This is a genomic window from Haliscomenobacter sp., assembly GCF_033763495.1.
GTDB lineage: Bacteria > Bacteroidota > Bacteroidia > Chitinophagales > Saprospiraceae > Haliscomenobacter.
Window position 1 is genome coordinate 1 of sequence record NZ_JANRKL010000035.1, and the last position, 115,343, is coordinate 115,343.

Annotated in this window: 86 protein-coding genes and 1 pseudogene (1 of these 87 running past the window's edge); 36 read left to right on the plus strand and 51 right to left on the minus strand. The window is 46.3% G+C overall.

The genetic code is table 11. The features are described from left to right. Positions 1 to 721: pseudogene (locus SFV55_RS03430) on the plus strand (hypothetical protein); the annotation flags it as partial. Between the two features lie 73 nt (positions 722 to 794). Here SFV55_RS03430 and SFV55_RS03435 read toward each other — a convergent pair. Further along, complete coding sequence (locus SFV55_RS03435; RefSeq protein ID WP_320028060.1) at positions 795 to 1,814, minus strand: hypothetical protein; 1,020 nt, start codon at positions 1,812 to 1,814, stop codon at positions 795 to 797. Between the two features lie 45 nt (positions 1,815 to 1,859). Beyond that, positions 1,860 to 2,411, minus strand: coding sequence for a hypothetical protein (locus SFV55_RS03440; protein ID WP_320028061.1), 552 nt, complete (start codon positions 2,409 to 2,411; stop codon positions 1,860 to 1,862). Between the two features lie 300 nt (positions 2,412 to 2,711). Here SFV55_RS03440 and SFV55_RS03445 point away from each other — a divergent pair, with 300 nt between their 5' ends. Genes SFV55_RS03445 through SFV55_RS03460 form a run of 4 tightly spaced genes read left to right on the plus strand, consistent with a single transcriptional unit; the run spans position 2,712 to position 7,351 of the window. Further along, positions 2,712 to 3,116 (plus strand): BlaI/MecI/CopY family transcriptional regulator, encoded by a 405-nt coding sequence (locus SFV55_RS03445; RefSeq protein WP_320028062.1) that lies wholly within the window; start codon positions 2,712 to 2,714, stop codon positions 3,114 to 3,116. A 21-nt stretch (positions 3,117 to 3,137) separates the two neighbouring features. Further along, entirely contained in the window at positions 3,138 to 4,832 is a 1,695-nt protein-coding gene (locus SFV55_RS03450) for a M56 family metallopeptidase (RefSeq protein WP_320028063.1), read from the plus strand. A 23-nt stretch (positions 4,833 to 4,855) separates the two neighbouring features. Further along, the gene (locus SFV55_RS03455; protein WP_320028064.1) at positions 4,856 to 5,365 is read left to right on the plus strand and encodes a hypothetical protein; all 510 of its coding nucleotides are present in this window, start codon (positions 4,856 to 4,858) and stop codon (positions 5,363 to 5,365) included. Between the two features lie 24 nt (positions 5,366 to 5,389). After that, on the plus strand, positions 5,390 to 7,351 hold the full coding sequence (locus SFV55_RS03460; protein ID WP_320028065.1) for a M56 family metallopeptidase: 1,962 nt from the start codon (positions 5,390 to 5,392) through the stop codon (positions 7,349 to 7,351). A 149-nt stretch (positions 7,352 to 7,500) separates the two neighbouring features. On the opposite strand, the gene SFV55_RS03465 is transcribed toward SFV55_RS03460, so the two are convergent. From SFV55_RS03465 to SFV55_RS03530, 14 genes are all read right to left on the minus strand, one after another. Next, on the minus strand, positions 7,501 to 8,865 hold the full coding sequence (locus SFV55_RS03465) for a Gfo/Idh/MocA family oxidoreductase (RefSeq protein ID WP_320028066.1): 1,365 nt from the start codon (positions 8,863 to 8,865) through the stop codon (positions 7,501 to 7,503). Between the two features lie 98 nt (positions 8,866 to 8,963). Next, on the minus strand, positions 8,964 to 9,596 hold the full coding sequence (locus SFV55_RS03470; protein ID WP_320028067.1) for a hypothetical protein: 633 nt from the start codon (positions 9,594 to 9,596) through the stop codon (positions 8,964 to 8,966). 290 nt (positions 9,597 to 9,886) lie between these two features. After that, positions 9,887 to 10,621 (minus strand): (Fe-S)-binding protein, encoded by a 735-nt coding sequence (locus SFV55_RS03475; protein ID WP_320028068.1) that lies wholly within the window; start codon positions 10,619 to 10,621, stop codon positions 9,887 to 9,889. Positions 10,622 to 10,657: 36 nt separating this feature from the next. Beyond that, on the minus strand, positions 10,658 to 12,028 hold the full coding sequence (locus SFV55_RS03480; protein ID WP_320028069.1) for a DUF1080 domain-containing protein: 1,371 nt from the start codon (positions 12,026 to 12,028) through the stop codon (positions 10,658 to 10,660). Between the two features lie 124 nt (positions 12,029 to 12,152). Next, a complete protein-coding gene (locus SFV55_RS03485) occupies positions 12,153 to 14,735 on the minus strand; it encodes a VPS10 domain-containing protein (protein ID WP_320028070.1) in 2,583 nt (860 codons plus the stop codon). Positions 14,736 to 14,873: 138 nt separating this feature from the next. Further along, entirely contained in the window at positions 14,874 to 15,410 is a 537-nt protein-coding gene (locus SFV55_RS03490) for an acyl-CoA thioesterase (protein ID WP_320028071.1), read from the minus strand. 80 nt (positions 15,411 to 15,490) lie between these two features. Further along, positions 15,491 to 15,886, minus strand: coding sequence for a hypothetical protein (locus tag SFV55_RS03495; protein WP_320028072.1), 396 nt, complete (start codon positions 15,884 to 15,886; stop codon positions 15,491 to 15,493). A 131-nt stretch (positions 15,887 to 16,017) separates the two neighbouring features. Beyond that, positions 16,018 to 16,740, minus strand: a complete 723-nt coding sequence (lipB, locus tag SFV55_RS03500; RefSeq protein ID WP_320028073.1) for a lipoyl(octanoyl) transferase LipB — start codon at positions 16,738 to 16,740, stop codon at positions 16,018 to 16,020. A gap of 77 nt (positions 16,741 to 16,817) precedes the next feature. Next, positions 16,818 to 18,890 carry an HDIG domain-containing metalloprotein gene (locus SFV55_RS03505; protein ID WP_320028074.1) on the minus strand — a complete coding sequence of 691 codons (2,073 nt, stop codon included), beginning with the start codon at positions 18,888 to 18,890 and terminating at the stop codon, positions 16,818 to 16,820. A gap of 87 nt (positions 18,891 to 18,977) precedes the next feature. Further along, positions 18,978 to 19,526: an NUDIX hydrolase gene (locus SFV55_RS03510; RefSeq protein ID WP_320028075.1), complete on the minus strand. Its 549-nt coding sequence runs from the start codon at positions 19,524 to 19,526 to the stop codon at positions 18,978 to 18,980. Positions 19,527 to 19,605: 79 nt separating this feature from the next. Then, positions 19,606 to 19,866, minus strand: a complete 261-nt coding sequence (gene secG / locus SFV55_RS03515) for a preprotein translocase subunit SecG (RefSeq protein ID WP_320028076.1) — start codon at positions 19,864 to 19,866, stop codon at positions 19,606 to 19,608. Next, entirely contained in the window at positions 19,863 to 20,879 is a 1,017-nt protein-coding gene (locus tag SFV55_RS03520; RefSeq protein WP_320028077.1) for a hypothetical protein, read from the minus strand. The genes secG and SFV55_RS03520 overlap by 4 nt, the downstream gene beginning before the upstream one ends. 129 nt (positions 20,880 to 21,008) lie before the next feature. Beyond that, positions 21,009 to 21,758 (minus strand): hypothetical protein, encoded by a 750-nt coding sequence (locus SFV55_RS03525; protein ID WP_320028078.1) that lies wholly within the window; start codon positions 21,756 to 21,758, stop codon positions 21,009 to 21,011. Positions 21,759 to 21,899: 141 nt separating this feature from the next. After that, positions 21,900 to 22,496 carry an ACP phosphodiesterase gene (locus SFV55_RS03530; protein WP_320028079.1) on the minus strand — a complete coding sequence of 199 codons (597 nt, stop codon included), beginning with the start codon at positions 22,494 to 22,496 and terminating at the stop codon, positions 21,900 to 21,902. A 168-nt stretch (positions 22,497 to 22,664) separates the two neighbouring features. Here SFV55_RS03530 and ychF point away from each other — a divergent pair, with 168 nt between their 5' ends. Then, positions 22,665 to 23,762 (plus strand): redox-regulated ATPase YchF, encoded by a 1,098-nt coding sequence (ychF, locus tag SFV55_RS03535; protein ID WP_320028080.1) that lies wholly within the window; start codon positions 22,665 to 22,667, stop codon positions 23,760 to 23,762. Between the two features lie 108 nt (positions 23,763 to 23,870). Here ychF and SFV55_RS03540 read toward each other — a convergent pair whose 3' ends face one another. The 3 genes from SFV55_RS03540 to mdh form a co-directional block, all read right to left on the minus strand. Next, a complete protein-coding gene (locus tag SFV55_RS03540) occupies positions 23,871 to 24,971 on the minus strand; it encodes a vWA domain-containing protein (RefSeq protein WP_320028081.1) in 1,101 nt (366 codons plus the stop codon). A gap of 120 nt (positions 24,972 to 25,091) precedes the next feature. Continuing rightward, a complete protein-coding gene (locus SFV55_RS03545) occupies positions 25,092 to 25,625 on the minus strand; it encodes a peroxiredoxin-like family protein (protein WP_320028082.1) in 534 nt (177 codons plus the stop codon). 105 nt (positions 25,626 to 25,730) lie between these two features. Beyond that, positions 25,731 to 26,663, minus strand: a complete 933-nt coding sequence (gene mdh / locus SFV55_RS03550) for a malate dehydrogenase (RefSeq protein WP_320028083.1) — start codon at positions 26,661 to 26,663, stop codon at positions 25,731 to 25,733. Between the two features lie 263 nt (positions 26,664 to 26,926). On the opposite strand from mdh, the gene SFV55_RS03555 reads away from it, so the two are divergent. The 7 genes from SFV55_RS03555 (at position 26,927) to SFV55_RS03585 (ending at position 35,747) form a co-directional block, all read left to right on the plus strand. Beyond that, the gene (locus tag SFV55_RS03555; RefSeq protein ID WP_320028084.1) at positions 26,927 to 28,426 is read left to right on the plus strand and encodes a T9SS type A sorting domain-containing protein; all 1,500 of its coding nucleotides are present in this window, start codon (positions 26,927 to 26,929) and stop codon (positions 28,424 to 28,426) included. A 285-nt stretch (positions 28,427 to 28,711) separates the two neighbouring features. Continuing rightward, positions 28,712 to 30,010, plus strand: coding sequence for a hypothetical protein (locus SFV55_RS03560; protein ID WP_320028085.1), 1,299 nt, complete (start codon positions 28,712 to 28,714; stop codon positions 30,008 to 30,010). Positions 30,011 to 30,143: 133 nt separating this feature from the next. Next, the gene (locus tag SFV55_RS03565; RefSeq protein WP_320028086.1) at positions 30,144 to 30,947 is read left to right on the plus strand and encodes a hypothetical protein; all 804 of its coding nucleotides are present in this window, start codon (positions 30,144 to 30,146) and stop codon (positions 30,945 to 30,947) included. Positions 30,948 to 30,985: 38 nt separating this feature from the next. Further along, positions 30,986 to 31,558: a sigma-70 family RNA polymerase sigma factor gene (locus SFV55_RS03570; RefSeq protein WP_320028087.1), complete on the plus strand. Its 573-nt coding sequence runs from the start codon at positions 30,986 to 30,988 to the stop codon at positions 31,556 to 31,558. Then, positions 31,548 to 32,897 (plus strand): hypothetical protein, encoded by a 1,350-nt coding sequence (locus SFV55_RS03575; RefSeq protein WP_320028088.1) that lies wholly within the window; start codon positions 31,548 to 31,550, stop codon positions 32,895 to 32,897. Before SFV55_RS03570 ends, SFV55_RS03575 begins: the two co-directional genes overlap by 11 nt. A 166-nt stretch (positions 32,898 to 33,063) precedes the next feature. Beyond that, the gene (locus SFV55_RS03580; protein WP_320028089.1) at positions 33,064 to 33,858 is read left to right on the plus strand and encodes a patatin-like phospholipase family protein; all 795 of its coding nucleotides are present in this window, start codon (positions 33,064 to 33,066) and stop codon (positions 33,856 to 33,858) included. A gap of 59 nt (positions 33,859 to 33,917) precedes the next feature. Continuing rightward, entirely contained in the window at positions 33,918 to 35,747 is a 1,830-nt protein-coding gene (locus SFV55_RS03585; RefSeq protein WP_320028090.1) for a CocE/NonD family hydrolase, read from the plus strand. Positions 35,748 to 35,751: 4 nt separating this feature from the next. On the opposite strand, the gene SFV55_RS03590 is transcribed toward SFV55_RS03585, so the two are convergent. Together SFV55_RS03590 and SFV55_RS03595 are read right to left on the minus strand one after the other, a co-directional pair. After that, positions 35,752 to 37,014 (minus strand): RNA polymerase sigma factor, encoded by a 1,263-nt coding sequence (locus SFV55_RS03590; protein WP_320028091.1) that lies wholly within the window; start codon positions 37,012 to 37,014, stop codon positions 35,752 to 35,754. Between the two features lie 7 nt (positions 37,015 to 37,021). Next, positions 37,022 to 37,375, minus strand: coding sequence for a YciI family protein (locus SFV55_RS03595; protein ID WP_320028092.1), 354 nt, complete (start codon positions 37,373 to 37,375; stop codon positions 37,022 to 37,024). 125 nt (positions 37,376 to 37,500) lie between these two features. Between SFV55_RS03595 and SFV55_RS03600 the strand changes: the two genes are divergently transcribed. The 4 genes from SFV55_RS03600 (at position 37,501) to SFV55_RS03615 (ending at position 44,154) form a co-directional block, all read left to right on the plus strand. Next, a complete protein-coding gene (locus tag SFV55_RS03600) occupies positions 37,501 to 39,561 on the plus strand; it encodes a S8 family peptidase (protein WP_320028093.1) in 2,061 nt (686 codons plus the stop codon). A gap of 630 nt (positions 39,562 to 40,191) precedes the next feature. Further along, positions 40,192 to 41,019 (plus strand): glycerophosphodiester phosphodiesterase, encoded by an 828-nt coding sequence (locus tag SFV55_RS03605; protein WP_320028094.1) that lies wholly within the window; start codon positions 40,192 to 40,194, stop codon positions 41,017 to 41,019. A gap of 91 nt (positions 41,020 to 41,110) precedes the next feature. Beyond that, on the plus strand, positions 41,111 to 41,653 hold the full coding sequence (locus tag SFV55_RS03610) for a hypothetical protein (protein WP_320028095.1): 543 nt from the start codon (positions 41,111 to 41,113) through the stop codon (positions 41,651 to 41,653). Positions 41,654 to 41,742: 89 nt separating this feature from the next. Next, positions 41,743 to 44,154, plus strand: coding sequence for a TonB-dependent receptor domain-containing protein (locus tag SFV55_RS03615; RefSeq protein ID WP_320028096.1), 2,412 nt, complete (start codon positions 41,743 to 41,745; stop codon positions 44,152 to 44,154). Positions 44,155 to 44,210: 56 nt separating this feature from the next. On the opposite strand, the gene SFV55_RS03620 is transcribed toward SFV55_RS03615, so the two are convergent. The 4 genes from SFV55_RS03620 to SFV55_RS03635 form a co-directional block, all read right to left on the minus strand. Further along, complete coding sequence (locus SFV55_RS03620) at positions 44,211 to 46,016, minus strand: acyl-CoA dehydrogenase (protein WP_320028097.1); 1,806 nt, start codon at positions 46,014 to 46,016, stop codon at positions 44,211 to 44,213. 126 nt (positions 46,017 to 46,142) lie between these two features. Next, positions 46,143 to 48,113, minus strand: a complete 1,971-nt coding sequence (locus SFV55_RS03625; protein ID WP_320028098.1) for a hypothetical protein — start codon at positions 48,111 to 48,113, stop codon at positions 46,143 to 46,145. A 17-nt stretch (positions 48,114 to 48,130) separates the two neighbouring features. Beyond that, positions 48,131 to 48,889 carry a hypothetical protein gene (locus tag SFV55_RS03630; protein ID WP_320028099.1) on the minus strand — a complete coding sequence of 253 codons (759 nt, stop codon included), beginning with the start codon at positions 48,887 to 48,889 and terminating at the stop codon, positions 48,131 to 48,133. 255 nt (positions 48,890 to 49,144) lie between these two features. Then, complete coding sequence (locus SFV55_RS03635) at positions 49,145 to 51,592, minus strand: heavy metal translocating P-type ATPase (protein WP_320028100.1); 2,448 nt, start codon at positions 51,590 to 51,592, stop codon at positions 49,145 to 49,147. A gap of 188 nt (positions 51,593 to 51,780) precedes the next feature. On the opposite strand from SFV55_RS03635, the gene SFV55_RS03640 reads away from it, so the two are divergent. After that, positions 51,781 to 53,049, plus strand: a complete 1,269-nt coding sequence (locus SFV55_RS03640) for a sugar MFS transporter (RefSeq protein WP_320028101.1) — start codon at positions 51,781 to 51,783, stop codon at positions 53,047 to 53,049. A 336-nt stretch (positions 53,050 to 53,385) separates the two neighbouring features. On the opposite strand, the gene tnpA is transcribed toward SFV55_RS03640, so the two are convergent. From tnpA to SFV55_RS03655, 3 genes are all read right to left on the minus strand, one after another. Continuing rightward, a complete protein-coding gene (gene tnpA, locus SFV55_RS03645; protein ID WP_320028102.1) occupies positions 53,386 to 53,823 on the minus strand; it encodes an IS200/IS605 family transposase in 438 nt (145 codons plus the stop codon). Positions 53,824 to 54,456: 633 nt separating this feature from the next. Continuing rightward, positions 54,457 to 57,072, minus strand: a complete 2,616-nt coding sequence (locus SFV55_RS03650; protein ID WP_320028103.1) for a COR domain-containing protein — start codon at positions 57,070 to 57,072, stop codon at positions 54,457 to 54,459. Positions 57,073 to 57,099: 27 nt separating this feature from the next. Next, positions 57,100 to 57,315 (minus strand): leucine-rich repeat domain-containing protein, encoded by a 216-nt coding sequence (locus SFV55_RS03655; RefSeq protein ID WP_320028104.1) that lies wholly within the window; start codon positions 57,313 to 57,315, stop codon positions 57,100 to 57,102. A gap of 171 nt (positions 57,316 to 57,486) precedes the next feature. Between SFV55_RS03655 and SFV55_RS03660 the strand changes: the two genes are divergently transcribed. Continuing rightward, positions 57,487 to 57,813 carry a hypothetical protein gene (locus SFV55_RS03660; RefSeq protein ID WP_320028105.1) on the plus strand — a complete coding sequence of 109 codons (327 nt, stop codon included), beginning with the start codon at positions 57,487 to 57,489 and terminating at the stop codon, positions 57,811 to 57,813. A gap of 37 nt (positions 57,814 to 57,850) precedes the next feature. Here SFV55_RS03660 and SFV55_RS03665 read toward each other — a convergent pair whose 3' ends face one another. Next, a complete protein-coding gene (locus SFV55_RS03665; RefSeq protein ID WP_320028106.1) occupies positions 57,851 to 60,211 on the minus strand; it encodes a TonB-dependent receptor in 2,361 nt (786 codons plus the stop codon). Between the two features lie 277 nt (positions 60,212 to 60,488). On the opposite strand from SFV55_RS03665, the gene SFV55_RS03670 reads away from it, so the two are divergent. Then, positions 60,489 to 61,862 carry a DUF4403 family protein gene (locus tag SFV55_RS03670; protein ID WP_320028107.1) on the plus strand — a complete coding sequence of 458 codons (1,374 nt, stop codon included), beginning with the start codon at positions 60,489 to 60,491 and terminating at the stop codon, positions 61,860 to 61,862. Positions 61,863 to 61,916: 54 nt separating this feature from the next. Here SFV55_RS03670 and SFV55_RS03675 read toward each other — a convergent pair whose 3' ends face one another. Then, entirely contained in the window at positions 61,917 to 62,420 is a 504-nt protein-coding gene (locus tag SFV55_RS03675; RefSeq protein WP_320028108.1) for a metallophosphoesterase family protein, read from the minus strand. A 145-nt stretch (positions 62,421 to 62,565) separates the two neighbouring features. On the opposite strand from SFV55_RS03675, the gene SFV55_RS03680 reads away from it, so the two are divergent. Next, positions 62,566 to 63,696: a hypothetical protein gene (locus tag SFV55_RS03680; RefSeq protein ID WP_320028109.1), complete on the plus strand. Its 1,131-nt coding sequence runs from the start codon at positions 62,566 to 62,568 to the stop codon at positions 63,694 to 63,696. Between the two features lie 89 nt (positions 63,697 to 63,785). Here the strand turns inward: SFV55_RS03680 and SFV55_RS03685 are convergent, their stop codons facing one another. Then, positions 63,786 to 64,748 (minus strand): zinc-binding dehydrogenase, encoded by a 963-nt coding sequence (locus SFV55_RS03685; RefSeq protein WP_320028110.1) that lies wholly within the window; start codon positions 64,746 to 64,748, stop codon positions 63,786 to 63,788. Positions 64,749 to 64,863: 115 nt separating this feature from the next. Here SFV55_RS03685 and SFV55_RS03690 point away from each other — a divergent pair, with 115 nt between their 5' ends. The 4 genes from SFV55_RS03690 (at position 64,864) to SFV55_RS03705 (ending at position 71,955) form a co-directional block, all read left to right on the plus strand. Continuing rightward, on the plus strand, positions 64,864 to 65,418 hold the full coding sequence (locus tag SFV55_RS03690) for a Uma2 family endonuclease (protein ID WP_320028111.1): 555 nt from the start codon (positions 64,864 to 64,866) through the stop codon (positions 65,416 to 65,418). A 46-nt stretch (positions 65,419 to 65,464) separates the two neighbouring features. Beyond that, positions 65,465 to 66,532: a phosphotransferase family protein gene (locus SFV55_RS03695; RefSeq protein WP_320028112.1), complete on the plus strand. Its 1,068-nt coding sequence runs from the start codon at positions 65,465 to 65,467 to the stop codon at positions 66,530 to 66,532. A 151-nt stretch (positions 66,533 to 66,683) separates the two neighbouring features. Beyond that, positions 66,684 to 67,880 (plus strand): acyl-CoA dehydrogenase family protein, encoded by a 1,197-nt coding sequence (locus SFV55_RS03700; protein ID WP_320028113.1) that lies wholly within the window; start codon positions 66,684 to 66,686, stop codon positions 67,878 to 67,880. 244 nt (positions 67,881 to 68,124) lie between these two features. After that, the gene (locus SFV55_RS03705) at positions 68,125 to 71,955 is read left to right on the plus strand and encodes a PVC-type heme-binding CxxCH protein (protein ID WP_320028114.1); all 3,831 of its coding nucleotides are present in this window, start codon (positions 68,125 to 68,127) and stop codon (positions 71,953 to 71,955) included. Between the two features lie 406 nt (positions 71,956 to 72,361). On the opposite strand, the gene SFV55_RS03710 is transcribed toward SFV55_RS03705, so the two are convergent. The 3 genes from SFV55_RS03710 to SFV55_RS03720 all read right to left on the minus strand — a co-directional run bounded on the left by SFV55_RS03710 (position 72,362) and on the right by SFV55_RS03720 (position 76,234). Next, positions 72,362 to 74,533, minus strand: coding sequence for a tetratricopeptide repeat protein (locus SFV55_RS03710; RefSeq protein ID WP_320028115.1), 2,172 nt, complete (start codon positions 74,531 to 74,533; stop codon positions 72,362 to 72,364). 460 nt (positions 74,534 to 74,993) lie between these two features. Then, positions 74,994 to 75,776, minus strand: coding sequence for a TIGR02757 family protein (locus tag SFV55_RS03715; protein WP_320028116.1), 783 nt, complete (start codon positions 75,774 to 75,776; stop codon positions 74,994 to 74,996). Then, positions 75,773 to 76,234: a regulatory protein RecX gene (locus SFV55_RS03720; RefSeq protein WP_320028117.1), complete on the minus strand. Its 462-nt coding sequence runs from the start codon at positions 76,232 to 76,234 to the stop codon at positions 75,773 to 75,775. The genes SFV55_RS03715 and SFV55_RS03720 overlap by 4 nt, the downstream gene beginning before the upstream one ends. Before the next feature lie 96 nt (positions 76,235 to 76,330). Here SFV55_RS03720 and SFV55_RS03725 point away from each other — a divergent pair, with 96 nt between their 5' ends. After that, positions 76,331 to 77,155: a mechanosensitive ion channel family protein gene (locus SFV55_RS03725; protein ID WP_320028118.1), complete on the plus strand. Its 825-nt coding sequence runs from the start codon at positions 76,331 to 76,333 to the stop codon at positions 77,153 to 77,155. 121 nt (positions 77,156 to 77,276) lie between these two features. On the opposite strand, the gene SFV55_RS03730 is transcribed toward SFV55_RS03725, so the two are convergent. The 5 genes from SFV55_RS03730 to SFV55_RS03750 form a co-directional block, all read right to left on the minus strand. Beyond that, positions 77,277 to 78,110: a TPR end-of-group domain-containing protein gene (locus SFV55_RS03730; RefSeq protein ID WP_320028119.1), complete on the minus strand. Its 834-nt coding sequence runs from the start codon at positions 78,108 to 78,110 to the stop codon at positions 77,277 to 77,279. 148 nt (positions 78,111 to 78,258) lie between these two features. Then, positions 78,259 to 79,137, minus strand: coding sequence for an alpha/beta hydrolase (locus tag SFV55_RS03735; RefSeq protein WP_320028120.1), 879 nt, complete (start codon positions 79,135 to 79,137; stop codon positions 78,259 to 78,261). Positions 79,138 to 79,277: 140 nt separating this feature from the next. Then, positions 79,278 to 82,853: a family 78 glycoside hydrolase catalytic domain gene (locus tag SFV55_RS03740; RefSeq protein WP_320028121.1), complete on the minus strand. Its 3,576-nt coding sequence runs from the start codon at positions 82,851 to 82,853 to the stop codon at positions 79,278 to 79,280. 87 nt (positions 82,854 to 82,940) lie between these two features. Further along, positions 82,941 to 83,987, minus strand: coding sequence for a histidine kinase (locus tag SFV55_RS03745; protein WP_320028122.1), 1,047 nt, complete (start codon positions 83,985 to 83,987; stop codon positions 82,941 to 82,943). Next, entirely contained in the window at positions 83,984 to 84,625 is a 642-nt protein-coding gene (locus SFV55_RS03750; protein ID WP_320028123.1) for a hypothetical protein, read from the minus strand. Before SFV55_RS03750 ends, SFV55_RS03745 begins: the two co-directional genes overlap by 4 nt. A 235-nt stretch (positions 84,626 to 84,860) precedes the next feature. Between SFV55_RS03750 and SFV55_RS03755 the strand changes: the two genes are divergently transcribed. Both SFV55_RS03755 and SFV55_RS03760 read left to right on the plus strand, forming a co-directional pair. Next, positions 84,861 to 85,724, plus strand: coding sequence for a hypothetical protein (locus SFV55_RS03755; RefSeq protein WP_320028124.1), 864 nt, complete (start codon positions 84,861 to 84,863; stop codon positions 85,722 to 85,724). A 223-nt stretch (positions 85,725 to 85,947) separates the two neighbouring features. Then, complete coding sequence (locus SFV55_RS03760) at positions 85,948 to 90,654, plus strand: BACON domain-containing protein (RefSeq protein WP_320028125.1); 4,707 nt, start codon at positions 85,948 to 85,950, stop codon at positions 90,652 to 90,654. A gap of 56 nt (positions 90,655 to 90,710) precedes the next feature. Here the strand turns inward: SFV55_RS03760 and pfkA are convergent, their stop codons facing one another. Then, complete coding sequence (gene pfkA / locus SFV55_RS03765; RefSeq protein ID WP_413776688.1) at positions 90,711 to 91,685, minus strand: 6-phosphofructokinase; 975 nt, start codon at positions 91,683 to 91,685, stop codon at positions 90,711 to 90,713. A 46-nt stretch (positions 91,686 to 91,731) separates the two neighbouring features. Then, positions 91,732 to 92,592: a hypothetical protein gene (locus SFV55_RS03770; protein WP_320028127.1), complete on the minus strand. Its 861-nt coding sequence runs from the start codon at positions 92,590 to 92,592 to the stop codon at positions 91,732 to 91,734. 174 nt (positions 92,593 to 92,766) lie between these two features. On the opposite strand from SFV55_RS03770, the gene SFV55_RS03775 reads away from it, so the two are divergent. After that, a complete protein-coding gene (locus SFV55_RS03775; RefSeq protein WP_320028128.1) occupies positions 92,767 to 93,597 on the plus strand; it encodes a glycoside hydrolase family 73 protein in 831 nt (276 codons plus the stop codon). Positions 93,598 to 93,654: 57 nt separating this feature from the next. On the opposite strand, the gene SFV55_RS03780 is transcribed toward SFV55_RS03775, so the two are convergent. Next, on the minus strand, positions 93,655 to 94,287 hold the full coding sequence (locus SFV55_RS03780; protein WP_320028129.1) for a thioredoxin family protein: 633 nt from the start codon (positions 94,285 to 94,287) through the stop codon (positions 93,655 to 93,657). Between the two features lie 132 nt (positions 94,288 to 94,419). Next, positions 94,420 to 95,475, minus strand: a complete 1,056-nt coding sequence (gene ribD, locus SFV55_RS03785) for a bifunctional diaminohydroxyphosphoribosylaminopyrimidine deaminase/5-amino-6-(5-phosphoribosylamino)uracil reductase RibD (RefSeq protein ID WP_320028130.1) — start codon at positions 95,473 to 95,475, stop codon at positions 94,420 to 94,422. A 295-nt stretch (positions 95,476 to 95,770) separates the two neighbouring features. On the opposite strand from ribD, the gene SFV55_RS03790 reads away from it, so the two are divergent. Next, positions 95,771 to 96,412, plus strand: coding sequence for a hypothetical protein (locus SFV55_RS03790; RefSeq protein ID WP_320028131.1), 642 nt, complete (start codon positions 95,771 to 95,773; stop codon positions 96,410 to 96,412). Positions 96,413 to 96,443: 31 nt separating this feature from the next. On the opposite strand, the gene mnmD is transcribed toward SFV55_RS03790, so the two are convergent. Together mnmD and SFV55_RS03800 are read right to left on the minus strand one after the other, a co-directional pair. After that, on the minus strand, positions 96,444 to 97,142 hold the full coding sequence (gene mnmD, locus SFV55_RS03795) for a tRNA (5-methylaminomethyl-2-thiouridine)(34)-methyltransferase MnmD (protein WP_320028132.1): 699 nt from the start codon (positions 97,140 to 97,142) through the stop codon (positions 96,444 to 96,446). A 24-nt stretch (positions 97,143 to 97,166) separates the two neighbouring features. Beyond that, on the minus strand, positions 97,167 to 97,325 hold the full coding sequence (locus SFV55_RS03800; RefSeq protein WP_320028133.1) for a hypothetical protein: 159 nt from the start codon (positions 97,323 to 97,325) through the stop codon (positions 97,167 to 97,169). A gap of 220 nt (positions 97,326 to 97,545) precedes the next feature. On the opposite strand from SFV55_RS03800, the gene SFV55_RS03805 reads away from it, so the two are divergent. Continuing rightward, a complete protein-coding gene (locus tag SFV55_RS03805; protein ID WP_320028134.1) occupies positions 97,546 to 98,532 on the plus strand; it encodes a pyruvate dehydrogenase complex E1 component subunit beta in 987 nt (328 codons plus the stop codon). A gap of 46 nt (positions 98,533 to 98,578) precedes the next feature. Here SFV55_RS03805 and SFV55_RS03810 read toward each other — a convergent pair whose 3' ends face one another. Both SFV55_RS03810 and SFV55_RS03815 read right to left on the minus strand, forming a co-directional pair. Beyond that, positions 98,579 to 99,673 (minus strand): site-2 protease family protein, encoded by a 1,095-nt coding sequence (locus SFV55_RS03810; protein ID WP_320028135.1) that lies wholly within the window; start codon positions 99,671 to 99,673, stop codon positions 98,579 to 98,581. A 69-nt stretch (positions 99,674 to 99,742) separates the two neighbouring features. Then, the gene (locus SFV55_RS03815; RefSeq protein WP_320028136.1) at positions 99,743 to 101,020 is read right to left on the minus strand and encodes a tetratricopeptide repeat protein; all 1,278 of its coding nucleotides are present in this window, start codon (positions 101,018 to 101,020) and stop codon (positions 99,743 to 99,745) included. Positions 101,021 to 101,202: 182 nt separating this feature from the next. Here SFV55_RS03815 and SFV55_RS03820 point away from each other — a divergent pair, with 182 nt between their 5' ends. Continuing rightward, entirely contained in the window at positions 101,203 to 103,635 is a 2,433-nt protein-coding gene (locus SFV55_RS03820; RefSeq protein WP_320028137.1) for a bifunctional YncE family protein/alkaline phosphatase family protein, read from the plus strand. Between the two features lie 222 nt (positions 103,636 to 103,857). Next, positions 103,858 to 105,327 carry a M48 family metalloprotease gene (locus SFV55_RS03825; RefSeq protein WP_320028138.1) on the plus strand — a complete coding sequence of 490 codons (1,470 nt, stop codon included), beginning with the start codon at positions 103,858 to 103,860 and terminating at the stop codon, positions 105,325 to 105,327. Between the two features lie 63 nt (positions 105,328 to 105,390). Here SFV55_RS03825 and SFV55_RS03830 read toward each other — a convergent pair whose 3' ends face one another. Then, on the minus strand, positions 105,391 to 106,632 hold the full coding sequence (locus SFV55_RS03830) for an MFS transporter (protein WP_320028139.1): 1,242 nt from the start codon (positions 106,630 to 106,632) through the stop codon (positions 105,391 to 105,393). Positions 106,633 to 106,999: 367 nt separating this feature from the next. Between SFV55_RS03830 and SFV55_RS03835 the strand changes: the two genes are divergently transcribed. Then, positions 107,000 to 110,077 carry a choice-of-anchor I domain-containing protein gene (locus SFV55_RS03835; protein ID WP_320028140.1) on the plus strand — a complete coding sequence of 1,026 codons (3,078 nt, stop codon included), beginning with the start codon at positions 107,000 to 107,002 and terminating at the stop codon, positions 110,075 to 110,077. 74 nt (positions 110,078 to 110,151) lie between these two features. On the opposite strand, the gene SFV55_RS03840 is transcribed toward SFV55_RS03835, so the two are convergent. Next, positions 110,152 to 110,505, minus strand: a complete 354-nt coding sequence (locus SFV55_RS03840) for a hypothetical protein (protein WP_320028141.1) — start codon at positions 110,503 to 110,505, stop codon at positions 110,152 to 110,154. Between the two features lie 81 nt (positions 110,506 to 110,586). On the opposite strand from SFV55_RS03840, the gene SFV55_RS03845 reads away from it, so the two are divergent. Beyond that, positions 110,587 to 112,095 carry an NAD(P)H-hydrate dehydratase gene (locus SFV55_RS03845; protein ID WP_320028142.1) on the plus strand — a complete coding sequence of 503 codons (1,509 nt, stop codon included), beginning with the start codon at positions 110,587 to 110,589 and terminating at the stop codon, positions 112,093 to 112,095. 24 nt (positions 112,096 to 112,119) lie between these two features. Continuing rightward, complete coding sequence (locus SFV55_RS03850) at positions 112,120 to 112,620, plus strand: DUF4259 domain-containing protein (RefSeq protein WP_320028143.1); 501 nt, start codon at positions 112,120 to 112,122, stop codon at positions 112,618 to 112,620. Position 112,621: 1 nt separating this feature from the next. Here the strand turns inward: SFV55_RS03850 and SFV55_RS03855 are convergent, their stop codons facing one another. Next, entirely contained in the window at positions 112,622 to 113,851 is a 1,230-nt protein-coding gene (locus SFV55_RS03855) for an S-adenosylmethionine:tRNA ribosyltransferase-isomerase (RefSeq protein WP_320028144.1), read from the minus strand. A 148-nt stretch (positions 113,852 to 113,999) separates the two neighbouring features. After that, positions 114,000 to 115,343: the 3' portion of a T9SS type A sorting domain-containing protein gene (locus SFV55_RS03860; RefSeq protein ID WP_320028145.1), read on the minus strand. It continues 1,272 nt past the right edge of the window; only the last 1,344 of its 2,616 coding nucleotides appear in the window; its start codon lies off the right edge, out of view — the gene reads right to left on this strand; the stop codon is at positions 114,000 to 114,002.

Sequence of the window (115,343 nt, forward strand, 5' to 3'; positions counted from 1 at the left end):
CCAACTTTTTATCGGTGATGGCAAACCCGAAAATACCATCCTGCTGGAGATTTACCCCGAAATCCAAAAAACCCGCATTGATTTTGCCGTTACCAAGGATATTTTGGGGATAGAGCCGGTTTGTTTAACCAAAGTCCGCAAGGATGGCCGTAAACTCTACTACGAAAAAGAGGGGCGCCGCATCGACATTCATCGCATCTACAACCGTGTAATTGTAGATGATCTGGAAAAATACCCGGATTTGGTTACTGAGTTTAAACTCACCGATGATGTAGACGTGCAGTGGATCGCGCACCCCAACTGGTTTTTCCGCGCCAGCAAGTTCACCTTGCCGCTCTTGAATAGCCCTTACGTGCCGAAAAGTTATTTTTTGCACGAGTTAAGTGAATATCCGGCGGATTTGGAAAACTATGTGTTGAAGCCGCTTTTTTCCTTTGCCGGATCGGGTGTAAAACTGCACATTACCAAAGCGGATTTGGACGAAATTCAGGACAAAGAAAACTTCCTGCTCCAACGCAAAGTCAATTACGAACCCGTGGTGGAATCACCTACCGGCGGCGTAAAAGTAGAAATTCGTTTGATGTACGTGTGGCATCCTGGCGAGGCTCGACCTAAACTGATCACCAACCTTTCGCGGATGAGTAAAGGTGAAATGATTGGGGTGAGGTTCAATAAGGATTTTGACTGGGTAGGGGGGAATATTTGTTTTTTTGAGGAGTAAAAAGAAAAAGGGGAAGAGCGTTGAATACGTTTTCCCCTTTTTCTTGCAGTCAAAACAACTAACGGTGAATTAACTAGTTGTTAAACAAGTTGCTATAATCATTTCCATCGTTCCGCGTTTCCTTTTCTGGACGACTTTTGAAGCTATCCAAATCTAGTGACTCCGCAGAAGAAGTTTTGCCCGTGCCTTCCATCAGCATTAGGGTACTTTTCTTTTCCCATTCTTCCAGCATTTGCATGCCTTGCTCTTCAAACATGCCATTTTGCAGGTCGATGGAGTCCATCAACTTGGAGGACATGTCCATGAAGTTTTCCATTTCACCTACCTTGTTGGCTACATCTTCGGTGATGGCATCCATGGCCGCATCAAACATCGCGCGCTTGTCGGGATCACCGCTGATGACACTCATCGCAGACCGCATGGCAGAGTGAGAGGTACGAATCGCTTTGCGTTCAATTTCCTTCACTTTTACCTGATCCTTGGTGTCTTCCAGCAAAACTTCAGAGTTGCTGTGCATCTTAGACAGGATGCGGTACAGGATCTCCATTTTTTGGTGCAGCGCAGCGTATTTTTCGTTGCTTTCCTTCAAACGGGCAGCCTTACGGGAAGCCAGCAACATTTGTTGATCTTTGTCCTGATCGCGGGCAACTGCGGCAAGGCGCATATTGGCCTCAATCTCTTTGTTGTTGTCTTCGATCAAGGTGGTCATTTGACGCATCTGGCCACGCAGAACCCCAATTTGTTTGCGCATCTTGGCCAGGTTGTCCTCTAGGTCTTCAATGTAATTCTTGAGGATACCGATGGGGTCGATGGTCACAAACATACCCGTTACCCAGCGCATCACACTTTTGTACATGTACCAAATGAGGGTGCGCATTTTGGGATCAAGCACCATATAAAGAATGGCAACCAGCGCCACTATCATCAAAGCCAGGTAAAGGGTTTGGCTAGCCAATATCAGGATCTTGTCCAGATTCGCAACGATCAAATAACCTAATCCTGCTAAAATGGCCACTCCAAAAATGGCACCAGTTGTGCCTTCCGGACGAGACCAGAATGATTTTGGTTTAAATTCGGGATTTTCTAATGCCATAATGGTGAGTTTTTGGTGGCACTCAATTCTTGAGTCCGCCCAAAATTACAAATATTGTTGAATGTTCAGAATATCGCGATCGATTTCGTTCATCAAGGCGCGTAGGGTGGTATCGAAACCATTTTTGGTGTTTTCGATTTTCGCCAATTCTGCTTCGATCAAGTCATCAGCCTGTTCAACGGTTGACTGGGCTGATGCAATTTTAGCCTCCAATTCCTTGATCTTGGCTTGATGCTCTTCAATCATTTTGCGGAGCTTTTCTACCTCTACCTGCTTGGATCGAACCTTTTGTTCCACCTGCTTTTGCACTGCAGCATCAAACTGGGTTTTTTCTGTAGTCAGGATGTTTTTGTAGTGCTCGGCGGTTTTTAACAATTTTTCCTTGGTCAACCCAACTGTCGCAGCAGTAGCATATGCTGATTTGAACATGGTGGGTTCATCCATCCCTAAATTCCCCAGGTTACCAATGGATTGTTTGAACTCAATGTAGTCGAAACCGGGTAGGTTGTTCTTCTCTAAGGCCTGGGTTAAAAAATTGACGCTCTTTTCGTCCAAACCGTGGTGAACACCAAATAGCGCTTTTAAACTTTTCTGCATGTGTCTTTACATTTCTATGGGGCGATAAAAAACAAGTGATCATTTTGCCAGAGGATTAGATAAAAAAACGTTTCATTTCAAGTGCCTTATCTAATCCTCTGGCGCAGGAAAAATGAGCACTTGTTTTTGCCCCATTATATTGGTGCAAATTAATAGTTTTTATGCACAAAAAAGCTGGAATTTTCGATTTTTCTGGATAGAACTTGGATGAAAGCGCCCGAGAAGCCTATATTTTTAAACTTTTTTGAAAAAAATAAAGCTACTACTTGCAACGTACGATTTTTATCGTACCTTTGGGTTATGAAAACAAACAAACCAGAATCAGCACAAACAGGGGGGCCTACCCGGGCAGAAATGGACATTCTGCAAATCCTGTGGGATCATGGCCCAAGTACGGTTCGTTTTGTCAATGACACCTTGAATGCACAAAAGAAAGCCGTACAGTATACTTCTACCTTGAAACAAATGCAGGTGATGACGGATAGGGGCCTTTTGCTGCGCGATGAAAGTAGCATGAAACATGTGTACACGGCAGCAGTGGACGAAACCAGTACCAAAGGAAGTTTGCTGGAAAATTTTGTCGATACCCATTATAAAGGGTCGGTAAGTAAATTGTTGCAATACTTTTTGGGTAACAAAAAGGCAAGCAAAGCCGAACTGGATGAGATACGGAAGCTACTAAAAGAAGAAGAGAACAAGTTGTAAACCCTTAAAAGAAAAAGTCTTATGGATTGGTTATTCGCAACGTTTATCGTTTCGGAGAGGGTGCTGCATGCCCTGAGTTGGACTCTGCTCCATTCACTTTGGCAGGGTGCGATTGTAGCCTCGTGTGCAGGGATTTTATTTTTTGGAACTGCCTATTTGAGTGCACGCATCCGCTACAATCTTTTGTTCGGGCTAATGGTCTTATTCGTTGGAATGGTAAGTTTGACTTTTGGGGCACAATGGGGCGAGCACGAAAAAAAGAGCAATGAAAAACCTGAGCTGCTTGCTGAATTCCAGTATAAAGGCACCACTGTAACAAGCATATTTGCGGAGCCTGCGACCATTCATTTAGACAAAAAACAGCCTTGGATTCAGTTGTTTGAACGTTACAAGGGGCTGTTGCTTTTTGCCTGGGGTTTGGTTTTGCTATTCAAAAGTATCAAAATGTCTTTGGACCTGGCCTACATCTACAGAATAAGGCTAGTTAAAACCAGGCCAATTGCAGCAGTTTGGAACTCGCGTTTGCAAGCCTTGTCCAAGCAGTTGGGGATCAATCAAAAGGTACGTTTGCTTGAGTCAGGGATCATTCAGGGGCCAGCCAGCTTGGGAATTTATAAACCTTTGATTTTGCTGCCGATTGGCTTGGTCAATCATTTAACTGTTGCGCAGGTTGAAGCCATTTTGCTCCACGAGTTGGCCCACATTCGCCGAAGAGATTATTTGGTCAATGTGCTGCAATGCGTGCTCGAAAATGTCTTTTTCTTCAATCCAGCCCTGCTTTGGCTCTCACATCGAATCAGAGAGGAACGTGAAAATTGCTGTGATGATTTGGCGCTGCAAGTGCTGCAGGACAAGCAGCTTTATGCACAAACCCTTCTGCGTTTTCAAGAGTACCAATGGCGTGAACCTCAATATGCCCAGGCTTTTGGTGGGGACAAAACGCCATTGTTGACCCGCATCAAACGCATCCTGAACCGCCGGGACTATCGTGCTTTACAGGTTTATGAAAAAGTAGCTTTGATCTTTGGCCTGCTGTGCATCGGCGTTTTTTTGATGTGGGCTAAGCCTACGCCACCAATTGAAACTTTCGTTAATGACCTGCTAGAAGCTCAAAGTTCAAGTCCATCGCTTACGGAAGAGCTTACGGATAGGCCAGTGATTTTAGCTCCCACAAAGCAGGAAAGCCTTTATTCTGGGCAAGCCAATTCAAACTCAATTGCACAACAATTAAAGGCAGGAACGGTGGCTTATTCCAACGCGATACAAGCAGAACTACCATTGGAAGACAGCATCCCAACTACAGCAGCCAGAGAATTTGCCCAACTGCAAGCAGAGCTAACTTTTGCCACAAAACAATACGAACGCGAAAAAAACAGGTACGATAGCATCAAGGCCTTGGTTGAAAAAACGATAGACAAGGTGGCCGCTCAGGTTACACCAAGTTCAAAGAACAGTATGTTTCAAGACCATGTAATCAGCTCACTTGTCGTTGACCTGATGGCTGATGGTATTATCAAAGATGCAAAAGCCCTGCGCTCTTTTCGACTGGATGCAGGCATTTTTAAGGTGAATGGCCGAAAACAACCCCGGGCGATCATAGAAAAGTACCAAAAAAACTACATTCGAAATCCATTGAAAGGCAATTACCTCCGCATCACAAAGTCGAACCAACAAACGTATGTGCAACGGATAGACAATTCTCAACCCAATCAATAATCCATTCTTCAAACCCTTTGTATATGAAAAAGTACATTGCTCAAGCTGTTCTGGGGGGCTTTATCAGCTTAACTGCTACTCTAGTTTTCCCACTTTGTGGCCAAACAACGGATACCTTGAAGAATCAAGCACAAGTAACCCAGTTGCGTGCAGAACTACTGCAAATTCAGGAGCGTTGTGCCTCAATTAAAGCGAAAGCGGATAGCCTGGAAGCCCTGGTAAAAGCAAAAACTGGTACAATTGAAGGAGAGAGCCAGGAGTATTGGTCAGCCATGCTTCAACCCAACCAGAATTGCTGTGGTGAAAAATCTGCGGAGCTCAGAGCTGATTTGATTCAGGATAAATTGATCAAAAACGAATCTGCTTTGCGGTCTTATCATCTTGACCTGGAAGTTTTTAGGGTGAATGGGCAAAAACAATCCCCCGAGATAACCAAAAGATATCAGGAAAAATACTTGTCCCGACAGCCAAATGGAAACCATACTACTTCGATGACTCACACCGTTGGTGGTTTTTTGGGAATTAAGCGTTGATGCACTTTATCAATCCAATTTGACATGAATACCCTATTCGCGGCTAGTTTTATTTCGGAAAGGTTGTTAAAAACCATCAGCTGGACCCTGGTCCATTCTTTGTGGCAAGGACTTGCGATGGCTCTACTCGCAGCACTTATTTTGCTTGCAACTCCAGGTCGGAAGGCATTGATACGCTACAATCTATTGTCTGCTTTGACGCTCACATTTGTAGCCGTAGCCATTACTACGGCAATCATTGAGTGGGAGTTTTTTGAATACGTGGAACTGATTCCTAAAATTAAATATTTGGGGGCCTTGGAAATTCCATTGGGTATTCTTGATTCAACCCAAATTGCCCAAGCCCAAAGCTGGTTCAAAACCAATGTAGACAGGTTGAGTAGTTTGTTTGAGCAAAATCAATTAATCCTCGTCAGTTTCTGGATTCTGATTTTGGGCCTAAAAAGCATCAAAATGGGACTGGATATTTGGTGTGCTTACCGCATTCGTTGGTACAAGACCTATCAGGCCTCACTTTTATGGCGGAACCGCCTGGAAACTTTGGCTGCCCAAAGCAAGGTAAATCGCCAAGTAAAGTTACTGGAATCGGCGTTGGTAACAGGTCCGGCCACCCTGGGTTTTTTAAAACCATTGATTCTGGTGCCCATAGGTTTGATGAACAATTTGCCCGCCGAGCAAGTAGAAGCCATCTTGCTGCACGAGTTGGCTCATATACGCAGGAGTGATTACCTGGTCAATTTTATTCAATGTTTGCTGGAAAACGTCTTCTTTTTCAACCCCGGCCTGCTTTGGGTGTCTAAACTCATCCGCCAGGAACGAGAAAATTGCTGTGACGACCTGGCCGTTGCTGCCATGAAAGACAAAACCCTGTACATCAACGCCCTGGTTGCTTTTCAAGAATATAAACTTCATGGAGCTAAATATGCCTTGGCCTTTGCAGGGCAAAAAGCGCCTTTACTTGATCGGGTAAAGCGCATCATCAATCACCACAACTACAAAACATTAAGTATTATGGAGAAGATCTCTTTACTGGCAACAGTCTTATTGATCAGTGCAGTTACATTTTTGTCTTTGCACTACACCCAGGCTCAAACAACCCGTGAAAACCGTATTGGTTCTTTCAGCAACATCAATGTAAGTGGTAGCGGCACTGCCAGCAATCCACAAATCATGTTCCTGCAGGATGTGAACGGCAAAACCTACAGCATCAAAAGAGTGGATAAAAAAATCCAGGAAATGTACGTGAATGGCGAAAAACTGAGTGAAGACAAATACGCCGAGTACGAACCCGTGCTCAAAGAAATAGATGAGCAGATTGAACGCGACCGAGCCCAGGCTGAATTGGATCGACAGCAAGCGGAACGGGATCGGGAACAAGCATTGCGTGACCGCGAACAGGCAGAAAGAGACCGCGAGCAAGCCATGCGCGATCAGGAACAGGCCAAACGCGACCGGGCCAAGGCTGAGCTAGATCGCCAACAAGCGGATCGGGACCGGGAACAGTCCATACGTGATCGTGCTCAGGCTGAAAAAGACCGGCTTCAAGCCAATTTGGATCGCGAGCAAGCCATTCGGGATGAGGCGCGAGCCCAACGCGATCGCGAACAGGCTGTAAAAGATCGCGCTCAAGCGGATCGGGACCGTTTGCAGGCTGAAAAAGACCGCCAACAGGCAGAACTGGATCGCCAACAAGCGGTAAAAGATCGCATCCAGGCCGAAAAAGACCGCAAACAAGCGGAAGAAGATCGGAAAATGGTGCTCAGTATGGTGCAAGATATGATCACCGACAAATTGGTCAAGGACAAAGATGCCATCAATATGTTCAGGCTGACCAACGACGAATTTTGGCTGAATGGGGTCAAACAATCGGCGGAATTACACGCCAAATACAAGGCCAAATACATCAAGGAAGCCAATTATCAAATCAACTACGGTAAAGGTGGTGGCAATGGTTTGTGGTTTTCCAAAGGGAGCATCAAGGAATAATCTAAGGTGACCCCCTGAGGTGAACCTAGGTGTCTTAGGTGGTGAAAAGAAAAAAAAGCCCTGCGGAGCAGGGCAAATATTCACCACCTAAGACACCTGAGTTTACCTTAGGGATTCACCTTAGAAAGTATGCGCCTCCGGCGCTGGTATTATTTTTTCTTCACCTTCATCGCCACCGGATCCCAATTGATCACTTTTTGTGAAAAATAGCTTTCATTACAAGCCAGTGCAGGCCCGGCAGCTCGGAAGCCAACAATGGGATCTTCAATCGTGCCCTGACTTCCTTTACGGATGTTGTCAAAGAAATTGCCAAAGTGCATGGCGTGGCCGTCTTCACCCTTTGGTGCTTCAAACTTGATTTCTTTGACAGGTTCGGCTTTGCGGCTATCTTCCGGGTATTTGGCATCGTACTGCTTCACAAACTCCTTTTGAGTGCCCTCGGGGAAAGTGAAGAAGCTATCGTAATTGCCATAACCAGGAGCTACAGGCAATTTCTTCTTGGTTAAAGTCAATCGACCACTACCAAAGAGGATTTCCCCCTCATCCCCAATGATGCGGGTGCTGTTGTTGATGGAACCTGCATTGGCAAAATTGACGCGGTACACGGCCTGGAAGGCGCCATGTTGTGCGGTTTGGGGGTAATCCATTACCGAAACCAACACATCGGGCACATCACGACCATCTTTCCAGTGATACAAGCCACCAGAAGAATAAATCCGCGTCGGGCCAAATGAATTGGTGATGTAGTGGGTGCTGGTCAGCAGGTGTACAAACAAATCTCCAGCTACCCCAGTGCCATAATCGCGGTAGTTCCGCCAGCGGAAAAAGCGGGTCGCATCAAATGGGCGTTTGGGCGCATTGCCCAGGAAGGTATCCCAATCTACAGTTTCCGCAGAAGCATCGGGGGGAATGGAGTAATTCCAGGCGCCGATGGCATTGAATCGGTCGCTGTTGGACTCCATGTAATTGATGGCCCCAATTTCGCCAGCAGCAATCATCCGGCGGGCTTCAGCAGCGTCTGATCCACTAATGCGCTGGCTGCCTACCTGCATGGTTTTCCCCGATTTTTTCCAGGCATCAATTACGCCTAGTCCTTCAGAAATCTGTTTGACCATGGGCTTTTCGCAGTACACGTGTTTGCCCGCAGCCAGGGCATCAATGGCAATTTTGGCGTGCCAATGGTCAGAAGTTACAACCAACACGGCATCGACATCCGGGCGTTGTAAAATTTCGCGGTAATCACGGGTAGTAAAGAGTTGTTGTCCAAAATCCGCCTTGGCTCGCTCCAAACGGCCTTTGTACAAATCCGCCACGGCAACCAGTTCCACATCCGGGTTTTTTAAGGCTGCACGGGTATCGTAATGCCCCTGGATGCCCATACCAATGGTGGCAATCCGAATTTTGTCAGCAGGACTGACTTTCATGTCATTAATCAGGTGAAAAGGTTGGATCGCAGCTACAGGCGCCACAGCGGCCATTTGCTGGATAAACCTTCTACGTGCTATTTTTTTCATCGCTTGTCTTTTGATAGGTAGGAATGTTAACAAGCTCTAAGATGAAAAAAACTGCGGATTATTTTCAGAAATGGATTTAGACAAATGTATAAAATCGCTCAATGACTTGATTCTTCAGCTGAATGTTTAAGTGGTAGCGCAATTCCGATGCCCAACAAAGGACCCTGGTTGTAGGCGGTTTTTTCCTCGGGCAATAAATCGGTTAACCCTAGATAGTAGCGAAAATCGATCTGGATTTTGACCCCATTGCGCCCAATGCTTTCGATGCCTAAACCTTGATAGGTGCCGAATTCCCAACGGCGGATTCCCAATTGTTTCCAGGGAACCACCATCTGAAGAGCATCGCCATTTTCATAAGACACCAATGCTTCTGCTTCCACACCGCGGGATAAGGATGGGCCAAATAGGGCAAAAATGCGCAATTGTTCAAACTTAAAACCGAATTTCACCAGGGCACTACCTTCTATCGCACCCATTAGGGGTTGGAAATAGTGGCTTCCATCGGGAAGTGCCTTGCTAATGGTGATGTTTTCGCGGCGCACATAACCAAATTCAAGTTGTTTGGCTACAAATTTTCGCTCCCACGAGCATTGAAGTACCCCGCGGACCTGCAAATTACTAGGCCATCCAGAACCGTTGAATCCTAAATAGGTTTGACTTTGAGCAAGCAGGGTGGGAGTGGAGCCTGCAAAAAAAAGAAGGGTCGTCATTGCGGCGCATAAACGGTTCATGGGATATGAATTGTGGGTGTATAGGATTACAACGCAAGTTGAATGAGCTTATTTTGCCGGGATATTGTGGATCTTCTTTTCGGGTTTGAATATAAGGGTTGTCTTTACAACAAAAGACGAAAAATTTTAGAACTCCGTTTGTGTATTGCTTAATTTTTCTGCATCCTCCGATAAATCAAAACTCAAGAGTATGAAAATTTTTATTTTAGACTTATCCACAGCTGTTTAGTGGCTTTTTTCTTTGCGCTAATTTTCTTCTAGTCACTTAATAAAAGGAGATTTATGTCCCCTCAAATCCCATTCAAAATCTCCGCCACATGCACCACCTGCACCTTACTCCCGCTTCGCCGCAAAATGCCCTCCATATGCATCAAACAAGACATGTCCGCGCCCGTGATGAATTCTGCACCATTGTGTAAATGATCCGCCACCCGGTCTTTACCCATTTTGACAGACACAGCTTCCTCCATTACACTGAAGGTACCGCCGAAGCCACAACATTCATCGTTACGGGTCAGTGGGATCAATTCCAGGCCTTGCACCTGGGCGAGAAGCTGCGCAGGTTTGGAAAAAGGTTCGGCCATCAATTCCGACATTTGGGAAAGCCCTAGCCCCCTTTGGCCGTGGCAACTCTGGTGAAAACCGACCCGATGCGGGAAACTGGCTTGCAGGTTTTTTACCTGAAGGATATCCGTCAGAAATTCACAAAGCTCGAATACTTTACCACGCAGGGCAGTAGCTTCGGCTTCCCGTTTTTCATCGTGCAAATGTTCCTTGAGGTGCAGCACACAACTCCCCGAGGGCCCCACCACGTAATCGTATTCCGCAAAATTCTCGATGAACAGGCGGTTACAATCCAGGCTCAAATGCTCAAACCCGCTGTTGGCCATCGGTTGCCCACAGCAGGTTTGATTCAATGGAAAGCCGACGGTGCAGCCTAATTTTTCCAACAATTGCAAGGTTGCAATGCCTACCTTCGGGTAGAATTGGTCAACGTAGCAAGGAATAAATAAACCAACTTTCATCGCTTTTTATCTTCTGATCGGTACTTGTGTACAAGCCTACAAAGTACGGATTTTTATACTCCGGTAGTACACGGTATTGCCGTGATCCTGTAGGAGAATATGCCCCTTGTCATTCAGGCCAAAACCTTCAAAAGTATTGTATTTGCTGCGGGCGACCAAGGCGGCAAAGATATTGCTTTTACGCTCGTATTCCAGCACCTTAAAACCGTTCAACCAGTGCTGGACGATGTTGTTGGGCATGACCACGATGCGGGCCTGGCACCATTCGCCAATTTTGCGTTTGAAGCGGTTGTCCAACTTATAGGATGGAATCAGGTCGTACAAACTGGCCAACGTTCGGTTGCCCGCTGCGCCCATTTTGGCATCCGGGTGTTTTTCATCGTCCAGCAGCTGGTATTCCAAACCAATGGCGGAGCCACCTTTGCTGTCAAATTTTTCACTCACAAAATACTTCACGCCTGAATTGGCTCCGGGAGTGAGTTTGAAATCAAAAGTTAATTCAAAGGCACTGAATTCTTCCTTGCTCACAATATCACCAAAACTGCGCGATTCCGAGCCATCGCTACCCTGGATGCTCAACACGCCATCTTTTACAGCCCAGCCTGCTTCGGGAGCCGTAGTTTTAAACGCAGAGCGCCAGCCCTCCATGTTTTGGCCATTGAACAACAAACGCCAGCCTTGTTTTTTCTCCGCTTCGGTCAGGGAGTTGGGCTTGAGGTTGATGATCGGGCAATTGTTGATGGGTTTGGCCACGATGTCGGCACCGGTTTGGATGCGGATGTTGCGCCAGCGGATGGTTTTACCCGCCAGTTTTTGATCGTTGCCAATGGAGTGGACTTGTAGGGCGATGAAACCCTTTTCCACCAAAGTATCCACCAGATTGGCGGTTGGAACGTCGTTGATCCAGGTACGGATTTGGCCATCGATGGCTTCGATGCGGTATTTGTTCCAAGCACCATTGCCTTTGAATGCTTTTTGGCCTTCGGGGTTAAAGTTGAGGTTGTACAACCATTGGCGGCGTTGTTCGTCGTACACACCACCGGACCAGGCGCGAGCAGAGGGGTCCACTTCGCATTGTGGGCCATATACTACCTCTTTGCCGTCATTGTTTTTGCGCACATTGCTGCGGAATTGGATGCCTGAATTCATCTCGCCACCAAGCGACAATTCCAGTTCCAGCACAAAGTTGTCGTACAATTTATCCGAACACAAGAAGGTGTTAGGGGTATTTTCCATAGTGGTACCCACAATTTCCCCATTGGTAACCGTGTAAGTTGCGTTGCCTCCTTTTTTGCTCCAGCCAGTGAGCGTTTTGCCATCAAACAGAGAGGTCCATTTTTCTTTTTGGGCTGAAGCACTCAGGCTGAGGCCCAACATGAGTACCAAAGATAGCGTAACTTGCTTCATGATTGTGATGCAGTCTATTCGTTTACACAAATGTTTTAGACTTTATGAACAGAAAGTCTATTTTCAAAGGTAAAGACTCCAAACCCTGCTTCCACCCTGAACTCACCTGCTGAAAAAGGAAAAATTAGCTTTTGACCACTTTGCGGGAAATTTGCGCCCGTCCATTGCTGATTTGAATAAAATACAACCCCTTTTGCCAGTACTCTGTTTTTAATCGCAAATTGTTGAAAGCCTTATTGCCCAGGTTTTGGGCCAACACAATTTTCCCATTTGCATCAAACACCTTGAGGTTCCAGCTCGATTGTTGCTCTGGCGCTTCCCAATCCAGGTTCAGGCTATTGCCAAAGGGTAGGGGATAAGCTTTGAGCGTATGTTGGGGCAAATTGACCTGTGGCGCACTGGTCACTAAATTACTAAGCAAGAGTTGTAAGGGATAAGCCAAAATGGATTTACCATGGGTTCCCACCACCAATTCGTTCCGTGCTACATTCCAGGCCAAGCTGTAAGCTGCGATGATGGGCAAATTGGTACCCAAACGATACCAGTTTTTGCCTGCATTGACGCTGGCATACACCCCGCCATCGGTAGCTACAAACAAGACATTGTCCTGATAACCTGGAAGTACAATAAAATCATTGATGGCAAGGGGAGGAAGATCACCTGCCGCAGAGGACCAGGTCTTTCCCAAATTTCGACTGACATGCAAATGTGATCGATTGTCATTGCTCTTGTACCCGGAGTGGCTCACATACAGTGTGTTTTTATCGCTCGGAGAAGCTTTAACAGCAGTGACGTAGCGTTCGGGTAGCCCCGGATCGATTCGATTCCAGGATGCCCCAGTGTTCGAGGTATACCAAACATTGCCATCGCTGGTCCCCGCCATAATCAAGTCAGGATTGAGTGGAGATTCCGCCAAACAAGAAATGGTGTGAAAATTGCGCCCAAAAATCTCTCCATCCGTCAAATCAGGACTGATGGCTTGCCAAAAAACCGCTAAACCAGTGCTGTTTTGGTATACTTTCTGGGTCCCCGTATACAATATTTCGGGATCGTGGCTACTCAGGATAAGCGGCGCATCCCAGTTGACCCGATCGCTTCGATTGATGCCCTGTAAGGCCAATTGGAAGTAACTTCCGCCATTGTTGCTGACCCGAAGGGTGCCATTTTGGGTTTGGGCCCAAACGATCTGCGGATCAAAAGGGTGAAAACGCATCTGGAAACCATCCCCACCTTCGATGCGTTGCCAATCTTGATTCAATGCACTACCTTGTACCGTACCGTGGTCCTGAGCCCCACCATAGTAACGATTGGGATAATGTGGATTGTAATCGATGCGGTAAAATTGGGTAGTGGGAATGGATTCGATGTCGAACCAGGTTTTTCCGCCATCGTTGCTTTGATTCAGGCCACCATCACTACCTACAATAATATTTCCAGAAGGTGTAAATACCAAATCGTGTTTGTCTGAATGAATTTCACTTTCTCCAATGGATTCCCACATTTTTCCGCCATCGCTACTTTTCCAAAGGGAAACGCTCAACAAATAAAGCTCAGCAGGGTTCTTGGGGTTTACCTCAATTTTGCCAAAATACCATCCCATGCCCCCCATTATGGAGTTTGGTAAATTAGATTGCCCACTTACAATCAAAGATTCCCAGGTTTTGCCTGAATCCGCACTGCGGTAGATGTTTTTCAAATTGGAATTAACATCTATGTAAACGGCAAAAACGAGATCGCTATCGCCCGAAAAAAAGCACAAACCAATTCGGCCCATTACACCTGAAGGCAAACCTCCGCCGGAGAGTTTGTTCCAGGTTTTACCACTGTCGGTGCTTTTAAAAATACCCGAATCCGGGCCTGCTATCATCGACTCCTGGTTGTTGCGGATGCGGTTCCAGGAAGCTGCATACAACACATTGGGTTTTTGGGGATCGATCACAAGGTCAATGATGCCCGCTTGTTCACTGACAAATAAGCTTTGTTGCCAGGTTTTACCGGCATCGTTACTGGTGTACAAGCCCCGTTGACGGTTGCGTTCAAAAGGCAATCCCATCGTGCCCACATGGATGCGTTGAGGATTGCTAGGGTCGATAACGATCTTGGATATGATGCGGGTTTCTTCCAGGCCGATTCTGGTCCAACTTTGTCCGCCATTGGTGGACCGGTACAATCCATCACCCAAAAAAGGATACCCCGTAATATTGGGGTCACCGGTACCTACATAGATGGTTTCTGGATTACTGGGATCGATGGCTATGGCACCAATGGCCAGGTAGGCGCGATCGTCAAAAATGGGAAACCAGGAGCGACCGCCGTTGGTAGTTTTGTACAAGCCACCGCCTGAAAACCCTACATAAATAATCTTTTCGTTGCCGGGGTGAACGGCTATGGCGTTGACTCTTGCGCCAATATTTCCAGGTCCTTTGGCATTCCAGGCTTCACTAAAACCTGCTGGTGGCACTCTGCGTAAGTTCAATTGGGTTCTTGCTTCCTCCAGGGCGGCAGCATAAGCCCTATCGGAAAAATAGGCTTCAGGAAAGGCCCTTTGCAAATAGAAATAATCGGCCGGAGCGTGTTTCACACCCAGCACGGCAGATTCTTTCGGTTGGGTATTTTGTTCATTTCGGGGTGATTTGTTACAAGCGCAAAGGAGGTAAAAAACAGCAAATGCCAAAACTTTAGTGAAAAAGTGGTAGCGGTACGTCATGGGTGTGGGATTTTGGGGTTGAGAAATTGAGAAGGTTGAGGGAGTTTGAGGCTACCGCAAGAATCTTAGACAAGGACTTTGTCAAAATTGCTAGCGGTAGCCTCAAACTCCCTCAACCTTTCCAATTTCTCAACCATACTATTTCGATGAAAACTGCTTGAAATAATCTTTCAAATCAGTTGCATCTTCTGGTTTCATCCTGCCACTGAGGATCAGGCGAACTTCGCGACGGCGTGGAGCACTATCATAGCGTTGTTGTTCAATTTCGGTAAGGGGGATCACGGCTGGAATACTGATGGGGCTACCGTTGGCATCATCAAGTGCCACAAAGGTATAATAGGCGTGGTTGCAGCGGCGGGCATTTTGACCTTTGATGTCAGCAGCAAACACTTCTACATACACTTCAAGTGAACTATTGAAAGCCCGGGTAACCGTTGCTTCAAGCGTAACCACATCGCCAACCTTAATTGGGCGCTGGAAAGAAACATGGTCAACAGAGGCCGTAACCACGTGTCTTTCACAGTGTTTTCCTGCACAGATGGCACTGACAATGTCCATCCAACGCAATAGGTTGCCTCCCATAAGGTTACCCATGGGGTTGGCATCGTTGGGCATAACCATTTCGGTCATTACCGAACGGGATTCAGTAACTCGTTTGGGTTCTATGGTTTGCATTATTTTTGGCATTTGGGATGGGTGGTCGAATCGTTCTATCGGCCACTGAGCGAAGTCGAAGTGCCGATAGAACGATTCGATCACCGAATCATCACCCCTTTTTTATCCAGAAAAGGTACGGTAGTAAAATGGTCTTTGGAAATACTCCCATGAACAAAAACGTACTTTTTGTCGTACATCAGTTCATCAAGGACAAAACTAACCCAATATTCATTGGCTAGGGAAAACAACTTGTCCTGAATGGGTTCGATTAGCGTATAGGATTGAGGGGGGATTTCTTCAAAAAAATGGCGCAGTGTAGTGGTTTTGACCTTTTCGCCTTCAATCTCACCATAACCAGTTGAATTGATCAAAACAGTGGATAAGGGAGATGGTTTGAAATTCAATAAGTATACGTCCCAAAGGTCATCCTCTTCGCCCGGGATGATGGCAATGGCCAGGTCCTCTACTTTAGGAATTACAATGTCTTTTTTCATTCAGTCGTGTTTAGCAGTGGGGCAAAAATAAATGTTCATTTTCTTGAGCCAAAGAATTAGATAAGACACTTGAAATGAAACGTTTACTTATCAAATTCTTTGGCAAAATGAACAATTTATTTTTTGTCGCCCTATCCGGGAATAGCAAATGTAAAACCAAACAATTGGGCAAAATGATTTTTGAGGCGTTCTTTAACTTCCTCAATGTCCATTTCCCGGCCCAATTCTTTTGCCAGGGAGGTCACCGTTTTGTCCTCATCGGTAATGCCGCAGGCAATGATGTTGTTGAAATGGCCCAGGTTGGTGTTGATGTTGAAAGCAAAACCATGCATGGTGACCCAACGACTCAAGTGCACTCCAATGGCGCATATTTTGCGCAGGGGGGTATCCTCAGTTGCTTCCAACCAAACCCCGGTATATTTTTCTACCCGGGTTCCCTGGATGCCATAATCAGCCAAGGTCAGGATGACCGCCTCCTCCAAAAAACGCACATAGCGGTGTACATCCGTAAAAAAACGATCGAGATCAAAAATGGGATAACCGACAATCTGACCGGGGCCGTGATAGGTAATGTCACCACCTCGGTTGATTTTGAAAAACTCAAAACCCGCTTGAGCCAGGGCCTCATTGTCTAGTAATAAATTGTCGATGGAACCACTTTTGCCCAGGGTATACACGGGAGGGTGTTCACAAAAGAGGAGGTAATGCAAGCCAGAACTGGTTGCTGGAAGCGTTTGATTGGCTTTGCGTAGCGCCAATTTTTGCTCCACAATTTCCTGGTGCAACTGGGTTTGAAAGTCCCAAGCTTTCTGATAACTCATGCACCCCAAGTCCTTAAAAATCACTTGCTCCATACCCTTTCAGAAATGTCGCGCAAAGGTAATATTCTACAGGGAATAAATCCAGCTTTTTTTAAACGGTGACACCTGCCTTATTTTTCGCTTGGGTATTCAATTCGGGCATGGTAAACTGAGCGTAAAATTTGCAAAAAAACAGTCTTGCATTTTTCCAGATCGTTAAAAGTCAGAGCGGAATCTTCCAGTTGTTTTTTGCTCAGTTTGTTCGCAACGATGCGCTCCACCAAAGCCTGAATATCTCCTGGCGCAGGGTTTTTTAAACTGGCTTTAGCAGCCGCTTCGATTGAGTCGGCCAGCATAAGGATACTTTCTTCTTTAGTCCTTGGCTTAGGGCCAGGGTAACAAAAATCCGATTCATTGATCACTTCACCAGGAAAGGCATCTTGTTCTTTGCGGTAAAAATACTCCACCATGGTGGTTCCATGATGGGTCAGGATAAATTCGTTCAGGAGTTTGGGCAGGCGGTATTGTTTGGCCAGTTCAACACCCTGGGTAACATGGGCAATGATTACCCGGGCGCTTTCACGGTAGGGCAATTGATCATGTGGATTGTGGCCGCCCTGATTTTCGATAAAATACTCTGGCTGAATTATTTTGCCAATGTCGTGGTACAAAGCCGCTACCCGCACCAATAGGTGGTTGGCGCCGATACGGCGGGCGGCAGCTTCGGCCAAATTGGCTACTTGTAAGGAGTGTTGTAAAGTTCCAGGTGCCTTGATGGCCAATTCCTGCAACAATGGTCGATTGAGGTCAGATAATTCTGCCAAGCCCATCGATGAGGTATAGCCAAACATCCGTTCGAGCAGTGGAATCAGGGGATTGGCCAAAAGGGTTAAAAATGTGCTTAAAAAAATCCAGTTGAACATGGCCAGATCGATGCCCTTGAAACTCCCTTGTTGTACCAGACTCAGCCCTAAATACCCTAAGCAAAAGGCCAAAAAGATGTAAAAGATGGTGAAAAAATACTGGTTCCAATCGCGGGTATCCACGTTGGTCAATAAAATAACTACTCCAATCAGGGTTTGCAAAAAAGCAAATTCAAAACCCGAAGAAGACAAAAATGTAGCCAACAAGATGATCATTGAATGGGTAAACAAGGCCAACCATTTGTCGTAAAAGGTTTTGACCAAAATGGGTACAATGCCAAATGGAATGATGTAAACGCTCAAAGCATCGATGCGGGTAATGATGAATACCAAATAGGCAAATACCGGAAACCAGGCCAGTAAAAAGGTAAGTTCGTACCAGTTGTCGAACAAGGGGCGGCAGTACAAATACAGGAAAGCGGCAAAGAGGCCAATAACCAGTGCGGTCAATAAAAAATACCCCAAATAAATTCCCCAACTGCGCTGGGCGATTTCTATTTCAAAATGTTCCTTTAAACTCTCCAGTTTCAGCTGAACTGGCTCACTGATCACCCCAAAGCGGGGAACGATTAATTCTCCTTTCCGCACCATGCCGCTGTGTTTGGCCACCCCACTCAACATCTCTTTGCGGGCCAATTCTGAATTCAGTTTGTCGTAGGTGACATTGGGTTCCAAACATTCGACCAATAGGGCATATAAAAAATCGGCGTTGGGGAGGCCACAGTTCTGTAAGCTATCCGAAATGGCTTGGTTGGTTTTGTCCAGAGTGAACAAGTTACCCAAGGTTCGCTCCTCAAAAGTTCCACCTCGGAGCAAATGGATTACAAAGTTTTTATTTTCCCGCTGGTGGCTGGGATCCAAATTGACTACTCCTTCCCGGTGTTTGTTTTGCAGGAATTTTTCACCCAAATTGCGGTAAAGCTCCGGATTGCGCCGCACATCAAGGAATTGGCTTTTTTCAAGATTTTTGAGTTGATCGTCAAAACGGGCCTCAAATTTTCGCAAACAACGGACACCTACACTATCGTCCAGGCGGTAAAAGGGTGAAAAATCGGCGAGAATGGAATCCATTTCAGCCTTGAGCAGACGATCTGGTTTTTTGATGGCAAAATCAAAAGGGGCCGACAAATCTTCGTAATTCCAAATCTGGCCTTGCTCATAGCTGTACTTAAATCGTGTGTGGGTAGGAAACAATATACTGATGAAGACAATAATGCCCCCAATGAACAGGTGCTGCAAGGTGCCCCGCAAGTAACCACGTATTTTTTGCCATGCAATCATGGGCTTAAAAGTAAAAACAAACTTGAAGAGTTGAGTGCTTCAAAGCTTGAAATGAAAGGGAAATGCGTTATTCTTGAAAAGACCTGCTCAATTTTTTTTCTCCAGGTTCATGATGTGGACCTTCATCAAGGCCATCACAGACAAAGCATCGGTAATTTCCCCCCTCAGAACCATATCAATTGCTTCCTGTAGAGGCACTTTTTTGACCTGCAATTCTTCGGTTTCCTCCGGTTCGGCTTCGCCAAAACTCAGTCCAGTGGCGAGATAAGCGATCCCGTATTCATCCGTAACAGAGTTGGAAGTATGAAAATCGATGATTTGTTCCCAGTGCTCGGCCTGCATCCCGGTCTCTTCTTTGAGTTCACGTTTGGCGGTTTCGAGAGGGTCCGTACCCTTGGGGCAGCCCCCTTCGGGAATTTCCCAACTATACTGATTCAGTGTATAGCGGTATTGGCCGACCAACCAGGTATTGCCTTCCTCATCGATGGGTACGATCCCAATGGCCAGGTTCTTAAAATGAACTACTCCATAAATACCAGGAGTGCCAGCGGGGGTAAGTACTTCGCGATGGGTAATTGAGATCCAACGATTGTCGTAAACTTCCTGAATGGACAGGGTTTGCCAGGGATTGTGCATGTTTCAATTTTTTTGTCAACAAAAAACGGGCAACAGTTTTCACTATTGCCCGTTTTGGTGTAAATGTATTGCGAAAAAATTATTGCGAAAGCAGTTGTTCGCCAGCAGTACCGATGTTGCTTACCATCAAAGATGCAACGATGCACAAGATAAACAAGGCAGCAGCTAGGCCCCAGGTAATCTTTTCCACAATTTCAGTCGACCCAGATGCGCCAAACAATTGATTGGCCTGGCTACCGCCAAAGGTTGAGTCGATACCACCACCCTTAGGGTTTTGGATCAAAATGAAAAACATCAACGCGAAACTGACCAGTGCGATGACTATGGTAATAAAGGTCATGATAAACTATTTTTGATCGATTCAATTTGAGCTGCAAAGAAAGAACTTTTTTCTGGAATTAACAACATCAAACGTTCATATACTTCAATCGCTTTGTGGTATTGTTTTTGATTGACCAACAATTGGGCCCAGGTTTCGGAAGCCATACTGTCGCCATCTACTATGCTTTGCCAGGCTTTTTTGCTAACCTCGTTTTTGCTGTCGACACTATCGATGTGTTTGTTTTTTTTAGCATCGAGGTGTTGATCCTGCAACAATTGTTGGATGGAGTTCTGCAAATAAGCACTTTGAGCGGCTTTGCTCCAACTGCTAAATGATTTTTTTGGAGTTGGAATTATTGGGTGTGGGGTAGAAGGTGTGGATGTGAGCGACTCCTCGTCTGCAATTGGAGAAAGCGTAGACGAGTCAGAGGCATCCTCTACAGGTGCTTCAGTTTCAACAGAAATATCCGAAGTAATAATTGGAATTGGATTGGAAATGGTATTTCGGGTAAAATCGAGGGAATCTGTTTCCAGGCTGATGTCTTCGTACAGGTCGTCGTTGCCCCCATCCCAAGCGCCGTTCCAAGAAGAATTAAGGCTTGGCTCTGTACTGGCGGGAACATTCATAATGGAAGGAGGTTCCGGTTCAATGGCCATAGTTTGTGTTGCCGACGGATCCTCATAAGTTCCCAGTGCAATCTTTTCAAGGTCGGCCTGTACAGCGGTGAGGTCTTTGAGCTCCAGAAAGTCTTCACCCGCGTGATATGAGACTTCAACCTTGGGCTCAGTCTTTTTCTCACGCATCAATTTTAGCCGCTTATACAAATGTTTGCGATCTATGGCGTAAGTAGCAGCCTTAGCCAAGTTCTTTTCTCGGTCGGGATGTTGATCGAGTTCCGCTTTTTCCTGAAGCAATACTTGCAGGTTGTGGCAATAGGGGTATTGCATCACCATGGTGCGCAGTTCCTCCATCGGCAATTGATAGAGTTGCGCGTATTCCTTGAGCAGATTTGCAAAGCTTTCTGCATTCATGTGTCGAAGTAGTGGTTTTCTATAAAAACAACGTTGTAGGGAGGTTTTTTCATCCTCCCTACAACGTGTATGCGAACATTGACATGCAAAGTAAGCAAAAATTCAGAAAAACCCAGCAAGGAGCCCTGCCTATTTTGCTTGTGGTGTAAAGACTACGCCCACTCTGTCGTAATACAAGCGGGTCAAACCCTCGTAAGCAGAGTCGGTTCCGAGTACAATCCAGCAGGCCCCCTGGGCGTCGGTTTTGACACTAATTGGCTGGTTGCTGTTCTTGCGATTGATGATCGTGAAAGGGGATGAGCCCATACCACTGGCGGGTTTCCCATGGGCAATGTCGCCTAGTACCTTCATATCCCGACCACTTTGGGATTGTTGCCCCTTGTCGATGTTCATGCGGTAATGATTGTCAAGCGGGTCGAGCACCGCTACGGGTTCTTTATCGACCACCCCGGCCTTGAAATAAACACTTTCGCCAGGCGCACCACCAATGCCCACAGCACCCGATGGTGCTTCGCTTGCTAAGTCAATGTCAAATTCTACCTGATAAGTGGTGTTGGGCAATAAACCCGTCACTTTGCGTTTCAGGTACATAAACAAATCATCACTGCGGTTGTGGCCGATGATTTGTAAGGAACCTACCCGGTTGCCTCCTACTTCAGCTGGCAAGGCGGCCCATTTGTAACTCAACTCGTAAATGGAAGAGTCCTGCTGGTTGTCCAATTTGGGCAAATCGGCAAAGGCGCCCACCCAGCCCTCGGTGGCAGTTGTGAAATCAAAGGTGAAGGTGTTTTTGTCGGGACTGCCATTGTCATCGTCTTCACAGGCGAATGCGATGAAAGCCAGGGCCAATAACCCCAAAATCATTTTGGAAATCTTCATGGTGTAAAACAGTTGGGTAAAATAAAAATGCTTTGTCAGAAGGGATAAGACTGGCAGAGGCGAAGGAGGGTTGGAGGTTTAACAGTTTTTAACAACCAATCTACTTATACTATTCTGCCTGAGGTGATTCAACAGTGCTAATCATGGGTTTTTGATGTAGGTCGGGAAAACATCCTGCACAAACCCCAATACTTCTGGAAAAAACCACCGAAACTCCTCGTCCATCTCCTCCTGAAAAACCTTTAGCGTCTCCACGGCTCCCTCCAAATGCTCTGGCATAGAAGTTCGACTTTTCATGCGCATAAAAGTGTATTCCAGCCCTTCAAACTGCCCGTAACTGCGCAACCAATCCGCTTCGACCATTCCCTGAACTCTTTTTTGCATCACTGCTGACATACTTGGAAGGTACTGGTACAAAGCCGCGTAAGCCTTCTGTCGGAAAGCGCCAAACTCTTCAGTGGTATACACTGCCCAATTGTGCACCAAAAAATAATCGTAATACACATCTACCAGCACAGGTGCGTACTTGCGGTGACGCGGGTAAAGGCGTTGAATGCTCTGACGCACTGCAGCATGGCTATCTGTGTATTGGTCAATCTGGCGATGCAGCACAATGCCTTGTTGTACTTCTGCCGGTAACTCGTTCACTTCCCGGTTGCTGATGAAATCCGCCAGAAAATTTCCTGCCATCAATGCAGGATCGTCGCCTGATAAGAAAAAATGAGCCAAAAAATTCATCGTAAAGTTTATCTTTGCCGCGCCTTTTAAAAAATAGTTGAGGAGTTGAAGGGCTGAGCAGTTGAGACTACCGCGAGAAGCTTAGGCAAGGACTTTGTCAAAATTACTCGCGGTAGCCTCAACTGCTCAACTTTTGAACTTTTCAACCTTTCACAACTTTCTCGCAATATGGCACTAAAATGTGGAATTGTTGGTTTACCCAACGTAGGAAAATCTACCCTTTTTAATGCGTTGACCAATGCCAAGGCGCTGGCGGCCAATTATCCTTTTGCTACCAAGGAGCCTAACGTAGGAATGATCACCGTGCCTGACCGCCGAATGGACAAGTTGGTGGAACTCATCGGTCCGCGCTCTGTGGTGCCAACCACCGTAGAAATTGTGGACATCGCTGGGTTGATCAAAGGGGCAAGCAAGGGTGAAGGTTTGGGCAATCAGTTCCTGGGCAATATCCGGGAGGTGGACGCCATCATTCACGTGGTGCGCTGTTTTGAGGATGGCAATGTTGTACACGTGGATGGGAATGTAGATCCAGTGCGCGACAAGGAAGTGATTGATACTGAATTGATCCTTAAAGACATCGATACCGCTGAAAAGCGCCTTGACAAAGCCAAAAAAGCGGCAAAAAGTGGTGGCAAGGAAGAGTTGCGCATAGTAGATCAGGTCGAAAAAATTCTAGCCCACCTGCAAGACGCCAAACCCGCTCGTTCCTGTGACCTGGATGATGAAGGGCAGGCCATTCTGAAAGACATGATGTTGCTTACGGGCAAACCAATCCTTTACGTGTGCAACGTCGATGAAGCCTCTGTAATCAGTGGCAACGCACACTCAGAGGCTTTTAAAAAAGCAGTAGTTGCCGAACCTGCAGAAGTTATTCTCATTAGTGCGGCCATCGAAGCAGATATTGCCGAGTTGGAGAGTTATGAGGAGCGGTTGGAGTTTTTGGCAGACATGGGTCTGGAAGAGCCAGGCGTCAATGTGTTGATCCATGCAGCGTACAAGTTACTTGACCTGATTACATACTTTACTGCCGGAGAAAAAGAAGTGCGGGCCTGGACCATTCGCAAAGGCACGAAAGCCCCAGGAGCGGCGGGTGTTATTCACTCGGACTTTGAAAAGGGCTTCATTCGCGCCGAAGTAATAAAATACGATGATTACATTAAATATGGGTCAGAACCTGCAGTGAAAGAAGTAGGCAAAATGGGTGTGGAAGGGAAGGAATACGTGGTGACTGATGGAGACATCATGCACTTCCGTTTCAACGTATAATTAAAATAGGTTTCTCTTTGGTGCCTTAGGTGGTTAAATTTGCCTCGCTTCGCAAGGCTTTTATTTTTCACCACCTAAGAAACCTAAGGCACCAAAGAGAAACCTAAGTTAGCGGGCACGCTTTGATTTATTCGTTTTGTAATCCCGGAAAACAAACTCTCCCAGGCCTTCCAGACTACTGTAAAAAGCCTTGCCATTGTTCGCTCGGGTGAAAGAATCCACAAATTTCACCAGATAAGGATCTCGTGCAATCATAAACGTGGTGATCGGAATGCTCAATTTGCGGCAACTTTGTGCCAGATTCAGGGTGCGGGTCAGGATTTTTCGATCAATCCCAAAGCTGTTCTTATAGTATTTTTTTCCCTTTTTGATACAAGTTGGTTTCCCATCCGTAATCATAAAAATCTGTTTGTTGGGATTTCTACGGCGGCGGAGAATGTCCATCGCCAACTCCAGTCCAGCTACAGTATTGGTATGGTATGGGCCCACTTGTAAGTAGGGGAGGTCTTTGATTTCGATTTGCCAGGCATCGTCACCAAATACAATGATGTCCAGCGTATCTTTGGGATACCGGGTAGTGATAAATTCCGATAAGGCCATAGCTACTCGTTTGGCAGGGGTAATGCGGTCCTCACCATATAGAATCATCGAATGGGAAATATCGATCATCAACACGGTACTGGTCTGACTTTGGTAGAAGGTTTCATGTACCTCCAGGTCTTCGTGGGCCAGTTTGAATTCTTCAATGCCGTGATTGATTTGGGCATTGCGCAGCGATTCCGAGATGGCCAGCTTGTCCAGTTGGTCTCCAAACTCATAGGGCCTGAGTTCGGCGGTGAGTTCGTCCCCGCGGCCTTCCGATTTGGTGCTGTGGTTGCCTTGTTTTGCTTTTTTGATGTTGCCAAAAATGTCGTCCAAAGCTTTTTGTCGCAGGGCGATTTCCATTTTGGCGGCAATGCTGAAACCGCTTTGTCGTTCATCGGGTTGGCGCAGGTAACCTTTGTCAATCAAGTCTTGAAAAAAGTCAGCAATGCCATAATTTTCATCGGTTAGTTTGTATTCTTTGTCCAGTTCTGTCAACCAGGACATGGCTTCATTGACATCACCGGAGGTGTACAGCAACAACTCCTGAAATATTTTGAGCAGCTTTTCGAAGGGAGTTCCTCCTTGTTCGCCGGGTTGATATTCACCAAATTTCCATCCAATCATTGGGCACTGGGTTGTGAAAATTGTAGGCAGAATAGCCTTAAACAGATTCTAAAGTAATTGGAACACCAAAGCAGGGGTGTTCGGTTTATCGAAGATAAAAAAAAATGGAAAGGGACTGAATTAATCCAGGACACAACATTTGAGTAACTCCTCATAGTCGGGTCGGTCAGAAGATAGTTTGTGGATGAAGCTTTCCCGGATTTCGCCATTTTGGATCACAAAAACCCCAGGCATTTGGAAACCATCGCCTAGTTGAGGTCCAGCGCTGTGACCTGCCGCCATTACAGAAAATCCTCTAATCCAGGAATGTAAACCAAAAAGTTGATTGAAATTGCCTTTAAGCAAACCAAAGGCACGATAAAAAGTGCAGTCCGGGTCACTAATATGAATGACGTTTTCCAAATCATAGCGGGAAAAATAACGCTCTGCGATGTCATTGTCCGTCATATGGACAAAAACAATCCTGGTACCCGTAGATTCTATCTCCTTGCGGCGCTTTGAAATATCAGACAATGCTTCACGACAAAATACACAACCAAAATGACGCAGAAAGACGAGCAAAACCGGGGATTTGGCAGCCGCCATGCGCAGGCTATCTCCCGTGTTGGTGATCATTTGATCGAGAACCTCTCCTTGCGTTTCGGCAGAAAGCATAAAACAGATTTTTACTAGGTAACAAAGGAGAGTGGAAAAGGTTCAGAAGCTATCATCTGTCAGCAATGAGCCATCAGCTGACGGCTCATTGCTGGCAGATGAGGGCTATAATCCCATATTGTCGTAAACGTCCATCACCGACTTTACAGCGGTTGAAGAATCGTGCAACAACTTCATTTCATCGGCATCCAGCTTCAACTCGATCATTTCGGTGATACCAGATTTACCCAATTTTACGGGAATACCTACAAAAGTATCCTTCAAGCCGTATTGGCCACTCAGGTTTACGCAACAAGGGAAGATGCGGTTTTCATCCTTCAGGATAGCCTCAACCATTTGAGCTGCAGCTGCACCTGGAGCATACCAGGCAGAAGTACCCATCAGGTTGACCAACTCACCACCACCTACTTTGGTGCGTTCTACAATTGCGTTGAGCTGCTCGGCATCGATCAGTTCAGTGACCGGAATCCCAGCAACCGTGGTATAACGAGGCAGCGGCACCATGGTGTCTCCATGTCCTCCCATCAATACGGCCTGGATGTCTTTAGGAGAAACCTGTAATGCTTCTGCCAAAAATGCACGATAACGTGCAGTATCCAGAATACCCGCCATACCAAATACTTTGGTCGCAGGCAAACCCGCCGTTTTGTAGGCGGCATAAGTCATTACGTCCAGAGGGTTAGAAACGACAATGATGATTGGTGCTTTGGTATGCTCGAGGATGGAGCGGGTAACGCTGTTGACAATTTTGGCGTTGGTCGAAATCAAATCATCACGGCTCATCCCCGGTTTGCGGGGCACGCCAGCAGTGATCACCACGATGTCAGAATCTGCGGTATCAGCGTAATTATCGGTACCCCTCAGATGTGTGCTGTAATAATCGATAGGGGCTTGTTGCCAAGTGTCCAGGGCTTTGCCTTTGGCCATATTGCCCTGAATGTCCAACAATACGATTTCTTTAACAATGTCCCGGTGTGCCAGTACGTTGGCTACGGTAGCTCCTACGTTACCAGCGCCAACAACGGTTACTTTGCTCATTTTATATTCTTTTATGAAAGTTAAAATTGACAAATTTGAAGATATAAAGTGCAGTTCAAAAAGTCAGAAAAGCCCAATTAGACTGCCCTTTGAGGATTCCCCGCAATATTAGGGAATTATTTCTGCAATGTTCGGGTGGAGACAAAAGATTTACTGAATTTTTGCAAAACTTTCAAATTCGCATGATTATTATTAGTTTCACCCTCGATTTTATGAGCTTTTTTGAGAGACACTAGTTTACATCACCACTTAACACCCCCTGTATGCGTTTTGTACGCCATACGTTATTGCTTTGTTTTCTGGCCATAGGTTGCTTGTTCTTGCAAGCCCAACCGCTTATTCCTTGTGCCACTCCTGCTATTAAATCAAGTTGGCTGACCGAGTTTCAAAAACGGCAGCGAGGTCCACAATTGCGTTCTGACGAAAACAAGTACATTGCCATGACCATTCACGTTGTTGGTACGGATGAAGGCAAAGAATACATCGGGGGGCATTTAATACTGGATGCCTTGTGTTCACTCAATGAAAAATATGCATCTACAGGGCTACAATTTTTTATAAAAGGAGATTTCCAATACATCAACAACAGTGTTCTCTTTGACCACGATAAGACCACTTTTCCTCAAATACCCAATCTTTTTTCACGCTACAATGTACCCGAAACGGTAAACGTATACTTTGTTGGCGATCCAATGGACGCATGTGGCTACAATTACATGCCTGGTGGACAAAGTATGGCCATCGTCCTAAACAATGATTGTACCAATGGAAAGGATGCCAACTGGGCTCATGAAATGGGACATTATTTGTCTTTGCCACACACTTTTTACGGGTGGGAAATGGAGAATGTCGATCCTTCAAAACCTGCACCACATTCAACTAAAATGGGAATTGAAGTTGAAATGGCGAATGGCAGTAACTGTAACTTAGCGGGTGATGGTTTTTGTGATACCCCACCCGATTATTTGTCAGGCCGCTGGGAATGTGACAGCAAGGGAATCAGTATCATCAAACAAATGGACCCCAATGGAAATTATTTCTGCTCGGACGGCTCCCTGATCATGTCTTATTCTTTGGGCAATTGCGCCAACCGATTTTCTCCCAGCCAGGTTGGGGCCATGCACAGTTATTTGGGTGAAGCTTTGCAGAAACATTTTATGCCCATCGCCCCCTGTAGCGGCATCGAACCAATTGGAGACATCCTTCAATTCCCTGGAAATAAAGTGGTAGTGAGTTCTTACAACCGCAAAATTATGTTTCAGTGGAACCACGCAGAAAATGCCAGTGGTTATTTGCTGGAAGTGAGTTTGTTGGCCAATTTTGGAAATGTGGTGTACCGCGGAATTACCCGGGATACAGCAATCGAAATAGCTAATTTAAGTAGTTCCCGACCCTATTATTGGCGGATCCGGCCTTTTAATGCCATGTACGCTTGCAAATCTTATTCCACTGCTCGTTCTTTTACGATCAACCAATCTACAACAGCTGTTCCGTTGTTGGAAACGATTCACAAATTGGAACTCTATCCCAATCCAATTCAGTCAGGTGACCAAATTCGCCTGCGATTCGAGGCGGATGAAAATATGGCCTTGAATGCTGTTTTGGCAAATGCCTTGGGCGAAGTAGTTCATCAGCAAAAAATTCAAACCAGCGTCGGAAACAACGAATATTTGTTTAATCCCCATTCGCTTCCTGCGGGTATATACCATTTGTGGTTGAAGGGAGAACGGGGCGCGATTTCCAGAAAGTTGATCGTACATTAATAACTTCAGCACTTTCTTCCCAAAGCGAAGTAAAAAGACGATTAATACTAAATCAAAAGGCTTGGTTGGAATCAATTAAGCCTTTTTTTGTTTTAATGAGAGTCCTGCCCCTTTCTAAAAGAGATAAACAAGTTGATTGCTGAAAAAAATCTACAATTTACCAACCTATTTCCAGCCTGGACCGTCTTCCGAAATTGAAGTAGCTACTTTGCCTTTATTATTCCTGATAACTGCTTGACTTTGAATTTTTACTTAATGAATTCAAAGCCGAACAAAAAACCTGACATGATGCTACGTAAACATTTTCTCACTGGATTATTGGGACTGTTGTTGATGACAGGGCTGACCAGTTGTTTGAAGGATTCCTGTGAAACCTCTACAACTTACATTCGGTATGATCCGCAATACATCAACGGGAAGGAGCTGCGCAAAGATATTTTACCGGAAGCCCCCAGAGACATTAAGGATGCGGGTAAAATATATGTGTATGAGGAATACCTTTTTATCAACGAACCGGAGGAAGGCTTCCATATCGTTGACAATCGCAACCCCAAAGCACCCGTATCTGTAGCATTTGTACCTATCCCGGGGAACATTGATATGTCGGTAAGGAATAACATCCTTTATGCCGACAGCTGGGTCGATTTGGTCATGATCAACATTGAAGATCCAGCAAACCCCAAATTTGCAGGCCGGGTCAAAGATGCATTTCCCAATTATGGAATTGACCCGGAAAAAGGTTATCTGGTAACTTATAAAGAAACGGAAACTACTGAAAGTGTTCCTTCTTGTGACCAGAGTGGGATCGTTTTTTTCCGTGGAGGAGGACTCTGGTTGGAAGCTGATGTGGCAGTCAGAACCTTTGCAAATGCATCTAACAGTGGCTCCAAAGTAGGTGCACCTGGAGGAACTACCGTGGGTATCGGTGGCTCCACCGCAAGATTCACCATCACTGAAAACCATTTGTACACTGTAGATCGTTCTAACTTGCGGGTGTTCAGTTTGCTGAATGCAACCGAACCCAAAATGGCCAGTAACGTTGGCATTGGTTGGGACATTGAAACCATTTATCCCTACGATGACAAACTTTTTATTGGCGGGATGTCGGGTATGCAAATATTCGATGCAACTGACCCCGAGTCACCCAAGTTTTTGTCCAACTTTCAACACGCCAGAGCTTGTGACCCAGTTGTGGCCCAGGGAAATCGGGCTTACGTGACTTTGCGGGAAGGAACCGTTTGTCAGGGCTTTAACAATCAGCTGGATGTATTGGACATTACAGAAATCACCCAACCCAAGTTGATCAAAACTTATCCCTTGCACAGACCAGTTGGTTTGTCAATCACAGGTGATGTGCTGATGATTTGTGAAAGCGACCAGGGTTTGAAGGTGTTTGACGCCAAAGACGACTTAGCGATAGACAAGAACCAATTGTCACACTTGAATGACTTTGATGCCTTTGACGTCATTGCGCTGGAGAAAAAAGGTCTGGCCATCATCACGGGTAAAAACGGAATTTATCAGTATGATTATTCCAATCCGAAGAAACCAGTACGCTTGAGTGTGTTGAAGGTTTCAAAATGATTGGGTGCTCTATTTGCAATGTGAAATAGATTGATTGAAATAGGATTTGATCTTTGCTCAGAACTCCCCGAAAGAGGAAAACTTTCGGGGAGTTAGGTTCAAGATTATCGCGTTGGAGTCAAAAACAAAGCCAATGAAGTACATCTACCTATTTGCGCTGTTTTTTTTAACCCTTTTTCATGTTGATGGGCAAAACAAAACCCAGCTTGAAGGCAAAAGCAAGATACCAAAGCAGGATTTGGTCGTCTTAAAAACAGGGAAAAGAATTTGGGGCGAAATTCAGTTTTACGAACTGGGCAAAGCCATGTTATTCCGCACAGATGAAGGGGTTCTGATGAAAATTCCTTTTGAATTGCTGGATAAGTTTGTGGCCGGAGCGCACACTACGAACGTGGAATACTTTTTGAAACCAGAAAAGCCTGAAAAGCCTTTTTTGGAAACGGAAACTTTTTACAATAACTTCGCTTTGTTTATGCCTTTTGGGGTTAAAACGACCGCAAACAGCAGATCAGGCCTGGGTTTTGAATACAGTTTTGGCATGCAAATGACGCCCCGCGTGGGACTTGGCCTGGGTACCGGGATGAACTTTATGTTTGGGGGAATTTCCGATCGACTCATTCCAATTGTTGCCGAAATCAGGTATTACAACAAACCTGAGCGACGCCATCGTGCCTATGCACTACTGGACAGCGGCTACAGTGTAGGTTGGTCGGCTGACAAACAAACGGAAGCTTATTCCTTTAAAGGCGGTTGGCGGATTCATCCGGCCCTAGGAATTGTTTGGCACAACGCCAAAACTACCCGCTTCACTACAGAGCTAGGCTACTGGCACCAACGGGCAACCCTGGTCGAAGATTGGTGGGAAACCAGCCGGTGGCGCAGAGAAAATGACTACAAATTGAATCGTTGGGTGTTAAAAATGGGTCTACTATTTTGAAGCCGAGGCATCAAAACAGTACACCAAGGACTGATAACATGGCGCAAAACCCGCAACAACCACACACCGAAAAAGAGATAGTAGCAGGCTGCGCAGCCAATAGTCGCTACTATCAAGAACTCCTTTACCGGAAGTACTTCCCGGTGATGTTGAGGATGTGTATGCGCTATACGGAAGACCGCGACGTGGCACTTGAAATCATCAACAATGGCTTCCTGAAAGTCTTTCAAAAAATTGACACCTTTACTTTTAGTGGATCACTGGAAGGTTGGATCCGCCGGGTAGTATTTCACTGTTTGTCGGATTATTTTCGCCAAAACAACACCCGCAAATTCGACTTTTTGGAATTGGATGGCCGGGATGCGCCAACCCGTTCATCCGCTTTGTCCAATTTGTACCTTGAAGACATTTTAAGCCTGGTAGATCGATTGCCTGATGTTAGCCAGCGGGTATTCCGGATGTATGCGATTGAAGGATATACCCATGCTGAAATTGGCGACTTACTGAACATGAGTGAAGGTACTTCCAAATGGTACCTGTCCATTGCACGAAAAGAACTGAAAGAGATGATCAATCGTCAACTCAATAACCAACGGAACTATGCGGGATAATTTACATGAGGATTTGTTCGCCGATCACGCCTGGCAGGAAATGCACAAGCTATTGGATCGGGAAATGCCGCAGCGCAAGCGCCGGGGAGCTTTTTGGTTGTGGTTCCTGCCTGCCCTCGGCTTGTGTGTGTTGTTGGGCCGTGATACCTTATTGGATGGCAAAATTCCCGTTGCTGAAGAAAAGCCACAGCAAAACCAAGCTGTTATAGCACAGGGGGAAAAGCACACTGTACAGCATGCTGACAAACACAGCAAAACCAGCCCCGAAGAGCCAACATCAGCGCCTGTGCAGCAAGCCGATAGAAAAATTGAGGTTATTGCTGCATTGGAACCTGCCAGTGGAGCAGAAAAATCGCAAAAAACGGCCAAGAACACATTGATCACAGACAAGCAGATGCTCCAATATCGCCACGGACTTGCTAAACAACCAGCTTCACCGGGTGATTTGCAGGCTGTCAATGTGTTCAAAAATGAAACTACTACTCCGTTTACCCAAGCTGAAGATAGAGTGAGTATCCTCAGCCCCAATTCAGAGGAGCCAAATCATTTTTCAAAAGATGAAACTGCTGTTGAAACATGGAGTGCCGCTGAAGTTTTAACCACCAGACAATCGGACTTGAATCTACCCTTAGCAGAATCTGAAAAAGTCAGCATTAAACCCCAACGAGCCAGGCAAAAACTGGAGTGGTGGGCTGAAGCGGGCACCCAGTTGGCTTCGGGCGTAAGAGGTTTGAGTGGTTACAAGGCAGGCGTATTGACCGGAATTCCGATTGGACGGATGCGCTTGCACGCAGGGCTGGGTTATGAACTCACAAAAGTAGGTTTTCAAAGCATTCAGTTGGATTCTACTACGGGCAGATCCAACTATTCAGATGTTAAATTGGCCAGCCAGGATCCACCTATGACGGGGATTTTGGTGGGCAGAAACAGCACCCAGGATGTGTCCAACATTCAATTGCAGTTCATCAACATAAACCTGTCTTTGTACCATCCCATCGGCAAACGTTTTGGCCTTGCTTTAGGCGGAGATCTCCAGTATCTCGGGGGGATCAAACTTGGGAGGCAATATTTGCGCAGTACCCTTTTTGACAATGCTGAAAGCAGTTTAACCCTCAGCAATTCTGCCGGTAACTCCCTTCAAGCCGAAGCAAATAATTTGTCCAAAAACAAATTCAAGGCTTTTGGGCTTTCAGCTCATGGCACTTTATCTTATCGCATCGCTACGCGCTGGAGTGCTACCTTAGGTTATCGACAGTCCTTGCAGCACTTTACCAAAACCAGTGATTTGTTGTTGAAGCCGAATTGGGTGGATTTGGGACTGCGGTATCGGATAAAATAAGTGTTTTCCTTCACTTTCCCTTTTTACCAAAGCGACATTTTTTTGTGCTTATATGTCGCTTTGGTTTTTGAAAAAAAATTCATTCTTTGAGTTCCACACATACTTGCATCCCAGCTCAAAATCGTTTAACTTCTCTCAGAATTCTATCACCCAAAACTTGCCCACTATGTTAAACACTGGCCTTGTTTTATCCGGGGGCGGCATCAAAGGAATGGCCCATTTGGGGCTGGTCAAAGCCCTGAGAGAACATGAAATTGATTTTGATTGTATTGCCGGATCCAGCGCTGGCGCCTTAACGGGAGCTTTGATTGCCGCAGGTCATAGCCCTGAAGAGAGCTTGGAGTTTTTTAAATCAACCCCATTGTTTAGCATTTATTACTACTCTACATCCAAACCAGGCCTGCTTGATACGGAAAAATTCCGACCCATTTTTGAAAAATATTTCCCAGAAGATGCTTTTGAAATATTGCAGAAGCCTCTTTTTGTCACGACCACCAATTTGGAAAAAGGGGACTGGGAGGTGCACAACAGTGGAGAACTGATCAATGTGTTGTTGGCTTCGGCTTCTTTGCCTCCTGTTTTTTCACCCATGCTGATCGATGGTGCCATGCACGCCGATGGCGGCATCATGAACAACTTCCCACTGGAGCCCCTGCAATCGAGTTGTAATTTTTTGATGGGTAGTTACGTACACCCCATTTCGCCAATCAAGGGAAGTGATGTCAAAAGTTCCATGCAGGTAGCCATGCGGGCGATGGATTTGTCGCGCTTCGCCATTGTACAACCGAAATTGGCATCCTGCCATTTCTTGTTTGCGCCTCCAGGAATTGAGGCAATCGGGATGCTTGATCGCAAAGCCATTGATAAAGCTTTCAATCTGGGCTATGAAAACGCCTGCAATGAAATGTCAAAACTGCAAAATTTGTTGAAAAAAGAATGGGAGGCCGCTTTTGACTATTGACTCATTGAAGGCATAGGTTGTGGATAGATTTTTTTATTTTGAGCTCAAATCCACCACCAATGAAACCTTATTTTTTCCTTCTGCTCAGCTTAACAGTAGGTTTGAATACATGGGCTCAGGAATCAATCCCTGAATCGCGCTACGAAAAAAAATCCGTCATGATTCCCATGCGTGACGGCATTAAGCTGCATACGGTCATATTTTTGCCCAAAGAAAGCCAGGAGCCCCTGCCTTTTTTGCTCAGCCGAACCCCGTACGGTGTTGCCGATGCCGCTTTTCCCGAACGCAGTCAACCCGAACTGGCCAGGGAAGGGTTCATTTTTGTCAAACAAGACATTCGTGGGCGTTATTTGTCAGAAGGTAAATTTGAAATGTTGCGCATGACCCGCGATCCCATTGTTCCCAACAGTATTGATGAGAGCACAGATACATACGACACCATCGATTGGTTGTTGAAAAATATCGCCAACAACAACGGTAAGGCAGGAATCTTTGGTGTTTCTTATGATGGCTGGACCAGTATGATGGCCCTCATTGATCCGCACCCTGCCCTTAAGGCGGTTTCTGAGCAAGCCACTCCCGCGGATTGGTTCATCAACGACGACATGCACCACAACGGGGCCTTTCGCCTCAGTTATGGATTTGACTACGCTTTTATGGAGGAGGCGGGTAAAACTGACACCCTTTTTCCTTTTGATACTTACGACAATTACGAGTGGTACCTACGCTTGGGTCCTCTTTCCAATGTAAATGCCAAGTACTTTAAAAATACCATTCCGACCTGGAACAACTTCGTCAACCACCCAAACTATGACGCTTTTTGGAAAAAACAATCCTTGCTGCATCGCTTTGAAAACCGCCCACTGACGGTTCCCACCCAACACGTGGCAGGGTGGTACGATCAGGAAGATTTTGCTGGCCCTCTGTTCATGTACGAGTTGTTGGAAAAAAAAGATCGAAATAAGCTGAATTACATCGTAATCGGCCCCTGGAACCACGGCGGCTGGTCGCGAGGAGAAGGGAGCTCCCTGGGCAATTTGCAATTTGGTGTACCTACTGCCAAAAACTACCGGGAAAACCTGCAATTGACCTGGTTCAATTACCATTTGAAAGGCAAAGGGGATGGCCAATTTGCTGAGGCGACCATTTTTCAAACCGGAGCCAACAAGTGGAAAAACTACAATTCCTGGACACCCAAACAAGCAGTGCAGCAGGCCTTGTACTTCCATCCCAACGGGAAATTATCCTTTGAAAAACCTGTGCCTTCGACCACTAACCTTTTCGATGCTTTCATCTCCGATCCTGCTAACCCGGTTCCCTACCGCAGTCGCCCAATTGAACAAACCTATGGCCCTGGCTCGCGCTGGCGGACCTGGATGACCGAAGATCAACGATTTGTGCACCATCGCCCTGATGTGCTGAGTTGGGAAACCAATGTTCTGGAAAATGACGTGACCATTTCCGGGAAAGTCCTGGCTCAACTTTACGCTTCTACCTCGGCTTCCGACGCTGACTGGATTGTTAAACTCATTGATGTTCATCCAGATATGGTGAAAGAAAATCGCCAAATGAGTGGTTATCAACAAATGGTAGCTGCTGATGTGCTGCGTGGCCGTTTCCGCAAAGGATTTGAAACGCCCCTGCCAGTTAAACCCAATGAGGTCAATGCCTACACAGTGGACTTGCTACAAGCGGATCACGTCTTTAAAAAAGGGCACAAAATCATGGTGCAGGTGCAAAGTACCTGGTTCCCGCTGATCGACCGCAATCCGCAAAAGTTTGTGCCAAATATCTTTTTGGCCAAAGAAAGTGATTATGTGAAGGCGGAACATCGGGTGTATCGGAGTGGGGGGTATGCTTCACGGGTGGATGTGATGGTGGTGAAGTAGCCGCTCACCCACCCTCACATCCCTCAATCTTCCCCTGAATAACCTTATACTCAGCCTGCAAGGTGACCATTTGCAAGGCCTGTTGGTATGCTGCCAATGCATCAGTTCTGTTTCCGGCCTTGTGGTAAAAATCACCCAATGCCGTATGCCATAAATAATGTTTGACCATTCCCTCAATTTTTGACAAAGCTTCAATACCCGCTTTGGGCCCATCAGCGTAACCCATAGCAATGGCCCGATTAAGTTCAACAATGGGAGAGGGCTGTACTTTCATCAATAAGTTGTAACAATAATAAATGGCCTGCCAATTGGTTTGAGCAAAACTGGGGGCAACTGCATGGTAAGAGGCAATGGCGGCTTCCAGGTGGTAGGCACTGATTGTTTCTCCCTGGCTGGATTGTTTAAAGTGTTCATAAGCCAGTGCGATCAGCTGGCGATTCCAACGACTACGGTCCTGGTACTCCAGTAGCACAATCTCTCCCTCGGCATTGAGCCGTGTATCCAGGCGAGCTGAGTGAAAACAGAGCAAGGCCAATAAGGCATGAGTTTTGGGCAAATTACTCAACGGATGACGTGCTAGTAAAGCCCCCAGGCGAATGGCTTCGGCACATAGTTCATGGCGTACTACAGTGTCATTGGAAGCGGACTTGTATCCTTCATTGAACAACAAATATATTGCGTGTAGTACGGCGTCCAAACGGGGGAGTATCTCCACTCCACTGGGGACTTCCAACGATAACTTTTCCTGACGAATTTTTTCTTTGGCCCGGTACAAACGTTTACCAATGGAATCTGTGGGCAACAAAAAAGCCGCGGCTATCTCTTCCGTACTCAAACCACAAAGGGTGCGCAACATCAATGCCAATTGAGATTCCAGTGGAATGGCCGGATGGCAAGTCGCAAACAACATCCGCAACTGTGCATCTTCAATTTCGGTATCCAAAAAATAGGCATCGAGCCAATGGCTAGCCTCAGGGTCGGACTCCTCTTGGCGAATGACTGGAGCAATGCGTAACCGAAAATTGCGTTCGCGGCGCAAATAATCGATGGTGCGGTTTTTGGCTGCACGGTAAAGCCAGGCTCTGGGATCGTCCGGCAAACCCTTTAGCTTCCAACTTTCCAGCGCGGCGATCAGGGTCTCTTGTACAATGTCTTCCGCAATTTCGACCTGGCTCAAGCCAAATAACTTGGTCAATACCGCGAGCATCTTTCCCGACTCGTGTCGGAAAAGATGCTCTACCGTATGATGAACTGGCTGCTCAGCCATAGCAGGCTTAATTAAAAACCTGAATGGGCCGAACTTCCACTCGTCCTTCAATCTCGTAAATAGGGCAACCCTTCGACAATTCGATGGCTTCCTCGATGCTGGCAGCTTGCAAAACGAGGTACCCGCTGACCAACTCCTTACTTTCTACAAAAGGGCCGTCGGTTACCACATGTTTGGAACCCGTAACAACCTTGCCTTCTTGTTCCAAAGCCTCAGCACCTACCAACTTGCCTTGAGCGGCAATCCCACCAATCCAGCTGTTCCATTTGTCCAATTCAGCCTGCATGTCTTCGGGCGACATTCCCTGATAAGCAGATTCAGTTTCCGTAGTGTTGCGAAACAGGAGCAAATACTTTTCCATTTTTTTTGGTTTAAAGTTAAAAAATTAATGAACATGCCCTGTTGACGAACAGCGGAGAAAGAATCGGACAAGACCCGTATATTTTTTAAAAAAGAATTGTAACTTTCCCCTAAAACCCAAAAACTATGTATTCTATCCGCTACGGTGGCCGGGATGGCCAGCTCATTCAACTGGTTGAAGCCCCTGATCTTGTGGTTGTACGTACCCAAACTGGCAAATCTCTGTCGGACCTCAACCTTTCGGATGCTTCCCGTGAAGCTGCCTCCACCTTATCCCCGGTAGCTGCATTCCCTGAGGCTGATGTGGTGGTGTACAAGATTTTGGAAGCCAAACGCTCTCTGGCCAAAACCCTGCGCAATACCATTCGTAGGCTTTTTAAGAAAGAACCGAGTATCCGATTTGCCGGGCGGGTGTTGAAAGATGCCCAAACGGGCAGTATTTATGTCTATACAGAAAACTTTTTTGTCAAATTCAAGGACGAAACATCCCAGGAACTTTGTGAAACCATCTTAAAGGAGCACAAACTGGAAATTGCCGAAAAACTTACTTTTGCAACCAATGCCTATTTTGCCAAAGCTCCCGAGGGAACGGGTTTGGATATCTTTAGAATCGCTGAATCTTTGATTGGCCTACCCGAGATGGAGTACTGTCATCCCGAATTGGTCCAAGAAAAACGCTATAAAGCCATTCACCCCATGCAATGGCACCTGATCAACACCAAGATCAATGGAACAACCATAGAACAAAACGTTCAGGCGGAAGCTGCGTGGAAAATAAGCCGCGGACTTGGAGCTACCATTGCCGTAATAGATGATGGGGTAGACATTGACCATCTTGAATTCAATCAAGCAGGGAAAATTGTTGCCCCCCGAGACACCATACGCAATACGGATGACCCTCGCCCCCGTGGCTTTGGGGACAACCATGGCACCGCCTGTGCAGGAGTAGCTTGTGCCGCGGGTGTTGGTAAAGCGAGTGGAGTAGCACCGGACGCAAAATTGATGCCCATACGGTCGGGCGGCCTGGGTTCTATGGCGGAGGCCAAAGCTTTCGCCTGGGCTGCTGACAACGGCGCTGATGTGATTTCCTGTAGCTGGGGGCCTGCGGATGGTGATTGGAGCAATCCCAATGATCCCATCCATAAGGTGAACGCTCCTCTTCCAGATAGTGCCCGTTTGGCCATTGACTATGCCCTGAAGAATGGACGTAAAGGAAAAGGTTGTGTCATAGTTTGGGCAGCGGGCAACGGCAACGAAAGTGTCGACCTGGATGGGTATGCGGCCTATGCACCTATTATTGCCGTTGCAGCGTGTAACGACCGGGGCAAACGGAGTGTATACAGCGATTTTGGGAAAGCCATTTGGTGCGCCTTCCCTAGCAATGACATTTTTGCACCGAACCTGGAACCTACCCGTCCCCTGACTCCTGGGATCTGGACAACCGACCGGATGGGGGGAAGAGGGTACAATGTGGGAGTTAGCAATGCCGAAAACACCATTGGGGACAAGGAGGGAAACTACACTGCTACATTTGGTGGTACCTCTAGCGCTTGCCCGGGAGTGGCAGGTGTAGCAGCCTTGATGCTGGCAGCTAACCCAGAATTAACTGTAAATCAGGTGAAAAACCTCATCAAGTCTGCATGTGACCGAATTGACCCCCAAGGGGGTAGGTATGATGCAGGAGGGCATAGTCAACTTTATGGATATGGTCGGATCAACGCGCTAAAGGCAGTCCAATTGGCGAAAAACAGTGGAAGTACACCATTGGTGGACTTGAATGTAAGTGGGAAGGCTTATTTTAACCGAGATTCCAGCGTGGTATTGGAAGAAGGGAAGTGGACCAAAGATGCTTTTACAAACAATCGTTTATTGGGCCTAGAATTAAAGGTGGAGCCTGAAAGCCAAAACTTTGGCATCCAATACCGACTGTTTATTCAAAGCCAGGGAGCAACTCCTTTTGTACAAAATGGAGGATTTGCAGGTACAAAAGACGCCAGGCGAAAGGTCATTGGTTTTCAAATTACCCTTTTGGGGCCACAAGCTAATTTGTATAAAGTATTGTATTCAGCCAAACTGCAAGGTAAAAGCACTATCGCATATGGGCAGGATGGATCAGTATGTGGCACCTCGGGTTTGACTGGAAATGCCATTCTCGAGATCATGGTAGAGATCAAAAAAGTCTCTTAAAAGACAAGATTGAAGGGTTTTTGAAACATATGACTCTTTTATGATAATTCATTTTGACTTTCAATTGAAAGAATTTTAACTTTTTCATTAAAATTGGATTTGTTTAAAATATTGATAATCATATTTTTATAATAAAAAATTCCTGATTTTTTCTTTGATTTTTGAACGTTAATTTTTCTTAAAATTGTTAGCATTAAAATTTAAACTAGTTCTATCTTTATGTCGCACTTTGAACACTGAAGAACATGCCGAATATTTGGCATTGAACACTGGATTACAATTTAGTTCTATGAAAGTCTTTGCAATTAACAAACACCCTTACCAATGGTGCAAAAGGGGGATTGTAGTGGTGGATATTATTGCTCCACAACTCTAATCTGCCTTTTTAAAAACCGGTCCCCTTTACACTGTATGCTGATCACACGTTACTTGATGTACCGAATGCTTGAATTGTTTTATTACCTTGATTACCGCTCCCTTTAAATTTTTCATAACCTTGCAGAAAAATTGCGAGTTATGAAAAACAAACTAGAACAAAGTTTCTCCCTTCCATTTCCTTTCCTATTCTCAATCTTCCTATTTTGTTGCTCAGCCTGTCATTCCTCAAAAAGTACAATGGGCGACACAAAAATGCAAAATACTTTTGATTGGCAAGGTCACCGCGGTGCACGTGGTTTGGCCCCTGAAAATACTTTGCCAGCATTTTTAAAGGCATTGGAATTTCCCAGGATTCGTACTTTGGAACTAGATCTTGCTGTGTCGGCTGACAACCAGGTGTTGATCTCGCATGAGCCCTGGATGTCGGCCGCTATTTGTTCTACCCCTGCCGGTGATGCAGTCAAAGCTGAGGAAGAAAACAAATTGCTGCTGTATCAGTTGCCCTATGTAGAAATAGCCAAATACGATTGTGGACGAAGGGGAAATGAACGTTTTCCCGAACAAGGGGCAATGGCCGCCCACAAACCCCTCTTGAAAGAGGTAGTACAAGCAGTACAAGCTTATTGCGCAAAAACCAAACGTATCCTGCCACATTACAATATTGAAATCAAAAGCCAACCTGCCTGGGATGGTAAAAGAACGCCTCCTCCTGCTGAATTTGCCAAATTGGTTATACATGAAATTCAAAATCTTGGCATCACAAAATCTTGTTGTATTCAATCTTTCGACCCTCGGGTACTCCGCGAAGTAAGGGAGCTGGCCCCTCAGATAACCCTTGCCTTGTTGGTTGAAAATCGCCGTGGAATGGAAGCCAATGTGCAAGAATTGGGCTTTACCCCCAGCATATATAGTCCGTACTTTGGTTTACTTTCGGCGGAAGTTGTTCAGAAGGCACACGCAATGGGGATGAAGGTTATTCCCTGGACGGTTAATGAAACCAATGTCATGCAAAAAATGATTGAAATGGGTGTTGATGGAATCATTACGGATTATCCCAATCGGATTCCAGAAAAGTTATGAGTGATAAGTTATGAATGATGAATTAAGTTTAAAAACTAAACCTAAATTTGTTTTACACTGCTGGTTGATTGAATTGGACTAAAATACGAGCTTGAAAAAACTGTCTGGCATATTACTTTTGGCTTGTTTGAGCCTGCCTGCACTGGGTACGTACACCTGGTTGCAGTATAAAAAGCTAATGGTCAAGCAGGAGGTTAAACAAGCCATGAAGGCGGGAATGAGCAAAGAACGTTTGGTGCGTTTGGCTTTTGCGCAAGATCAGATGGATACTTTACTCCGTTGGGAACATGCCAGGGAGTTTGAGTTCCAAGACCAAATGTACGATGTGCTAGAACAAAAAATCCAGGGGGATTCCATCGTTTATTGGTGTTGGTGGGACCAGGAAGAAACCTTCTTGAACCGATACTTGGACGATCTTACAAAAAAGGCTTTCGCTGGTGATCCCCAACAACAAAAAGCACAGGATCAACTGCTTCAGTTCTATAAATCCATTTATTGCAGCATTCCAGATGCTTTGAGCCCATTACCGCTTGTTGTTTCGGCTGAGTCTTCTCAAAGTTTAATATGGGGAGAAAAAAATGAGCATTATTCCTGGAAACAAGGGCCTTCTTCCCCGCCTCCTCAATTGGTGTAAACCCATTTTAATTTCTGTTTGGATGTAGTTCAGGCACCGCGCTGTCCCTGAATTGCATTTTATTTGATGGACTGTTTACACCAATCAACATGGAAAGACTATTCTTTACTTGTATAGCGTTTTGGACACTATCTTTTGTTTCTGCCCAAGTGATCAGCATTCAGGATGCCGAAAGTAAACTTCCTTTGGAAAATGCCACCCTTTCGAGCAACAACCCAAAAATGTTGTTGACTACCAATGCTAAAGGGCAGTGTGAAATTGCAGCCTTAGCTGGATCTGAAAGGATTGAAATTCGTTATTTTGGCTACAAAACGCTGATTAAAAGTTTTGCGGAATTAGCGCAGGAAAACTTCACGCTTGCCCTAAGTCCTACTCGGGTTTCACTGGATCAGGTAGTTATTTCCGCTAGTCGCTGGAACCAAAACCAGCGTGATATCCCCTCCAAAGTGAGCACCATCACTAGCCGGGAAGTAGCTTTACAAAACCCTCAAACTGCTGCCGATTTACTGGGGGCCTCTGGCGAGGTTTTTATTCAAAAAAGCCAACAGGGCGGGGGTAGCCCGATGATTCGTGGCTTTTCTACCAATCGTTTGTTGTATGCAGTGGATGGAGTTAGGATGAATACAGCCATTTTCCGCAGTGGCAATTTACAAAACGTGATTTCATTGGACCCGTTTGCTACCGAGCGCACCGAAGTGTTTTTTGGTCCTGGCTCGATCATTTATGGCAGTGATGCCATTGGGGGGGTAATGAGTTTTGAAACACTAAGCCCTAAACTTGCCACCGATGAAAGCCCGTTTATTACAGGGAAAGCTACCAGTCGCTTTGCTTCAGCAAACAAGGAAAAAACCGCTCATTTTGACGTAAATGTTGGCTGGAAAAAATGGGCACTGGTAACAAGTTTTTCCAGTTTCGACTACAGCGACCTGCGCATGGGGCGTTTTGGTCCTGATGAATACCTGCGGCCATTTTATGTACAAAGACAAGGAACTACGGATGTTGTCGTGACCAATGATGACCCACTCCTACAGCGCCCGACGGGCTATACCCAAATCAATCTGATGCAAAAAGTGCGATTCAAACCCTCCGAAAATTGGGATTTCCAATACGCATTCCACTATTCTGCAACATCGGATTATTCTCGCTATGATCGGCACATTCGCCTGCGCAATGGCCTGCCCCGCAGTGGGGAGTTTTATTATGGCCCGCAGGTTTGGGCCATGAATCACCTCAATATCAGCCATTCGGCTCATGCGGGTATGTTCGACCAAATGACCATTCGCCTCGCGCAGCAATTTTTTGAAGAGAGTAGGGTAGACCGGGATTTGAACCGCACGGAACGGCGCATTCGGGTAGAAAAAGTGAGTGCCTCTTCCTTAAATCTGGATTTCACCAAAACGCTAGGTATCCGTGGTCAATTGTACTATGGCCTGGAAGGGGTGATTGACGAAGTAGAATCAACTGGAACCAATGTAGATGTCTCTACCAACAAATCAGTTGTCGGCCCTTCGCGGTACCCTCAGTCCACCTGGGCTTCTTATGCCGCTTACCTGAATTATCAGCGGAAAATGGGTGAGAAATTTATTATCCAGGGCGGGCTACGCTACAACAATTTTGCCTTGGATGCCGATTTTAGCAACAACTTGGCTTTTTTTCCCTTTCCCTTTTCCACTGCAAAACTGGACAATGCTGCTTTGACGGGTAGCCTCGGTTTTGTGATCAACCCCAATGAAGACCTGAGCATTCGGGCCAATGCTTCCACCGGATTTCGTTCACCCAATGTGGATGATGTGGGAAAAGTTTTTGACTCTACACCTGGATCAGTGGTTATTCCCAATCCTGAGCTAAAGGCTGAATATGCGTATAATGTTGAATTGGGCCTGGCCAAAATATTTGGAGAAGTATTAAAAATAGACCTCACCGGATTTTATACAACCCTTGAGCATGCTATGGTTCGGCGAAACTTCACCCTTAATGGACAAAGTCAAATCGACTTCAATGGAACCCTGAGCCAGGTGCAAGCCATCCAAAATGCAGCAGAGGCCAATGTGATCGGCTTCCAGGCCGGCCTCGAACTGAAGATTGCGAAAGGATTGTCCTTTTCTTCGCAGTTTAACCTACAAGAAGGTGAAGAGGAGTTGGACAATGGTGAAAAAAGTCCTTCCCGACATGCCGCGCCCTGGTTTGGTATCTCGCGATTGAATTTCACTACCAATGGACTCAATATGCAGTTTTATGCCCAATACAGTGGCGAAGTGAGTTATGAAAAGCTCTCGGAAGAAGGTAGGGCTACTGATTACCTTTTTGCCATCGACTCGAATGGAAAACCCTATTCACCGAGTTGGTATACCTTCAATTTTAAGGCATTGTATCCAGTTTCAGAACGATTTACATTGACAGCAGGGGTGGAAAATCTGACCGATCAACGCTATAGGCCTTACAGCTCGGGGATGGTGGCGCCGGGGCGGAATGTAATTTTGGCGCTGAGTATGCATTGGTGAAAATCGTGTGGGCAGCCACTGAGGCTGCCCACACGCCATAGCGTAACCGCAAGGCCCTACACCAACATATCTGGGCGGGTATCTATGGTCACCCGTACCCTGCTGTTTAACCTGATTTTCATACCTACCATTTTCGGCAATTCATACTCAAAAAAGAAGCTGAAGGCCTGCAATTTGCCTTCGTAGAAATTTTTGTCTGCCTCAGCTGGATTTTGTGCCAGCCCTTTTTCTGCAGCGACAGCCTGCTTCAACCACATCCAGGCGATGATCATGGTGCTGAAATACTCCAAGTACAAAGTGGCGTCAGCCAGGAAAACTTCAGGGCTTTCTGTGCTGGCCAATTGAAACAGATTCAGGGTGGTTTCCTGCAAACCTGCCCCGGTTTTCATCAGCTGTTCAGCGTAAGGCTTCAACCTTGGGGTAGGTAGTGCTGCTTCGATGACACTCTGCATTTCTTTGCTCAACAACTGGAGCCCTTTGCCATTTTTCATGGTTAGTTTGCGACCCAAGAGGTCCATGCCGTGGATAGTCGTGGTCCCCTCGTAAATGGCATTGACCCGGATATCCCGATAATGCTGCTCCAGAGGGAAATCGTCGGTGTAACCAGCGCCGCCCAACACCTGCATACCTTGGCTAACCGATTGAACGCCCATCTCGGAAGGGTAGGATTTGGCAATGGGCGTCAACAATTCCAGCAGCAAATGGGCATTACTTGCTTCTTCACCCTGGGCACGGTGGGCAAGGTCACCGTATAAGCTGCACTGTAAAAGTAGCGCAATGCTCCCTTCGGTAATGGCCTTTTGAAACAAGAGCATTCGGCGTACGTCTGCATGCTCAATGATCAGCACTGGTGGCTGGCTGATGTCCTTGTTGGAAGGATGCCGGCCTTGGGGACGCTCATGAGCGTATTTCAAAGACGCGTAATAAGCTGCTGAAGCAGTGGCCGCAGCTACCATCCCGGTGCCGATGCGGGCTTCATTCATCATTTGAAACATGTAGCGCAATCCCTGGTTGGGCTGGCCTACTAGGTACCCCCGGCAATCATCTTGTTGTTCACCCAGCATCAAATGGGCTGCAACGTAGCCTTTTTGGCCCATTTTGCCATAAATACCTGCGGTGGTCACGTCATTGAAGACCAATTGCCCATTTTCTGGTCGGTATTTGGGTACTACAAACAGGGAAATGCCCTTGGTACCCGCCGGAGCTCCCTTGATTCGGGCCAGAAGTAGGTGTACTACATTGTCCACTGCGTTGTGATCGCCACCCGAAATGTAGATTTTTTGACCTTTGATTCTATAGTATTCACCATCGTTGACGGGTTCCGCACTTGAACTAAGGTCGGATAAGGAACTCCCCGCCTGAGGTTCTGTCATAGCCATGGTGCCTTGCCATTGGCCGCCGTAGAGTTGGGGAATATAAGCTTCGTTCAAAGCAGCTGAGCCAAAGGTGCGGATCAAGTTGGCTGCCCCAGTGGTCAAAAAAGCATTGCAGGCAATGTTGGCGTTTGCTGCATGGAAAATGAGCGTGGCTGCATTGAGTACGGTATAAGGCATTTGTTGCCCGCCTGCATCAAAATCTTCGTGTGCATTGATCCAGCCACCTTCGGCCATGGCCTGAATAGCTGGCCTCATACAGGGATGAACGTGTACTACGCCGTCTTCGTAACGCGCTTTTTCCTTGTCCATCACGCGGTAAAAAGGGAAAAGGTATTGATCTCCAATTTGTTTGGCAGCATCAAGCGCCATGTCGATTGCTTCCCGATCGTACGCTTCAAAGTGTTCAATTTGTTGGAGTTGAGTGACATCTAGAACCTCGTAGAGCATGAAGCGGAGGTTGCGCGAACTGATGTATTGTTCAAGCATGGTGCGATAATTTAAACCACAGCGAATTTTCGCTAACTCAGCGCAAGATATTGCACTTGAATTAAAATGCTTGAAAAATATTTTACTCAGTTAAAAAAATCTCAATACTTTATTTCTATCAAAAATTCACTTCACTAAATTGCAGATGCCCTCCGGCAAGGCCAACTCCCCAAAATGTACCCGGATCCGCCCATTTTTGCTCATGGTATAAAATTTTCCAAAACCGAGAGAGTCCGCACTTAGTCGAATGCTTTGGAATTCCTGTAACTCGCGGCCGTACTGGATCTTGAAGTCGTAACGCTCACCCAGGCGCAAGGGCAAATTGGCCAATAGGGTGCCCGCACTGATGTCACCGAGTTTTTTATAGGGCATCTCCATACCTGAATTGCAAGCGCTTCGATAAAAAATAGGAAGAGTAGGGCGGATAGCAGGCTGGTAACTGCCCCCGCAGGATGCATTGATGCTCAGGTCAACACTCGATAAAACACTGGCATTACTGGGACGTACTCGCAACAAAGCTCCCTGGTTCAATACCTCACAAACTGGGAAATTGCGGGTGCTGCTGCGCAACTGACAACCCTCCTCGTAATAAAAAATAAACTGGGCCTGAGTGCCATAAAAACCTCCCGGTGTGAACAGCGGATTACGTGGATAAGCGACCTGTAAATTGTTGATGCCTTTGTTCAAACGCATAAACCGATACCCGCTGCTGCTACCAATTTGGTAGTACAACCAACCTTCTGTCGCTTCATCAGCATTGACCGAAATGGGAATATTGTTTTTTTCCTGAAAACTGTATTCCGAGCAAATGGGCAAGGGCTGAATGACAAATACACTTACCTGAGGTTGGAAGTTAACATTGTCAAAAACCGTACTGTCTTGGCGCAGGAAAAAATCTCGTGTTTGTTCACGCACCTTGCGCACCAGAGCGTCCATGTCAAAACCTTGCCCCGAACGGCAACTGGGAAACACCTGCATAAAATTCAACTGAGCTTTGCTGGTGTAGTGGTACCGAACAGGTGTGGTGCCCCGGTAATACACACCTTCCAGGGTGTCAGGCATGTCGCCTTGGACCTGAATAAAAACCTGGCAAAGCTCCGATATATTTTCTTCCGGCCATAGTTCCATAAAACCAAATGCCCAACGACCAGTAGAGGCCGTAGGCATGTTGGCTTCCAGTTTGCCATTGCGGTTGCTGACCGTAGCGAAGGATTTGGCTTGCCAGATTCCTTCATCCGGGTTTTGCCAAAAGGCTGGGATCAAATCACCCGTTTTTATTTTAGCCTTGGTCAATGGATTGTATAAATCGGCGTTAATGGGAATACTGATTTGAGCGGGGAAACTCAAATGATCCGCCGACTCAGTCCCGGATTTTACCTGAAAATCAATCAAACTGACCGGATTGAGGTTCAACTTACCAATACTGCCGTCCGCTTTGCGGAATGGTGCCCGAATCAAAGTTGACTCCAGGTAGTTTTTATTCGCTGGAGTACCCGGCATTACCATCAATTTGAGGTCCAGATTGCCCGTAATGCTGGACTGACCCTCCCGAAATTCAACATAAGGGTCGATGCGGAGGCTGGCTTGAAGATTGGCTGTGCTCAAAGTAAGGCTGGCGGCCCGTTCTGAGGATAAGGTTTTATTCAATACATCTATATGGGTCGAAGCACGCATAGGACGCATCCACACGGTTGCCAATTGACCGAGTGTATCATTGAGCAGGTATTCCTCCTCTACCATAAAATAACCTGATCCCTGAAAGCGGAAACGCACTTTGCGGGGGGCGCTTTCGCTGGGAGCTTCCCGTTTTAGGGTGCCTAAAGTCAGGAGGCCACCTTGGATCTGCAGGTTTTTGCCTCCGCTGTTGTTGTACAATTTCGAAAAGTCGCTACTGATCAACTCCAGATTGACGCCCTCTGCGGGCGCACCAGTCAATTCATCCAAGACTTGCAGGGTCAAAGGTTGGTGCAATACTCCAGTACTGACCTCGAACTGAAGGCCGTCCAGCGCATTTTCTTTGAGCTGATCCAGCGCCTTTTCACAAGCGCTGCAGCACAATAAGCTAGCCAATAAGAAATAAAGTTTGCCGTATTTCATGGGAGGGATGTTCTTTTTTATAAAAATCGCAAGCCAACGCGGAGGTTCAAAGCTGGCCAAATGCGCTTGTTTTGCAGGTTGTCCTGGAGCTGTTGGCGGTTGTTTTCATTCGTCTTTAACAAGCCAGTCGCCTGAAGGTCGGTACTGGGTTTGCCCCGAAAATAAGCTCCGGCATCCAGGCAAACACTCAAACGCCTCCAGGGCACCATGCGGCCCAAACCAACTCCCAGGTAGGGGGATGCAAAACGACTATAACGCAAACTGGCATCAATCTGCCCCATTTCTTCTGCCGCAATTTTTATTTCATTGAATTGCACCGAGTCGCGCAATACAAAAGTTCCGGTAATGCGATTTCCTGGATGAACGGCTATACCTACCACAGCACGTACCTGCTCATGCAGCACAGCATAATCAACCATGATTTCTACGGAATGCTGACGGATTTTTCCAGTAAACAGCCAGGTATTGTCGCTCAATCCGAAACTGCCCAGATCAAATTGTTGTTGGCCAAAACTGCCTTGTAAATAATTCAAACCTGCCCGTAAGTGCCAGGAGGGCCGCACCCGAAAGGCCATGTCTGCTCCGGCTCCTTTGGTGCCTAGGCTTGCACCCAGTGCGTACTGCCATTCGCGGAAGCGAATCAAGCCTTTTTTTACCGGAGCTTCATGCGCAAAAACAGGGGAGGTACCACTCGACAAGAGCAGCAGCAGTACCAAAAATGGCAATTGTAAAATGGTGGAAAGTAGGGGCTTTCCGTACTTCAATCGGTTGTTCATGGGACAATGAATTATGATTTTCCAGGTCGTTCAACACGCCGGAATCTGTAGAATCCAGTAAAATAAATGGAATGATATGTAGATGATTGCCCCTAAAATTAAAGATTGTCCAAAAATAGTAATATTTCTTGGAAAGGAGGTAGTGGGTGGGAAAAAAAGTTGAGAAGGTTGAGTCTACCGCAGCCACCCGGTCACTGAGCGTAGTCGAAGTGACCGGGTGGCTGCGGTAGACTCAACCTTCTCAACCTCCTTTAACTATTTTTTCAAAACTCTCGCCGCCAACCAATTGCTCGCAATCGTCCCAAAAATAACGATGGTAATCGAGCTCAAAGGCATCAAAATAGCGGCAACCACAGGGGATAATGCACCCTGCACCGCAAAGCTCAATCCAACGATATTGTACAACAAAGCGAGACTATATGCGCCAAATACCAAAACCACACTTTTGCGGGCGTAATGAATAAATGCGGGCAAACGGTGAAAACGATCGGCACTCAGAATGGCGTCTGAAGCAGGGGTGAAATTGGCGGTATCCTCGGTGACCGCGATCCCTGCATCCGCCTGGCGGAGCGCCCCCGCGTCGTTGAGTCCGTCGCCCAGCATAAGCACCCGATGGCCTTCATTTTGGAGTTCTTGAATGAATTGAAGTTTGTCCTTGGGGCTTTGGCGGAAATGCATGTTACCGCGTTCTTTAAAAATGGGTGCCAAAAGTTCAGCCTCCCGGTCATTGTCGCCACTCAAGAGGTAGACTTCGCCCAAACTTTGGAAATATTGTAAGGTTTCAAGGGCTTGAGGCCGCAAAAAGTGCTCCAATACGAAGTATCCCTTTATTTCATTGTTGATTTGAACATAAACACCTTCGCCGTCCATATTTGGATTAAGGAGTATTTGATCCATAAATTTTCGAGAACCCAGTTTGATGTTACGGTGTCCAACCGAAGCCTCAACACCTTTTCCAACTGTTTCCTCAAAATTAAGAATTGGATAATCCATCGCTTCATCAATTTCTTTGGACAACTCAGCGTGGATGAGTTTACTGGCTGGGTGATTGCTCTGACCGCTCAGCGCTACGATCAATTGTTTTTCTGTAGCAGTCAAGGGCTCTCCTACAAATTGTACGGTACTGGATTGCCCGGCGGTGATGGTTCCCGTTTTGTCCACCACAATGGTATCAATGCGGTAGAGCGCTTCGATGGCGTTGGTGTTTTTGAGGAAAAAATTGTAGCGCCCCAAAATGCGCAGGGCATTACCCAGTGTAAAAGGCACCGCCAACGCACCAGCACAAGGACAAGCCACGATCAACACCGCCGTAAAAGCATTGATGGCTATTACCATGTCGCGAGGCAGCCAATAGATCAAAGTGCCAAAGCCTACCAATAAAATGGCGGTGGTAAAATACCGGCTTACTTTGTTGGCCAATACACTGGCCTGACTTTCCTGTTTTTTGTTAAAAGCATCCTCGTTCCAGAGTTGGGTGAGGTAACTCTGACTGACTTTTTTGCTCAAACTCAATTCAAGGACACCTCCCATTTGACGGCCCCCGGCGAATACTTTTTCGCCTGCGGGAATACGCACGGGTTCGGCTTCACCGGTCACAAAACTGTAGTCGACGTTGGCTTCCCCGCGCAGGATGATGGCATCGGCGGGGATCAATTCTCCGTTGCGCACGTAGATGATGTCCCCAGTGTCCAGTTTGTCGAGGGCGACGGATTGTTCTGTTTGGTCTACCTTTTTGCGGGCAGAGATGGGGAAATAAGATTTGTAGTCGCGCTCAAAAGAGATGTGGTGGTAAGTGCGCTGCTGAAACCATTTGCCAATCAACAAAAAGAAGATCAAACCCGCCAGGCTATCCATGTAACCCGCCCCGGTATGACTCAAAATTTCGTAGACACTGCGTAAAAAAAGCACGGCTGCACCTAAGGCCAAGGGCACATCGATGTTGAGTTGTGCCCGTTTTAAACTTTGATAGGCCGAGCGGAAATAATCCTGGGCGCTGAAAAAGATTACGGGCAGCGACAAGAGGATATTGAGCAAACCAAAATACTTAGCAAAACCAGACTCCGTTAATTGATTCAAGCCCAGGTATTCAGGAAAACTCAGCAGCATGATGTTGCCAAAAGCAAAGCCAGCTACACCGATCTTATAGGCAAAACTGCGGTTGATGACCGGACGGGATTTTTCGTCCAAACTGCCCAGGTTGATGGCAGGTGCATAACCAATGCTGGCCAGAGTTTCGGCAATTTTGCGCAGACTGGTTTGTTCCTCTGAAAAAACCAGATGCAACTCCCGTTTTAAAAAGTTGACTTGTGAGGTGTGGATGCCATCGGTGAGTTTATACAGGTTTTCCAACAACCATATGCAGGAAGCACAATGGATTTGGGGCAAAAAGAGGGTAATCCGGGTCGTTTTGCCATCGCTGAACTGGACCAATCGTTTGAGTACTTCGGGATCCTCCAAAAAAGCGTATTCTTCCTTGCGTTTGCCGCGCAGACTGATACCCGCGGTTTCATCAATGCTATAGTATTGGCACAAGCCATTGGTGTTCAAAATCTCATACACAGTGCGACACCCCTCGCAACAAAAATTCTTTTCATCAAATGGAATCGGGGTGCTAGGCAATGGCTCGCTGCAATGGTAACATTGGGTGTGATTGTCTACACGTACTTTTCCGTTATTTGATCTTAGGGTGGTATTCGCCGTCATGAATGACTGTTTTCAGATGATAAACTCCGTGTAAAAGTACCAGTGCCGAAAATAGAGGGGACTGATTTTTGTCACCCCTTAGAGATGATAAAATTGTGAAAAACTGCGGCGGACCATAGTGGATTTATCCTACTGTGAATTTTTTTTTACTACCTTCGAAGCTATTCATCACCTAACCTTTAAAACGTATGAGTTCAAGCACTACGCAGAAAGCAGGCAATTACTTCACGTCAATGCTGATCATTGGGGTTCTGTTTTTCATCTTTGGTTTTGTCACCTGGCTCAATGGAACCTTGATTCCATTTCTCAAGCTAGCTTGTGAATTAAAGACGGATACCCAGGCCTTTTTTGTCACCTCGGCCTTTTACATGGCTTACTTTTTTCTGGCTATTCCTTCCTCCGGCATTTTGCAACGCACGGGGTTTAAAAACGGGATGGCGCTTGGACTCCTGGTCATGGCAGTGGGATCGCTGATTTTTATTCCTGCGGCTACTGCGCGTAACTTTGCCTTGTTTCTAACGGGCTTATTTGTGCAAGGAGCGGGTTTGTCGCTCCTACAAACTGCTTCCAATCCCTACATCAGCATCATTGGCCCTATTGAAAGTGCGGCGCAGCGCATCAGCTTTATGGGGATTTGTAACAAGATTGCCGGGGCACTTAGCCCACTGATTTTGGGTGCAATAGTTTTGAAAAACGCCTCGAAATTGGAAGCCGACGTAGTGGCCGCTACGGATCCCCTCCAAAAAGCCGCTTTGCTCGACGAATTGGCCCAACGGGTGATCATGCCCTATGCGGTCATGGCGGTGATTCTGGTGCTTTTGGCGCTCTGGATCCGCAGATCGGCCTTGCCCGATATTGACATGGACAGCGAAGAAACGACCGATACCAAAAGCAGCAGCAAAAGTAGTGTATTCCAATACCCGCACTTGCTCCTTGGCGCACTCTGTATCTTCACTTATGTAGGCGCCGAAGTAATGGCTGGGGACGTGATTGGTACTTATGGCAAAAACCTGGGTTTCTCTCTGGATCAGGCCAAATACTTTACCTCCTTCACCCTCATTTCGATGCTGATTGGCTATGTTATTGGTATCGTAGCCATTCCAAAATACATTTCTCAGGAAAGTAGTTTGAAATACGCGGCTATTTTGGGGGTCATTTTTACCGTTGCTGCTTTTTTGACCAAGGGCCAAACTTCGGTAACCTTTATTGCCCTGCTGGGCTTAGCCAACGCACCGATGTGGCCAGCTATTTTCCCATTGGGCATCAATGGCCTGGGTAAGTTTACCAAAATTGGTTCGGCCATTATGATCATGGGCATTGCCGGTGGAGCGATCATTCCTTTGATTTATGGGGAGTTGTCGAAGAGTATGGACTTCCAGTTGGCCTTTATGGTGACGATGGTTCCTTGTTACTTGTATGTGTTGTACTTCGCGATGCGGGGACATCGGGTGGGGTAGGAGTACCTCAATGTTTCCTAAAGCGGCATTTTTTTATCATAGAGAAAAATAAAGAGGGCACAAGGGGCACAAAGTTAGGCGTTGACGGCGCTTTGCTTGGGTTCTTTGTGCCTTTTTACGTTTTTTTTAAATCGGTGTTTTATCAAAAAAGGTATTGTGAATTGAAACGAATACATGTTTCGAACCGTAAAAGATTTAGTTCAATACCTTGCTAGATGCCTAAAAGCAAAGCACTCACTACATCTAACATCTTGTACCCCCCCGCTTTATCGGGGGGCTTAGGCGCAACCCACCTCTCACATCTAGCATCCTTCCAGAGCGCGCATCAAATCCAAATTATCCAAGCACCCGAATGAATCCATACTTCTCTATAAAAACCCGACATTCCTCTTCAAATGTCTTTTTCCGGTGGTGCTCCTCCTGCTTTTTCAGGTAGTCTCGCACCGCCTCTACATGCGATTGTGAAACCGAAACGGCATAATAATCATCAGCCCAATCAAAATCTGGTGTAAACAATCGCTGCTTAACCGCAAAAGTAGAGCTTTCTCCCTTTAGTAATTTCATGATCCGCGCAATGTTCTGATCACAGGCCATTGAAATGAGACAATGTACATGGTCGCTTGCACCGTTGACAAAGTCGAGGTAAATATCCTTTTCTTTGGCGTAGGATTTCATGTGTTTGAACAGGCTAGTCCGTCGGCTTTTGTTTTGCATGTAAGGAATGCGGCTTTTGGTACCCCATACACCGTGAATCCAGATTCGTACTTGAGCCATTTCGATTGAGTTTAAAGTAGTACCATTAAAAGGTGGCAATACCGTTTGAAAACAATATCCATCGAAAGGTCGTGAAAGCACAAGCTGCCAAGTACATTTGGCTAGTTTAGAGCTGAATAGTTGTAAGGCAGGCATTTGAATGAACCAAAAATAAGTGTTTTTTCTTTGGGGTTCAAATAGAGTTGAAGTTTTTTTGATGTGCGCTCTGGAAGGATGTTAGATGTGAGGGGAGGGGGGCTTAAATCCACCCGTTGAAACGGGCGGTTACAAGATGTTAGATGTCGCTATGACGTTATGTCCAAGATTTTCGCGATTAAGAAAAGCAGCTTCGCTTTCCACAAAATTTTGTAGAACTTAACTTCAAAATCAAGACTGATTCAGGAGGTGGGTTGCCATTTATCAGCCACAAAGGCACAAAAATACTAAGCCGTATTTCTGAAGATTTTCGCTTTGTGCCTTGGTGCCTTGGTGGCTGAAATGCAAATGCCAAGTGGCCGCGACCTCCGTGATTCTGAGGTCGAGAGATCAACGCTCCAATCGCATCTAACATCTTGTACCCCCCCGTTTCAACGGGTGGATTTAAGCCCCCCTCCCCTCACATATAGCATCCTTCCAGAGCGCGCATCAAAAGAATCAAAGCTCACCCAAAACCCTTTTCACCCCCCTTACCACCTCCAGCCAGGCCTCGTCCTCATTCGTCCATTGCTTATTCACTACCTCTACGCCTTTACCCGGCAGCGCATTCCGCCGTGCAAAGTCATACTCCTGCCAATTGCAAAAATCCACAATCACGGGCACCAGAACACAATCGTCCCGTTCTTCAATCAAGGGCAATTCCACTTTTTGGATGTACTCTGCCGCCAGGCTATGAGCACTGACGAGATAGAGCACCACATCCGCTTCGGCGATGGCGTCGCGGATGGACTCGTCCCAATCTTCGCCGGGGAGGATGTCCTGGTCATGCCAGGTAAGGGCTTTGTCACGCAGGCTGGCCAGATGCACCAACAAGCGGTCTTTGTGCTGTTGGTCTGCTTTGGAATAGGAGATAAAAATTCTGCGTGGGCTGGACTCTTCTTCATCACTATCATATCGCATTCGGCTTTCAAAAGGATGCTCCCCTTTGTATTTCAGCCTCGGCTTCGTCACCCCAGACTGACCAAAAATGCTGTCCACTTTGATCGAATCCAGACTTACATCACAACGCAAATCGGGAATCCCTTTTTCCAATGCCTTTTCCAAGACCGAAAACTTGAAATAATGCCGCTCATTGTCCGGCAATTTCCCACATTCCCCACAAGGACAAGGCACCATCTTCTCCACCTGCATGTTCTCATACTTGGCATCCCGATTGATGTCGTCCATTTTGCGGATTACCTCGTTGAGCATTTCGGCGTGTTTGGGGCCAGTGGCACGCAGCTCGATGGTGTTTTCACTATAGACCTCGCGGGCAAAAAACCGGCCTTTGCCATCGGGCAGCGTAAAAATGACCGCGTCATTCCAGACCCTTTGCCCCAGTTCCTTGTCTTCCTCAATACGGGTATGCAGGCGACAGATCAGGCGGGTGAGCACCCCTTTGGGCATAAACTTGTAGCGGTATTGCACCGGGACATTGCACGTGGTATCCCAACCATAAGTTTTGTTTTTCCCCGGCAAACGCTGCGGGATGATGTAATTTTCCCCATCACCTTCCACCCGGTAGCAGAGTTCAAATTCCTTCATCATGCGCACCAACAGGCCGTGCATGCCCTGGTACTCGGGACGCAGCCAGATTTTGCGGGTGTCTCTCTCGGAGAAATGCCCTCGCGTAGCCTCCAAACTGGGGTGCAACAACAACTCAAACAAGGCATCGATCAACCATTTGGGCCGCAAAAATACGTAATCGGCCAGCAGGGCATCGTCGGGAAAATACTGGCAAACGCCCAAAAAGGTGAGGGCATTGGCGTAGTCGCGCAGCAAATCTTCGCCCAGCTCGGGCATGAGCGCCAGATAGGCCTCCCAACGCAGGTAGTGTTTTTCACTGAGTGCCTCAGCTTCCAATTTTTCGCGCAGCTCTTTGAAGGAGCGCAGGTATTCCCGCTCCACGTGGGGGAGTTTGGAGGCTTGCTCGACGATGGTTTGGCGCAATTCCGCAAATTCCCGCTCGGTGGCGGCCTGCGAAAAATCCGATTGGTAGACCTTGTTGTGTACATTGCCAAAACGGGCGCGGATGGCGGCTTCGTCTTTCAAGGGCTGACAATGGCCACCATCCTTGTTCTGGATCAAAATCACCGGGCTTTTTTTGCCCAACATTTCCACGATGTTGAGCCAGTAGGGCAAGTGTACACTGTCCTGGATGCGTTCGTTGGTGATCAAGGCGTACAAGGAACTGCCGGTGAGGAAGAACTGATGGGCGTAGTGTTGTATGTCTTGGCCGCCAAAATCCCAGAGGTTTAAACGCAAGTCTTCACCAGTATGGGGCATTTTTTCGTCGAGGCGGGTGATTTCGATGCCCCGGGTGGTATCGCCAGGGGCGGGCATTTCGGCGGCGGGGTTTTCTAGTTTTTTGCGGAGGCTGGTTTTGCCGGATTTGCCTTGGCCAACGAGGAGGACTTTGGCTTCGCGGAGGTTGATATAAATGTCTTTGTTTTCCTGTTTTAGCCGGGAAACTTCTTCTAAATAGCGCAAAGTTGCTTTTACGCCTTGTTTTACAATTTCTCTGGGCGGATTTTCTAAAGGACAATTCAAAACATAAATTCCCTTCACATGATCAGAATTCTTCCATTTAATGCCCACCTTTTTTTTAATAATGGTCTCTAGGGGCATTAAATTTGAAACGAGAGTGTAGGAAACGTCAAGCGAGGTCAAGTTCTGCAAATTGGCCAGGGGGCTTAAATCGCTGAGTGGGGTGTTGGAAACGTAAAGCGTAGTCAATTTCTGCAAGTTTGCCAGGGGGCTTAAATCGCTGACTTGGGCGTTGGAAATGTAAAGCGAAGTCAAGTTCTGCAAATTGGCCAGGGGGCTTAAATCGCTGAGTGGGGTGTTGTAAACGGAAAGCGAAGTCAATTTCTGCAAGTTTGCCAGGGGGCTTAAATCGCTGATTTGGTTGTTGTAAACGTAAAGCGTATTCAAGTTTTGCAAGTTTGCTAGAGGGCTTAAATCGGTTACTTGGGTGTTGGAAACGGAAAGCGAAGTCAAGTTCTGCAAGTTCGCCAGGGGGCTTAAATCAGTTACTTGGGTATTGGAAACGTCAAGCGAATTCAAGTTTTGCAAGTTTGCCAGAGGGCTTAAATCGCTGACCTAGGTGTTGGAAACGTCAAGCGTATTCAAGTTTTGCAAGTTCGCCAAGGGGCTTAAATCGCTGACTTTTTGGTTGCCAGAAAGTCTCAAATCCTCCAATTGAATCAATGCCCCTATCTCTTTGGGCAATTCTTCCAAATCACAATTGCTTAAATCCAAACTTTTAGCCTGATTCTTTAAAGCCTCTTTGATCAGTTCTTTAGCTTCCTTCGACATAGGATCAAGTTTTATTCTACCCCTAAATATATCCTTTTCTTCCCAATTCAAAAATTCAACTGTACCTCAGCCTTATTGAAGTTTTTCACCAAATACCCCTAATCGCCAACGCCTTAATCGAAACCCCCGTCTTTTTCAGCAGCTACTTCACTTTTCTTAAATCACCTTACCATGAATAAACTCCTCCTGCTCCTTTTACTATTTACCAGCTGCGCCTGTAAAAAACATGAGGAAGCTTTGTCTAACTTGCCTGCTTGCCTCCAAAACCTGGTTGCGGATAAACAGCAGTCAGCTGGATTACAAACGATCAGGTTTCAAAAAATTAAAGGAGAAAAACAGTATTGGTTAAATACGGATGCCCGCCATCTCGACGGAGCTGAATACATTGTGAATGCTTCTTGTGATACGGTCTGTTTCATTTGTACAGAGTGCCTACCACCAGAATGTATGAAAAAGTATGGTGCTGAAGAGGATTGGAAAATCATTTGGCGGAAGTAAGTTGTAAAATCAACTTTCCCCAAATTTAATAACTTCCTCAAAAATCCAACTGCACCCCCAGCACCGGTACCACCCCACTACCATCGTACACCACATACGTTGCATTCCGCACCCCATCATAACCCACCCGACTCGGATTGATCCGGTTCAGCCCATTTTGTAAATCCAAACTCACATTCCCAGCCAATTTCTGCTTGTTGAAGCGGTAGGCGATGCGGGCATCCAGGCGTTGGTAGCTCGGTACCTGCTCTGCAAAATCCGCGCCCGCCAAGGCTACGTAGCGCCCACTGGCCGCCGACTTTACTGGGTCGTATGGCGTATAGCGAAAGCCCCCGTTCAACAAAAAGCGGCCCCCAATTTGCAGGATATTGCCCTTGCCCACCGGGAATTCCTTGCCCAAACTCAGGCTGGTAGAAAACACCGTATTGAAGCGGGTATTGTACTTGCGCCCGTCCAGGGTTTGGAAAGTACCTTTCATTAGCGAGCCATTGAGCAGGAAGTAGTAGGAATTGGAGAAGAGTTTTTCTATCGCCGCATCGATGCCAATGTTGGTGCCTTTTCCCTGGCTCACCACATCCTGTTCGGGGAAGGCGTCGCTTTCGTTCAGCATCCAGTATGTCGCGCTCGTTTGGGGGCGGATGGGCACATTGTAAAGGCGTTGCCAGTAGGCCTCTAGGATGATGCGCATTTTTTGCTGGTTGTAGAGGTGGTAGGCCAGGATGGTATGTTGAGCTTTGAGCAGTTTCAGGTCTTTGTTGAGGTAATTGCCGAGGCTGTCGCTGAAGAAGTAGGCCATCAGGGGCAGGGCGCGGGAGTACCAGCCTTGCGAGAGGCTGAGGCGCTGGTTGCCGCTGGGTTTGAACTCCAGGGATAGGCGGGGCTCCAGGGAGCTGGTGTTATTCGCAAAAAGGTGCAGGAAGTGGTAGCCACCATTGAGGGCCAATTTGTCGGAGATTTTGTACTGGAGCTGGCCGTAGTGCTGGAATTGCTGGGTATTGCCGCTGCCTTGGACGGAGGTGTTGAATTCAGTTTGATTGATGTTCGAGGTGTTGGTCCGGGCGCGGGTCGATTTAAAAAAGTCGAACCAGATTTGGTTGAAAATGATCCCGGTTTTAAATATGGTGTTGGGATTGAGCTTGCGGTTGTAGGTCAACGAGCTCACCAGACGGGTGTCCAGGTACTTTTGGGTATCGTAGCGGTAGCGCTCATCCTCGCGGTTGAGGGTATCGTTCAGGCGCTCGATTCGGCTGCCGACGAGGGCTACAACGGTTTTGAAGAAAGACTTGTCGTCGGGCAAATAGGTCCAGGTCCAACCTAAGGTGCCCATATTGGCGGGGCGCACGCGGTCTTCCCAATGGTTGGAAATGCCAACGACCCGTTCAGCCGGATTTTCGATGGGGATATAATGCTCTTCACTCAGACCACCGATGCCAAAAAAGGTATGGACACTTTTGCTGTTTTTGGACTTAAAAACCAAATTAAAAGACAGGTCCTGAAAATTATTGGTCACCCTTTCACCTACCAAATAAATCCCCATGCTGCTCAACAAACCGAGGGTAGAGTAGCGGTAATTGACCAGATAGGAGGAGCGGCCTTTTTGGATGGGCCCTTCTTTCGACAAGTCGATGCCCAACAAACTCAAACGAAAACGGTTGGAAGACTTAAAAAAGTTGCCCTGCCGAAAATGGATGTCAAACACCCCGGAAAAGGCATTGCCGTACTCCGCCGCAAAGCCTCCCGTGGAAAAATCGGAACGGGCCAGCAATTGCGCCGAAAAAACGGTGATGCCGCCCCCCGAAGAACCAACGATGGCAAAATGGTTGGGGTTTGGAATGTCGATGCCCTCCAATCTCCAGAGGATGCCTGCCGGGGAATTGCCGCGTACGACGATTTGGTTTTCGGTATCGTTTTCCCCGCGTTGCACGCCAGGGTAGGAGAGGGCAACCCGCCCGGGGTCGTTGGCGCCCGCGGGGATACGTTCGGTTTCTTCTGCGGTAAAGGAGCGGGTACTCACCGTGGAGGAGGCGTTGACGGCTTCAAAGGCGTTTTTGGAGGCATTGACCACCACTTGATCGAGGGCGATTTGGCCTTCGTTGAGTTCAAATTCGAGGTAGGTTTCTTTGGTAGATTGCAGGATGATGTCTTCCAGGGTGAGGGGTTCGTAGCCCAGGTATTGCACGCGCAGGTTGACGCGGCCTACGGGGACTTTTTCCAGGATGAATGCACCGTCATTATCGGTAATTGAGAGTTGTTTTGTGCTCAAAACTTCCACACTGGCACCGATAAGCAGTTGTTTGCTGGCTTTATCGCGGACGATGCCGCGAATGGTTTGGGTGGGATTTTGGCTGAAACCAATACAAGCGTTCAAGAAAAGGTATAGGTAAAACAGGTGTTTCATGGTGTTGGCAGCGTTTAGATTGCTCAACACAATATGAATATTTTTTACTAAATGATCATACTTTCCTGTGGTGAATCTTTAGTCTCTTAGGTTTCTTAGGTGGTGAAAAAGAAAAAACCTGCGTAGCAGGATATAATTTTACCACCTAAGAAATCACAGGCACCATAGATCCACCCCAGTTTAGAATTTTACACCATTTCAATTATTTTTGCCAAAATTACCCCCCAAACGTAACCTCAATACCCCTTTTACGTTACTTACACCAAAAGGAATGATTATGAAATCCCTTGAACGACTTGGATTGCTCATTTTTTTGGCCGCAACACTGGCCTGTCAAACCCAACGCAAAATAGAACCACCTATGGAGCTTTATGCATCTGAGCCGGAAGAAAAACGCTCGGTTTTGCACATTCCCATCGAGTTAAAAATTGCCGATCTGGAACGCACCCTCAACGAAGAACTCCAGGGCGTACTATTCAACGACAACAGTTTTGACGATGGAGACAACATGAAACTCAAAGCCACCAAGCTTGGCAATATTGGCTTTAAAGCCGACAACAAATCCATTTCCTTTTCGCTGCCTCTGGCCCTGGACATTCAGTACAATGCGGGGATTTTGGGTACCTTGAATGCCTTGGGCGACATTTCTCTCGATCTTAAAACGGAGTACAGCATTCAACCCGATTGGGCCATTGTAACCAAAACGGAAATCTCTGGCTACAAGTGGCTCAAACGGCCAACACTGCAAATGGGCAGCATCAACGTACCCATCGGCTCGTTGGTAGACCTGGTGCTGAACAAAACCCGTAAATCCATTGGTCGTGAAATCGACGATGTGGTCAAGGATTATCTAGGCCTCAGTAGGGTGATTCAGGACACCTGGGACATGTTTTATCAACCCCTACTCGTGTCACCTGAATACAGCGCCTGGTTGCAGGTCAACCCCACTGGCATTGGCATGACCCCAGTGGGCATCGTCAACAACGCTCTTAGCACCACTATTGTGATTGAAGCAAGACCCTTGGTAAGCGTTGGCCCACGTCCCGAAGACAAAGAGGCTGAAAAATTGCCACCTCTAACCATGTACACAGCCCTCGCCCCCGGTATCGAAATGTTCCTCAACACCAATGTGGCCTGGGAAGAAGCCGAACGCATCGCTAAGGAACAGGTCGTGGGCGAAACTTACTCCTCTGGCAAACGAAAAGTAACGGTGCAGGACCTCAAACTTTACGGCAGTAAAGACAACAAAGTGGTGGTCAGCACTCGACTAACGGGTAGCTACAATGGCAATATCTACCTCACTGGTACGCCCGAGCTGGACCAGAACAGCAATAAAATCAAGATCAAAGACCTGGATTTTACCCTGGAAACCCGCAACGTACTCATGAAAGGAGGCGCCTGGCTACTGCGTACCACGGTCAAAAACCGCATCCAGGACAACATGAATTTCCTGCTCAAATACAACCTGGAAGAAATGAAAAATATGCTCCAGGCTGAGCTCAACAACTATCGCATTGGTTCAGGTTTGCGCATTGCCGGCAACGTACACCGCCTCGAAATTGGCAAACTCCGCCTTAGCTCTACGGGCTTCAACATTGGACTGGATATTGCAGGGGATATGAAGGTGACGGTGGATCAAAAGATTAAGTGATAAGTGATAAATGATGAATGATAAGTGATGAATTTATCACTTATCATTCATCACTCAAAGTGCTCCTCTTTTTCCCAATTCCACTACCTGCAAATCCTTAGGTTTGCCCTTTTCGATCGAAAAACGAATGATGGTGCGCATTTTGTGAAAGCCTTCCTGGCCGCAGGCACCTGGATTGATGTGCAACAGGCCCAAAGTTGGGTCGGGCATCACCTTCAGGATATGGGAATGGCCACAGATGAAAAGACCGGGAGGGTCTGCACGCAAAATTTCCCGCACTCTCTGGTTGTACTTGCTCGGATAGCCGCCGATGTGGGTCATCAGCACGTCCAGACCTTCACAAGTAAAGCGCAAATCTTCGGGATAACGCAGGCGAATGTCTTTGTCGTCGATGTTGCCAAACACTGCGCGGAAGGGACGAAAGGCTTCGAGCCGATCGGCGATGCGGGGATCACCAATGTCGCCAGCGTGCCAGATTTCGTCGCATTCTTCGAAGTAATCGAAAATGGTTTCGTCAAGGAAACTATGGGTGTCGGAGAGTAGGCCGATGCGGAGCATGAGAAAATTGTTTGTTTGATAAAGAAAAAAATTTGTAAAATAAAAAATAACCAACATCTTTGTATAGCTAATAGTGACTTAGAACTTGATTCTTTGCTAAGTGTTAAAAAAAGAAAATTAATGTTTCCAATACTAATTCAACATTATGCAGAAGCCTCATTTTCGCTCCCACTTTGATGATTTAATTAGGAAGGATAAAGTTAATCAAGCTATGCAAGACTTAACTACTACTTTGATATATCTTAACAAATCAAATGATCTTGGTGATAAAACCTCAGGAATTCTCCAGGATTTTATAGACGAATTAATATTGCATCAATCATCTTTAAATTCAAATGACAGAGGGCATCGCCTTTCTACAATTAGCGATGAAGAGTTCAGAATAACAAAATCTAAATACACAGGGAGGTTTCAACAACTTTTAAATGAATTTTTAAATAATAATAACATTGTTGAATTAATTAAACAAGAAGACGTTGATGCTTTTTTAGATGAAGCGAAAAAAAAACTTGATAAAAAGAACAAACGTAAGTCTAAAAAAAGAAAGCAAATTGTTTATTATTTACTCATTTTTATATCGATTGCCATCTTTTTAATGATTTTTTATTTTAATTCATATAAAACTGTTGATTATGTTTTAGTAAGTGCAAATGGCTCAGGAACTAACGAAACGCCTTGGGTTAACAGTAGTATTCACGTAAAAAAACACGATCAAATAATTATTGAATCTTCTGGGCTAATAAATACGGCAGTGCATAGACTAATCGAAGCTGCTGAGGACGATGTTTTGCCTAGAACCCCTTGGCATGGCTTTCAAGGATATGATGGCAATGGTGCAATTAGCAGGGATAATTCTAGGGAGGTTTTTAAACTTCACAGAAGAAACAAAGAAGCCCAACTTTTAATATCAATATCAAAAAAAGACCCGCATCTTGATTTCCGCTTCAAAGGCGAAGAATGGAAATACAATGAAAAAAACATAATAAGTTCAACAAATGACGAAAAAGTCATAAATATTAATGCGATTGAGAGTGGCGATTTGTGGTTCACAATTAACGATGATTGGATTCCTGTTGAAATCTTTATAGGCTCAGCTGGAGCCCCTAATTCGAAAGAAAAAAACGCAAAACTGCTTTATCCAGATGACTCCTTGTATATTAAAAAATTTGAATACATAAATGAAAAACAGTACAGAAACCTATGGTTTGATGATAATATTGGAGCACTATTGTTAAAAATAACAGTACATCGAAAAGTGCTGTTTTTTCTTCCCTAAAGGAAAGAAAAAAATAAAAAAGGGTGGCCAGAATGGCGGTTGTGGCGCTAGGTTTAGTGCTTCTTTGAGGTTTGGTAGGCTAATCGTTACTAATAAGTCATTACCACGAGCTTCCCAAATTGCCCACCCACTTCCATTCGTTTAAATGCCTGCGCCCCTTCTTCCAATGGCAGCACCTGATCTACAATGGAAATCAACTGATGCTGACTGACAAAATCCAACATTTGTCCAAACTCATCAGCGGTGCCCATGGTCGTGCCCAGTACCTCCAACTGTTTCCAGAACAAAATCTGCGGACTAAAATTGGGCACCACACCAATCGTGCCCCCATACGAAACTACCCGGGCACCCGACTTGCACAATTTGAGCAAGGTGCCAAAACCTTCACCACCTGCGCCATCAATCACGATGTCAAAGCCGCCCGCAGCTTCCAGTTGTTTGTTCCAATCGGGCGTTTTGTAGTTTGCCCCACCCTTAGCACCCAAGGCAATGGCCTGGGCAATTTTTTCATCCGAACTGGAATTGACCCACACTTCGGCACCTACTGCTTTCGCAAATTGAAGTGCGAACAGGGCAACTCCTCCGCCAATACCCGTAATCAAAACCTTGTCTCGCGCCTGGCAGTGCCCTTTGGTAAACAATGCCCGGTAAGCCGTTAAGCCAGCCAATGGCAAAGCCGCCGCTTCCGCCCAACTCAAGTGCGCTGGTTTTGGGAACACATGACTGGCAGGCACAGCAATTTTTTCTGCCAGGGTTCCATTGCGTGGCAAGCCCAGAATTTCGAAACTTTTGCCTTGAAAACGTGGATCATTGCCCCAATTCAGCGCCGGATAAATGACAACTTCTTTTCCTTCACAAGTACCAGCACCATCTGAACCTAGGATGATTGGAAAACGGATGTTCGAATATTTGCCTTGAGTGACAAATACATCACGGTGGTTGAGTGCGGCAGCTTTGAGGTCCACAATGACTTCTCCTTCGGCAGGGATGGGATCGGCAGTTGCTTGATAAACAGGGAGCGAGTTGGCTTCAATAAGGACAAGTGCTTTCACGAGTTGGCGTTTTTATTTGCAGAACAAATAATGCGTTTGCTTGTTGGCAAGCTTTTGTAAACTTCCTCAAAAATGCTTATTTTTGTCAAAAGAAGCATAGAAAATAAAAAATTGCATGGCAGTCCAGGTTCAAAAGCGCTTGTTTACGGTGGAGGAATACCACAAGATGGCGGAGGTTGGTATCTTGCCTGAGCGAGGTGTAGAATTAATCAATGGTGAAATTATTGAAATGAGTCCGATTGGGAGTAAACATGCCAAAATTGTCAAGAAATTAAACAATCTGCTGAACAAATTATTGGGTGATCACTTCATTATCAGTGTGCAGGACCCGATTGTTGCCAGCGATTTGTCTGAGCCGGAACCTGATGTTGCTGTGCTCAAATACCGCAGCGATTTTTATGAGAATGAATTGCCAAAAGGAGAGGATGTTTTGTTGGCCATCGAAGTGGCAGACACCACTCTAAGTTATGACAGCAAGGTAAAATTACCTATTTATGCCGCCAGTGGTATCCCAGAATGTTGGATCATCAATTTGGCCAAACAAGAAATTCAAGTGTATTGGGAAACAACTGGAGTGGACTATCGTTTTCGCGAAAAAGTTCAACTCGAGGACTCCATCCAAGCTAAAAATGTTCCCTTAACCCTGACTTTAGCAGAAATTTTTCATTAGGCACTGAAGAAATCTTCCTACTTTGTTAGCGAAAATCCGCTAAGCAATGACCAACATCAGACTGGACGCAGCCGGCGAACCCAGAGTAGGAGAGGAGCTCCCTTTGGATGCGCTCAATGCCTATTTGCAGGCACAAATTCCCTATTTTGGAGCGATTCAAGAAGTAGGTCAATTCGGTGGCGGGTATTCCAATTTAACCTATTTGCTAAAAACGGAAAATCAATCCTTTGTCCTTCGCCGTCCACCCTTTGGTGCCAAAGACATCAAAAAAGGGCACGACATGGCCCGGGAATACCACATCCTGAGCACTTTGAGCCAGGCCGGTTACACCAAAGTACCACAAACCATCCTTTGTTGTGAAGATGAAAATATCCTCGGCTGCCCTTTTTACCTGATGGAAAAGGTGGAAGGGGTGATTTTGCGGGGAAAAATGGGGCATAAGCTGGACATTCCCGCCGAACAAATGCGGCAATTGTCCTACTCCCTGATCGACGCCTTGGTGGAATTGCACCAGATTGACATTCAAGAAACGGGTTTGGTGCAAATTGGCAAACCGGAAGGGTACATACAACGCCAGGTGGAAGGCTGGAGCAAACGTTACGAAGCCGCGCAAACCGACGAGATTCCACAGATGTTGGAATTGGCCAACTGGTTGCAACAGCACTTACCCGCTGAAGGCCGCCCCAGCCTCATCCACAATGACTTCAAATACGACAACGCCATTCTGCATCCAGATACCCTGGAGATCATTGCCCTGCTGGATTGGGAAATGAGCACCGTGGGTGATCCACTGATGGACCTGGGTACCTGCCTTTCTTACTGGTGTGAGGCGAATGATAGCGACTTTGAAAAATCCTTCAATGTTTCCTGGCTGCCCGGAAACCTGACTCGACAAGAAATCGCCGCCTATTACGAGTACAAAAGTGGCCTGGATACTTCAAATATCCTGTACTTCTACGTTTTTGGCTTGTTCAAAAACGCCGTAATCATGCAGCAAATCTATAGTCGCTACAAGAAGGGATATACGAAGGATGAACGGTTTGCTATGCTGATTTGGGGAGTGCAGGAACTGGCGAAGAAAGCAATCATTGCTATAGGAAAAGGAAAATTGTAAACAATAATTGATAAAATGCTGAGGTGCCTCTTCAGTGTCTTGGGATTCTTAGGTGGTGAAAAAACAAAACCTGCGGAGCAGGTCAATATTTTACCACCTAAGAATCCCAAGGCACTGAAGAAACACCTCAGGGAAGCAGCTGCCCTACATTATGCTAACCGAACTCATCAAAACCGATCGCATCAAAAAACTTCTCCCCGCCATCCACACCTTCATGGCCGAGGAGGTTTTTCCCCATGACTTGCAATGGCTCAAATTGTCCTGGGCAGATCTTCAACCTACCCTGAATGCCCTGCGCGACAAAGTCAAAGCCAATGGCTGGTGGTTGCCCTGCTTCGCCCCCCATTACGGTGGCCTGGGACTGAGTCTGTTGGAGCACGCTTTTATTGCCGAAGCAGTAGGTGGCTCTCCCTTTGGCTATTACCTCTTCAACTGCCAGGCACCCGATATTGGCAACATGGAGCTGCTACACTTAGCGGGTACTGCTGCCCAGAAAGAACAGTTTTTGACGCCCCTTGCGGCTGGTGAAACCCGCAGCTGTTTTGCCATGACCGAGCCGGAATTTGCAGGAAGCAATCCCGTGCGCATGGGCACCACTGCCGTACGTGAAGGCGATGAATACCTGATCAATGGGCACAAGTGGTTCACCACAGCCTTTGACGGCTCAACCTTTACCATCGTGATGGCGGTAACTGATCCCGAGGCTGCGCCCCACCAAAGGGCTAGTATGATTCTGGTGCCAACCAATACCCCCGGCCTGCAATTCATCCGCAACATCTCCATCATGGGACACTCTGGTTCGGGCTGGATGAGCCACTCGGAGATTCGTTTTGAAAACGTAAGGGTGTCAGTCGAAAACCTGATCGGCACCGAAGGCAGTGGCTTCACGCTCGCCCAAGCACGCCTGGGCCCTGGCCGCATCCACCATTGCATGCGCTGGATGGGCATTTGTGAACGCGCTTTTGCGCAAATGTGCCGCTACGCTGCCACCCGCGAAATTGAAGACGGGGTGATGTTGGGTGAAAAACAAATGGTGCAACAGATGATCGCGGAAAGCCGTGCGGAAATTGACGCGGCTAAATTGATGGTGCTCAGCACCGCCTTGCTGATGGAAAAGGCGGGCCAAAAGGCAGCGGCGGAACAAGTGTCTGCCATCAAGTTTTTTACAGCCAAGGTGCTGAGCGATGTGCTGGATCGGGCGATTCAGGTGCATGGCGGATTGGGGATTACTGACGATACCATTTTGGCCTTTTATTACCGGGAGGAACGGGCGGCAAGGATTTACGATGGGACGGATGAGACCCATAAGGCTTCGCTGGCGAGGAGGATTTTGAAGAAATACCGATGATATTATAGCACCTCGCCTTTGGCGAAGTACTACATCTTTTTAGCCACAAATGACACAAATTTTCACAAATTATGATAGCCAAAGCGACATTTTATTAGCACAAAGGATACAAACGAAGTTTGTGACCCAATTTGTGAAAATTTGTGTCATTTGTGGCTAAATCTTTAAAAAACACTCCGCCGGAGGTGGAGTACTATACTTAAACAAATGCCCTAAATCATGTCTTTGCCAAAATCTGCCAAATATGACATCCAAACTCTACACTTTTTCCCTTGCCCTGCTCGGTTTGGCCTGGTTTGCCTTGATGCCTAAAGCACTTAAACCAAAGGTCACACCAACTACTACGACCGAATTTCGCCTCGTCCAAGACGAAGCCCTCGGCACCATATCCGTTTTTACCGCCAAAGGCAAAACCCCTGTTTTGACCCAAAATGCCAAAGCCGATTTCCGCCCTTTTTTACACCCCATCATCGCTCCAGATGGCAATGGTGTTTTGACGGAATACAGCCCCGGCCACCACAAGCACCAAACCGGCATTTATTGGGGTTTCACCCGGGTCAATGGGCGGGATTATTTTCACCACCCCGAAGGAGATTATTGGCGGCGCGTTTCGGCTACGGTCATCAAAGCCAAGGGGCCGGAGGTAAAATGGGAAACCGAGTACGACCTTTTGGATGAAAAAGGCAATACCGTGCTGACCGAAACCCAAACCTGGACCATGCGGGAGCAAGACGGCAAATACCTCCTGGACTTGGAATGGGCGGGTGAAGCCCAAACCGACATCACGATTGGCAAGTACGATTACGGCGGCTTGTTTGTGCGCATGCCCTGGAAAGAAGGCATCAAAGGTGAAGTGATCAATGCCGCCCGCCAACGCAATGAAAAAGCCGAAGGCCAACGCGCTGGCTGGGTCGATGTAGGCATGCAAATCGAAGGGCGGAACGATTGGGCGCATATTGCCATTTTGGATCATCCCGAAAACAAAGGTTTCCCTCAACACTGGCGGGTAGATGGGCAATTGGGCATTGGCCCGGCCCGGGCACGTACCGCCGATTGGCAAATCCCCAAAGGCAAAGTGGAAGTCATCAAATACCAATTGGTTGTCTATACGGGTACGCTCAACGATGTGACAATGAACAGCATCTGGAGTGCATTCAGCGGCCAGGATATGATGTATTCATTATGGGGTATTGCACAAGCGGAAGGCCGCGACGCCAAGTTTTTAAGCCCTGATGAAGCCGTTAAGGCGATGACCCTCAAGGAAGGTTTTAAAGCAAACACCTGGGCTTCCGAACCCATGATCACCCAACCCATGGCCTTTTGTTGGGACGACCGTGGCCGACTCTGGGTGGCCGAAAACCGGGATTACGAATCGCGTGGTTATGGCTTTTCCAAAGCAGGCAATAGCCGCATTTTGATCCTGGAAGACACCGATCACGATGGGGTGGCCGATTCCAAAAAAGTATTTTTAGAAGGCATTGCCTTTCCAGCGGCCATCGCCGTAGGCTTCGATGGCCTGTTTTTGGGCGCACCACCCAACCTGCTTTTTGTACCCGACAAAAACCACGACGACCAGGCCGATATGGACAACATCGAAGTGCGCCTAACTGGCTGGGGCATCCGCGATCGGCACGAGACCTTGAACAGTTTGCATTGGGGACCGGATGGTTGGTTGTACGGTTGTCAGGGTTTTGCAACGCCCTCCAAAGTGCGTAAACCTGTGGGCAAAGGCCGCATTTACAAACACAACGATCCTTTTCCCGAAGACATCCTCAACGCAGAAGGTGTGGACATCAACGGCGGCGTGTGGCGCTACCATCCGACTAAGGATAAATTTGAAGTAGTGGCTCACGGCTTCAGCAATCCCTGGGGCATCGATTACGACGCCAAGGGGCAGTTGTTCATCAGTGCCTGCGTCATCCCGCACCTGTGGCACATCATCCCTGGGGGTGTTTACCATCGCCAGGGCGGACAACATTTTAACCCTTATTTGTACAGCGACATTCGCACCATTGCCGAGCACAGTCACCGTTCCGCGCATGGGGGCGCCAGGGTGTACCAATCCGACGCCTTTCCGGAGGAACATCGGGGGCGAATTTTTATGGCCAATATCCATGAACATGCGGTTTTGTCGGATATTTTGGAACCCAAAGGCTCAGGTTTTGTGGGCAAACACGGCGACGATCTACTGATGGCCAACAATGCCCAATGGGTGGGCTTCAGCATGGAAGTTGGCCCCGATGGCGGCTTGTACGTGCTGGATTGGCACGATGCCGATATTTGTGGCAAAGAGGTGCTGAATGGCGAAACCGGGCGGGTGTTCCGAATCATGCCGACTGCTTCATTGGCCCAAAACTGGGAAGGACGTTACGGGGATTTGAGCAAATTGTCGGATGTACAATTGGTGGAATTGCAAAAAAGCCCCAGCGATTGGCATTCCCGCCGGGCCAGATTGATTTTACAAGGAAGGGCAAGCAAAATGGCACTGGACAAAACGGCTGTCGCCAACCTGCAAAACATTTTTCAAAGCCATGCGAATGCAGACTACCGACTCCGCGCCCTGTGGAGTTTGCATACAACGGGCAACCTGAGTGCTGCGCTACTGCTCAACTCCCTCAGCGACGCTGATCCCCATATTCGCGCCTGGGCCATTCAGCTCTTGTGTGAAGACCAAGTGCCTTCCACTGCGGCCCTGGATAAATTTGTAGCCCTGGCCATAGCAGACCCTTCGCCCGTAGTGAGGCTCTACCTGGCTTCGGCCATGCAGCGCCTCGACAAGGAATCTGCCTGGAAAATTGCCGAACAATTGGTCAAACACGGTGAAGACCAGGCCGACCACAACTTGCCCAAAATGATCTGGTTTGGCCTCGAACCACTGGTGAAAGCCAATCCCAATCGGGCGTTGGCACTGGCGGCCCAATCTGAAATTCCCTTGATCTCCCGCTACGTAGCCCGGCGCATCGTGGATGCCAATGCACCCGAGCTGCTGGTCAGTGCCCTGGAAAAGAACCCCAAACAGAAATTGAATCTGCTGGAAGGCATGCGCGACGGTCTGGAAGGTAGAACCGACCTGAAAGCGCCCGGCAATTGGGCGGCACTGTACGCCAAATTGCGCCAGGCCAAAGGCCCTACCCAAGACCTGGCCACTCAAATTGCCCAACGCTTCGGGGATACCGAGGCCAGCCAAAAGGCCCTGGTTACCCTCAAAAACAAAAATGCGCCGCTGGCACAACGGCAGCAGGCCTTACAACTCATCGCTGCGCGCAAACGGCCTGAATTGTTGCCGGAAATCCCCACGCTGCTCAATGAAGCAGGCTTGCGGCTGGATGTGATTCAAGCCATTGCCGATTATGACCAGGAATCGCTGGCGAAATTGCTGATCAGCAAATACCCGGAGTTCAATGCTGCTGAAAAGCAACAAGCCATTCAAACCCTCTCGTCGCGGCCCCGCTACGGCTGGCAATTGACGCAAGCCTTAAAAAGTGAGACCATTCCCAAGCGGGATGTGCCGCCTTATGCTGCCCGACAACTGTTGCGGGTGGTGGGTTCTGGCTTCATTGAGGTATGGGGCCCGATTGAACAGGAACCTTCGCTGGAAAAGGCCTATTCGAAATACCAACGCATGATCACCGAAAAAGCCCTGCTTTCGGCCAATGCGGCCAAGGGGGAACTGGTTTTTCAAGCAGTTTGTGGATCCTGCCATAAAATGTACGGCAAAGGGGGCAACATCGGTCCGGATTTGACGGGCTCCAACCGTGCCAACCTGGATTACCTCTTGTTCAATGTCCTGAATCCCAGCGGGGAAATCCAGGAGGATTACAAACTGGTGGTGCTGACTACCCGTGATGGGCGGACGTATTCGGGCAATGTGGTTTCCGAGAATGAACGGCAATTGACTTTCCGTACCGTAGGGCTGGAGGCGGTGGTGCTGGATAAATCGGCGATTCAATCCCGGGAGGTGATGCCGACTTCGCTGATGCCAGTGGGTTTGTTTGATCCGCTTTCGGAGGCGGAGGTGCTGGATTTGGTGCAATTTTTGCGGACGACGGAGCCGGTGAAGGGGGGGAAGAAGTAAATTTTTATTCTGAACCAAAGCGACATGATAGCAGCGCGGAGTACGCGGATTGGGCGGATTTACGCGGATTTTGATCACGCCTTCGGCGCGATGGGATGGGATTAGCCACGAATTTTCACGAATTTAGGCACAAACTTCGTTTGCGCGAAAGCGCGTTGACAGGAACGAAGTGAATGACCAATTCGTGAAAATTCGTGCAAGTCGTGGCCGAAAAAACTTTGCCGCAGGCAAAGCAAAATCCGCGTAGATCCGCCCAATCCGCGTACTCCGCGCTGCTATTGTGCCGCTTTTGCTTGAATTCAAACAAGCACCCTGCCCTTGCCACACAACCCTGAATCATGCGTAAGGACCAGCGGCAGCGCAAGTTGACCTGCTTTATTCAGGAATGGGGACTAAATGACATTCATTATTCCTTTCCCAACGCCCCTTTCGCCCAATCAAAATTCTTCCTGAATTCCACATAGGCAGGATACGCCTCGGATAATTCCTTCCAGAGCGCGTAGCAGTGTTGAAAATATTCTTTTGCTTTTTGTAGGTCTCCCAGTTTGTCTCGGTACAAAACGCCAAGTTTGGAATAGGATACAGCCAAACCGTTTTTGAAGGACACATTTTGCGGATAGGCCGCGTACAGTTCTTTCGATAATTCAATGTCTTCTTCAAAAAAAGTCAAAGCCTGTTGCAAATTGCCCAGGTCGCTGTGGGTTTGCCCGAGTTTTTCATACGAAATGGCCAAACCGTTTTTGAAGGACACATTTTGCGGATAGGCCGCGTACAGTTCTTTCGATAATTCAATGTCTTCTTCAAAAAAAGTCAAAGCCTGTTGCAAATTGCCCAGGGAGCTGTGGGTTTCACCGAGTTTTCCATACGAAAGGGATAAGGCTTCTTTGTAATGAACCTCATTCGGTTCTTGTCTACTCAATTCGAGATAAGTGTTTTGCATTTTTTCATAAACAAGTAATGCTTTGAGTAACTCACCTGTGTCGGTATAATAGTGCCCAATATTTTGATTCAGAATCGCTATGGTATTATTGGTTTGAGCAAATGCAGTTGTAAGAGCTTCGGCATAGCGTACAAATATGCTTGAATGTTTATAATTATCGAGGTGCAAATTCTCCCTGTTCAGTTGTAGAATCAACCCATCAATTAAAGGCTGGCAGTTTTCCAATAGATCAACTTGTTTGCTTCGCACCACCTCCTGCACTACCGGGCTACATTTAAAAGCTTTTCCAGCAGCATTGTATTCTATCCAGCCTTTTTGTTCCAGCGCAAACAAGTAAGTATCAAGATCGGCATGGTCAGGCAAGAGTGTTTCCAGGCGCTCAAAGGGGATACTTTCGGCGGGCAGCACGGCAAAGACGGAAAGTAGGCTGCTTTCTTCAGTGGGCAAGGCACCGAGGTCGTACATGGCCGCGATGATGGATTCCGGCGTCTCTTCGCGCAGGCCCTGGTAGATCGTTTGTACGCTGGTACTTTTGCTCAAGCCCAACAAACTCTGCTCCAGATCGCGCTTTAAATCCGCCAGGAGATAGTGTTTTTTTAGCTCATTGTTAAAGTGGTTGAGGTTTTTGGCCAGCAACTCCAATACGAGGGTATTGCCTTGTACTGCCGCGTAGATGTCGAAAAAAAGTGCTTCTTCAGCGGGCTCAAAGGCCGTGTAATGGGATTTGAAGGCTTGGAGAGCCTGTTCTTGGGGGAGCGGATTTATTTTGTAAAAAGCAGCTTGGCGGTATTTACTGATGCGGGTGGTTAGCAAGACATGAAAATTGCTGCAACGCTGCAATTGGGGCAAATAGGCACTCAAGTCATTGAGCTCATTGGCGTTGTCGATGATCAGCAAACAAGGCTTTTTGAGGTTGGCCATGGCCTGGAGCAGCACTTCGAGGCGTTGCTTGCTGTCCCATTTTTCATCAAACTTTACGCCCAAAGGCATGGCCAGCAACAAGAGTGCATCGGCAATGCTGTTTTCTTTAAACACCCAGGCGACGTGGGCGTACGCTTCCTGATAGGTATGGTAGTATTTGGAAGCAATTGAGGTTTTGCCTACGCCACCTTCACCGTTGACAAGCAGGAGCAGGTTGCCATTGGGGGCAAACAGTAAATCGTGGATGTGGAGGAGGTCTTCGGTTCTGCCGAGAAAGATTTCGGGCAGAAAGGGTGGGGGAGTGAGGAGGCGGGGAATTTCTACTCCGCTGTAATTGTGGACGTGGGTGGTGGTGTCACCAATTTTGATGTCGCCGCCCGCTGAAAAAGAGCCGGAGGCTACATTTTTGCTGTTCACGACCGAGATTGCATTTTCTACTTCCCCGGCCAGTTCCGGTTTTACCCCTTCTTTTTCAATTTCACTCACCAATTCCAGTAAAGCTGCACTGATTTGATTCCTGGTCACGGTTGCGTCTTCGAAATGGACAGTTCCGAGGCGGATTTGCTTGCGAATGTGGGCGAAACGGCCGGTTTGTTGGATGACCTCGTCGAGTTTCGGGCTGTTTTCGAGTAGGTCACGCAGTTGCTGGAGGGCGGCGGAGAGTTCGTCCTTTTGGATGTGGGTGCGGATATGGTCGAGGTAGGTCTGCAAGGCCATGGCTTTGGGTTTTGGTCTTGTGGTGAAGATAGGGGATAGGAGGGGAAAATGGAAATGTGGGGGGAGCATTGAATGCGAGATTGTGCTTTTGTTTCAGAACCCCCGACCCCTACAGGGGAGTACAGCCTACGTAAGTTTGTGGTTTATTTTTTTTAACTGAAGATCAAAATTTTAAACATACGAAAAATGTACTCCCTTTTAGGGGTCGGGGGTTGGCAGACATCGGCACAATGTCGCGCTGAATGCACCTCTTTTCTTAAATGGGTTTTTAAGGGCTAAAGCCCATTTTTAAAAGTCCTACAGACCACGCGCTAAAGCACGTGGCAATTCATGTCCTCCGCTTCTAAAATTCAGAAATGTCCGGTAGTATGGTTGTGGCTTATCTTACAAATATGGTGCATATTTAACCTTATCGAAAGTCTGAAACTTTCGATAAGGGTGCTTAAATGCTGCGTGTGCCTCAACTCCATTCCTTCCCCAATACCCCCATTCCAAACAAAGCAAAATCATATTTCACCGGATCCGTAGGGTCAAAACTCCGCAAGACCTCACTCAACTCCAGCACCGCCTGCCAATCCGTTTGTTTCCGCTCCAAAAGCCCCATGTTCCGTGCTACCCGATCCACATGTACATCCAGGGGAATCAGTAACTGGCTCGGAGAAATCCGGTCCCAAATCCCAAAATCTACCCCCTTTTTGTCCTTGCGGACCATCCAGCGCAGAAACATGTTCAAACGCTTGCAGGTAGAGCCGCGCAGGGGACTGGGGATGTGTTTGCGGGTACGCTCGGGCGCGTCGGGCAGGGAGAAAAACAGTTGTTGAAAGCCGGCCAGTGCGGATTCGGTATGCAGTGAAGTAGGGGAGAGGTGGCGGGCAAAAGCGTCCTCCAGTGAATCGTGCTGTCGGTAGTAGTGCTGAAAAAATTCCAGGAAATAGAGCGTATCGGTAGCCTGGAAGGTGCGGTGTTTGAAGTCCAGAAAAACCTTCCGATCTTCTTCCTGGTGGTGGAGCACAAAATCATAGGGTGCGCCATCCATCAGTTCCACCAGTTTATTGGCATTGTTGATGATGGTTTTGCGCTGGCCCCAGGCCAACATGGCCGTCCAAAAGCCCATGATTTCGCGGTCTTGTTTGAGGCTGAATTGATGGGGAATGGAAATGGGATCGGATTCAATAAAATCGGGGTGATTGTATTGTTCGACGGCAGCTTCCAGGAGTTGGTATAGGTTTTCGTGTAGGTTCATGCTTTTATTATGCGCCAAATCAATTCCGACTCGTACCCCTTCCGCATGGCGTACTGAGCCGTTTTTTGTTGAGCAGTAAAATGATCCTCTCCGCGCAGTTCTTCCAATTTTTTGGTGATGACTTTTTCAAGGGTGGCCAGATAGTCCTCCTCCTCAATTTCTTCCAAACCTTTGCGAATACAATAGTCAGAGACACGGCGCATCTGGAGTTCCTGCTTTATGCGATTGCGCCCCCAGGATTTGGTGCGGAATTTGCCTCGGGCATAAGATCTGGCGAAGCGTTCCTCGTTCAGGTAGTTGTCGGCAATCAGCTCGGCAATGATTTCTTCCAGGGTATCCCCATACACGGAAATTTCCAGGAGTTTTTGGCGTACTTCACTGTGGCAGCGTTCCTGAAAAGCGCAATACCTTTGCATTTTTTGGAGCGCTACGTCTTTGCCAGGAAAAGGTTTTTGCAAAATTAAAGGTTTTTTAAAGTGTAAATTTTCAGGCACGGAATATCTGCCTTATTTTAGCCAAAGCTAAAGATTAAGCTTTAACATCAAAATTTAAAAATGGAACCTACACAAGTTACGGAAAAGGCGAGCAAATTTATGGAATTCACCATGAATTTTGCCCCCAAATTAGCCGGTGCCCTCCTCGTTTTGCTAATCGGACTCTGGATTTGCAACTGGATTGTCGCGATCATGAGCCGCCGGATGGAAAAGACCAAGGTTGACCAAAGTTTACGTCCCTTTTTGCTCAGCCTGGTGAGCGTTTTACTCAAGGTGATGGTGGTGTTTAGTGCCGCCGGGATTGTGGGCATTCAAACCACGTCTTTCGTTGCCGTTTTGGGCGCCGCGGGATTGGCGGTAGGTTTGGCTTTGCAGGGGAGTTTGAGCAATTTTGCTTCCGGAGTGTTGATTTTGCTGTTTCGGCCATACCGGGTGGGGGATTTGATCACCGCCCAAGGCTTCAACGGAGTAGTTAAAGAAATTCAAATTTTCACCACAATATTGATGACTCCCGACAATCGGACCATCATCATTCCCAATTCAGCCATCACCAGCGGAGCAATTGAAAACCTGAGTTCTGCAGGCACCCGGGTTTTGGAAACCTTGGTTCCCATTGATCCCCATGAAGACATGGCTAAAGTGCGGCAGATTTTTGAAGAAGTGGCTAAACAATCGCCAGGTTATTTGGCGGAATTGCCCATCACCGCTCCGGTGGTAGCATTGTCACCCACAGCAACTACTCTGGCTTTTCGTTATAGTGTAGTACCTGATGTTTACCTGGAGGCCGAAGCCTATGCCAAAGAGGCGGTACGGAAGCGCTTCCTTGCTGAGGGTATTTCCGGTGAGCACGAGCCTGTGATGGAGGTGAAGTTGGTTCAGCAATAATATCTTTTCTAAAGTGCCTCTTTGGTGCCTTAGGTTTCTTAGGTGGTGAAATATTGACCTGCTACGCAGGTTTTAACTTTTTCACCACCTAAGAAACCTAAGGCACCAAAGACAACACACCTTAGGATAGCAACTTTCGTTTTTGCGCTACAAACTCCTCTTCAGTTATCAATCCCTTTTCTCGCAAATCGCCAAGATGGAGTACTTCGTCCAATACATCTTTCGGTGCTGCCGTGCTTTGAGTCTCCAGCAAATTGGGTTGTGGTTCAGGCAATTGTTTGATGATGCGGTAACCATTGGCTACAAAAGCCTCAAATTCAGGTTGTTTGCGTAGGTAGGCCAAAGCCTTATGCGATTGTATTTTGGAGATATCGCTGAACCCGTTTTCAATGGCTTTTTCCAAGTTTTGCAGCGCTTTTTCCGTGTTTTCAATCATGGAATAACAACAAGCCAGATTAAAATGTACACTAGGAGAGGTGATGTTGTCTTCCAGGGCTTTCAAAAAAGAGTCAATTGCTCCCTCAAAATCCATCCTGCGGAATTGCTCAATTCCACTGCGCTTGAAAAAATCCTCCTTTTTCATTTCCTTCCTTCCAGACCTGGCACCGGGGGGCACCTTACTGCTACGGAGCGGTTTTTCAATCAAAGCTGAAGGATCGGCCTCACTTTCTGTTTCATCGTAATAGGTTTCCCGCTGGGTTTGTTGCAGGCGCTTTTTGTTGTATTTTTCATCAAAATCCTCCTTGGGCATTACGAAGAAAAGGAGAGCGTCAACAAAACCCAAAACCATGGGGATGAGGAAAGCAGGCCCTTCGCCGTCAGCAGTGATCATGATGGTGATAAAGGAGAGCGCCATATACATCACACCTTGCCACCAGCGTTGCAAATAAAAGCGGTGGACGCCAAACATGCCTGCAAACAAGGCCAAAAATGCAGCTACAATTTTATTTTTCATACCAAACGGGTGAAGGCTAAGACCAAAGTAGCCAGTCTAAACTAGAATAATTCAATGCTTGTAAAGTTAAGTTTTTTTCGATTGAACATAAAAAAAGATTAGTCCAACTGGCGATTTGTATGGATGTTTGGATGAAAAATGAATTTAGTTACGGCAGCAAACCCTGTAATTTTAGCCAATCTCCGAACCGCTCGTACCAGGTATCGGTAGGAATGCCTTGTTTGCGCATTCCAAATCCGTGCCCTCCTTTTTCGTAGATGTGCAACTCAGCAGGTTGTTTGGCGTCGAACCATTTTTTGAAAATGTTGATGGAATGGGGCATAAAACCCAATTGGTCGTCAGCCGCAACGGCTACAAAAATTGGTGTTTTGGCTTTGGGAACTTCCGAACCCAGAATCGCATTTTCGTAGGCGTAAATGGGGGCAACGAAGTTGGGGCGAGTTTCATCTGTAGCTGTATATACTACCGACATGGTCAAGGTGCCTCCTGCTGAAAAGCCCATGAACCCAATGCGTTCGGGGTTGATGTTCATTTCTTTGGCATGCTCCCGAACATACTTGACAGCAGCTTGCCCATCAGCAGTAGCCAAAGGGATAATTGGGGCATTTTCTTCATCCAATTTTTTAAAATCGCCCATTTTTCCCATCAATTCCCGGACCGGATCATCCGTGAAACTGCGGGCTACCCGGTATTTTAGTACAAAAGCAGCAATCCCCTTGCTGTTGAGCCACTTGGCTACATCAACACCTTCACTATTGATGCTCAAAGTATGAAAAGCTCCACCAGGTGCAACGATAATGGCAGTGCCATTGGCATTTTGTGGAGAGGGGAGATAGGCGGTGATGGAGGGTTGCACCACGTTGTACACGACCTCGGAGTTGAACATGTTTTTACTGCTCGTTTGTTCGCTCCAGGTCCAGTTTTCAGAGCCCTTTGGTTTGCCTTGGTAGAGTTGAATGACTTTTTGGGCGTTCAAACTAATATTGGCTAGTGTGCATAAGGAGAGGAGGATAAGTGCTTTTTTCATGCTTTTGTCTGATTTAGGTAAAACGATGTTACGCTACTTGAGCTCCTCGAAAGCCTAAAACTTTCGAGGAGAGGTTTTGGATTTACATGTAAGTCATTGACTTTTATTGCATTGCAATCACATACTTAAACCAGCGAGCATTACTGCACTACAAACTTGTAAGTCCCAGAACCCAAAGGAATAACCACTTTATCATTGCTTACCCCCACGTCTTTCCACCCAACAAGGCTCCGACCCGACTCCTTAACTTGATTGATTTGCTTTGCTGGGAGATACAAGGTCGCCGAAGTATTAGCCGGAACAGTGCAGTTATAAACCAAGGTTCCATTTTCTATCTTCCATTCACTTTTGATGCGTCCATACATGGAATCAAAATAACCGCTGGCCGAAGTTATTTCACCGTTAGGATCAAGTGTAGGCTGCAGGATGAAAGATTTAAATGCAGGCACATTGAGGTCACGCTGAATGCCCAGCGAATAATGGTACATCCAGGCGGCTACCGCTCCGAAGGAATAGTGGTTGAATGAGTTCATGCTATTGTTGCCACCAAACCCGTTCTCCACAGTGTAGCTGTTCAAGCGCTCCCAAATGGTAGAAGAGCCGTTGACCACAGAATAGAGCCAGGAGGGGTATTCTTTATTGGTCAAAAGTTTGTAGGCCAAATCATGGGCTCCATATTGAGAAAGCGCCTCGCTGATGGCTGCGGTGCCGATAAAACCTGTCATTAAGGAGTACGCTGGTCGGGTTACCCCACTATCGTCCACATTTTTCCGCACAATACTTGCTTTAAAATGTTCGATAATTTTGGGTCTAATGTCAATACTGAAAGTATTTAAGGCAAGCGGAATAGCATAAGAAGCCTGGGTATCCATGAGGTTGCCTTTTTCAGACTGGGTGCGGGTATCGCTTTCATTGGGTGCACCCATAAATCCAGTCTTTATGCCCGATTTTACGGTTTTACCCTCTTCGTTCAGATAAGTTTTATTGAATTTTTCTTTGATTTTAAGGCTACGCTCGTTCAATGCTACATAATCGACGTTGTTCCCTAATTCTCGCGCCATTTTAGCGAGAATGTAAAGATCGTAGGCATAATAAGCCATCCAAAAGAGGGTATTGTCATTCTTGTTGCCTTCCGGGCTCAACCAGTCTCCCAAGGGGCCTTCGTTGAGGATGCCCGTTTGGGGCTCAATTTTTGTTTCCAAAAAATCCACGTATCGCTTCATCGCAGGGTAGTGCTCCTGTAAAAGTTGAATGTCGCCATACTGTCGGTAGGTTTCCCAGGCTACGGTGATGCCTGCACTGCCCCAAAGGGTACCACCAAAGCCACCGCCTACGGGTGCTACATCGGTAAAACGGCCATTTTCTGCTTGAATGTCCCGCATGGCCAACATGTGCCTGCGCAAAAACATGGGCGCATCGGCCAGATAGGTAGCTGCTTTTGAAAAAACAGAAATATCGCCGCTCCAGCCCATCCGCTCATTGCGCTGCGGGCAATCGGTGGGGATGGATAAGAAATTGCTGCGCAGCGACCAGGTGATGTTTTCCCAAAGTTTATTGACCAGTCGGTTGTTGGTTTCGTAAAGAGAGGACAATTTATGCACCGAACTCAGCACCAGGCCCTTTACATTTTCTACCGGGATGGCTGCATCGATTCCGGTAATTTCCAGGTATTGGTAACCGTGAAAGGTGAAACGCGGTTGAATCACTTCATCGCCTCCCTTGAGGATGTAGCGGTCCTGGGTCAAAGCGGCACGGATGTTTTCCAACATGATCATGCCTTCATTGCCTTTATAATCGGGCAATGTGGGATAGGCAATCTCGGCAAAACGCAGGTTGATCACCTGGCCTTTGCGGCCATTTTTGATCAAAATTTTGGGGATACCCACCATGTTTTGGCCCATGTCGTAGACATACACTTTGGGCCTAACTTCTTTTACCGAACGGGCAGTTAAGGTTCTGACGATTTTCACATTTTCGTCCATATTGCCGATCAGCTGGAAATCCTTGTAGTCAAAGGTGCTTGTTCTGCCCCGTTCAGTGAAGGTGCCGAGGTAGGCATTGCCATCCAGTGGGACTACACTGGCTGTTTTCCAGGCCACGTCATTAAAACCTGGGCTAGTCCAACCTTGAATTGCTGCCTCTTTTCCCGCATCGTACACTTCACCCTGGAAATAGGAGCCGTAACGGATGGGGCCATCGGTAAACAGTTTCCAGTCTTTGGAATTGGAGGTGATGATTTGTTCGCTGCCATCAACATAGGTGATCACCATTTTGGCCAGCAGGGATTGGCGGTCGCCGAAGAAGTTCCAACTTTCGCCGCTGTAGGTGATGTTGCCACTCCACCAGCCTTCGCTCAGCCATGCACCCAGCGCGTTCGCTTTACCTGCGATCAGGTTTGGGGTCACATCATAGGTTTGGTACTGGTGGTGTTTGTTGTATTGGGTCAATCCTGGATTGAAGTACTCCTCACTGACTCTTTTTCCATTGAGGTAAACTTCGTAAATGCCCCGGGCGGTGACGTACAAACGGGCTTTTTTGATGTTGCTTTTGGTTTGAAAAGCCGTTCTCAACATCGGGGTAGCGTTACGGGAAGCATCGGCAGTGATCAATTGTTGCCCTGAAAATCGATAGGCTCCGTTCTCTTTTGGGACATTTTTTAGCAGTTGATTGTTGCTGTCTTCAAAAACCACATTGCTGGGGAAGCGGAAGTTTTTTACGCTTAAATCCGAGAAATAGGCAGTTTGACCGGCTTCCGTTTTAAAACCCATATCGGCCAGCATGGGGAAGCTGATGAAGTTGTTGCCAGAACCAACTGGATTCAAATTCAGGCCACGAGAAGCAAAGGCTGATGTTGGAGCTGGCCCGGGCAGCGCCAATTTGTGGGCATTGTCGATTCCATCGACAAAAAACTCAAACAAACCAAAGTTGCACTCTGCATAAATCTGGTGTTTGTTGTACTTGTTTTGCTGGTTGATGATGTTTTGTGGGATGTCGAGGGATTGAAAAGGCACATCGGCCTTGTCGTTATTGGTATAACCTACCCGAAAAATATTGAGTTTGGCTTTCGATTCGGGGCTGTCATTGAGGCTGGAGATGTCCAGTTCAAGGGCGACATAGCTCTCGTTTTTGCCCTTTTCGACCCCCATCAAATTGAGGTAGCGGTTGGCCAGGCGGGTATCATTGGCGCCAAAGACGAAGGCTCCTTTGTTTGAGCCCGTATTTTTATCCAATTGAATGGCAAAACTGAATTTAAAAACGGATAAGTAGTGGGGGTAAAAGACGTCATCTGCTGCACCTCCGCCAATCCATTGGGCACCCGACCAGGCATTTTCGGAGGGGTCCATCAGACCCGTTTCAAACCAGGAAGAGGACTTGCTCTGTTTCCCCAGGTTGTCCCAAACGGTAAGCTCCCAGGTGTAGCGAGTACTGGGTTGTAAGGCTTCTCCAGCGTATTGGATCGCATGGGCTTGATCTGAATTGACTTTGCCGGAATCCCAAATCTTCAGACCTTTTTCATTTTTGACCGCAATTTGGTAAGCGTTTTGGGACACCCCACGGCTGGTGCCAGGGGCTGTCATTTGCCAGGAAAACTGAGGCGTGGTGATGTCTGTTCCCAGTGGGGTGGTGCGGTAGTTGGTTTTGAGGTTGGTCAAAGTGACCTGGGCGGTTGCCCCTATGCTTACTAAGATGAAGAGGGCAAGGAGTGCGTGTTTCATGCTTGCGGTAGGTTGTGGTTGAATAAGGTGTCCTGATATTGGTGGTAAGATAGGGGATAAATTTGATTTGGGAAAAAAAGCTGAACCTTACTCCAACTCCAATTCCAACTTCGCCACAAACTCATCTCCAGTACTAATCGTATTAAAATAGAACTTACCCGCATACAACAAATCCAGCCTTTTTTGCAAATTGACCAAACCAATTCCACTGGCGATAGATGGCTCGCTTGGCAGGGTAGTAGCCGTACCAATGGTATTCTGCAAAGATACCAGCAACTTTCCGTTTTGGACTTTAATTTTTCCATGCACAGCATAGTGCCCGCTGCGGTTGCGGCCCACGTGTTTAAAGCTGTTTTCCAGCAATGGCAGTAGCAACAAGGGGGCAATGGTCAAATTGGCGTCAGGCATGTCCAATTGTAGAGAGATGTCCATTTCTTCGCCAAAGCGCCATTGTTGGAGTTGGAAATAGTTGTTTAGGTGTTGGAGTTCTTTTTGCAAACTCACGGCTGGGCCAATCCCTTCATAGAGCACATAGCGCAAATTTTCGGACAGTTTGAGGATGGCTTCCGAAGTTTTGGGGTTTTCCTCCAGGGCCAGGCTATAGAGGCTATTGAGGTTGTTAAATAGAAAATGAGGGTCAAGCTGTGCCTTGAGCGCATCGAGTTCGGCCTGCGTTTTTTGCTTTTCGAGCTGCTGGATTTTTTGCTTTTGTTCTTGCTCCCGAAACCAACCACTGGACAAATTCAGCAAGGTGCTGAGAAGCCAAAAAACGCTGAGAAAGAGCAAAATCTGGAGGGGCTGATAATAGGAAATGAAGTAATAACCTGGAAAAATAAAGTCAACCAGGTACTCCATGATCAAAAAATACCCGGCGACTCCACTACACAATACCAAAAGGGTAAACAGGAGGAATCTCCAATATTGACCATTGGGGAGTAGGCGGTCAATCAAAAAAATGTTCCAATACACTACCCAGGTTGCTGGGCACAAAAACAGAAAGGTGTAGTAAAAATCGGTGCGGCTTGGAATGTTGTTGTATGCGGTGAGGCGGTAAATGACAAATCCGGCCACTGCCCAAAACAAGAGGTGTTGGAAGAACTGATTTTGGGCAATGGCCAGGATTGTTTTTTTCATTTTTTAACATATTTGCTCAGCACTTTGGGCTCGTCGTCTTTAAATAGTTGGGGATCACCACCGTATTTTTTTAAAAAAGCTTGCAACTCATTGCTTGAGGCTGTCAAAACGGTAAAAGAATCTTCTACTTTCTCGTGTTTGATACGGATTTTACGTTGTTTGAACAACTCTTCCATGTACTCATCGTTGAAAGGATAAACATAGATTTTTTCTCCCTTGAAAACAAGCTTGTAAAAATTGTGTCCAGGAATGTTGTGGGAAAGGTGCGCAACGTTATCCTTATTGTTGAACAGATTTATTCCTTTCTTTTTATTATTGTCCTCCTCTTTTTTTACTCTGGCCTCCTCCTCGTCGCTGACAGCTTCTTTGCTCAATTGCACATCCAGGAAATAATGCGCTCCAATTTTGACCATGCCCGTTGCATAAATTGCATGATAATTCCCCGATCGGCAACGCAACTCGTACATTTTTGAATCGTCTACTTTACTGAATTTCCAGTACATGCCCTCTTTGTCCTTCCAAGTGGCGAGCAATTCCTTCTTCTGAACCAGCGTCTCATTGGTGTACAAAGGATACAATGAGGTGATACAGGATTGCATCAGTAATAAAAGCAAGGCTACAAACAAAATCTTTTTCATGGTGTTCTTGGTTTTTATCCGCGCAGGCGGCTGATTTCTGATACAAGGTTACTGGGAAAAAAATTCTCGAATTGGAATAGTCGGTCAAAGGCGTGGGAAAGTAGGTGAATGGAAAGTTGCGCTTCGACTACGCTCAGCAACCGGCGCTTCGACTACGCATAGTGACCAACCGCTGGGCGTAGCCGTAGCGTAGATTATTAAACTTTTTTTAGCTTTGCTGCTCAAAAAACTAATCTTGCGCTACCCATCAATTCAATGGTTTAACCCAAAATATTTCACCTCTACGGTGCTGTTACAAACTGCAGCCTGCGGCCTGTTGTTGGGACGAGCCTGGCAACACCTTTTTTGGGACGCTCCTTACCGTGAATTTTTGTGGGATGAATATTGGATGAAAGACTTTGTCTCGCTGATTTTGGGGTTGAGTTGGTCTGAATACGTAGGCAATCCGCTCTATGATGAACGAATCCAGCTTTTTTCAAAAGGATTGGGATATTTTTATTTGTTGGCTGCAGGGGCGGCAGTAGGCATCAAATGGTTTCCCCGCCTAGCTCGAACTATCTTAAGTGCTGCAAGTGGGACATTATTGATATTGGCATTGATTGTCTGGAAAGAGCAAGGTTGGCAAATCGGGCAATTGCTGGAGCAAAGTTTGCAGTGGGCTACGCCTTTATTGTTGGTGGCAAACAATAAGAGCACAATTCCGAAGCAATGGGTTCTTTTGGGGGCAAGAGTAATCATTTCATGCACTTTTATCGGACATGGTATGTATGCCCTGGGTTATTACCCGATACCTGGCAATTTTTTGGAAATGACCATGCGTTCCTTGAGTATTGGAGAATACCCAGCCCGGCAATTTTTGTTGCTGATTGGTGTATTGGATGTATTGGCAGCGTTGGGAGTGCTTAGACCTAAAAGATTGAAAACCGCTATTTTTGCTTACCTGATTGCCTGGGGTTTGTTGACTTCCTTGGCGCGTGTATGGGGTTATTTCAGCTTAGAATTTATTGAAAACTGGCTGCAAATGTGGTTGTATGAGCTGTTTATTCGCTTCCCTCATTTTATGGTTCCCTGGTTTTTATGGCTGGAAGAGAAAAAATAAAATGAGAAAAATGTTAAACTTGTAGACTGATATTATTTTTTTTTTTTACTTTTGGAGCACTTCAAAGCGTAAAAACTGAAATGACTTTTAAGCAGCGTTATAGTTTTTTTTTTCGGTATTACTCCATTCCTTGAAAATTCACAAAACTTAATCACTTATCATTATTTGGAATTGCTTGTGCTTTTTCCTCCCGATCTATTATTGTAATAAATACCTCAATAATATGAAACTGTACGGTACTACTGGTTTACCCATGAATTTTATTGGGTTTTTGGTTGTTTTTTTGTTATCAGGGCTAAGTGCTCCAATGCTTGCACAACCCTGGTCGAAAGGAATGCTTATTTCTACCCCCCAAAGGTATGGGGTATTGCGCAACAATGCCGAGCAATACTTTAAAACCAAAGGAACTTCAAAGGGGTCGGGTTATAAACCCTACAAGCGTTGGGACAATTACTGGGGCTCAAGAACAAATGCCGAAGGAGCATTCCCTCCAGCGAATGTTCGTCAGGATGAGTGGAACAGGTACATCGCTCAGGCTGCCATAGCACCTGGAATTGGGGGGTCAAGCTGGACTAGTTTAGGCCCAAATTCTTCAACTGGCGGGTACGCAGGGATCGGAAGAATCAACCGGGTTGCGTTTCACCCCACTGATGTTAATACCTTTTTTGCCTGTACCGCAGGAGGAGGTTTGTGGAAAACCAGCAATGGTGGAAGTTCCTGGGCCAATCTCACGAATAGCTTGAGCCGTTTGGGAACCAGTGACTTAGTAGTGGATGCCAGTAATCCCAATATTCTTTATTTGGCCACTGGGGATTGTGATGCTGGCGATACCCCCTCTATTGGTGTACTTAAATCTACCGATGGGGGCGCGAGCTGGAATCCTACTGGTCTAACTTTCAACGATGGTCAATACGTTTACATTTATCGCCTTATTCGCCATTCGAGTAATGCAAACATTCTACTTGCGGCAACCAGCCAGGGAATCTATAGAACGACCAATGCAGGCCAAAGTTGGAACTTAACTTTGAGTAGTAGTTGGATTTTTGATTTGGAGCAAAAACCAGGCGCACCTACCACTTATTTTGCTGGTGGCTATGACACCCAAGCTAGGATATACATTTCTACAGACGAAGGTTCTACCTGGACCGTGCGGTCGACCATTACCAATGCCTGGCGTACTGCCATCGCTGTAACCCCCGCAAACCCTAATTTTGTAGGTGTTTTGGCAGAAAAGTACTCCGATGATTCTTTTTTAGGCTTTTATTCATCGAGTGATGGTGGATTGAACTATACTTTGCGTTCCAGTACTCCAAACATCTTAGGTTGGGAAAGCAACGGAAGTGGTGGTTCAGGTCAAGGATGGTACGACTTGTCATTAGCTATTGATCCTACCAATGCCAACACCATCTATGTTGGGGGAATCAATACCTGGAAATCCACCAATGGAGGTACTAACTGGACAATCAACACTATGTGGTATCCCGAAAGCCAGTCTGTGCCAACCGTACATGCGGATAAACACGATTTGGCTTTTCAAAACAACAGCAGTTTGTTTCAGTGCAACGACGGCGGAATTTATAAAACCACCAACGGTGGGTCAAGCTGGACTGATCTTTCAAATGGGATGACCATCAGTCAAATGTACCGCATTGGAGTTTCCCAAGCTGATGCCAAAATTATTGCTGGATTGCAGGACAATGGCACCAAATTGCGCAGTACAACTGGAACTTGGACGGACGTGATTGGAGGTGATGGAATGGATTGTGCTATTAACCCCAGCAATGCAAACGTTTTGTACGGAGAATACCAATCGGGTGGCCTTCAGCGCTCTACTAACGGTGGAACCAGCTGGACTGAAATTATTCCTGAGAATGGCAGTGCAATTGGAGCCTGGATCTCACCAATAGTAATTGATCCAAATAACAATCAAACCCTTTACTTTGGCACCAATCGGGCGGTTTATAAATCTACCAACCAAGGTACAGCTTGGACCAAGATCACCAATACCTTGACCCTGGCCAATGACGTTAATCACATTGCAGTGGCCGCCTCGAATTCCAACTACATCTATTTTGTCACCGGTACAAACAATGTGAAAGAAATTTACCGAACGACAAATGGTGGAACGAGTTGGACCAAAATGACAACTCCAATTAGTGACCGCGTTTCCTGGTTGAGTGTCAACCCTACGGATCCGAACCTTATTTACATCACTTTTGCTAATTATTCTTCTGGTAATAAGGTTTTTCGTTCCAGCGATGGGGGCAGCACCTGGACCAATATAAGTGGGACCTTACCCAATTTGCCCGCCAACTGTATCGTCTATCAAACTGGCAGCAATGGTGCACTTTACCTTGGAATGGATGCCGGGATTTTTTACCGGGACAATTCGATGAGCGATTGGTCTTTGTTTAATTCAGACCTTCCCAATGTGGAAATTTTTGAATTGGAGATCAAATACAATACCAACAAAATCCTGGCTGCAACTTATGGCCGTGGGTTATGGGAATCTCCATTGTATTCTGTTCAGGGTCCATTGTTGACCGTGTCGCCAGCAACACAAAGTGTCGCCTCCACAGCTGGGAACTTTGCTGCGACAGTAACTTCAAGTGCGGCTTGGAGTGTTAGCTCAAATGCTAGTTGGCTAACAGCTAGCTCAAATGCAGGTTCAGGCAATGCGAGTGTTACCGTAAGCCATACAGCCAATACAGGAGCACAACGAACTGGAATCCTTACGTTTACGAGTTCCGGGCTTTCTCAGACAATCACGGTAACTCAGGCAACAGCACCTAGCCTTAGCGTAACACCTACGAGCCAATCTGTTTCTACTCAGGCTGGAAGTGCCAATATTAGCGTTACCTCCAATGTGGCTTGGAGTGTAAGTTCTAATGCAGCTTGGCTTACCATTAGCCCAAATTCTGGAAGCAATAATGGGACGGTTGTAGCGAATTTTTCTGCTAACACAGGCGCGGCCCGCACTGGAACTTTGACGTTTACCGGCGGGGGCATTACGCGTACCGCTACAATCGCCCAGGCAGCATCTGCCTCGTTGAGTGTAACACCAACAACCCAATCAGTTGCCAAGACATCAGGCAGTTTCAGTATTACAGTTAGTTCCAATGTTTCTTGGACAGTAAGTTCTAATGCAGCATGGTTGAAAACCAGCGCCAGCTCTGGAAACAATAACCGAACGATTACTGCAAATTATGCTAGCAATAGTGGTGCCGCAAGAACTGGTACCCTTACGTTTTCGGGTGCTGGAATTACCCAAACCGTTACGGTAAATCAGGCTGATGGGCGAAATTTTTGGGTAAGCCCCGAAACTTATGCTGCACCGGCTACTGCAGGTAGTTTTTCCTTCAATATTAATTTGTCTTCCGTTTCAACTTGGGGAATTAGCAATAATTCAAACTGGCTTTCTTTAAATCGGAGTTCAGGTACTGGCAATGCCAGCATCACTGTTACCCATTCGGCTAATACGAGTTCAAGTCGTACAGGTGTCATCACCATTATTTCTGGCATAGAGTCAAGAACTGTTACCATTACCCAAGCTGGCAACACAGCTCCTGTATTGAGCATTAGTCCAAGCACAAGATCAGTTGCCAATGCAGCAGGTAGCTTCGTGGCCTCGGTAACGGCTAATGTTCCCTGGACTGCAAGCTCCAACGCGAGTTGGTTGAGTATTGCCCCAAGTTCTGGAACAGGTAATGCATCTGTCAACTTAACCCACACTGCCAATAGTGGAGCGGAGCGGGTTGGTGTGGTTACCTTGAGTGGAGGAGGTGCTACGACGAGCATCACGGTAACCCAGGCTGCTGTGGCAAGTTTAACTGTAAACCCAACGAGCCAATCCGTACCTGCGAATGCCGGCAGTTTTAGCATCACGGTAACTGCTAATATTGGTTGGACGGTGAGCTCTAACGCGAATTGGCTTACCGCCAACCCAGGATCAGGAAGCAACAATGGTACAGCAACTGCTAATTATTCGGCCAACACGGGGGTAGCCAGAACTGGAACCTTGACATTCAGCGGAGCTGGAATTACGAGAACGGTAACAGTGTCCCAAGCTGCACCTACGGCCAACTTCCTAACCGTAAGTCCAGGAAGCAAAACCTTGGCAGCAGGGGCTGATACTTTCCAGGTTATCGTCAGTTCTAACGTAGCGTGGAGCTTGGTTTCCTCTGGAACATGGATGATGCCTGCTGGAACCAATGGCAATGGCAATACAACTAGCGTCATTTATTACCAACAGAACCCGAATACGGTTTCACGAGTTGACACCCTGACTTATAGCGGGTCCGGGATTGTTCAAAAGGTAGTGGTAAGGCAAAATGCAGGTACCGGCAGCAGTTTGGACGTTTCTCCTAGCACCATCAATACAACTGTAGCAGCATCGAGCGTGTTGGTCAATATTACATCCAATGGCTGTTGGACGGTTTCGGATAATGCAAGTTGGGTATTGCCTGGAGCTACTGAGGGGGTGGGTAATGCTAGCCTGTCGCTTTTCATCCAGGCAAACAGCGGGGTGGCCCGAAGTGCAACTGTAAACATTGACGGAAATGATGGCATACAAACCGTAGTCATCAATCAGGCAGCTGCGGCAAGCCTGATTGAATCTGAACTAGCCTTTGTTCCTCAGAATCTTCAGTCTAGCATACAATCTGCCTCCACGATACCCAAGATGGATTTGTTCCCCAACCCCGCACAGGATATGGTTAATATTGTACTTGATGCCGTAGATGTAGAACAGCAGGAGGTTCAATTGGTAGTTATAGATGCTTATGGTAGAGAAGTTATCAAGCAAAAAGTGAATGGGGTTTCTACCAAAATTTCTTTAACTAACTTATCGAATGGTATGTATACATTCAGTATGCTTTTGCCTAATGCAAAAATGCTAAGTAAAAAACTGATTGTAACCAAAACGGAGTAAAGTGAGATAAAAAGGCCCTCAAAACTTAGCAGTTTTGAGGGCCTTTTTCTACCGTTTTACATCGCCAAGATGCCTGCCATTTGTATCAACTGATTGTTAATGGCTTTTTCAGAATAAATGGCGTCATAAAAGGGAGTATACACTATTTCGTCATTGACAATCCCAGCCATTACATCGGCTTTGCCTTGCACCAGTCCTTCTACCGCGGCATGGCCCATTCTGCTGGCCAGCATCCGATCGAGGTGACTAGGTGCTCCGCCCCGTTGCAAGTGGCCGATAACTGCTACACGGATATCAAATGCGCCGGGCATTTTTTCGTTGACTTTGGCGGCGATCTCATTGGCACTTCCCAAAGTGCTGCCTTCGGCAACAATGATCAGGCTAAAGAGTTTTTTGCGTTTGGCGCTGCGTTGGAGTACTCCAACCACGTCTTCGATGCTAACACTGATTTCTGGTGTTACCACACTTTCAGCTCCACTACCGATACCAGTATGAAGGGCAATGTAGCCAGCGTGGCGCCCCATCACTTCCACGAAAAAAACCCGGTCGTGGGAATCGGCGGTATCGCGAATTTTATCAACTGCCTCAATGGCGGTATTTACCGCAGTATCAAAACCGATGGTGTAATCGGTTCCATATAAATCATTGTCGATGGTGCCCGGCAAACCAATGATAGGAATATTGTGTTCCTGTGCAAAAATGTTGGCTCCAGTAAAAGTACCGTTGCCGCCAATGGCAATACAAGCATCAATGTCAAATGCCCGTAGCGATTCGTAAGCAGCTTTACGGCCTTCTGGAGTCATAAAACGTTTGCTCCTGGCAGTTTTGAGGATGGTTCCTCCCCGATGGATAATGTTTGCTACGTCTTTGCGTTCCAAACGTTTAAAATCGCCATCAATCATGCCTTCATAACCGCGAGAAATACCATAAACATGTAGGTCGTGGAAGGAGGCTGTACGTACCACTGCACGAATAGCCGCGTTCATCCCCGGAGCATCTCCTCCTGACGTGAAAACGGCAATGCGTTTAATGTCTGTTTTCATCACTTGTAACTACTTGTTGGATTATCCGTTTGTCCTAAGCATTACGGCTCAGTTCATGAGCACGGTGGAATTGCACCAATGTATCAATGGGCTTCAAGATAAACACTCCCGGCTTCATTCCACGCTCTTCTAGGATAATTTTTACAATATCCTGGAAGTAATAGGCTACTGAACCAATAAAATGGATTGGCAAATTGAGGTGCCCAGGGTATTTTCGCACATTGCGATCAATGAATTCCGCAAAGGATTGATAAATGAGTTTCTGGATAAAAAAGTGGTTTCGAAACTCGCCCAAAAATTTGGTGAAAGAAGCGAGATATACGTTTGGTTGTGGCTTACTGTAGATGTTGTCCAAAATTTCATCTTTTCCTCCTGGAACATGATCTTCCAGGGCTTTTTCAAGGTCGGGGGGAAGCTCACGATAAAAGTATGCCCTGATCAATGCTTTACCTAAATGGGCGCCACTTCCTTCGTCACCCACAAAGTATCCAAGATTGGTGACATTATCCGTTACCTCCTTGCCATCAAATAAACAGGTGTTAGAACCCGTGCCGATGATGCAAGCAATGCCCGGGTCGCGGCCACAAGTTGAGCGAGCAGCAGCCAACAGGTCATGTTCTACCTCTACGTGGGCATTAGGAAACAGGCGCCGTAAGGCCCTGGCAATTTTTTCAGCCTTGGCATGATCCCACACCGCAGTGCCATAATAATACATGGCTGTTACCTTGGATAAATCGACTTGATGCTTGTCCAACTCTTCCTTGCTTTTGTCATAAATCAAATCCTCACTGTGATAAAGAGGATTGAAACCCATGGTGTGCAGCAAAAGTGCTCCTTCATCGGTTAAAAGCATCCAATCTGTTTTGGTCGATCCACTGTCGGCTACAATGATCATAGGTCTCAGCGCTGTTTTTGGACTGTTTTTTGAAAATTTGATGGGTAAAGGTAGTGTAAAAGCTACACTAAGTAAAATTGAAGTCTGATTTTTTTAGCTACAAAAAGTTTTATTAATTGTTTGTTTAAAAACATTTTTGTTTTAACTTTGCTGACACAAAAAACTTTACGTGCCATGAAGCAATACAATACCCACACCCAATTTTCAGGAAACGGATCCTTTCTAAAAGAAAATCAATTATTTGCATGGGTAAGCCGCAATTGGTTTAACAGCATCTTATTGTACCTTGCTGCACACCTTTTGTTTCAAAAAGAAATGAGCCTGCAAATAAACATGGATGGAACTGTAGAAAAAAAAATGGCTCTAGCAACCCAAACCAGTTTGGAAACCCCCATTAACAGCCAGCAGGCCGTATTCGTACCTGCTATCAACATCAGTCAACTGATTAAAAAGAGTACACCCGAAACAAGTATAAAATCCACAAAAACAGAACCTACCTTTAGTGTATCTAACTTGACACCAGCTTTAGGCCCACAAAAGGGTGGGGGAGTAGCGGAAGGGGGAAAAGCCCAAGCCATGCGGGCTTATATTGAAAAGTATGCTCCAGCTGCTATACGAGCGATGAACAAATATGGCATCCCAGCAAGTATTACCTTAGCTCAGGGATTGTTAGAATCAAATGCTGGAGAAAGTAAACTGGCTCTTGAATCAAATAACCACTTTGGCATAAAATGCCGCCGAAAATGCAAAGGATGTACATGCCGCAATTACACGGACGATGATGTTTACGACATGTTTCGGGTCTTTGATTCTGCATGGGAAAGTTATGAAGAACACTCCATATTACTGACCAGCCCTCGCTATGCGCACCTACAGAAATTTGGCAAAGATTACAAAAGTTGGGCCTATGGCTTGAGGAGAGCTGGATATGCTACCGATAAAACTTATGGGCAAAAACTGATTAGACTGATTCGTAATTTGAACCTGGAGCAGTATGATATTTGAACCTTGGCTAGTTGAAGGATTCATTTGCCATGACAAAAGAATCCTTCAACTAAGATACTATCGCTTAAATCCATCAGGCACTTTAAAACTTTTTTGAAAAATTGACCAGGGAACTTCTTTGTATTTACCAGTCCCAAAATAGGAAGAAATCATCAAAAGCTCTTCTGCATCCCTATACCCAGGAATTGGTTGGATCATTTCCATATTTTCATCCAGAAAAACCAGTGATGGGAAACTCAAATGACCACGCAACAACTCTTCTACCAATTCGTGATGGCCGCCTTTGGAAGTACGTACAAAACGAAACTCCTTTCCTTTGTATTCCATCGGTTCTTTCGACTCCGCATCCAGTTTGACAAGGTAATAATTGTCATTGAGGTATTTGGCTAGGTAGGTGTTGCTAAACGTTTCATTGTCCATTTTTTTGCACCAGCTACTCGAATAGGTGAAAACATCCAGCAAGATTTTTTTCTTTTCTTTCTTGTTCAATTCGACTGCTTCCTCCCAGCTCACCCAATTTAGGGTTACAGATTGGCTACGTACGGGAGTGCGGGGAGTAATGCCTTTTGCGGTTACACCAGATTTTGGTGTTGTTCCCTTCTTTAAAAGCAGTTGTTCCTGCGCACTTGCAAGCGTAATATTTATACCAATCATCAAAACCACGGCGAAACACATACCCAATCTGCTCATTTCAGCAATGTTTGTTTTCTCAGCAAAATTAGTAAATGTTTGGCTTGCCAATCACCTACTGTAAATTAAAGACAAAGGTAAAACACTTTGGTCACCAGATTTATGGTCAAAATAGCAAACCTTAAAATAAGTTTAACTTCTGTGAATATTCTTATATACCTTTAATCCGTCCAGGCCCAAGGTCTTTTTTTTAGTCAAAATGCCCGGTATTTCTGGGGCAGGGATGCCATTTTCCATGGCGTTTTTTCCTTCCAAGACCCTTGCTTCATCCCACATTTGGGCTGCAATTATACTTTCAAAAATTTTGGCCCCACCTTCAATTAAAACTACACCTAATTTGTACTTCATCCATAAAATGTGCATCAATTTTTCCCAAAAGGATTCATCAAAAGCCAATTGAAGACTCTGAACTTGTGCTGAATTCCCCGTGTCAGGGATTCGCTCCGAGACAAGCAAAGTTCTTTGCCCATCTGTAAAAACATTCAGGCGCTTAGGCAAACTTAAGTTGCGATCCAATACAATCCGCAATGGGGATTTCCCGAAATAATGCCGATTGTCCAAACGGGGATCATCCATTAAAGCGGTGGTAGAACCGATCAGTATGGCATCGGTCTCACTACGCCATCGGTGCACCAATCGTTGGGTGGTGGCCTGCGTAAGCCAAAACTGGCTTCGATTCAATGGTGCAAAAAAGCCATTGCTGCTTACCGCCATTTTTAAGATGATGTATGGCCTTTGCTTACTGACTGCAACATTTCGGGTAGCAGCCAATTCCTTGCCTTCTTCTTCCAACACGCCACTAATCACCTCTACCCCCTGTGATCGCAACAATTCAACTCCTCGTCCCCGAACTTCCGGGGTAAGATCCAAACAAGAAATCACCACTTTTGGAATTTTTTCCTGAATGATCAAATTGGTACAAGGAGGCGTTTTGCCGTATATGCAACAGGGTTCAAGGGAAACATACAACGTAGATTGGGAGATGAGGGCACGTTCGTGCTCAGCTACCGATGCTACTGCATTCACCTCTGCATGTGCTCCTCCATAGCGCTGGTGGAAGCCTTCGCCAATGATTTTACCATTGTGAACCAAAACTGCTCCTACCATCGGATTTGGCGAAACTGATCCAGCCCCCATTCGGGCCAGGTCGAAACACCTCTTTATAAAGAAATTTTGTTCTTTTTCCATATTTTTTTGCGCTTTTGCTGTCATACGACAAAGAAAAATATAGCATTTAGGTAAATATTGTTGATTAAATGTTACCCATTTTTTGATTTTGTTTATCTTTAGAGCTGTAAAATCCAGCCCATTGAACAAAGAGAACCAGCTCTTGGATCGAATGCAACTACTATTTGTGGAAAAAAACTTGATAACTTCCCTGAACCTAAACCATACTACATTTAGCGTGTACGTGTACAATCCCTTGAAACAGAATGGTTTAATATTCCATGCCTTTTTTTTGAATAACTAAAATTTTGAGAGCGTGCTTTACAAAGTTAAATTGAAAAACGCAGAAGAGTCTGTCCTTTTGGACGACAAAATCTACGAGTTTCTTACCACCGACCCGTATCTTGTTAAGGTAGATTTCATTAACAACCTCCGGCGTCACTCCAGCGGCTGTGCTGTTTTCCAAAAGACCTGGAAAAAAGCAGATGGCGGGTACAAAACCGAAACCATTTATCTGCATAAAATCATTGCAGAAAAATTTTTGGTAGATACCAAAGGTGGAGATAAGAACCTTGTTGGTGCCAAAAACGGCAACAAACTAGATTGCCGGATGGAGAACCTCATTTACAGATCTCGTTCCGTAGCAAGTCGAAAACGGAAAACCAGCAGCAAGGTAGGCTACACAGGAGTCTATAAGGAGAACAACCGCTATCGTGCGGTTATTTCGGTCAATCGAAAATCAGTACACATCGGCATGTTTGCTTCAGCCGAAGAAGCAGCCCTGGCCTACAACAAAATGTCGCGAAAACTATATGGTGATGATGGCAAACTGAATGCCATTAAATCATCAAGAAAAGGGGAAGAGGAAACGCCAATTGATCTTTCCCAAGTCATTGAAGTACCCAATACAGGGGTAAAGTCCAAAAGGGGGCGCAAGCCAAAGAACTACGTTCCCTAAGGGGAAGGCGCCTGGATGATTGCATGTTACTTCAGGCGCCCTCTTTTATGGCCTTTGTCATTTCACGCTTCCCTGGTGGGCCAGGCAAACGTTCAACCAAGAATCCTACGGATTTTAGCGTTCGTTTAAATTCCCCTTTGGCGCAGTAAGTCACCATTACTCCACCAGGCTTTAATGCATCGAACATTTTCTGCATAATTGGTGTAGCCCACAATTCGGGTTGAGCACTGGGGGCAAAGGCGTCGAAATAGATCAGATCAAAGCGAGGAGTAAATTGAAGTTGCTCCAAATTTCCCCATCTTTTTTGCAAGTTGAAATGGAGACCAAGGACTATTTCTTTGTCCCAAGGCATTTCGTGCATCTGCAAAAATACCGCATTTAAGGCTGTATCTTTTTCGCCAATCAAACGAGGGTAATTCAGGTTCTGCGCAGCATGGACTGGAATGGGGAACTCTTCGATGGCTTCATAATACACTTCCACCGATCGACCAGCAGTTTCTTGATAGGTAAGCAAGGCATTAAGCCCCGTACCAAAACCCATTTCCAGAATGGATATTTTTTCTGGAGCATTCAACAACAATGGATAAAGACCAGCCTGAATAAAAACGTGCCGCGATTCAGTGATGGCACCGTATTTGGAATGGTAACTTACCCCAAAGCGAGAGGCAGTAATGGAATGAGAACCATCTTGTGTTACGAAGATTTCATCATTAGCTGCGTCATCGCTCATTGGTATATTGGCTACAGGGACAGATTAAAAAAACAGCGCAACAGCGGTTTTGATGGCTTCTGTAATCAGGTCCGTGAAAGAAAAATTGGTTGGACATCCATAGCCCCGATTGCAAGAAAATGTGAGTGCAATCACCGTGCAAGCCAACAAGATGTTCTGAGCTTTTTTGATTTGGATTTTCATATGTTCGGTCTATTAGCAAAAAAATGAATGTACAATTCGTCCAAACAAACGCCAAGGTATTTGGTTTTATTTTAGCACTTGGCTTTTCGATGCAAAAGTAGAGATTTTTTCTATTTTTGCTGCGCCTAAAATTCAACCAGGCTAGTGCACAAAAGGGGCAATAAGAAAATTAATGTCGTTTTGCCCCACAATTAAGCTTTTAAATTGACAAAAACTGCATATGAGTAGAGAACTTGCGCTTCGCGATGCACTCAGAGAGGCATTGATAGAGGAGATGCGCCGGGACGAAACCGTTTTCCTGATGGGAGAAGAAGTAGCCCAATACGATGGTGCATATAAAGTAAGTAAAGGTTTGTTGGATGAATTTGGTCCAAAAAGGGTGATTGATACCCCAATCGCCGAGTTAGGTTTTGCTGGCATTGGTGTGGGGGCAGCCATGAATGGTTTGAGGCCCGTAGTTGAGTTTATGACCTGGAATTTTGCCATCCTGGCTTTTGACCAAATCGTCAACAACGCTGCCAAAACCCTTTCGCAGTCGGCCGGTCAATTCAATTGCCCAATTGTTTTTCGCGGTCCTTCTGGGGCTGCCGGGCAGTTGGCTCAACAACACTCTCAAACATTTGAAAGCTGGATGGCGAATGTTCCTGGATTAAAGGTCATTTCCTGCATTGATCCAGCTGATGCCAAAGGTCTGCTGAAATCTGCCATTCGGGACAATAACCCAGTTTGCATCATGGAATCGGAGCTTTTGTATGGGCACAAAGGCATTGTACCAGAAGGAGAGTACCTAGTTCCAATTGGCAAAGCTGCCATTCGCCGTGAAGGAACTGATGTTACCCTGATTTCCTACAATAAAATGACCCTGGTCGCGCTAGATGCGGCTACTGAGTTGGCTAAAGAGGGGATCTCAGCTGAAGTGATCGACTTGCGCACCATTCGCCCATTGGATGTAGAAACCCTGATCAATTCTGTTAAAAAAACCAACCGCTGCGTGATCGTGGATGAAGCCTGGCCTTTCGCCAGCGTATCTTCGGAAGTAGCTTATACCGTCCAAAAATTGGCTTTCGATTATCTGGATGCACCGGTAGTTCGGGTCAGTTCAGCAGATACTTCCTTGCCTTATGCACCCACACTTGTGGATGCTTACCTGCCCAACCCAAGTCGGGTGGTTAAAGCAGTTAAAGAAGTGATGTACGTTAAGGGTTGAGAAAGTTGAGGAGTTGAGTTTGTGCCGCTTGCGGAGCCTCAACTCCTTAACTAAATCTAAGGTGCGGCTGAGAATTGTCAATCACCAAAATCTCCATAATGTTATCCCGGTTCAGCACTCCAACCAATTTTCCTCCTTCAAAAATCGGGGCAATCTCCACATTTTCATCCGTCATTTGGTCGTAAACGTCATCCAGGGGCATTTGAGGTTCCAGGCGTAGAAGGGTGCGATTCATCACCTCGCTAATATTGGCCTCCTTGCCAAAATGACCAAGCCCTTCGATCATTTCATTGCGGGTAAGGGTTCCAACCACCTCTTCATTTTGCATGACAATGAACTCTTTTTCCTGCCCATCCAATAAAAGGCGTACAGCGGTACCAATGGTATCGGTGCTTTGTAGGGGAGTAAATTGGTGCATGATGGCGTCTTGTACCTTGTATTTAGACAAGGCTGAACGAGTGGATTCGTAATTGCCTTCGGCGCCTGCTCCCAAGTAAATGAACACACCGATGAAGACCAACCAAATATTGCCACTTAAACCAAACAAAACCAGTCCAATCGCCAACAACTGGCCAATGCGGACCGCGATGGTTGTAGCTTTGTAACGGCCGTATTTCATGGTCAAAAGGGCCCGCAAAACCCGCCCTCCGTCCATGGGGAAAGCAGGAATCAGGTTAAAAGAAAACAGCATTACATTGGTTGTAAACAAGGAATAGATCATGTTGTCATTGCTGACTGGGCTCCACCAATCAGAAATGGCTGGTACATGGCCAGTTGCAGCCAGGAGGATTAAAAAGGCAATGGCCAGGACAAAATTGACCGCAGGGCCAGCCAAAGCAATGAGCATTTCCTGCCAGGGTTTTTCAGGGATGTGCTCCATGGCGGCGACCCCGCCTATGGGAAGTAGAGTGATGTGATTGGTTTTGACCCCAAAACGTTTGCCCATCAAGGCATGGCCAAATTCGTGCAGTAGAACAAACAAAAAAAGTAGCACAATAAAAATAAAACCGTTTAAACTACCTTCTGAACGTCCAATGGTGCGGATGCCGGCCACAAAAACGCCAAGAAGGAGCACGATAAAGGTCCAATGCAAGAACACGTCAATGCCAGCAATTCTGGCAATTTTTAGCGACCATTTCATGGCATGCGAGGTTTTGTAATTTGATTTTTGCTCAAAAGCGACCTCAATTTACAAAACCATCCCTTTGCATTATTGTTCTTGGGGTATTTTCTTTACGAGGCGCTGATCTAATAGAAGTTGGGCATCTTTGGCATCCTTCTTGAACTCAATGCCTTTTCGAGTAAAACCTCTTTCCTTCAACTCATCTCCGGCCTTGTCTAAAAAAACAGGATCGTCTACTTTTTGATACCGTTTTAGGGTGTCAATACTTTTCACTGCATCATCGATTTTATTCACTTTAATTTGGGCAATGGCCCGATTTCTCAAGGCAACGGTATCATGGGGCTTTTTGTCCAAAATTTGATCATACAGTTTGATCGACTTTTGGAAATCCTTTTTCTTGGCGTGTGCATTGGCTAAGGTCATGGTTGCCATGGATTCTGCATTGCTTTTTTTGGCGTTTTTGGCCGCAATGTTGCTTCCTTTCATTGTTTCGTCGTACGCTTCTTCTGACACCGCCACTGCACCTGGAGAATTGTTGTTCACCAATACCCTGGCAGCAATGATCAAAGCTGCTTGTTTGATGCTGGCCTGAAAACTTCCCTGGTTTCTGAATTGCAATAAACTATCGAGATTTGCCTGCTCAGCAGGATTGAGTTGTGGTTCATAAAAATTGAGATCAATTTCGTTGTTGTCAAACACTCTGCCCCAAATGACCATTCTGGCCTGGCATTTTTCAATCATGGCTTTGGCCACCGACAAGTCTACCGAACCTTTGATTTTGGTTACCAAGGCAGCGTCTCCATTGTATTGGTTGCGGGCAAAAATGGCGTCAATCTCTTCCACCAACAATTGGTCGGTGATAGAATCCTTGGGATTGAGGGTGGTAAATTGAAAAATAGCAATGGGATATTCCGCTTTTTTAACAAAAGCGGGGCAGGTAAATGCCGGAATATCCACCACCTGAGTGGAATCACCTGGATCGGATAATGGTTCAGTCAAATCTGGTTTGGGTGACAACTGACGAACCAGCAACACAATCACCAGGGTCAAAACTGCGCCTCCAGCCGCATACCACCACCAAATCTGGCGATTGGGCAATGGTTTTGCTGTACTGCCTCTCTCAAGTTGTTCAAGGATTTCAAGTACTTTGTTGATGGCAATATTGTTGGCCAAACGAATCTGATCTTCGGTCAGCACTCCTTGCAGTTCTTTTTCCTTAATTTGGTTGAATTCACTTTGAGCAACCTGTGCAGCACGGTAGAGTGGGGAATACTCATCCATTTTGCTTTCCAAAAAAGCAACCAACTGATCCAATGCTTCATCCACCTTTCCTTCGGCAACCAACTCTTTAATTTCAGTTTTCATGACCAATATTTTTGGAGCTTTACGGCCATCCTTGACAATTTGATGACACTTTGAACTTATAACTCGTTTTTGGCAAAAAGTGACGTAAAATAAAGGATGTTTCACAAACTCTTAACTCAAGAATCGTGAAACTATGCGGAATTGTTAAGATTTTTATTGGAATTTAATCAATCCACGCCATCATGAAATTCAAAGCACTATTGTATTCACTATTTGTATTCAGCCTGCTGGGCATCAATTCTTGCAATAAACCTGCTCAAAGCTCCATGAGTTTGGGGCGTTATGGCCAGGTTCAAAAACTGATGCTTCCCAATGGCTGGTCACTCACCCCAATCGGGGATCAGCTCGAACTAGGCGATTTACCCCTGAATATGCTACTTTCCAGCGATAAAAGTCGCGCGATAGTCAGCAACAACGGTCAATCTCAACACAGTTTGATGTGGATTGACACCAAAACGCGTAAAGTCCTGCATGAAATTGAAATTCCCAAGGCCTGGTACGGCCTGGCTCTGAGCAAGGATGCCAAAACACTATATGCTTCCGGCGGTTACGACAACCAAATCCGTATTTATAACCTCGAAAACGATCGGCTGAGGTTGCGTGACAGCCTGGTTTTGGGTAACCGCTGGCCGAGAGGTGCCGCTTCACCAGCCGGAATGACCCTTTCTGCTCAGGAAGATCGTTTGTATTGTGTAACCAAAGGGGACAGCGCTTTGTACACCTTTAATACACAAAATAAACAGCTGGAAAAAAAGACCAAACTCAAAGCTGCTGCCTACACCTGTATCTTGGCTCCGGATGGAAAAAAGCTCTACCTCTCCATTTGGGGCGGAGCAGCAGTTGCCGTGTACAATCCTGAAACGGCCAAAATCGAAGCTGAGATTGCCGTAGGTTCCCACCCCAATGAAATGGTTTTTAGCAAAGATTCCCGTTATTTATATGTCGCTTGTGCCGACGACAATGCCGTTTCCGTGATTGACTTGCAATCCGGGCAGGTGGTAGAAAACATTGTAGCAGCCTTATATCCTGATGCGCCAACCGGCTCTACAACCAATTCAATTGCTTTGTCTGAAGATGGGAAAATGCTTGCTGTGGCCAATGCCGACAACAATTGTTTGGCCCTGTTTGATGTCGGTGAAGCACGCAAAACCAAGTCCCTTGGCTTTGTTCCTACGGGTTGGTATCCCACTGCGGTCCGTTTTGTAGGCGATCAACTTCTGGTAACCAATGGGAAAGGTTTGACTTCTAAAGCCAATCCAAATGGGCCAAATCCATATAAAGCGAGAACCAAGGAAACCGAATACATCGGGGGCTTGTTCAAAGGCACCTTATCCTTTATTGCGGTTCCTACCCTGGAGGAACTGCCTGCCTTTACCAAATTGGTGTACAGCAATACTCCCTATCAAAAAAACAAAGAAATGCTGGCAGATGGGGAAGCTGGTAACCCAATCCCCCGCAAGGTAGGCGATCTTTCTCCCATCAAATATGTCTTTTACATCATCAAGGAGAATCGCACTTACGACCAGGTTTTTGGCGACATCAAAGAGGGCAACGGAGATCCTTCGCTTTGTTTGTTTCCTGATTCGGTTTCCCCCAATATGCATAAACTCGCCCGGGAATTTGTCTTACTCGACAATTTTTACGTAGATGCCGAAGTCAGTGCCGATGGCCACAACTGGTCCACTTCGGCTTATGCCAATGACTATGTAGAAAAGACCTGGCCTACTAATTATGGTGGAAGAGGTGGAACTTATGAATACGAAGGATCCAAAGAAATCGCCTGGTCGAAAGGGGGATTTTTGTGGGACAAATGTAAAGCGGCCGGATTGAGTTACCGCAGTTATGGCATTTGGGCCGATTATGGACAAACTTACATGCCCAATCTCAAAGGGCATTTGTGCAACAAATTTCCAGGCTATAACCTTTCTATCCAGGATATTCTGCGCTTTGAACGTTGGAAAGCAGATTTTGACTCACTCCTGGCCATCAACCAGGTGCCACGGATGAACTTTGTGCGTTTTGGCAACGACCACACTGCGGGCGCTAGGGTAGGGGTGCCTTCTCCGGCGGCGATGGTGGCTGACAACGATTTAGCAGTGGGACGTTTTGTCGAACACTTGTCCAAGAGTAAAATCTGGAAAGAATCTGCCGTTTTTGTCCTGGAAGACGACGCTCAAAACGGTCCTGATCACATTGATGCGCACCGCTCTCCTTGTCTGGTCATTAGCCCATACACCAAGCGCAAACACGTGGAGAGCAGCATGTATTCCACCTCAAGCGTCCTACGTACCATAGAACTAATCCTGGGTTTGAGCCCAATGAGCCAATACGATGCAGCGGCCAGACCCATGTATGCGTGTTTTAGCAAAAAACCGGATTTTAGTCCTTATGAGGCCAAAAGCAATCAGATCAGCTTGACCATGCGCAATACCATTGATGATTATTGGTCAAAACTTTCGTATTCTTTTGATCTGGAAAAAGAAGATCGTGCACCAGATTTGGCGTTTAATGAGGTGATCTGGAAGGCCGTACGCGGTAGAAATTCCAAGGTTCCTGCTCCCCGTAGAAGTGCTTTTGTTATCCCGATTCAAGGTGAGGAGGAGGAAGAGGAATAAGGGTTTTTTAAGTGATTAAAAATTAGGTGTTTGAAACAAAGAAGCGGGTCGATAGTTGGTACTATTGACCCGCTTCTTTGTTTCAAACATTAACAAATTGTTTGTACCATTAAAAAAAAATAGTACGTTTTTCACCTAAAAAGTGAACTTGCAAAACGTTTCACGTCTAAAGCATATATTTGTTTTACCCAAAAAATCAAAACCATGCAAAACTTGCTAAAAATGCAAAAGATATTCTTGCGTATGCTTCCGGTGTTCACGCTAGCATCGGTACTTTTTTTGAATTCCTGTGCTGTGGTAAACCCCGTTTCTGGCAAAAAACAACTGCTTGTTATGTCTGAGCAGGAAGAAATTGCCCTGGGGAAATCCTCTGACCCTCAGGTTATTGCTGAATTCGGCAGTTACGATGATCCAAAACTACAGGCTTTCATCAATGAAAAAGGTCAGGAGATGGTCAAAGTATCTCACCGCCCTAATTTACCTTTCCAATTCAAGGTGGTTGATTCTGACGTGGTGAATGCTTTTGCCTTGCCCGGTGGTTATGTTTATTTTACCAGAGGCATCATGGCTCACTTCAACAATGAAGCAGAGTTTGCGGGGGTTTTGGGCCACGAAATTGGTCACGTTACAGCCCGTCACGGTGCACTGCAACAGAGAAGCCAGATTTTGAGTGGGATTGGATTGATTGGTGTGCTGATAGCAGTCCCCGGTGCGGCCGAATTTGCGGAGCCCTTATCCCAGGGGATGCAAATGTTGCTGTTAAAAAACAGCCGCGATCATGAAAGTCAATCCGATGAACTAGGGGTACAATACTCCACCAAAATTGGCTACGATGCCAAGGAAATGGCTGGCTTTTTTAGTACAATTGACCGTTTGAGCGGCGGCCCGGAAGGTCGGGTGCCCAACTTCTTATCCACTCACCCTAATCCTTTGGATCGTTTCAAAAGGGTAGGGGAGCTGGCTGATGCGGAGCAGAAAAAGACCAACAACTACAATTTGGCGGTGAATCGGGATAAGTACCTGCGAATGATCGACGGCATTGTGTATGGCCCGGATCCTAAGCAAGGCTATACCCTCAATAATGTTTTTTATCATCCAGTGCTGAAGTTCCAATTTCCGATCCCTGTAGATTGGCAATTGCAAAACTCGCCTCAGCAGGTCGTGATGGCGCCCAAAGATGGAAAAGCTGCCATAATTTTTAACCTTGCTCCAGAAAAAACCTTGCGTGAAGCTGCAACCAAAACCATCAGCCAGGATTCTTTAAAGTTGATTGACTCTCAAAACTTGACGGTCAATGGTTTCCCTGCTATTGCGATGGTGGCTGAACAGACGACCAAAACGCAGCAAGGCTCCCAAACCCTTCGCATCAATATTTATTGCATCCAATATGACAACTACATCTACCGCTTCTACGGCATGGCGACTGCAGCGGACTACAATACCTATGCTTTGACCTTCCAAAATACGTTTAAAAATTTCCGTGAACTGACCGATCCTGCCCGGATCAACGTGTACCCTGAACGGGTAAGCATCAAAACGGTGAACCGTACTGGCACTTTGGCAGATGCATTGAAAAGCTTCGGCGTAACCGACAAACGCCTTGAAGAGCATGCAATTCTGAATGGCATGCAGCAAAAGGATCAGGTGACCGCAGGAATGTTGATTAAAGTTGTGGAGAAGGGGAGTAAGTAATAATAAAATAATGGAAGGTTAGCGGAAATTGCTCAACCTTCCATTATATTTTCACAAACCATATTATTCCTCCAAGAAATCCAGATCACGGTTATGGGTTTCTGAAATGGTCAAAATGGAATACAAACCAATGGCAAAACACAGTAAGCCAACAAAAGCTCCAGATTCAATTACGCTAAAGGACTGCTTAAAATAGCCAAACAGGGTAGTCATAAGCACTACAGTTCCGCGTACCATATTGGGAATAGTAGTTGCTGCCGTTGCTCTCAAGTTGGTACCAAATTGTTCCGCTCCGATGGTTACGAACATCGCCCAGTAACCAATGCCAAACCCCAACAATAAAGCCATGGTGTAAAGGGTGCCAGCTTGATTGATGCCGCCAAACAGATAGATGACCGAACAGACCAAGGTGAAAAGCATAAAGCCCAGTACCGCTTTTTTGCGGGAATGCAACCAATGACTTAAAAAGCCACTGCTAAGGTCGCCAGTAGATAAACCGATGTAACACCACATGATGGCCAAACCAGGTTTGATGGGTTCAGCAATATTCAGTGCTACCCCAAACTCATTGCTGAAGGTAGCCAAAATTCCAATCACAAACCAGGTCGGCAGGCCCATACCAATACATTTTAGGTAGCGGATTAGACGGTCTCGATTCGTGAATAGGGCAAAGAAATTCCCTCGTTGCAGGTGTTGTTGCGCTTTGAGTTGTACAAAAATACCGGATTCAAAAACCCCAATACGCAGCAACAACAGGGCAATACCCATGCCGCCGCCGATAAAATACGCTGTGCGCCAGTCAAACCATTCTACGCTGAAATAAGCTACAACTGCGCCGAGCAAACCAATACCCGCAACCAAGGAAGTGCCAATGGCCCGCAAATGTTTGGGCAATATTTCGGACACTAGGGTGATCCCTGCGCCTAATTCTCCCGCCAGGCCAATCCCGGCAATGAAGCGTAGGATTTTGTAAACGCTGGGATCCTGAATAAATCCGCAGGCGATGTTCGCCAGAGAATAAGTCAAAATTGAGCCAAAAAGCACCGAAAGCCGGCCTTTTTTATCGCCCAAAACACCCCACAAAATGCCGCCGACAAGCAAGCCCAACATTTGCCAATTGAGGATGCTGGCACCAACCGAAGAAACTTCGGCTTCAGTGAGCCCCAGGGATTTTAAGCTTGGGATCCGTACAATACTAAACAGCAACAAGTCGTAGATGTCTACAAAGTAGCCCAAGGCGGCTACAATTACGGGAATACTGATGAGGTGCTGAAGGGCACTTTTTGAGGTAAAAGGGCTTTGCATGCGTTAGTTTGGATTAATTTAAACTGTAGACTGCCTGAAAGGTAAAAACCCATTACTGAATTACCAAAAAAAAATTTGGAGGGCAGTGAAGAGGGTAGGGGAGTTGGCCCTGCCAAAACATTGAAAAATAATATTTTAGGTTTTGTTTTTTCTGTAATTAATTGTTTTTCAGTATTTAATTATTAAATAGGGTGAATTATAGGAGGCCAAGGGTAGTTCTTAACCTTTAGTTAATATGCCGGCATTATCTTACCCGTTCTAATTCATAACCCAATTTAAAAAAATGAAGCAACAATTACTTAAGTTTGGAGCATTCACTGTAATGCTATTTTCCATGGTGTTGGCACAAGCTCAAAAACCATTTAATTTGAGACCTGTAGCAACCCATTATACCGACGCTTTCGACCAGGGCTCAGCCGAAATCGTTGCCTATGATGCAATGAGCAAAAAGTTATTTTTTTCGAATGCACTCGCCAATACCATTGGTGTATTGGACATTAGCGATCCCCGTTCGCCAAAAAGTGTTGATACCATCGACCTGAATCCCTATGGTGGCCTTGTAAACAGTGTAGCCGTATTCAATGGTACAGTTGCAGTTGCCGTACAAGCGAAAGTAAGCACTGATAATGGCAAGGTTTTGCTATTCAATACGGATGGTGTATTGCAAAAGGAGTATACGGTTGGAGCCTTGCCGGACATGGTTACTTTTTCTCCAGATGGAAAAAAGATTCTGACTGCCAATGAAGGCGAGCCATCTGATGATTATACCATTGATCCTGAGGGTTCTGTAAGTATAATTGATGTTGCATCGGGTGCCGTACAAAAAGTTGGTTTTTCTGATTTTAATACTAAAGCGGCGTATCTGCGCAATAGGGGAGTGCGCATTTTTGGAAAAAATGCAACTGTAGCACAAGATTTGGAACCAGAATACATCAGTGTTGCTCCGGATAGCAAAAGAGCCTATGTTACCCTACAAGAAAACAACGCTGTTGCCATTATTGACATCGCTACTGCAAAGGTATTGGACATTGCGCCAATGGGTTATAAAGACCACAACAATGGTGCCCCTGAGCTAAAACAGTATTTCATCAACACTCAGGTTAATTTGCCGAGCATTGGTAAGCCAGTATACGGAGGTGGTCAACCTGATATCAAACTCAGCGGTTTTTCCGGGTTGTATTTCGATCCAACGGAATCAACCGACACCAGCTACACCCTGTACACCTTGCCAGACCGGGGGCCAAATGACGAACCGGTTTTGAAAGCCAACGCAGTAGGTACCGGTGGCGTTACCTCTGACATAGATCTTCGGCCATTCAAATTGCCAAACTATCAGGGAAGAATTGTAAAATTTAAATTTTATCCACGGAGTGGCCGGGTAAGTTTGGATACCCAAATCTTATTGCGCCGTTTGCAAAACAATATCGAAGTTCCGATTACAGGTAGAACTAATATTCCGGGCGTTGATGAAGTGCCTGTGACCTACCGGGATTCTGCTACTGATTATAAAATTGTGGATTGGGTAGACAAGAGCACCAATGTTCAATATACAGAATTGCCTTATGACCCATTTGGCGGTGACCTTGAAGGGGTTGTTCGGGATAAGGATGGAAACTTTTGGGTTTGTGATGAAAATCGGCCCTCTGTTTATAAATTCCGCCCGGATGGATTGATGCTGGCCCGTTATGTGCCCAAAGGTTCAGGAGATCTTGGTATCGCACCACTGGGAGAAGGTGCCTATGGAGAAGAAACCTTGCCAGCTGTGTACAGCAAACGTTGGGCGAATCGGGGATTTGAAGCCATTGCCTACAACCCCGAAACCAATGTCATTTATGCCTTTATTCAATCGCCGATCGACAACCCAAATTCAACGGTAGTTCGCAACAAAACTGATGTTATCCGGATTTTGGGCATCGATGCAGCAACGGGGAAAGCTGTCAGTGAGTATGTTTACCTGCTGGATCGCAACAAGGAAGCTGGTCTGGCCATCAGTCGGGTGGATAAAATTGGTGATGCCGTTTACACTGGGAAGAACAAAATGTTGGCCCTTGAGCGGGACTCCAGTGTTCCTGGTCAGTCTACAGGTAAAAAATTCTTGTTTGAACTGGACTTCAACGGCGCGACCAATCTTTTGGGTGATACCATCTTAGCCAAATTGTCTGCAAAATCAACTTCTACGGGTGCGACTGACAAAACCTTGGAAATGATGACGGCTGATGACCTGGCTGCCGCAAAAATCAATGTCGTTCAAAAACGTTTGGTGTTGAATTTACCTAGCACCGGTTACCAGGCTGGTGATAAACCTGAAGGATTAAGTGTTTTGCCTGATGGAACAATTGCGGTAATCAATGACAATGATTTTGGTCTGGCCGGAGCTGGACTCACCGATACCATTTCACTGGGCGTGTATCGCTTGAGCAAGAACAATTCCCTGGACGCAAGTGATCGGGACAATGGCATCTTTTTGCGCAATTTCCCGGTTTTGGGGATGTATCAGCCGGATGCAATCAAAACATTTACCCACAACAATGAAGTGTTTTACATTACAGCAAATGAAGGGGACGCACGTGCCTATGGTGGATTTAATGAGGAAACCAGGGTAGCTTCCATGAAATTGGATGCAGCAGCTTTCCCCAAAGGAGATAGTTTGAAAAACAATGCATTGCTTGGGCGCCTGCGATCAACCAATGCTAGCGGTGACCTGGATGGCGATGGTGATTTTGATCGGATTTACACTTTTGGGGGCCGTTCATTTTCAGTTTATGACAACCAGGGTAATTTGGTGTTTGATAGCGGAAACGACCTGGAATTACAGCTCAGCCAGAATCCAACTTTCAAAGCCTATTTTAATGCCAGCCACAACGACAATGCCACTTCAACTTTTGATACCCGTAGTGACGATAAAGGCCCCGAACCCGAAGCAATTACCATAGCTGTGCATGGTGGTGTTCGTTATGCCTTGGTTGGTTTGGAGAGAATTGGAGGTATTGCCGTGTACAATATCGACAATCCTAGCAAGCCTAGTTTTGTAGGCTATTTCAATAACCGGAATTTTGCAGCAGCGGCCAATACCCGCGCTGCTGGTGACCTTGGACCGGAAGAGATCGTGTATATTTCGGCTGATCAGAGCCCTGTAAATGGAATTGCGCTGGTCGTAACTGCCAACGAAATCAGTGGAACAGTGACCATCTATACAACGGATGATCGACTGGTGGACCTCAAAGAGCCTCGCACCAGTAATGTGAATTTGGTGTTATATCCCAATCCGGTCAATCAGGAGCTGTATTCCAACATCAGTTCTGACTATCAGGTTTACGATGTAATGGGCCGATTGATGCTGAGTGTAAAGGCCAGCAATCGGATTCCGATGCAGTCATTACCTACCGGAACTTACGTGGTTAAGGATGTACTCCACAATGTGGCAAAAAAAGTAATGAAGTATTAAAACTTTTAGGAGAGCTGGAATTTCAACAGCTCTCCTCTTTTTTTGCTAAAGTTTGTCTCATAATTTATATTATGTTAAATAAAAGAAAAAGAAATCACCTTATACCTCATGCTATAAGAAATCATCCCCAGCAGAAACATTATGGCAAGCACCACTTTCATCCATGCAATCTGAGCCAATCTTTCGTACTTTAAAAATTTATAAGTATATCTCTGACCTTGCAATTTTATCCTCAGATCAGTTCTGGCTGTTTTAGACATTGTTGATTCGGCATTCTTGTATTCTTCCTGGCTTTGGTGGTATTCCGCTTTGGCAGCGTCTCTTTTTTGGGAGATTTGGAAGATGCTGATTATCTGTGCCGAAAGAATCACAATTGAACCTATAAAAACGGCTAAAATGATAAGTGAGAAATATTTTTTGAAATTCATTTTAAAACAATTTGATTTTAATTTATTTTCTTGAAATTATTCAAATTTAGCATTATTTTGATCGATAACAAATCCAAAGGTATGAAAATCCTTAGCTCAGCCCAGATTCGTGAACTAGACGCCTACACCATTGCCCACGAACCCATTGCCTCCATCGACTTGATGGAGCGCGCAGCAGCCAGTTTTGTGGATTGGTTTATGGCAAAATTCCCGCAAAGGGACTCCCCTATCTATATTTTTTGTGGGCCAGGCAACAATGGCGGAGATGGACTAGCCATTGCCCGATTGTTGAACTATGCCTTTTACGAAGTTGAACTCTATCTGTGTGCCATTAGTCCAAAACAAAGTGCTGATTTTCAAACAAATTTAAAGAATTTACCTGAATTCAATAGTATTCCAATTACCAATATTTCGGGAGGCGCCCCACTGCCCCCTCTCCCACCCTCAGGTATTTTGATTGATGCCTTGCTTGGAACTGGTATTTCACGCCCTCTGGAGGGCTATTGGGCTGATTTTATAGAATATTTGAATCGTTTTGAAGGCACGAAAGTATCCGTAGACTTACCCACTGGTTTAAATGCCGATGCTTGCACCAAAAATAAAACATTTTGTGCCGATCATACCTTCAGTTTTGAATTCCCCAAACTGGCTTTTTTGTTGTCGGAAAACGATAGCCGGGTTGGCGAATGGGCTTTTGCTTCGATTGGACTACACCCAGGGAAGATTCAGGAACTTGAAACCCAAAACTATTACCTCCAACAAGCCGATGTACAAGCCTGGGTGAAAAAACGTACTCGTTATGCCCACAAGGGCTTGTACGGCCACGCACTGCTCATTGCGGGTAGCCAGGGCATGATGGGTGCAGCCTTGCTCAGTGGGCGGGCTATTCTGCGGAGCGGCACAGGTTTGTTGACCATTCACGCTCCTGCCTGTGGTTATCCCATCCTACAAATGGGCTTACCGGAAGCCATGGTCAGTTCGGATCGGCATCAGTTCAATTTTTCCGAAATGCCAGGACTTAACAAATACTCAGCTGTAGGCATCGGCTGTGGGCTTGGGACCAAAGATTTTTCCATTAGGGGCCTGGATGAATTCCTGGGAGCCATTGGCCAAAAGCCGCTGGTGATCGATGCGGACGCACTTAACATCATTGCGGAACAAAAATGGCAACATCGAATTCCACGTGGGGCCATTTTGTCCCCCCACCCCAGGGAGTTTTCCCGTTTATTTGGAGATGCCAACGACGATTTTGCCCGATTGGAATTGCTGCGTGAAATGGCTGTAAAATACGGTCTTTACATCATCCGCAAAGGTGCACATTCTGCGATAGCGCTACCTGATGGCCAAATCTGGTTCAATTCCAGTGGCAACCCCGGGATGGCCACCGCGGGCAGTGGCGATGTACTTACGGGTATCCTTACAGGTTTATTGGCCCAGGGTTATGATGCTGCGCAAACCTGTAAATTAGGCGTTTACCTCCATGGTTTGGCTGGGGATATTGCCGCGAATAAGCTAGGGCATGAAGCTCTTTTGGCCAGCGATATCGTGGATCAAATTGGGGCAGCCTTCCAGTTTCTAAAAAATTCTTAGAAAGCTTTAGAGAAACAATTATTTTTGCAGCGAAGGCCACTTTCCCTCCGATTGGGGTCCAATCAACTCGACATTCGTATTTATCCAACTTTTTCAGGAATAAGCAACAGTGTTATGGCAGCCTGGGGTATTAATAATTTTGAAAATGACGACGCAGTAGCGTGGGTAGAAGCATTTTCTGAAAAACAATCCATCGACAAAATTGAACGGCTCTTCAGCGATGCCATTGAGGAAGATGAACCCGATGAACATCTGGGATCCTCCGTGTTGGCAGCAGCTGAATTGTTGGCCATCTCCCAAGGCAATGAGCCAGAAGAATTTCACGAAACCCTCTTGGATGATTTCGAAATTGACCTGGAAGCCATCCAGGAGTGGATTGATGCCGATTTGATCAATTTAGCCATCCATGCCGTTGAAAAAATCAGCGAGTCCGAAGATTCGGAATTGCGGCAATTGTGGGAGGAAGTTGACGAATTGGACCACTGGCTGATGGTCATCAAGGACTTGAAAAAGAGATTAAAATAACTCAAGGTGTAAGGGAAAGGTAACATCCATCGCCATAACTCAAAAAACGATACTCGTGATCTAAGGCATATTGGTACATTTTTTTCCACTCCTCTCCTACCAATGCTGCAACCAACAACAAGAGCGTACTGCCAGGTTGGTGAAAATTGGTACATAGCCCATTAATCATTTTGACCGGATATCCCGGAGCAATCAACAACTGGGTTTTGGCTACCAAACGGTCATAATCATTGGAGTTTAGCCAACCCAGCAAAGCCTGAAGGGCTTTCTCTACCGGGATGTTTTCTCGTTCCAGCTCATAAGCGTCCCACTGGCGAATTTCAAGGACCTCCCGGTCGAGGTCTGGATTTTTCAGTAATTTACAACCCATCAGGTACAGACTTTCCAAAGTACGTAAAGTGGTAGTACCAACAGCCACCACCGGGCGCTGGGTTTGGTGAGCCTGGATCAATTTTTGGATCAACCCACGCGATGCATCAAAATATTCCGCATGCATATCATGGTGCCCGATCGTTGGGGCACTTACGGGTTTAAAAGTACCTGCGCCAACATGCAGGGTAATGAAATCAAGATCGATGCCCTGGTTTTCAAGTTTAGAAAAAACCGCCGGGGTGAAATGCAAACCCGCCGTTGGTGCAGCAACAGAACCCTCCAGGTTTGCATAAATGGTTTGGTAGCGCTCCCGATCCAATTCCTCTGCCTCCCGATCAAGATAGGGAGGTAATGGAATTTGACCAATTGAACTCAGAACTTCAGCAAAGGTGTATGCAGCTGGTTGCCAGTGGAATCTGATACTGAAATGACTAGGTCCACGTTCGAGTATTTCGGCCGAAAGTTGATGCATTTGATTCGGTTCTGTTCCCCAAGTCGCGCTGACAGGTCCCTCTTTCCATTTTTTGGCCCCTCCTACCAGGCAATTCCATTCACATTCGCCATATTTGGCCATTTCGACGCCGAGTTCTCCGAGAGGCTCCAGGCAAAAAATTTCTACAATGCCTCCCGTAGGTTTGGCCATGTGTAGCCTGGCAGGGATTACTTTGGTGTTGTTAAACAGCATCAAAGCCCCTTTCGGAATATGCTGATCCAAGTTGGTGTAAACATCATCAGACAACTCGCCTTGGTGAAACACCAATAACTTTGACGCATCCCGTTGGGCAAGTGGGTATTTTGCAATCCGTTCTTCTGGTAAATCGTATTGGTACTCCTCAATCCGTATCTCCTGAACTTTCATGGCCTGCTTTTGTATCAATTTTTCAAAAAGTCTAAAAACAAAAAGAGTGAGCCGCGAAGATACACGACTCACCCCTTTTGTTTGATGCTTCCTTTAGCTTTTTATGGCTAGCGGCGAGCAAAAACAGATATTCAATTGTTTATCACCACTAGTTGGAAGAAGAAGTAGTCTTTACAAAGCGTACAGATTTACCTTTTCCATTGGTCAGGTAATACACGCCATTGGGCAAATCGTTGATTTGGATATTGACTTTGTTGTAGCCTTGCACCATTTCAACCACCTGATCCTTGGTTTGTACTCTACCCATCAAATCAACGATGTACAAACGGCTTGAGCCACCCTCAGCAGCATAGAATTCAACATTGAGTACATCCTGAGCAGGGTTAGGGTACACCTTGAAGTTGGTTTTTTGCAATTCTTTGTCGCTGAGTTTTCCAGCCAGTTCAGGAGCAACGAACGGAGTGGTACCGTACAAATCAGATTCCCAAACCCCACGGCCGTAAGTAGCTGCGCGCACTTTACCCAGGCTGTACTGGATTTCCAAATCCGCAATTTCCACGTTTGGCAATTGTGCGTTGAACAGTACCCAATCACTCATGGTATTGTCGCGGTAATAAACACCCACGTCCATGCCAAGGTAAACACCACCATTGCTGCCGTTGGAATACACCACACTATTGGCAGGAATGTTAGGCAAGGTACCACTTACATTGGTCCAAGAGCTGCCACCATTAGTGGATTTGTACACTTTGCTGCCGGTGTTGTAACCACTTATACATACCCAAACATTGTTGGCATTGGTATTGTCAATGGCAAAAGCGTTGACGCGACCAGCAGTTGTTGGATTGGTCAAGGTCGTCCAGGAGGTACCACCATTGGTAGTCTTTCTAAGCATGTTACCTGTGCTTAAATCGGCATCAAAAGCATAATACACGGTAGAAGCGCTATTGGGTGCAACAGCAATGGAACGCACACTCGGGCCAGTTGAGGAGTTAACCCCCATTCTGGTCCATTTGGTACCACTATTAGTAGATTTGTAAATACTCTTGTAACCAATATACATTGTTGCTGGAGCACTTGGGGCAAGCGCAAATGGGGTTACCCAACCACCCTGTTCGGTCGTATTAGGTTTGATCGAAGCCCAGGTAGAACCAGAATTGGTTGAACGATAAATGTCCCCATAATACAATTCACCATACATGTAAGCTGCATTCGTTGGGTTGATGGCGCAATCCATGCCATCACCACCAATCTCATCGGTCCAGGTTCCAGTGGTGCTGCGCATTTTTGTACCGTTGTCCTGTAAACCACCTATGATGGCATTGTTGGTTTGGGATACACCCAGGCGATACAATTGACTAATGGCCATGGTATTGGTCAGGTCAGTCCAGCTGGTGCCTCCATTGGTTGTCCGATAGATGCCACCATCATTGCCTTGGAAAAGGGTGGTATTGTTTTGGAACTCCAATGCGTGTTTATCCGCATGCACAAC

Excerpts from the sequence above, each read along its gene's own strand:
- SFV55_RS03435 (WP_320028060.1), bottom strand. The coding sequence starts at position 1,814 with ATGGCATTAGAAAATCCCGAATTTAAACCAAAATCATTCTGGTCTCGT.
- SFV55_RS03440 (WP_320028061.1), bottom strand. The coding sequence starts at position 2,411 with ATGCAGAAAAGTTTAAAAGCGCTATTTGGTGTTCACCACGGTTTGGAC.
- SFV55_RS03445 (WP_320028062.1), top strand. The coding sequence starts at position 2,712 with ATGAAAACAAACAAACCAGAATCAGCACAAACAGGGGGGCCTACCCGG.
- SFV55_RS03450 (WP_320028063.1), top strand. The coding sequence starts at position 3,138 with ATGGATTGGTTATTCGCAACGTTTATCGTTTCGGAGAGGGTGCTGCAT.
- SFV55_RS03455 (WP_320028064.1), top strand. The coding sequence starts at position 4,856 with ATGAAAAAGTACATTGCTCAAGCTGTTCTGGGGGGCTTTATCAGCTTA.
- SFV55_RS03460 (WP_320028065.1), top strand. The coding sequence starts at position 5,390 with ATGAATACCCTATTCGCGGCTAGTTTTATTTCGGAAAGGTTGTTAAAA.
- SFV55_RS03465 (WP_320028066.1), bottom strand. The coding sequence starts at position 8,865 with ATGAAAAAAATAGCACGTAGAAGGTTTATCCAGCAAATGGCCGCTGTG.
- SFV55_RS03470 (WP_320028067.1), bottom strand. The coding sequence starts at position 9,596 with ATGAACCGTTTATGCGCCGCAATGACGACCCTTCTTTTTTTTGCAGGC.
- SFV55_RS03475 (WP_320028068.1), bottom strand. The coding sequence starts at position 10,621 with ATGAAAGTTGGTTTATTTATTCCTTGCTACGTTGACCAATTCTACCCG.
- SFV55_RS03480 (WP_320028069.1), bottom strand. The coding sequence starts at position 12,028 with ATGAAGCAAGTTACGCTATCTTTGGTACTCATGTTGGGCCTCAGCCTG.
- SFV55_RS03485 (WP_320028070.1), bottom strand. The coding sequence starts at position 14,735 with ATGACGTACCGCTACCACTTTTTCACTAAAGTTTTGGCATTTGCTGTT.
- SFV55_RS03490 (WP_320028071.1), bottom strand. The coding sequence starts at position 15,410 with ATGCAAACCATAGAACCCAAACGAGTTACTGAATCCCGTTCGGTAATG.
- SFV55_RS03495 (WP_320028072.1), bottom strand. The coding sequence starts at position 15,886 with ATGAAAAAAGACATTGTAATTCCTAAAGTAGAGGACCTGGCCATTGCC.
- lipB (WP_320028073.1), bottom strand. The coding sequence starts at position 16,740 with ATGGAGCAAGTGATTTTTAAGGACTTGGGGTGCATGAGTTATCAGAAA.
- SFV55_RS03505 (WP_320028074.1), bottom strand. The coding sequence starts at position 18,890 with ATGATTGCATGGCAAAAAATACGTGGTTACTTGCGGGGCACCTTGCAG.
- SFV55_RS03510 (WP_320028075.1), bottom strand. The coding sequence starts at position 19,526 with ATGCACAATCCCTGGCAAACCCTGTCCATTCAGGAAGTTTACGACAAT.
- secG (WP_320028076.1), bottom strand. The coding sequence starts at position 19,866 with ATGACCTTTATTACCATAGTCATCGCACTGGTCAGTTTCGCGTTGATG.
- SFV55_RS03520 (WP_320028077.1), bottom strand. The coding sequence starts at position 20,879 with ATGAATGCAGAAAGCTTTGCAAATCTGCTCAAGGAATACGCGCAACTC.
- SFV55_RS03525 (WP_320028078.1), bottom strand. The coding sequence starts at position 21,758 with ATGAAGATTTCCAAAATGATTTTGGGGTTATTGGCCCTGGCTTTCATC.
- SFV55_RS03530 (WP_320028079.1), bottom strand. The coding sequence starts at position 22,496 with ATGAATTTTTTGGCTCATTTTTTCTTATCAGGCGACGATCCTGCATTG.
- ychF (WP_320028080.1), top strand. The coding sequence starts at position 22,665 with ATGGCACTAAAATGTGGAATTGTTGGTTTACCCAACGTAGGAAAATCT.
- SFV55_RS03540 (WP_320028081.1), bottom strand. The coding sequence starts at position 24,971 with ATGATTGGATGGAAATTTGGTGAATATCAACCCGGCGAACAAGGAGGA.
- SFV55_RS03545 (WP_320028082.1), bottom strand. The coding sequence starts at position 25,625 with ATGCTTTCTGCCGAAACGCAAGGAGAGGTTCTCGATCAAATGATCACC.
- mdh (WP_320028083.1), bottom strand. The coding sequence starts at position 26,663 with ATGAGCAAAGTAACCGTTGTTGGCGCTGGTAACGTAGGAGCTACCGTA.
- SFV55_RS03555 (WP_320028084.1), top strand. The coding sequence starts at position 26,927 with ATGCGTTTTGTACGCCATACGTTATTGCTTTGTTTTCTGGCCATAGGT.
- SFV55_RS03560 (WP_320028085.1), top strand. The coding sequence starts at position 28,712 with ATGATGCTACGTAAACATTTTCTCACTGGATTATTGGGACTGTTGTTG.
- SFV55_RS03565 (WP_320028086.1), top strand. The coding sequence starts at position 30,144 with ATGAAGTACATCTACCTATTTGCGCTGTTTTTTTTAACCCTTTTTCAT.
- SFV55_RS03570 (WP_320028087.1), top strand. The coding sequence starts at position 30,986 with ATGGCGCAAAACCCGCAACAACCACACACCGAAAAAGAGATAGTAGCA.
- SFV55_RS03575 (WP_320028088.1), top strand. The coding sequence starts at position 31,548 with ATGCGGGATAATTTACATGAGGATTTGTTCGCCGATCACGCCTGGCAG.
- SFV55_RS03580 (WP_320028089.1), top strand. The coding sequence starts at position 33,064 with ATGTTAAACACTGGCCTTGTTTTATCCGGGGGCGGCATCAAAGGAATG.
- SFV55_RS03585 (WP_320028090.1), top strand. The coding sequence starts at position 33,918 with ATGAAACCTTATTTTTTCCTTCTGCTCAGCTTAACAGTAGGTTTGAAT.
- SFV55_RS03590 (WP_320028091.1), bottom strand. The coding sequence starts at position 37,014 with ATGGCTGAGCAGCCAGTTCATCATACGGTAGAGCATCTTTTCCGACAC.
- SFV55_RS03595 (WP_320028092.1), bottom strand. The coding sequence starts at position 37,375 with ATGGAAAAGTATTTGCTCCTGTTTCGCAACACTACGGAAACTGAATCT.
- SFV55_RS03600 (WP_320028093.1), top strand. The coding sequence starts at position 37,501 with ATGTATTCTATCCGCTACGGTGGCCGGGATGGCCAGCTCATTCAACTG.
- SFV55_RS03605 (WP_320028094.1), top strand. The coding sequence starts at position 40,192 with ATGCAAAATACTTTTGATTGGCAAGGTCACCGCGGTGCACGTGGTTTG.
- SFV55_RS03615 (WP_320028096.1), top strand. The coding sequence starts at position 41,743 with ATGGAAAGACTATTCTTTACTTGTATAGCGTTTTGGACACTATCTTTT.
- SFV55_RS03620 (WP_320028097.1), bottom strand. The coding sequence starts at position 46,016 with ATGCTTGAACAATACATCAGTTCGCGCAACCTCCGCTTCATGCTCTAC.
- SFV55_RS03625 (WP_320028098.1), bottom strand. The coding sequence starts at position 48,113 with ATGAAATACGGCAAACTTTATTTCTTATTGGCTAGCTTATTGTGCTGC.
- SFV55_RS03630 (WP_320028099.1), bottom strand. The coding sequence starts at position 48,889 with ATGAACAACCGATTGAAGTACGGAAAGCCCCTACTTTCCACCATTTTA.
- SFV55_RS03635 (WP_320028100.1), bottom strand. The coding sequence starts at position 51,592 with ATGACGGCGAATACCACCCTAAGATCAAATAACGGAAAAGTACGTGTA.
- SFV55_RS03640 (WP_320028101.1), top strand. The coding sequence starts at position 51,781 with ATGAGTTCAAGCACTACGCAGAAAGCAGGCAATTACTTCACGTCAATG.
- tnpA (WP_320028102.1), bottom strand. The coding sequence starts at position 53,823 with ATGGCTCAAGTACGAATCTGGATTCACGGTGTATGGGGTACCAAAAGC.
- SFV55_RS03655 (WP_320028104.1), bottom strand. The coding sequence starts at position 57,315 with ATGTCGAAGGAAGCTAAAGAACTGATCAAAGAGGCTTTAAAGAATCAG.
- SFV55_RS03660 (WP_320028105.1), top strand. The coding sequence starts at position 57,487 with ATGAATAAACTCCTCCTGCTCCTTTTACTATTTACCAGCTGCGCCTGT.
- SFV55_RS03665 (WP_320028106.1), bottom strand. The coding sequence starts at position 60,211 with ATGAAACACCTGTTTTACCTATACCTTTTCTTGAACGCTTGTATTGGT.
- SFV55_RS03670 (WP_320028107.1), top strand. The coding sequence starts at position 60,489 with ATGAAATCCCTTGAACGACTTGGATTGCTCATTTTTTTGGCCGCAACA.
- SFV55_RS03675 (WP_320028108.1), bottom strand. The coding sequence starts at position 62,420 with ATGCTCCGCATCGGCCTACTCTCCGACACCCATAGTTTCCTTGACGAA.
- SFV55_RS03680 (WP_320028109.1), top strand. The coding sequence starts at position 62,566 with ATGCAGAAGCCTCATTTTCGCTCCCACTTTGATGATTTAATTAGGAAG.
- SFV55_RS03690 (WP_320028111.1), top strand. The coding sequence starts at position 64,864 with ATGGCAGTCCAGGTTCAAAAGCGCTTGTTTACGGTGGAGGAATACCAC.
- SFV55_RS03695 (WP_320028112.1), top strand. The coding sequence starts at position 65,465 with ATGACCAACATCAGACTGGACGCAGCCGGCGAACCCAGAGTAGGAGAG.
- SFV55_RS03700 (WP_320028113.1), top strand. The coding sequence starts at position 66,684 with ATGCTAACCGAACTCATCAAAACCGATCGCATCAAAAAACTTCTCCCC.
- SFV55_RS03705 (WP_320028114.1), top strand. The coding sequence starts at position 68,125 with ATGACATCCAAACTCTACACTTTTTCCCTTGCCCTGCTCGGTTTGGCC.
- SFV55_RS03710 (WP_320028115.1), bottom strand. The coding sequence starts at position 74,533 with ATGGCCTTGCAGACCTACCTCGACCATATCCGCACCCACATCCAAAAG.
- SFV55_RS03715 (WP_320028116.1), bottom strand. The coding sequence starts at position 75,776 with ATGAACCTACACGAAAACCTATACCAACTCCTGGAAGCTGCCGTCGAA.
- SFV55_RS03725 (WP_320028118.1), top strand. The coding sequence starts at position 76,331 with ATGGAACCTACACAAGTTACGGAAAAGGCGAGCAAATTTATGGAATTC.
- SFV55_RS03730 (WP_320028119.1), bottom strand. The coding sequence starts at position 78,110 with ATGAAAAATAAAATTGTAGCTGCATTTTTGGCCTTGTTTGCAGGCATG.
- SFV55_RS03735 (WP_320028120.1), bottom strand. The coding sequence starts at position 79,137 with ATGAAAAAAGCACTTATCCTCCTCTCCTTATGCACACTAGCCAATATT.
- SFV55_RS03740 (WP_320028121.1), bottom strand. The coding sequence starts at position 82,853 with ATGAAACACGCACTCCTTGCCCTCTTCATCTTAGTAAGCATAGGGGCA.
- SFV55_RS03745 (WP_320028122.1), bottom strand. The coding sequence starts at position 83,987 with ATGAAAAAAACAATCCTGGCCATTGCCCAAAATCAGTTCTTCCAACAC.
- SFV55_RS03750 (WP_320028123.1), bottom strand. The coding sequence starts at position 84,625 with ATGAAAAAGATTTTGTTTGTAGCCTTGCTTTTATTACTGATGCAATCC.
- SFV55_RS03760 (WP_320028125.1), top strand. The coding sequence starts at position 85,948 with ATGAAACTGTACGGTACTACTGGTTTACCCATGAATTTTATTGGGTTT.
- SFV55_RS03770 (WP_320028127.1), bottom strand. The coding sequence starts at position 92,592 with ATGATCATTGTAGCCGACAGTGGATCGACCAAAACAGATTGGATGCTT.
- SFV55_RS03775 (WP_320028128.1), top strand. The coding sequence starts at position 92,767 with ATGAAGCAATACAATACCCACACCCAATTTTCAGGAAACGGATCCTTT.
- SFV55_RS03780 (WP_320028129.1), bottom strand. The coding sequence starts at position 94,287 with ATGAGCAGATTGGGTATGTGTTTCGCCGTGGTTTTGATGATTGGTATA.
- ribD (WP_320028130.1), bottom strand. The coding sequence starts at position 95,475 with ATGGAAAAAGAACAAAATTTCTTTATAAAGAGGTGTTTCGACCTGGCC.
- mnmD (WP_320028132.1), bottom strand. The coding sequence starts at position 97,142 with ATGAGCGATGACGCAGCTAATGATGAAATCTTCGTAACACAAGATGGT.
- SFV55_RS03800 (WP_320028133.1), bottom strand. The coding sequence starts at position 97,325 with ATGAAAATCCAAATCAAAAAAGCTCAGAACATCTTGTTGGCTTGCACG.
- SFV55_RS03805 (WP_320028134.1), top strand. The coding sequence starts at position 97,546 with ATGAGTAGAGAACTTGCGCTTCGCGATGCACTCAGAGAGGCATTGATA.
- SFV55_RS03810 (WP_320028135.1), bottom strand. The coding sequence starts at position 99,673 with ATGAAATGGTCGCTAAAAATTGCCAGAATTGCTGGCATTGACGTGTTC.
- SFV55_RS03815 (WP_320028136.1), bottom strand. The coding sequence starts at position 101,020 with ATGAAAACTGAAATTAAAGAGTTGGTTGCCGAAGGAAAGGTGGATGAA.
- SFV55_RS03820 (WP_320028137.1), top strand. The coding sequence starts at position 101,203 with ATGAAATTCAAAGCACTATTGTATTCACTATTTGTATTCAGCCTGCTG.
- SFV55_RS03825 (WP_320028138.1), top strand. The coding sequence starts at position 103,858 with ATGCAAAAGATATTCTTGCGTATGCTTCCGGTGTTCACGCTAGCATCG.
- SFV55_RS03830 (WP_320028139.1), bottom strand. The coding sequence starts at position 106,632 with ATGCAAAGCCCTTTTACCTCAAAAAGTGCCCTTCAGCACCTCATCAGT.
- SFV55_RS03840 (WP_320028141.1), bottom strand. The coding sequence starts at position 110,505 with ATGAATTTCAAAAAATATTTCTCACTTATCATTTTAGCCGTTTTTATA.
- SFV55_RS03845 (WP_320028142.1), top strand. The coding sequence starts at position 110,587 with ATGAAAATCCTTAGCTCAGCCCAGATTCGTGAACTAGACGCCTACACC.
- SFV55_RS03855 (WP_320028144.1), bottom strand. The coding sequence starts at position 113,851 with ATGAAAGTTCAGGAGATACGGATTGAGGAGTACCAATACGATTTACCA.